Raw genomic sequence first — 115,343 nt, 5'->3', positions numbered from 1 at the left:
TCCCTGCATAACCTGCTTGGCAGGCACGGAATTCTTCTAAATCGTCAGGTGTTGCCATGCCTGAAGCATTAAAGAAGTCTTCATATTGACGAATACGACGTGTACGTGCTTCTGGCTCTTCACCGACAGGGGCGATACAGTAAATGGTGACTTCAGTTTTATTGACAGAAATCGGGCGTAAAACGCGAATTTGTGAACCGAATTGATCCATCAAATAAACGTTTGGATAAATACATAGGTTACGTGAACGTTCGATCATCCATTTCGACATCGGCGCGCCAAATTTTTCGGTATATTCATCGGCTTTGCTAAAGTTTGGACGGTCTTCTGGGTTTGCCCATTGGGTCCATAACAACATGTGACCATTGTCAAAACCATAAGAACCACCACCTTGCTTGCCCCAAGAACCCGCACTCATAGCACGAATATTATCTGCCGCTTGTGCTTCTTTACGGTGCTGTGTGGTTGCTGCATAGTTCCAATGCACGGCTGAAACGTGATAGCCATCTGCGCCATTTTCAGCTGTCAGTTTCCAGTTACCTTCATAGGTATAGGTAGATGAACCACGTAAAACTTCCAAACCGTTTTCCGACTGACCTTCGATCATGTCGATAATTTTGGTGGTTTCACCTAAGAATTCTTCTAGACTTGGCACATCAGGATTTAAGCTACCAAATAGAAAGCCTTTATAACTTTCAAAGCGTGCGACTTTTTTCAAGTCATGTGAGCCATCTTGGTTAAAGCAATCTGAATAACCCGCTTCGGCAGGGTCTTTAACTTTGAGCAATTTACCTGAGTTATTAAAGGTCCAACCATGGAATGGACAAGTATATGTTGCTTTGTTGCCTTTTTTATAACGACATAACTGTGCGCCACGGTGTGAGCAGGCATTGATCATGGCATTCAGTTCACCATTACGGTTACGTGCAATGATGATCGGCTGGCGACCGATATGAGTCGTGTAATAATCATTGTTATTTGGAATTTGGCTTTCATGCGCCAAATACACCCAGTTACCTTCAAAAATGTATTTCATTTCAAGATCAAATAACGCTTGATCAGTAAATACTGAGCGGTGCAGTTTAAATTCACCAGTGTCAAAATTATCGACAAGAAGTTCATCAATACGATCTAGATGGCTGGTGTTAATTACAGGAATACGTGGCATGTCCATTCTCCGACTGTCCAATGAGGGGATAGTCACCGAGTTGTCAAACTTGGATGAGACAGCTCGGCTTCCTTAGATTGAGTAATTAAGCGCTAGCGCGTCGACGATCTACTTCAGTATTTGGTGCAGCAACTAACTCAACATTAAAGCTAATGTGCTTAAACGGTTGGTTTAGACCACGACGTGCAATTTCAGCTTCGTCTGTGATATCAACAGCAGTTGCCACCAGACCATCACGAGTTGCAAAGGCAAAGTCGTCCCAAAGGTATTTATCACCTTCGATGTTGAATTGAGTAGTTAGCTTGCGGTAACCCGGTGCAGAGATAAAATAATGAACATGTGATGGACGGTTACCATGACGGCCTAATTTGTCTAAAACAAATTGAGTTGTACCTTCTGGAGGGCAGCCATAACCAACTGGCATCGTAGTTTGTACAACATATTTACCGTCTTGGTCAGAAAGAATCGTACGGCGAAGGTTAAAGTCAGATTGAGATTTATCAAAGAAAGAATAGTTACCTAGGCTGTTGGCATGCCAAATTTCAACTTTAGCACCTTCAATGATGTTGCCTTCGGTATCTGTTACTGTACCTTCAATAAACAATGTTGGAATTTTATCGGTTTCCGTACCATCATCCATACGAGCAAAGCCCACTGATTCAGGTGCGCCAGCCACATATAAAGGGCCTTCAATGGTACGTGGTGTACCACCTGTAATACCTGCTTTCGCATCAGCTTCATCGGCACGTAAATCAAGATAGTGCTCTAAACCTAAACCTGCGGCTAAAAGACCTAATTCGTTTGCTTGACCCGCGTCTGTAAAATACTCTAGACCTTTCCATAGTTCAGTTTGAGTAATATCCAGATCTTCAATCGCTTGGAATAAATCACCCAATAAACGTACCACAACTTGCTGTACACGTTGGTCAACAGGCCCTGTCGCTGTATCTACGTTCATTTGTTTAACCAGAACATCAATCTCTTGACGGTTCATACTATATCTCCTTAAGTATGCATTTAAGTATGGGTGGCTATCACTCGATAAAAGAGGTCTTTGGCTGCCACGTTCCTTGTTTGGTTGTCTAACAATACTTTTTAAGTTGTTTCGTGTAGCGGCTGAAGCTTCTTTCAGGTAATGCGCTGCACGATGTTTTTGATCTGTTGGATGGGATTAAATTTGCTTAATCCTGTCTATGTGATATACCTTAAAAGAATAAAATCTTCACGTCGAAGATCAAATTTGCATTTTATTATACTTAATAGGTATCGATAACCATGGAACTAAGACACTTAAGATACTTTGTCGCGGTGGTTGAAGAGCAGAGTTTTACCAAAGCGGCAGAAAAACTATATATAGCTCAACCACCTTTGAGTCGGCAGATTCAAAATTTGGAACATGAGCTTGGAATTCAATTATTTGAACGAGGTAGCCGTCCGCTTAAGACTACAGAAGCAGGTCAATTTTTTTATCATCATGCTTTAAAACTTTTGTCTAATGCAGAAGAAATTAAATCAATGACGAAACGAATCGGTTTGACAGAACGGACCGTGACAATCGGTTTTGTGAGCTCTTTATTGTTTGGTTTACTTTCGAATATTTTGTATTTATTTAAACAACAACATCCACATTTAAAAATAGAAATGGAGGAAATGGCGACCACAGAACAAATCAAAGCATTAAAGGAAGGTCGTATAGATGTCGGCTTTGGGCGTTTGCGTATTTCAGACCCCGCGATCAAACGGGTTTTACTGCGTGAAGAACGCTTAGTGGTAGCCTTACATGCTAGTCATCCATTGGCACAAAAAAAGGAAGGGGTATATCTTGCAGATCTGATCGATCAGCAATTGATTTTTTATCCAAATCACAACAAACCAAACTTTTCGACCCAAGTGCGTGGCATATTTTCAGAGTATGGTTTAGAACCTAAAAAAGTACGTGAAGTACGTGAATTACAACTGGCACTAGGCTTTGTTGCAGCGAATGAAGGGGTTTGTATCACCCCAATGAGTGCCAAAAGTGTGCAATTAACACATTTAACCTTTGTTCCTATCTTAGACGAAGCCGCGATTAGCCCTGTATTTATGGCTGTGCGTAATATGGATGAAAGCGAAGATATTCGTGGTTTATTTGATAGTGTTTATCAAGTGTATGATTTAGAAGCTATTCCATATGATCGTGCTGTGTTTTGAGTATGCTGTCGCTAGACGTTCAGATGAACTGCTGTTATGAAATGATCTATTTAAAATAAAGCGGAATCAAGGGATTAATTTGTATTCAACTTTTTAGGTATACAAACATGCCTAATCGGTTTTGGACATTAAGCACCGACTTATTCATTGTGAAAAGCGAATTTTACAAGCTTCACAATTAGGAGGTGGGCTATGCAAAACCAGAAAATTAATATTAATACCTTGGTTGATGAAGCCAAATTTACGCCATTTCATTGGGGTGTTTTGATTTGGTGTCTTTTGATTATTATTTTTGACGGTTATGACTTGGTGATCTATGGCGTTGCCTTACCTTTGTTGATGCAAGAGTGGTCATTATCTGCGGTACAAGCCGGCTTACTGGCAAGTACGGCTTTATTTGGCATGATGTTTGGTGCCATGTGTTTTGGCACACTGTCCGATAAAATTGGTCGTAAAAAAACCATTATGATCTGCGTCGGTATTTTTAGTGGTTTTACCTTTTGCGGCGCTTTTGCAAGTACTCCCGTTGAGTTTGGTATTTTACGCTTTCTTGCCGGTCTAGGCATCGGTGGCGTTATGCCGAACGTGGTCGCGTTAATGACAGAATACGCGCCAAAACGTATACGTAGCACCTTGGTTGCACTAATGTTTAGTGGTTATGCCATTGGTGGTATGGCTTCAGCATTATTGGGTGCTTGGTTAGTGCCAGTATATGGCTGGAAAATCATGTTTTATATTGCGATTATTCCATGTCTTGCATTGCCTTTAATTTGGAAATTCCTCCCTGAGTCATTGATGTATTTAACCTCAAAGCATCAAACAGATACGACTCGAACGATTGTCTCTAAAATTGCCCCTGAACAAGTCCTCACAACGGATACACAATTTGTACTCAATGAAGTTTCTGAAGAAGATAACGCTCCGTTAAAAGCATTATTTCAACAAGGCCGTAGTTTCAGTACGTTCATGTTCTGGATTGCATTTTTCATGTGCTTATTGATGGTATATGCACTTGGAAGTTGGTTACCAAAATTGATGATTCAAGCTGGCTATTCGCTTGGTGCAAGTATGATTTTCCTCTTTGCGCTGAATATTGGTGGAATGGTAGGTGCTATTGGTGGTGGTGCTTTGGCAGACCGATTTCATATCAAAAAAGTGCTGAGCATCATGTTCATGTGTGGCGCGTTGGCTTTAATCTTACTGGGCTTTAACAGTCCGCAAATGGTTCTGTATACCTTAATTGCTGTTGCAGGTGCAGCTACCATCGGTTCACAAATCTTACTTTATACCTTTGTCGCACAATACTACCCAACCACGGTACGTTCTACAGGTATGGGCTGGGCATCGGGCATTGGACGAATTGGTGCAATCGTTGGACCGGTACTTACTGGTGCGCTGTTAACCATGAATTTGCCGCATCAAATGAACTTCTTGGTGATAGCCATTCCCGGTGTCATTGCTTCTTTAGCAATATTTATGGTGAATTTGCAAGCGTCTGTAGAGGCATCTACTCAAGGTCAATCGCCAAAACCCAATACGCAAGCTATCAAAAATCCAGCGAATTAAGCCGATATTTAAAGATTTAACATTACCCCAAAATTTTAAGTTTCTAGGCCCTGATGCACAGCATGAGGGCTAGTGGGAAATTGTGACAAAAAATAAGGAAAGGGCATCGCCCAAATCGAGGTCAGGATGAAAACTCAAAAGCTAAATTTAGTCAAAAAAACCTTTAAAATGAAACCGATGCTACTGGCTTGTGCAGCTGTGTTCCCCATGTGGACACATGCGGCAGTCAGCGAGGCTGAAGTTGAACAGTTGCGTGAAGAAGTCAAAGCGTTAAAAGCCATGATGCAGCAATATGTTCAACAGCAAAACACTTTGTCGAGTGAAATCAAAGACGTAAAACAAGGGCCTGTAGTTGCTGTGCAGAATCAAAAACCGACTCAAACACCGAGCCTGAGTTTAAATACCAAATCGGGCGCTGAGTTTAGCTTGTATGGCAATGTGCGTGCAGATGCATCTTATCAGGCAGAAGGCGGCAGCTTATCTCGCCTGTATAACCAAATGAATAGTGTTCCGCTAGAAGGGAATGCTGAAAGTTCAGATCGTTTAAAAGCAACACTTGCTGCCACACGTTTAGGACTAGACTTTAAAACGCCGACTCAAGTGGGCGATGTAGGCGGTAAAATTGAAGTCGACTTTTTGGGCGCAAATGATGGACTGAGGATTCGTCATGCCTATTTGACCTATGGTGATTGGTTGGTGGGGCAAACATGGTCTAACTTTGCTGTACCTGATTATATGCCTGAAACTATTGATGCATTGGGCTATGTTGGTGGTGCTGTTAAACGTACACCGCAAGTTCGCTATAGTCACAAATTTAGTCCTGAGACAAATCTTGTGCTTGCAGCAGAAAATTCTAAGGATGACAGTTCAAATATGCGTTTGCCTGCATTAACAGCGCGGTTAAACCATAAAATGACAGATACACTCATGTTGAGCGCACGTGCGATGGGTGCTGAAAAGAAAACGGATACGGATACAGAAACCGCATGGGGACTTGGTCTGGGCGCAAAGCTAGATTTGACGGATAAAACAGTGCTCAAAGCGGATTATTACCATGTCAAAGGCGACAGTAGTTTTGTGTCATGGACCAACCAAGGTTTTGTGACCAATGCGGATAAAGACATCATCGCCACCAATGAATTTGACTCGATTACAGTAGGTTTAACTCAACAAATTTCAGCACAATGGCGCGGAACATTGGGCTATGGTTATATGAAAGCAGATAACAATGCAGATTATGTCAACTCATTAGTCGATAAAACCAAGGCCAATAAAAACTTGTGGCAAGCATGGGCAAATGTATTTTACAGCCCTGTTAAGCCGATTAGTTTAGGTCTGGAATATGTCTATGGTGAACGTGAAGCTTTTGGCGCTGCACCAAATGGCAGTACTAAAGGTGAAGATAATCGAATCAATGCAGTCGCGATGTACAACTTCTAATGCTGTTACAGAGAATTGTTTAATTTAAATTGCCTTAGAAATTTCAATATCAATTTAACGAGAGCGTGATTGGAAGTATGTTCAGGTTTTGACATCTGACTTTCCGACAATCTTTCAATGCGTACTCTTAATCAATACACGCCCTTGATCTTCTCAGATTGAGGGCTTTTATCTTATTTAGAAACTTTTATTTTTTGACTAAAAAATATAATTATCTGTTTTATTTCATTTAACAAATCATTTGAATATAAAAATACGAAGAAGGATATTGATAAAAATCATGAATTTTGAAATATTTTGATACATACATGACGATAAAACACACTACAATCCTTGCCGTCAATTTCGTTTCACTTAGAAGACGCAATCATGGATGTCCCTCAATTTTCCAAATATAACAACACGTCACTTAAGCTTTTAAGCCTGATGATGCTTACTGCAATGGCACAGTATAGTGTTGCAGATAGCAATGTATTACCTGAAATCACCATCAACGTTGAACAAAGTTCAATGGATGAAAAAATAAAAAAAGCACTGACCAAAGTAAATGGTGCAACCAATGCAATCGTTGTAGCAGACATTCAAGATATACCCAAGCGAACAAATGCTGATTTATTTAAAAATCAACCGGGGATTTACGCAGCATCTTCAGGAAATGAAGGGGTAAAACTGTCGATACGTGGCTCGGGGATCAATCGTGCACCGGGGGCGCATGCTTCAGGGTTGTATGTGACCTTAGATGATTTGCCATTTACAGGGCCAGGAGGAACACCTTATGAACTGCTTGAGCCGCTGTGGGTAGACCATATAGAGGTTTTACGAGGGGCTAATGGTTTAACACGTAGCGCATTAAGCTTGGGTGGTCTAATTAACTATGCAAGCCCAACAGGAAAAAATGCAGCAAAACTGTCAGTGCATCATGAAATGGGCAGCCACGGTTATCAAAAAAGTGAAATCAGTTCAGGACAACAAATCGGTGACTTAGACTATTATCTTTCCTTAACACAAAGTGATGATGACGGTTTTCAAGATCATGCTTCAAGCCAGAGCAAAGGTTTATCGGCCAATGTGGGATATAAAATAAACCCTAACCTAGATACACGTTTTTATCTGCGTTACCGAGAGACTGAACACCAAACGCCGGGACGTCTAACCCAACAACAGATTGAACAAAATCCAAAACAAGCAGTAGCCCAAAATATCTCGCTGAATAATAATCGTCCGCAGCCGGGAAGTCTTTGGTTGGCGAATAAAACCAATATGACTTTGGACTCGGGCGATCGTTTACAGTTGGGTCTGGCCTATCATCATTATCCGATGGATTTGCAAGAAGGACTTTATAGTACTGATGTTGACTATGATGATATCAGTACCTTATTTAACTACCAATTTGACCGAATCTTGTGGGGGCATGAAAGCCAAAATACCTTAGGTTTTCGTAGTACTACGCATTTGCCAGATAGTCAGGTCGTTGAACGCTTGCGTGTAGCGCAAGGCGCCTATGCTGCGGGTACAGAAACGCGGCATTATACCTACCAAGGTGGTGACTATGTTTTACATTATGCCAATGCCTTGGCACTACACCCACAGTTTTGGCTCGATAGTCGAGTTGCATTGGCGTACACCCATCGTGAAAGTGAAGTGACATGGCCTGTGCAGAGCCATAAAGAAAATATTCGTGAATGGAATGTCCTGCCATCGCTAGGTTTTCGATATCAAATCAAACCAGAAACACAGCTCTTTGCCAATGTCAGTCGAAGCTTAGAAGCACCACATCCATGGGCTTTAATTTGGGGTTCGGATCAAAAGTTCCCCGATGAAAGTGGCGCAGCGACGGGACGCCAAAATGCTCCGATTCATTTGAATAGTCAGACAGCGAATACTCTTGAACTAGGTGGGCGTGGTCAACATGCACTGGGTGAGTGGAATATTGCATATTACTATTCACAGGTTAAAAATGAACTGTTGGCTGTTGAAATCCAACCAGAGCCTAATCCGATAATTTACGAATCGAATGCTTCAGACACCATCCATCAAGGGATTGAAGTCGGTTTAAACAGTTCACTTTGGCAAAATGATACATATGGACAGGTTCAGCTAAAACAAGCCTATACCTTGAATGATTTTCACTATAAAAATGATGCGGTATTTGGAAAAAATGAGCTTGCAGGTATACCAAAACACATCTATCAGGCTGAACTGAAATACGAACATCCTTTAGGCTTTTATGCTGCGGTGAATACACTTTATGCCGCAAAGGTCGCAACCGACTATGCCAATAGTTTCTACGCAAAAGATTGGCAAATTTGGGGAGCATCGTTCGGCTATATTCAACCGCAAAAACAGTATATGGCTTGGTTGGATTTCAGAAATATGGCTAATAAAAAATATGCATCTACCGTGACACCGGGCTATAACGATGCCGGCAAAGATCCTGCTCGTTTAACACCTGGTGAAGGTCGGGCGGTATATGCAGGACTGACGTATCATTTTAATTAAGCATCTTGTATTTAAACAGTGATCTATTAAAAAGCTTTGATTCGCAGATTTGAAAATAAAAAAGGGAGTCAATCAGCTCCCTTTTTTAACTCTTTGATTGGTTTGTTAAGCAGTTCGAGGCATATCTTGAATACGTCGCCATGGCTGAGCTTCTTCAATTTCATATGCCAGTTCAATTAAGGTTTTTTCATCACCGATATCGGCTGATATTTGCATACTGATCGGTAGTCCGTCGTTTTGCGTTTCTCCCATAGGAATCGACATACCCGGCGCACCCACCACATTTTGAATAGGTGTGAAAGTCACATAGTTCTGAATACGTTCAAATAATTGGTCAAACGGTAATTGAGGTGACAAATAGCCAATTTTAGGTGTGGTATGTGCAAGTACAGGCGATAGCAAAACGTCATAATGCTTAAAGATTTCACGATATTGCTGCTGCATTTTCTTTAATCGATACAGAAACAGCGGGGTTTTATAAAAGTTCTTTTTATACAACTTCGATAAACCAACGGTTAAGTGATCTAAATCTTTTGGATTAAAGTCAGCGCCAAAGATTTTCTTACCAAAGGTACTCAGTAAAAAGGACAACATCCCCCAATATTCACTGAAATCTTCAACAAAGCTTAAGGAAAAAGGTAACTGAAGTTCTTCAACATGATGGCCTAATTTTTCCAATAGTGCTGCGCTATTCATTAATGTTGTAGTCGTTTCGCTATCTATTTGCCCTGTAATCGATTGCGGGACTAAACCGATGCGTAGTCGACGTTTAGAAGGGCCATGAATCATGCCTATTCGTGGCAGTTTTTTATTGTAATAACTTGACTCCATTCCTGCATAAAAATGCGCTGTATCTCGTATGCTACGGGTTAAAACACCTTCACTGATGATATTAATCGGAAGAGAGCCTGCTGCTTCACTGTCATAAGTACGGCCACGGCTAGGCTTTAATCCAATCAAACCGCAGCATGCAGCAGGGATACGAATTGAACCACCGCCATCATTGGCATGAGCAATCGGCACTACACCGGCTGCCACGAGTGCTGCGGAACCGCCAGAAGACGCGCCGCAGGAATAACCTAAATGCCAAGGGTTATAGGTGGCTGAGCCATCTTTATATTCGGTACTGGCATTTAGACCAAATTCAGGCAGTTTAGATTTTCCTAATACGACAAAACCTTGATCTAAGATTTGTTGGCTAATTTGAGGATTACGATCGGCTGGTTTTGAACCTATGGCCTTTGAACCATGGCGTGATGGCAATCCTTGATAATCTAGATTATCTTTAAAGAAAAAAGGGACGCCCGCAAATAGACCATGTTCAACATATTGATTTTGCTCTAAAGCACGCTGAAAACAGTCCAATTCAATGGCATTTAGATACGGATTGACTTGTTCCGCACGTGCAATGGCCGCTTGTGTTATTTCCTGTACAGAGGCTTCTTTAGATTTGATGAGCTGTGCAATCCCCACAGCATCTAGATCTGTGAGTACATCCGAACTAAAGGCATGTATGCGTTGACTGTGTTTGTGATCTTCCATGAACTAACCTATTTTTTTTTTGAATTTTGGTAAATGTTGAATGAATTCGGTGTTATCTCAACAACAAAATCTCAACAACAAATATATGTATTTGAACAATATCTGTTTGAGCATAATAATGACAATAAAAATTGTCAAATATTCATCTGATCTGAGGAAAGTGCAGAGATTGTACTAAGGAGGGCATCTAAAGCCTGTTGAATCTCATCCTTCCATGCAAAGGAACAATTTAAACGGATATATTGAGTTTTGGCTTCTGATACGTTAAATAAACGGCCTGGAGCAACACCGATCTGCTGTTGAATTAAGGCTTCATAGACCGCCATGCTTTCAATATTTTCTGGTAGTTTTAACCAAAGAAAATAACCACTTGGATGATATTGTAATTTGCATCCAGTCGGTAGGCGGCTTTCTAAATAACGGTAAAACTGTAATTTATGTTGCTGTAGACTTTTTCTTAAGACCCGTAAATGTTTTTCATAATGATAATTTGAAATAAATTCCACCAAGGCATTTTGCAATAAGGTATTGACGGAAATAGTACTCATGAGTTGTAAGTGTTGAATCGCTTGAGAGTATTTACCGGCGTGCACCCAACCGACCCGAAATGCAGCGCCCAACGTTTTAGAAAAAGAAGAGCAATGTAAGACCATATTATTTTGATCAAAGTATTTCATTGAAACAGGTTTCTTAGACGCATAATGCATTTCTTCATACACATCGTCCTCAATTAAATGCACGTGATATTGGTGTAAGAGCACGGCAATTTTTTGCTTGATTTCATCACTCACTTAAATCAAAACCGTCTTGTGGATGTTCAGGTAAGGTCACCACTTTAAGGCCTAAGCGCTCTGCAGCTTGCAAGGCGCCATAGAAAATATTTTGCTGTAACACAATATAATCACCCGGTGAGGCAATGGCCTGTAAGGAAAGATTTAGCGCATCCATACAGCCTGAGGTAATCACAATATCCTCTGGATCTGTGGCAATGCCTTGCATGCAATAGCGCTGTGCAATTAACTTACGTAGGGCTAAATTACCAGGTGGAAGATTATCAATGGCATCGTAACTTTTGGGATTTCGGGAAATTTGCCCCATGATTTGGGTTAACTTTTTAGAAAAAACAATATCGTGAGCTGGAAAGGCTGAACCCAATGGAACGATTTTTTCATCTTGTATCGATTTTAAATACTTAAAGACCAGAGAGTTAATTGCAACAGGAGTATTTAAAGACACGATTTGAGCGTGTTCAGCCTCTATTTCGAGTAAACCTTGCGCCACATAGTAGCCTGATTTTTCACGTGCATAGATTAAGCCACGCGATTCTAACTCCTGATAGGCATTCATGACCGTGATCAAACTAAAACCGCACAACTGCACTTGTTCACGTAAAGACGGAAGTTTTTCGTGAGCTTTTAAAGTGCCATTTTCAATCAGTTGACGTAGGTGCTGAGCGAGCTGTTCCGATTTATACATAGTCATCAACAAGACAAAGTTCTGTTATAAATATATCAGTAAATGAAACTTTACATTAAATTTTTATAACAGATGAGTCTGTACTGTTATAAGTTTTTTCAAAATCACTGTATCTAGTTTTAAGCTTGAATTTTTTATAAGGTGCATAGACCACAACACTTGTGGCGTCAAATGGTATGGAAGTTAGGGAGTTGAATATGTTTAAAGCCAGTGAATTAGAACTGTTACAACATTTACTGGTGGATGTTCCATTGACAGATTCAACGCTGCATCTGTTGCAACAACAGCATACTAATTTAGAAGCGGTACTTTTGCGCAGTCGAATTTTGCGTCAAGTACAGCAAGTGGGCTATGTCAGTATTTGTCAGGAGCATATGAATGCCAAGGCTGAAAATGCGGCTTTTTTATTTGCACCCTTTATCTTAGCGAATTTGAATCAGAAGGTGATCTACGTTGCACCGCAAAGCCCTGAAAATATTGCGATATTGAATCGTTATTATCATGCTGAGGCTAAACTTAGCGCATTTAAAGTTGATGATGTTTTATCGGGACTCAATGTCTACATTGAGCTACATAATGAACAACTATCGCCAGCAGAATACTTCTATTTTAGTTTGATCAATAGCTTATGTAATCCGAAAGTTTCCAGAATCATTTGTATTACACATCTAGATATCGACTTAGAAAAATTAAAACAGCTCGCTGAATTTTTAGATGTTGAAATCCATGTCTTGGCGGATAAAGTTGAACCGATTGATTTTGATCTAAATAAAATCAATATGTTAAAGCTGCTATTTAAAGACAAAGATCAGCAATATATCGATTTATGCCAAAAGTTTTCGTTTATCAATGCGAAAATTTTACAACGATTAGGTTTATATGAATTTGACCGTGCGCAAGTCTTGGTAGAAGACATGTTTTATTCAGAACACATCTTTGAAAAAATGTCGGTATACGGTGAATATATTCAAACGCATCTACAGCACCAAGTTTAAAAAAACAGAGTCCTGCATAAGCGATTCAGAGGGGAAAGTAATTTTATAGCTGTAATTTGATCACTTTAAAAATGCAAAAAAGCTTGTAAATCTAGACTTACAAGCTTTTTTTAAATTCAAATTTAAACCAATTTATTTGGCCTAATGATCCGATTAATACTTTATGAACTGATCATGAGCGAGCATGAGATGTAAGATATACATGCAATAGCGAGTTGCAATAAGTGAATAATACTGTCGCTTAAGGTAGATAGGAATTATCTGCACCAACAACAAACGCTACACCAATACAGAATAAAAGCACATAGATTGAGAACCAAATAATGGCACGTTTAAAGGCCTTATCTGAAATTTCACTGTCTGCATATTTTTGCGGTTTTTTAGGCTCTTGATTGCTCATAAGATGTACTCTAAATCCCTAGTGGTTATAGGTGATTATTGGGGTATATCGCTTGAAAGCATAGATACAACATTCATCTAAATTTCTATAACAGTTATAGTTTAGAAGAAGCCATCCTGACTTAATCCATTAATAAACTATGATATTGGTCGGTTCTTTTTCTCAAAAAGTCCCAAACCAGTTTAATACGCGGCTCATGCTGTAAATCGACTAGGGTCAGCATCCAAAAGGTATGCACAAAACGAACATCTTGCGCCAAGACTTGTTCTAATTCGGGTTTTTCCTCGGCCAAAAATTTGGGCAATATTGCCAATCCTGCACCCGCACTCACGGCAATTTGTTGAGCCAAAATACTACTACTTCTAAAGTTTGCATTGAGCTGAATAGGTAAACGTTCTAAACAATACAGTTCAGGGCTATAGACCAAATCATCTATATAGTTCACAAAAGTGTGTGATTTTAAATCTTCTAATGTATGAATGGGTTGCGTGTTTTTTAGGTATTCCTTACTGCCATAAATTTTTAAACAATAGTCTGCCAATCGAGTAATGATATAGGGGCCTGATTTTGGTCGATCGATGGAAATAACAATATCTGCTTCACGATGTGAAAGCTTGATCATTTTCGGCACAGGAATAAGGTCGATAGTCAGCAAGGGGTATTTTTTGGACAATTCTGCCAAGAGCTGTGTCAAAAATGCTGTTCCAAACCCTTCGGGTGTGCCAATTCGCACACGACCTTGCATAGGTTGGTTAGGTTTTTCGATTTGTAAAAAAGCCTGTTCCATTTGTTCAACGCGAGGAACCAGTGCCAAACCTTCTAAAGTGAGCTCATAACCTGTGGCTTCACGTTTAAATAATGGTGTGCCTAAAGCCAGTTCTAGCGCATGTATACGTCGAGAAACCGTACTGTGCTCAACACCGATAATACGGGCGGTATTGGTTAGGGTTTTCGCACGAGCCAAAACCAAAAAATACTGTAAATGATCCCAGTCTACTTTCATTGTTATTGTCATCCCTGTGCATATTTGCACATCAATCGTGCGTGAATCTCTATTGGTAGTCAAAATTTTCTTTGCTAGTTTGAAGTGAATTGGAAAATATAAATATAAGGCTTTTGGATATTTTCTAAGTCAGTACAAAACAATAAGTGCCTATGGAGAGGTCATGAACACAATGTCAAATATTCAGTCAGCGACGGCTAAATTATTAATTAACGGTAAATTTGTAGAGTCAAACACTACAGAGTGGCAAGACATTCTAAATCCTGCAACTCAAGAGGTTTTGGGTCGTGTTCCAATGGCGACTATGGAAGAAGTGGATGCAGCGATTGCTTCAGCGCAAGAGGCGTTTAAAACTTGGCGCTTAACACCCGTACAAGCACGTATGCGCATTATGTTGAAGCTACAAGATCTGATCCGTAGCAATATGAAAGACATTGCCCGTGTACTGACTGCTGAGCAAGGAAAGACACTTGCAGATGCTGAAGGTGATATTCAACGTGGTTTAGAAGTCGTTGAGCATGCGTGTTCGGTTGGCACACTTCAAATGGGCGAATATATAGAAGGTGTTGCACGTGGTGTGGATACCTATACCTTGCAGCAACCTTTGGGTGTATGTGCAGGAATTACGCCATTTAACTTTCCTGCGATGATTCCACTGTGGATGTTCCCAATGGCCATCGTCTGTGGAAATACCTTTGTTTTAAAGCCATCTGAACAAGATCCATTATCGACCATGATGCTTGTCGAACTTGCGATTGAAGCCGGTATTCCAGCAGGTGTATTAAACGTAGTGCATGGTGGTAAAGACGTTGTTGATCGTTTATGCACACATCAAGCTATTAAGGCCATTTCATTTGTAGGCTCTACAGCCGTTGGTACACATGTATATAACCTTGCAGGACAGCATGGAAAACGTGTGCAGTCGATGATGGGGGCCAAAAACCATGTGGTGGTAATGCCGGATGCCAATAAAGAACAAACTTTAAATGCCCTCGTTGGTGCAGCATTCGGTGCGGCAGGTCAGCGTTGTATGGCTTTGTCGGTTGCTGTCATGGTTGGTGAAAGTAAAGAATGGGTCAATGAACTGGTTGAAAAAGCCAAAACGCTGAAGGTCAATGCAGGGCATGAGCCGAATACCGATATTGGCCCAGTTATTTCACCTCGCGCAAAAGCACGTGTACTGGATTTAATTCAAAGCGGTGTAGAGCAAGGTGCGGAGTTGCTGCTGGATGGTCGTGATGTTCAAGTCATTGGCTATGAGCAAGGAAACTTTGTCGGAGCAACGATTTTTAATCAAGTTTCAACCGATATGCGCATCTATACCGAAGAGATCTTTGGACCCGTATTAGCCATTATTCATGTCGATACTCTGGAGCAGGCGATTGAATTGATTAATGCCAATCCATTCGGCAACGGTGTTGGACTATTTACACAAAGTGGTGCAGTCGCTCGTACATTCCAAAGCGATATCGATATTGGTCAAGTGGGTATCAATATTCCAATTCCTGTACCTGTACCTTTCTTTAGCTTTACAGGATCGCGTGGTTCAAAACTGGGTGACTTAGGTCCATATGGTAAGCAAGCAGTTCAGTTCTATACACAAACCAAAACCATCACCAGTCGTTGGTTCGAAGATACACAAGAAAAAGGTGAAGTGAATACCACCATTAACTTACGTTAATTTAGGAGTTCAAGGATGAATATTGCCTTTATCGGTTTAGGAAACATGGGCGGAAAAATGGCCCAAAACCTACTCAAAGCAGGTTTTACGGTTTACGGTTTCGACTTAAGCGAAATTGCGATTCAGCATTTTACTGAAGCAGGTGGCATTGTTTGCCAAAGCCCACAAGATGCAGCGAAACAAGCAGATGTTGTGATTAGCATGTTGCCTGCTGCCAAGCATGTCAAAGAAGTGTATTTGGGAGAAAATGGTGTATTAGCGGTAATGAAAGCAGGAAGCTTATGTATCGATAGCAGTACCATTGATCCGCAAACCATTAAGGATATAGCCGAGGCGGGTGCTGCACATCAGATAAAAATCTGTGATGCACCTGTTTCAGGCGGCACTATTGGTGCTCAGGCAGGTACATTAACCTTTATGGTCGGTTCAGATGATCAAACTTTTGAAAGAACCAAAGCTGTATTGGGGCACATGGGTAAAAACATTGTGCATTGTGGTGATGTGGGTGCAGGTCAAATTGCGAAAATTTGCAATAACTTGATTCTTGGTATTTCCATGGCAGCCGTTGCTGAAGGTATGGCACTCGGTGCGCGTCTGGGAATTGATCCTCAAGCCTTAGCGGGTGTGGTGAATAGTTCGAGTGGACGTTGCTGGAGTTCGGATGTATGTAATCCATGGCCAGGTATCTCAGCAAATGCACCTGCAGGACGTGGCTATACCGATGGTTTTGCAACGCAGTTGATGTTGAAAGATTTAGGATTGGCTGTAGAAGCCGCAGGACAAGTCAAACAGCCGATTATTTTAGGTGGACTGGTTCAGCAGATGTATCAACAGCTGTGTTTACAAGGTAATGCACACTTAGATTTTTCAAGCATTGTGCAGCAATACTTACCTAAGGACGCTTAATCGCTTTGAACACCAATCTAGCCTAGGGATGGCTAAAAATACTAACACTCGTGTCGGAATAACAATAAATTGAGACTGAGGTAGAGAAGATGTCGAATTATCAAGATGTTGCAAAGGCATTTGACTTAAATCATGCTGCCAAAGAAATGTTATCAGGCTCTTTAGAGCAATTAAATGCATGTTATGAATGCTGCGACCGTCATGCGATTGATCAAGATAAGGTTGCACTGTATTGGCAAGGCAAAGATGGGCGGAAAGAACAATATACCTTTGCAGAGCTGCAACAGTGGTCAAGCCAATTTGCCAATTTTTTAAAGTCACAGGGTGTGCAAAAGGGTGATCGTGTATCGGGTTTATTACCCCGTACAGTTGAATTACTTGTGGTGATTTTAGGGGCTTGGCGAATAGGTGCTGTATATCAACCGCTATTTACCGCCTTTGGCCCCAAAGCCATTGAACATCGTTTACACCTTGCACAAAGCAAATTGGTGATTAGCGATGTTGGTAATCGCAGTAAATTAGATGAAGTTGCACATTGTCCCCAAATCGTTACTGTTGCAGATCCAGCGGGTCAAGGGATTCAACAGGGAGATTTAAACTTTTGGGATGAAGTAAACGCACAGTCTACAGATTGTGAAATTGTCCTACAGAGCATCAATGATCCATTTCTTCTAATGTTTACTTCAGGTACTACAGGTCCTGCAAAACCCTTAGAAGTACCCCTTAAAGCCTTAATCGCTTTTGGTCAATATATGAAAAATGCGGTAGGACTGCGTGAAGATGATTCATTTTGGAATATTGCCGATCCGGGTTGGGCTTATGGTTTGTATTATGGAATCACTGGGCCACTTTTACTGGGACATGCAACGCTCTTTTACGAAGGTGGTTTTAGCATTGATAGTTTGTGTCAGATCGTAGATGACTACAAGGTGACGAACCTTGCAGGCGCACCGACAGCGTATCGGATGATGATGGCGGCTGATCCTGAACAAATGGCAAAACTCAAAGGGAAATTCCGCGTCGTCAGTAGCGCTGGTGAGCCGCTTAACCCTGAAGTTTTCCGCTGGTTTAAACAAGTTTTAGATGCACCGATCTTTGACCATTATGGTCAGACTGAAGTTGGTATGGTGGTGTGTAATCATCATGGCTTACAACATGATATTCGCGCAGGTGTCGCAGGTTATGCTAGTCCGGGATATCGCGTGGCGGTTGTTGATGAACAAGGGCAAGAGCTACCTGCAGGAACGCCAGGAGTACTGGCTGTCGATATTAGTCAATCACCGATGATGTGGTTTGGTGGCTATAAAGAAAGTCGTAAGTCACCCTTTGTAAAGCATTATTACCTCACGGGTGATACCGCAGAATTACACGCAGATGGCAGTATGAGCTTCGTTGGTCGTAATGATGATGTGATTACAACATCCGGTTACCGTATCGGGCCATTCGATGTAGAAAGCGCTTTACTTGAGCATGATGCAGTGATTGAAGCTGCGGTCATTGGTGTGCCTGATCCAGATCGGACAGAAATCGTAAAAGCTTTTGTGATTTTAGCTGAGCATGTCACAGCGTCAGAAGAATTAGCGGAGCAGCTGGGGCAATTTGTGAAAAAGCGCCTATCTGCACATGCTTATCCACGATTGGTGGAGTTCGTTCAAGAACTACCGAAAACTCCAAGCGGAAAAATTCAGCGCTTCTTATTAAGAAATCAAGAGATTGCAAAACAATCTACGCAGCATGCAAGTTAAAAGACGCAACGATTAACCCTTAATTAATGCCGAACAATCAGGATCAGGAATCAAGCTTTCATTCAGTTCCAATCATTTTCAAAGTGGATGAAAGCAATTGATTGATGTACAGGAAGATAAGATGCAATTTACCGAAGAACAATTATTAATTCAGGATATGGCACGCAGTTTCGCACAGGAACAAATTAAACCTCAAGCGGCTGAATGGGATAAACACGGAACCTTTCCCAAAGCGGCATTAGCACAGATGGGGGAACTGGGTTTATTGGGTATGTTGGTATCAGATGAATGGGGTGGTTCAGATACGGGTAATCTTGCCTATGTTATGGCTTTAGAAGAGATTGCAGCGGCAGATGGGGCAACCTCGACCATCATGAGTGTACATAACTCAGTAGGCTGTGTTCCTATTGCTAAATTTGGCACAGAAGAACAAAAGCAGAAATATTTAGTGCCTTTAGCACAAGGCAAAATGATCGGTGCATTTGCATTAACTGAGCCGCATACAGGTTCAGATGCTGCTGCCATTAAAACTCGTGCAGTTAAAGATGGCAATGAATGGGTGATTAATGGTGCTAAGCAGTTTATTACCTCTGGTCATAATGCAGGGGTCATTATTGTCTTTGCTGTGACTGATCCAAGTGCAGGGAAAAAAGGCATGAGTGCTTTTATTGTCCCAAGAGAAACACCTGGTTATGAAGTGATTCGTACTGAAGAAAAGCTTGGATTACATGCCTCAGATACCTGCCAAATCGCACTCACAGACGTGCGAGTGCATGAAAGCCTAATGCTAGGAAAAGAAGGTGAAGGTTTGAAAATCGCCTTATCAAATCTAGAAGGCGGTCGTATTGGTATAGCGGCGCAAGCGGTTGGTCTTGCACGAGCAGCATTAGAAGAAGCAACCCGATATGCCAAAGAGCGTATTACTTTTGGAAAGCCGATCTTTGAACATCAGGCAGTTGCGTTCCGATTGGCAAGTATGGCAACAGAAATAGAAGCTGCACGCCAATTGGTCTATCACGCGGCACGTTTAAAAGAAGCAGGACAACCTTGTTTAAATGAAGCGTCTATGGCCAAGCTTTTTTCGTCTGAAATGGCTGAACGTGTTTGCTCCGCAGCATTACAAGTCTTTGGAGGTTATGGTTATCTCAAAGATTTCCCGATAGAGCGTATATATCGTGATGCACGTATTTGCCAAATCTATGAAGGCACAAGTGATATCCAACGTTTAGTAATTGCCCGCAGCTTATAACGTGGTCATTAAGACATTTAAAACGACAAGGCTTCAGACGAAGCCTACTTATAAATATTGAACAAATATAGGGATATTACATGCAATTTGAAACGATTCTGCTTGAAAAGAACAATGGTGTAGGACTCATTACTTTAAATCGTCCTCAGGCCTTAAATGCGTTGAATAGCACATTAATTCAAGACCTTAATTTAGCCTTAGATGATTTAGATCGAGATCCAACCATCGGTTGTATGGTTATTACAGGTTCAGAAAAAGCCTTTGCCGCTGGTGCAGATATTAAAGAAATGGCTGAACTGAGTTTTCCAAATATTTATTTGGATGATTTTTTTCATCTGGCAGATCGAATTGCTCAGCGCCGTAAACCTCTAATCGCAGCTGTCAGTGGTTATGCGTTAGGTGGAGGCTGTGAGTTAGCACTCATGTGCGACTTTATTTACTGTGCCGACAATGCAAAATTCGGTTTACCAGAAGTGACATTGGGAGTAATCCCAGGGATAGGTGGGACACAGCGCTTAACGCTTGCTATAGGTAAGGCCAAAGCCATGGAAATGTGTCTGACTGCGAGACAAATGGGCGCAGCAGAAGCAGAGCAGAGTGGTTTAGTTGCTCAGGTCTTTCCTAAAGAGGAGTTGGTCGAAAAGACCTTAAAAGCTGCTGAAAAAATAGCGGAAAAATCTGTGGTGGCAACCATGATGATCAAAGAGTCAATTAACCGTGCATTTGAAGTCAGTTTGCAAGAAGGTTTACGTTTTGAACGTAGAACATTCCATTCGATTTTTGCAACTCAAGACCAAAAAGAAGGCATGCAAGCATTTGTTGAAAAGCGCCAAGCCAATTTTAAAGACAATTAAAAATAAAAAAGGATGATATGGATATGAGTACAAATAACTTAATGATTGAAGAACATAGACATTTAGGCCAAATCAGTTTAGATCGCGTGGCAAGTTTAAATGCCTTGTCTTTGGAAATGATCCAAGGGATTCAACAGCAATTAGCACTATGGGCTGATCAAACCAATATTCATGCCGTACTTATTCGCTCAAATAGTCCCAAAGCATTTTGTGCAGGTGGAGATATTCGCTATCTCTATGATAGTTATATGAATGGTAGAGATGATCATCAAGCTTATTTTCAAGCTGAGTATGAAATGCTGAACACCATTCGTTCGTATGAAAAACCCATTATTGTCATACTCGATGGCTATGTACTTGGCGGTGGATTTGGCTTAGCCCAAGCATGTCATGTGCTTGTCAGCAGCGAAAAGTCTAGATTTGCCATGCCTGAAACTGCCATTGGATTTTTCCCAGATGTGGCTGCCACACACTTTTTATCACGTTTAGATGATATTGGTGTGTACATGGCAACTACGGGCGATCAAATCAGTGCTAGCGATGCGTTGTATCTAGATTTGATTGACTACCATGTTCCGAGTGAGCAACTTGTTCAATTAGAAGAAGATTTAAGAAATTCCCAGCATCTCAGCAAAGAAAATATTGAACAATTGATTGCGAAATATATTACTCGACCAGCGGAAAGTGAACTCAGTCAAAATGCAGATTTAATTCGTAAGCATTTTGGTTTTGAGAGCATTGATGCCATTGAAAATAGTCTTGAAAATGAACAGCATAATGATGCTCAAGCGTGGGCGTTAAAAATACGCAATACCTTGAAACAACGATCTCCAATCGCGAAAAGGATCAGTTTGCAACTCCAACATTTAGGTCGAAGTCTTTCACTAAACCAATGCATGCAAATTGAACGACATTTGCAAGATGTTTGGTTTCAACATGGCGATATTGTCGAAGGTGTTCGCGCATTAATTGTGGATAAAGACAAGCAGCCAAAGTGGCAACAATCTAGTCCGACTTTAGACAAAATAATGGAGGAAATATCTATTTAATCAGTGATTTAAAAAACTTTAACGGTTCAAACCATTGGTCAATATTCATACTTAATTTCTTATTCGATATGAACAAGTGACTCAGCGTAAATTAAACATATATAAGATCTGAAAAATATTGATTTTCAAGAAGAAAATCATCATACAAATCAAGCATCGTGAAAATGCAATATAGAAATATCTTGCAGAATAAGGAAGATAACAATGCAAAATGTACAGGGAAACACAGCTCCACCAGCTAAGTCCTCACATCGTTTAGCGGGTATTTCCAGCATGGTGGGTACAACCATCGAATGGTATGACTTTTTTATCTATGGTGCTGCCGCAGCACTCATTTTCAATCGACTTTTTTTCCCAAATCTTGATCCGTTAACGGGCGTATTGGCAGCATTTGCTACCTATGCTGTAGGCTTTATTGGTCGACCACTTGGTGGCATTGTTTTTGGCCATTTTGGCGATAAAATCGGTCGTAAATCAATGTTATTGTTCACATTAATGTTGATGGGTATCCCTACTGTGATGATTGGGTTGTTACCGACTTTCGAAACCATTGGTTATTGGGCAACGGTCTGTTTAATTATTTTAAGATTTATACAAGGCATGGCCATGGGTGGAGAATGGGGCGGAGCAGTCCTCATGGCGGTAGAGCATGCGCCAGCGGGTAAAAAAGGCTTTTGGGGAAGTTTGCCGCAAGCAAGTACAGGTGGTGGTTTATTGCTCGCTTCGGTGGCTTTAGGTCTAGTCTCAATGTTGCCTGAAGAAGCACTTTTTAGCTGGGGTTGGCGTCTACCATTTTTAGCCAGCATTATTTTACTGGCTGTAGGTTGGTATATTCGTGTGAAAGTGCCTGAGTCTCCAGACTTTGAAAAAGTTAAAGCTCAAACCGAAACAATTAAAGTTCCAGCAAAACAAGTGTTTAAAAATCATCCTAAGCAGTTGATTACGATTATTTTATCTCGTGCTGCTGAAAATGCTTGGTTCTATTTGGCATCGACATTTGCTTTAGCTTATACAACCACACAGCTAAATATTCCTCGACAAGATATCTTGTTTGCAACGATTTGTGGTGCTGCAGTCATCATGGTTATTACGCCAATTTTTGGACATTTGTCTGATAAAGTTGGGCAAAAAAACATGTTTAGATTTGGTTTATGCGTACTGGCTTTATACAGCTATCCATTTTTTGCGATGTTAAATACTAAAGATCCAGTATTGGTTTGGACGGCCATTGTGATTGGTATTGGTGTGGTTTTTCCTTTGATGTATGCGCCGCAGTCACAGTTATTTTCGCGCCAATTTCCAGCAGAAATACGTTATAGCGGTATTTCAATCTCAGTTCAATTTGCAGGCGTGCTAGGTGGTGGTTTAGCTCCATTAATCGCGACAAAATTGCTAAGTATTGGTGATGGAAGCCCAAATTTAATTATTGCGTATATTTCAGGCTTTGCAGTGATTGCGATTATTGCATCTTCATTTTTAAAGCCAGATCAAATAGAGCAAAAGACTAAAGTATTTAGTAGTGAGGAAATCAAATCTTCCTAAATCAACAATCAGGAAAACAATTGATTGATTTAAAATATAGAATTTCAATATAGAAATACATGTGAAAAAGCCATAGCAACAGTTGTTATGGCTTTTTTCTTGTCTGAGGATTGTGGTAGGACAAATTTATTTTAGCGAAGCTTAGGAACTTAGCAATTTGAATACAGTTGATGTGCAAGAGCTGTGAATTATCATCGTAAATAAAGCTGAAGCATTTCGTATAATGTATATTATGTTAAATTGAGTACATGATACTTTAAGTTCATGGACCTCTTTGTTTAACTTAAAATCAATCACTTATATAAAATAACATTTCACATTAAGTTCACTTATGTTTATATTCTATTTACTTCATAAAGTTCTTGGTACTTAGAATGTTTGTCGTAAAAACAATTAAACTTTCAAAAAAGTATTCAAATCAAAATCACATAGTTCTATTGTTTGATGCTTCAGCTACTGTACCTTGTCTCTATCCTTTACTCTATTCTACGGCTGTCCTGAGATTTCAAAGTTTTGCCACACAACAATCAGATATGCTGGCGCTAAAGTTTTGGTATGAATTTTGGTATCAGAAATATTCTACTTTGTTCTGTGAATCATTTTTATCCTCCAAATATGAACCTGAGATTTTTTTGAATGAAATCGATAACTTTATTGTTTTCTTAGAAAATAACAAAAAGTTAGAAACAAACTTGATTCGACTTAGATCAAATATAGATGCTAACTATATGACCATTGCACAGCGTTTGAGGTCGTTGTTTAAGTATTTCGTATATCTTTTAGATGAATATTGGAACACCCGTTATCAAGATATTACAATCAAAGAATTAACAAATCGAAGGAAAAAGATAGATTTGTTCTTATTAAACAAAAAAAGGGTTTTTAGTAAATTTTCTAAATATAGCTTAACTGTAAAAAGTGAAATTAATCATAACTTTAAAAGCTTAAATAATGAAATGGTAGTTATGCTTTATAAAATTATTCGCCCAGACCAGACAGCTAATATAAATATAGACAATCCATTCTCAACGAAATCACATCAACTTCGTAATTTTCTGATAGTACATCTTATGATGAACTACGGGTTACGGGTTGGTGAACTAATGCTTCTCACAAAAAGATCAATAAAAAAGTCCATCAATTCTGACTTATATAGTCTCATAATAACTAATACGGATGATGAATACGATTCTAGACAGAGAAAGCCTTGTATAAAAAATGAGCAATCTTATAGGGTTATAAAACTAGATAGTATGGATTATAAATTTTTGATGCTATACATAGAAAAGATAAGGAATTTCAATAATTCAGATATCTTGTTTACATCACTTAAACCACCCTACTCTCCACTAAGCTATTCATCCATCAATGCAATTTTTAAGACGATAGAACAAGCTTTCAGGGCTTCACATCCTGTATATTTTGATGATACAAATATTGACTCAATTCAGAAGTTAACCCCACATGTATGTCGTCATACATGGGCATATATCACTTTGGCTTTTGCTATAAAAAAATATCGAAACGAAAGTGCATCACCATTAAATCAAAGCAATGATGAAATTATGCAAAAAGCACTTGAAGATCTACGTGTCTTAGGTGATTGGAGTGCTAACAGTATAATGCCAAGTTACTATGCAAAAAGATTTATTGTTGATAGCGCTAACCTCATTAATTTGCAACGTATATCACAAGAATTATGGAAAATGTAAATAATGGAGCAATTTGACCTTTTTGAAAGCAATCAAGAACAACCTTTTGTATCAGTTTTTAATGATCAGCAGATAATAGCTCTTCAGAATCTAAGTAAAAAATACCAAAAGTCGTTAAATTTTTAGTTGCAGATAAATTTGACGATAAGTTTATCAATTCTACAAATAATATTTGGAAATTTTATTATTCTGGTCAGAAAGAAAACTTAGATTTCTCAAGCTTTTCTGAAAATGAGAAGACTTTAGCTAAATTTTTTCTGATAGCTTTTATTCAGAAAAATACACCATCTTTTTTGAGTAAAAAAAATTTATTCTTTTAATTTTTTAATAAATTATTTAAAAAATAATAATTTACATTTAAATTATGAAACTTTAAAACAAATATTAATAGAAATTGCACATCAAGAAAATCATCATAATACTTATGCACATATAAAATTTTTACTGAGACTTCTAATTTTAGAAGGCTTCCCTAACTTTGATATTGAAGTTGATTTTGAACTTGAGTTTTATTCCTAGACCTAAGTCGTTTAATTCAAATTTATTCTATCAGGAATATGAAGATACGATAGATTCCCCTTTAATTTCAATCATTCAACAAGGTTTTATCAAGTTAAACCAAGTTATCAAGGATGATTTTCAGGAAGTCGATAAACAAACACTACTTTACTCATCAATACTTGGTTTGGTGTATGTAACTGGTCTTAGACCTGTGCAATTAGCAAAGCTATCTGCTGAAGACATAAAAATAGATACCACACGTACTACTGATCATTTTCATCGCTATAGCATACTAATTCCCTATGCAAAACAAGCACGTTATGTACATGAAAAGATCGCAGTGAAATTACCAGAAGAAATTGCTGAAATCATTATTGCTTATATCGAAAAATTTAACTTAAGTCCAAAAAATAAGTTATTTGATTTAGGAGAACATTCTGCACGCTTTTGCTCAAAAGCAATTAATACACAATTATTTGATTTTGCTCCCAAAGCCTACAGAGAAGCTGTTCTAGCAGGTGAAATGATAAAGCAAAAGTACTCTTTTTCTGATTTTAGGCATCATGTCGGCTATAGTTTGGCAATGGCAGGTTCTTCTGCTGAAGAAATAGCATACATCTTGGGTCACTCTTCTGTTATAACTGCTAGACATTATATTTTCTCTACCCCTGAACTGGCTCAAATTAGAGCGCAAGCACTTGGTAAAAATTCTCTGTACAGACAAATGATCGCCATGCTCCTGACTGGAAGACTAGTTTATAAGAAAGATTGGCATCAGAAAAAAGTATTAGGAAATATTGGTAGCAAAATTCATTACGATATTGGTGGGTGTTCCTACGAAGACAAATGTTTATTTCAACCAGTTCATAATTGCTATGGTTATATGTACTTTCATCCTTTTATTGATGCTAACCATAATCATGTTTTAGAAAGCATACAAAGTGAAATCAATGATCTTATTAAGCTATCAGATGGAATTGGGGTATCTAGAAATCCATTGATTCGAGTTCATGAGTCAACTAAATTTGAAATTGAATCTGTGATAGCTCGTTGTGCATTACAGAAGGATGATATTCATGGACATTGAAAAATATAATGTTTTTATTGAAGAACAAAAAGATTATTTTAATCAGAATTTACAACCTAATTTTAAATGGAGTTGGAACGATTCATCTTGGTATGGTGGGACGATTGGATCAGGATGGTTGTTGTCTAGAAGTGGTAAAACACATTTTACTTTTGGCACGATAAAAAAATTGAAAGGTATCGAAAACTGTATCATTGAACCCGTTTTTCAAGAGTTTATTAAATCTGTACTTATTCTTAGTTATCGTAAATCCAACTCTAATGCATCGCCCCAAAAACTATATGCAGAATTTTTAATCTTGAAGCGTTGGTATAGTGCTCTAAATGCTGAAAAAATCGAGAATATACATCCCTGCCATTTATCTACATTAATGTTAAATAAGTCTTTTGAAATTTTGGCAGAAAACTCCAGTAAAACGAACCTTCCTGATCATGCTGGTACATACCTTAGATTACAGGAGATGTTAAATCATTACGGTTTTACTGAACAACCTTTAGAATTTTCTCAAAAATTTCTCTATATCAACCGCCAAAATAGAACACCAAATGCGAAGAGAACTAAAGCGTTAATAGATCAGTTGGAACTTGATGAGGATGATCTAGCTAAAGATAAACTTATTTCTATTCGAACATTTATCAATATCGTTTCCTTAATTAGTTTGTGTGAAACGAATGGTGAGAAGATTGTGCTCAACCTTCTGTTGTTGCTTATCGTCACTGGATTACGTTCGACAGAAGCAATTTTTTTAAAAACTGATGCATTGATTAAAAAGCCTATAGTTGATCCTATCACCAAAGAGCATTTAACCTTAGACGGTATCAAACAATACACCTTAGGTATTCAATATCATGGTGCAAAAGGTGCTGGATTTAGAATACATTGGGTTGAGCCTTTGTCTGCCAATTTAGTGGAGACAATATTTCAATCAGTATTAGAGTTAACAGAGGAATATAGAGAACATCTCCACTATATTAGATCAAAAGACTGCTCTAATTTCCTACCCAAAACATTAGATGATATTACTGCCGATTATGTTGAAGTAGATGACCTAATTAATACAGTTTTCGGAGTGAAAGATACTTAGAGAGGACGGGCCGGTCAGCGTGAAGTTGTTATAAAAACTCTTAAAGATATTCCTATATTTAAAGAGTTTAGGAAGGGAACACAAAAACTAAAGTATTATTTGAAAGATGATATCAATACATTCATTGAGGGTCTAACTTATGATTCTAAATACCCGATTGATCATGTATTTAATTATGAGGGTAAGACAGAAAAAATTCCTTTTGAAGACTTACTATTTATTCATGAGTTTAGATCTGCAACCCTACAAAGAGCTTTTATTAATAAAACAAACGTCGTTCCTTTAAATGCAATGTTGGTTAATAGTTTTTTAGGAAACTCTCGAAGTAAGTCGGTTTTTGAGAAATATAATTTATTAGAAAATGAGAAAGAGTACTCTAAATTAACTACTCATATTCCACGTCATAATATTAATACCTTCCTTGCTTTAAGTGGTCTCGCTGAGCATTTACAAGCAATGTTAATGGGACGTATCGATATCAAGCAAAATCAGCATTACCAGCATCTAGCACTCAAGCAAAGAAAAGTTGCAGCCAGTATTCTAGAAAAATATGAATTGACTCTTTATGAAGAAGTAGAAGAGCCCAAGCCTGAGTATCCAATAGATGCTATTAAGAAAGATGGGTTAATGTACTTTTCAGATCAGTTAGATCTCGAAAATAATCTAAAGATGAATTTGCAGTCTTTTGATTCTAAAAATGAAGTTGCGAGTTATATAAAAGATTCTTTTTTTGATGAATATTTTGAAGATATTGCTGAGTCATTTAATGAATTAGTAAAAGAAGATCAATCCCTAGCAAACTCATTAATTCAATGCCATGCCTGTTTACACCCCTTGCCTTTCGGTGGTTGTATGCGTGAAGTGGCTGTTCATGACTGTCCTAAGCGACTTGCATGTCAATCTGGTGATCAGTGCGGTAACTTCGCTATAACAGGTCGTAAAGGTGAATTAGAAACATTGAAACTTGTTTTAAATAGATTATTGCTACAGTTTGAAAGTATTGAAAAATTAGTAGCTCATGATTCTACTTATGATGAAATGCTTGAAGATTTACGCCAGAAAATTCTTTATTTAACTGGTTTGAAAGATAAGGTATTAACTAGGCAGAATAATTTAAAACCTATTCCTGTTTTTCCTTATGGAGATCAGCTTAATAAATTACCGAGTACTTTAAGTGAGCTATTTGCCATAGAGCAGAAAAAGATAGAATTCGAGGAAGTCTAGTATGTTACGTGGCAAAAAATTAGATGAAGTTATTGAACAAGAATTGCAAATGATGCTAGTAGAAGGGTTTGAGAAGTCCCCTATCTCACATAAGACTTTGCATGATCGCTTAACTATTAAAGGTTATATTTCTGGTGGATTAAGTACCTTAAGTTCTGCTGAACGCAAAAAATTAATTAGTCTTTATATGGCAGAACAACTATTGCCATTGAACCTGAGGGCTAAAGATCAGCAGCTTTATGTGAACAAAAAAACAAGACAGGCACTTACTAATACTAATAAAAATTTACGGACTCAAGTTGATGAACTCGAATTACAACTTCATCAGAATACTGAAACGCTTATAGATATTATCGAAGAAGTCATATTACGAACTAATTTGAAGGTTGACCATCTATTAGCTCCACATCTTCTAAAAAAGTATTTATTACGGGAGTAGATGTCTAGGATCAATATCTAAAGTTTGTGAAATCTGATAAAGTTTTTCAACAGTTATACTGACCTCTCCCCTTTCAATTCTGCCTAAATAGCTGCGATCAATTGCTGTCCTTAAGGCCAACTGTTCCTGGCTAATAGATTTGCTTTTCCGAGTTACTCTTATTTTAGTACCAATTGATATTGCTAGCTCTTGATTCATAGTTACACACCATAAATATCAGAACTATCAAGAATTGAAGTATTTTAATCCACGGACTATAATCCTCATTATTTTTATGTATTGCTCATGGAACTTCAAAATTTACCCATGTTCAGAGAATTTTCTTTAGTTATTGAAAGCTATAAGATAGAGTCTTGGCAAATTGTAGATTTCTGGGATAAAGTTAAGCTATTAAAAGTTGTGGATAATAATGTTAATTATCAAAGTGTTTATCGACTAATAATAAAGTTGGTTAAAGAAGGATATTTAACAGTTGATATTGAAAAAAGTAGATATGGACAAAAAACTTATACTGAATCTGAAAATCTACATACTCTACGTTCCAAATTTTGCATTGAATCAAAACTCTCTCTTCAAAGGCTAACTCAAAAGAAAAAGCAATTTGAAAACAAAGTTATTTACCTAGGAGATGAAATTATAGCTTTAGAAGAGTTAAAAGAACAATTTCCTGATATACAATTCAAAATTGAACAATTGCGACAAATAAAGATTGGAGAAATTAATAACTTGAAAGTAAAAATCAGAGCAATAGAATCCTTAATCGAATATTTTTTTTAATCTAATTTTATGTATACATTTGATAGAACTAAGCTTCATTAAATATTTCTAGCCATTTATCAATAGTTTGTAAATCATTAATACCGTGCCTGAAAAGTAATTTAACAATATCAGCAGCACATATAATTACTATAGGGTGCTGATCCTCCATTATTTCTTTATAGGCTTGAGTGGAAATAAAAGACGTGGTTACTAAAATTCCAAATTGCCGGTGTCTAAGTCGTGAAATCAATCTAGACATTTCTTTCACACCTACAGAGGAGTTTAGTGAATAACACTTCGCTTCAAGCGCGAATTCAACTAGTACAGCAGAAGCCCCTTCTCCAATTCGATAAAGTCCAGTAGCGTCTCTTCCTCCATCTCTTACTCTACGAGTAAAGTTCAAATTACCAGCAATAGCTGGCAGCATCATTTCAGCAATTTTACCTGCACAAATCTCAAATTTATAAGGATCGTCTTTAAAAAAAGAGTGTATCTTTTCAATCAAAGCTCTTCCTAACTGAGTATCTGGTAATTGCTCGTCACGAGTACGATATTCAAGAGCTCTAGGTGCTTTTAAAGGTGAATATATCCCTTGCTCAATCCACTTTCTCCAACTAACAGGACATGAGGTACTCAAAGGATTCCCAGATATAATATCCGTAATCCATTCCTTTTTAATTACTGGTTCATCTAAGATTGTAAATTGAGCTCTATAATTTTGAAATCGATATCCATCTCTTAATTTCCATACAGCAACTAGATCATTATTAGAATCTAAATGTGGTGCTCCAGGCACAGCTAATCCAATAAAAATCATGTCACGCCATTCGCCACCTTTAGCAAAAATAAGGACAGGTGGAACTCTTCTACGGTCGTAAACCGTCCCATGAGCTTGATCAAACATATTTTTCAATAAGAGATTACCATAACGTGGGGTATCATGAAGTTCATGTCCAGGTTTTTTATTATCTCCAAAATAAGTAAAAATTCCTGTTTCTTTATCAATCTCATCAGGCCAATTAATGTCATTCATACTTGTTGTAAGTACAACTAATTTTGGCTCTGCTTTTGTACCAATTATACGAAAACCACCTTGATTACTTACTGGCAATAACCGATAAAGAGGGTCATCTGATGCATTACCTTTTCTACCACCTTGATACAAGCAATCAACAAAAAGATCAGCAGTGTTCAGCTGATCTATTGAAATTATTTTCATTAAGTAACCTATCTATGGCGAAATCTAAAAATGAAACTTAGTTAATGAAAAAATTTATCACTGTAATTCAGGCCAATTCTTGTTTGATTTGCCCCCAACTTTTGCAAGAAATTCAGAGCATAAGCATATCTAAGCTCTGCTACAATCGTAGCTGTATAATCTTTTGTCATTAAACCTATATTCGTTAAGGAGTCTTGATCTTCTCCCCCATCATTTTTCCTTAGACAAGTTAAGCGAACTTGAGGACAAGATATGTCAAATACTCCGTGATTATGTGCAAAAAAGACATCCCATTTTGGATTCTTTTTTCCTAAGGAAATGTAATAAGCCTTAATCTCCCCAAACTTATCCCGTAAAAATAAATAATTATTAGTATTAGCCTCTTCATTTGCCTTTTGAATATTAGGTTCTTGAGTTAATTGGACTGCCTTAACAACTGTAAAATTTTTACCTATTCTTTCTTCCCAATCTCCTTGACGTTGTCCTGGTACTAAATCACAAGATGGTGATAAACATAGCCAGAGTTTATTTTCAATTTCTAATATTGATCCTGTGGTCAAATGTGTAGTACAAGGAGGGATAGAACAAGAAAAAGCATTCAAAGTTGATAAGACATCATTCTTATGTGCATAATTCACATCAAAAAATAATTGAACTATTTTTTTTTCGTCATTTTCATAAAGTGACATTAAACTATCACATAGTTTTATTGAAAAATCTCTTAAAGCTGGCTTACTTGCGCGTCCCAGTTGCTCCCAATGAATATCTATAGCTTTTTCATGTTGAGATAAATCTTTAGAGGAGTTTTTCAACAAATTAAATAACCAACCAGCTTGAGCATATTTATTATTAGCAATCTTATTTGCGTGTTCTAAGCCAATTTCGTCAATATAGTGACGGATTTTTGCTAGTAATAAAAACATAGGTGATGGATTCAATTTAACTAAAGATTTATATAATTGACCATATAATTCTTCCTCAATAGGACAATCATTTTTCTTTATTACAGAAATAAAAATATTATCTGTACAAATGTAATTAACATCACTTTCCCAACACCATTTTACTTCTGAGATATTACGAGTGCCTGTTAGGGTTACATTTAATTTAGATATTACTTTTGAGCCAAACCACTGAGTAATATCTTTCTCACTAAGATCTGTAATATCTTTCCTAATCGCATTTGTTAATTGTTTAATGTCATTTGCATATGGGTTAAATAAATTTGTTGGTTTTTGGGGGAAATAAGCATCCTTTTCCTCTTCAATACTAATTAGTTCTATAATTCTTTTGATGTCGAAGTTGATGTTTAAAAAAGAATATAATTGGCCATTTGGATCATTAACATCTAACCAATCTTCTATTTTATCATTTAGATCATCATTTAATTCAAATAAGTGTTTATTTGGTTTTTTTATAAAATCACATAGTATTTCATTATAAACTTCTTCAATATTATGATCTAATCCATTAGTATGAACTAAAACAAGATTATAGTGGTTATTATTATCTAATTTATTTAAAATAGATCGAGCTTTCCCTCCATCATGGTCTATACTCCCATTTAGATGATAATCTAATATAACTAAATCACTATGTCTTAGTCTCTCTGGAATATGATTCTCTCCATCCAATTTTGGCGTATTTCCATCAAATACATCAACTACCCATTCTTTTTTTTGATGGCACATTTCTATGATGTTTTTTAGTCTTTCAAGATTCTCAGGTTTGTATTTTCCTACAGGATCTTGAGTAGTTTGAAGATTAGTAATAAGACTATTTAAAGTTGGGTATTCATCATCTATCACCATTACACTTCTAATTGGTTTTATAAACGCTTCTTCAATTAACTCATTATAAACATTTGTATCTAACATTCTAATAAAACCTTAATGGTTCCCCATACCTTTAAATTGAATTACAAAATTTGCACCTGATAATAACTTTTTGTCATCTATAGTTTCATATCTAATTTGATGGCCACTTGCTTGAAGATTTTGTTTACACAAGTATAGGCCAACACCTCGTCCACCTCTTTGTTTTCGAGTAAAAAATAAAGAAAATAAACTACTTATGTCGTCTACATCTACTCCTGGCCCACTATCTGCAATAATTACCTCTCCATTTCTAACATCCAATAATATCTTTCTTTCCTGATCATTAAATTGTGTCCAATATTGTGCATTATTAATTAAATTAATAAAAACAGGTAAAATTCTAGAAACAGTATCCATTATTTTAATTTTTAAAAAATTATCAGATACTATTAATTTAATATTTTGACTTTCAAAATATTCTGAAAAATAGTTATTTATATAAGTAAAGATTTCTTCACCTGTGATTGGTCGAACAACTTGTTCTCCAGATAATTTAAGTGGCGATAAAAATTGCAATTTATTAATTAATGAACTGTGTGTATCTGTTATTAACTTTAAAATATTTTCCTGTTTTTGAGTTAAACTCTCTTGGGATAATATTTTTAAATTAGTGCTAATAGTTTTATCTAGACTTTGTAATTCATGTCCAATTATTTCAACAGTAATTCCTAATTGTGCAAGGGCATAAAACCTTGATAATTCGCTTCGGTATTTTTCTGATTCATTTAGACTATGGATTGCTACCCCCTCCAGGTCAATTTCTTCATTAATGCGCTCTAAAGCGGTAATATATGGAGTTAACTTTTGAGAATTATCTATCTCGATTCTTTCTTGTCCATCTTCTAACTTATCTAAAGCCTCAGCCATAGTAATTCTTTGAAGTTTTACATCTTCTAGTATAGATTCACCAAATATTTTAAATTGTTGCCGGCAAAGTTTTATTAAATCATCCAACTCACTAGATTGTTTGGCTACCATACTTTTGCCTTGAGATGCTAGAGTCGTAATTTTATTGTTTACGCTAGAAAGTTTTGAGCGGTAAATTTCTGAAATTTTTTCAAAGTCACTTTTATCTTTTGAATCAAGAATAGCCTTATTGATCACTAAAGAAAGATCTTTTGTAAGCTCTTTAGCTAGTAATTCATATTTCCTATAAGATCTGTAAGCATCGGTAATCCGCCCTAAATTAACAGGAATAGGGCTTAAAGAAAAAGATTGTGTAATATCATTTAAATCATCAATTTTTTTCTTTAGTAGCTGGAGTTCATCTAAATTCTTTTTTTCTAATTCCTGGCTAATAGTATTTTTATATACCTCTAAGGATTTTATATGTTGTAATAAACTGTCAGAATTTTCCTTTATAGCTTTTCTGATCCTAGCCTTCTCTTTCGATTGTAATTTTTTCTTATCAGCTTCTGCTTTTTCTTTCGCTTTAGCTTCTTTAATTGCATCAATAGTCGGCTTTCTAATGTCTGATTTAGATCCAAAATATTTATCAGCTGCATCTAAGAGTATTTTTTCAACTATTTCTCGAAAAATTTTAGAAGCTTTATTATCAATAAAACCCTCTCTACCAGCTTTATCTTTTAAATTGGGATTATTAGCTCTTGTAATTGCCACACGACCAAACACACGTCTATTGGCCCAGAAATATCTACCAGCATTTTTGGAGCGGCGATATTCAATTTCAAAATAGTCATTATCCTCTCGCCCATATGGCATTACTCTTAATCCATCACGATAAACTCTAAATCCTGCATATTTTTCGGCTTGTTCCTTAAAATGTGCATGTTGTGCATCTGTTAATGATGTACTACCAATTTCCTGTTCAAATGTCCCAACACGTAAATGAAATTCTCCCACAAAAGTATCTTTACGTGTTTTATGGATTGCTTTCGGTGATATTTTAACGTTTTCTATCCATTCACCGAAAACTTTTACTCTACCTGTGAAATATCCTTGACTGTCAATATTTCCTTCAAGAACATGTTCTAAATCTTCTAATTTACTTATATCGAATTCAATTGAATCCCCAAGAATAGTTTTTGGAGAAATTCCATTCCAGATTTGAACGAGATATTTAAAGTCTTTTATTGAAAGTTCATCATCTTTGCAGAATGGATCCGTAAAATTAGATAAAGTTTGGAAAAATCTTTCACGCGCTTTTTTTTCTGTATCAGGTACATTTAACAAGGATGTAGATGAAACTTGATATATAAGATCATCGTTAAGTTGAGATATAAACATAGCTGTACCATGTGAAACTTCACCTTTAGCTACAGACCATACTTTAAAATGTTTCTCAAAAAATACTTCAGAAATTAGTGTATTTACTATTTTTGCTTTTGTTGTTTCCTCCTTTGGAATCTCATTGTCTAACTCTTGTTGTGTAAACCTTTCCCAAGCTTGAGCTAATCGTACATTTCTATTGTGATCATCTTTGTCACCCCAGATATTACCCATCAAAGTATCAAATAACTCTGGTAATAAGCTATATATTTCATTGAAACTTTCAAACTCCTTAACAGGAATCCTTAAATCATTTAGATATATAAATGGATTTTCAAATAGGCGCCAATCAATTAACGCTGCTACAAAATTTCCATTTTTTCTTTTTGAAACTAATAATAATAGTGCCCCTAAAGCAGCACTTGATAAACGACCAATACCTTTTTGTCCTTGTTTAGGTCTTAGTGCTAGCCCGTTTCTGTCTTCGAGAGCTATTTCAAAACCATCTGTCTTCGATTCCGTACCAACAGTCAACCATTTATTTTTAAACTCTGTGATATCCATTCCATGGCCATCATCTACCACGCATGCGACTGGAATTTTTCCATCAAAAATGTGTAATGCTACATTTCGAGCATAGGCATCATATGCATTTTTCCATAATTCAGAAACTGCAGTAGGACAATCTGCAATTTGTTCACGCCCCAAGTGATCAATTGTTCTAGCTCTTGTTTTAAAAAATGAATATTTTTCATCCATATTTAAATTCTCGAATTTCTCGTTAATGCGATTCTTGCTTTAATTTGTATTTTTTAAATTTAAGCAAATCTGTTTAATTAAAATAGTACTTAATTTTGGCGGAACAGCATTACCAATTTGCTTTGCTTGATTCGTTGCAGAACCACAAAAAATAAAATTATCTGGAAATGACTGTAATCTAGCTGCGTGTCTTAATGTTATGCCATGATTTAACCAAGGATGAACAAATCTACCTTTAGATGGATTGTTACAACCTGTTGTAATAGTATTACTCGGTTGATCAATAATTATACGACCATATACATCTTTATGACCTTCATATCCATTTGAATGGCACTTTAATCTGTGTTTTTCACCAGCATCTTCTCTACTCCCATTCAACTTAGTATCAGCAAACCGCTCTATCATTTTGGCGCTTGGTTGCATATGGATATTACAAGGATCATTTTCCTGTAACGCTTTACCAAACTCAAGACTGTTTAGAATTTCATAAGCTTGTAATTTAGAAACTTTTAACTTGGGAATAAAGTATTCATGAATGTATCTTTTAGCAATATCTTCTGGCATCGGTTCAAAAACTGATGATGCAGTTTTCCAAGTAGGCAACATACCGGAGTTAGGTGAAAAATGTGTGGGTTTTGGAGGGAAAAAGATATTAGGATGAGAGAGATCTATTCTGACCCCATAAATGAATACACGTTTTCGATTTTGGGGAATGCCATAATCTTTAGCATTTAAAATATTACAAAATTTAATTTCATAGCCTTCAGATTTTGCAAGCATTAAAAATTTTTCTAAATATTCTGCATGTCTTTTCCATAAAAGACCTGAAACATTTTCAACCAAGAATGATTTTGGACGAAATTCATGTACAACTTCAAAATATCTTAATAGTAATGAATTACGAGGATCATCTACTCCTGAATCCTTAATTCTATGTGTTGAAAAGCCTTGGCATGGAGGGCCACCTAAGATTAGGTCTAATTCCCCAATTTGTAAATTCAGGTCTTCTCTTAATTTAGATAAATTAACTTGGTTGATGTCATCGTTAATTAATTTCACCCCAATTTTTTTTTCTTCAATGAAATTTAGCCTATACGTATTAGATGCAGATTTATCTAACTCAATAGCAGCAACTACATCGACACCAGCTTCATAAGCACCTAATGTAAATCCTCCCGCGCCGGCAAATAAATCTATAGCTTTCAGTTGCATAGTTTAAACTTCTTAGAAGCACTCTTATTCACATAAAATTGAATAATAACATGATTCTAATAACCAAAATTATAATTATAAATTATCAGATCAAAAATTATTCTTGAATTTTCAAATCCATTTTTTTAAGGAGGATTGAGTAAATTCTGAACTTTTTGTGAATTTTGGTTTTTAAAAAGAATTTTTATAACTAGCTTCATGAACATAAGGTTTGATATTTTGACTAAAAAATATATAACATATTGAATAATAAAAACTATATTTAAAATTTATTTATGAACTTGACTTTAGGTAAACATAAGTTAATTAAGGTATTATGCAAACCTAAACATGATACTGACCTATTGTCTGGCTTACGTAATTCTCTGATTCTTTAATTGGCACAAAAACTATTCTTATTTTCTCACATTGATCACTTGTTTAATGCTTTGATTCCAAAAAATTGTCACATGACGTTTTTCTTAGGATTTACTATAGTACATCGAAAATGACCCTATTTTCCCAGAGTCATCTTGTTATGTGTCATATTAACGCCAAGCAATCCTCTCAGCATATTTGAAAAATTTGATAACGTTTTAAAAGTAAATAATAGCCATCTTTAAAATCACCAAAACAACCAAGCAACTGCATGCCTTCTAAAGAAAATTAACGTAAGTCCATATCACATCATGACTATGTAAAGTCGCAATCTTCTCGTACGAAATTCCGTCTTCGGCTTGAAATTATAAAATTTTGGGCGCTGTGGAGCAGTTAAAGTCGCAACAGGTATTTTGTTTATAGATAATTACAATGCTGATCTTGCTACGCGGTGTAAGGATACTTTTGAACCGCTAAATTGAACCATGAATTGTCTTAGTATCTCCTTGTACTGAGCCCCTTGTGATCACTCGGACCTGCCTCCCCACCTTTACATGCAACCGACATCCCTCCTTCCCATTTCAGTCCGTTGCACTGCAATTCACTTGATAATTCAACTACTGACATAGTGTTTAAACTCGTATAGTGTTGTTGAAAAAGTTACACTTATTTTCTCTTTAAATTTACAAACGTGTATTGTGTTATGCATCTTCATGCTGATTTTTCAAAACTAATTATCATAACTCCGCAAAAATACTAATGGGTTAAATCTCCAGGTGGTGAAGTCAATCGTATGATGCTTGACCGAATTGGTGCAGAAAAGGCACGTGCCACGAGTATTGTAGAGTTTACTGCAAAATCTCAATTTCCTGAACATTCGCATCCACTTGGTGAAGAAGTTTTGGTTTTAACTGGAACATTTACTGAAAATGAGGATCAACACTATCTTGCAGGATGGTATATGCGTAATCCACATCAATCTAGCCATCGGGTATCGAGTGAAATGGGTTGCCAAATTTTTGTCAAACTCATGCAAATGACAGAACATGAAGTGACTCCAACACGCATCAATACTCATCACCCAAAGCATTGGCACATTCAGCAAGGTCGAAAAATCTGCTCCTTATTTAAATCAAATATTGAACAGACTTTTTTGGAAAAATTAAAATCCAATCAATGCATGGCTGAAAGTGCTGAACATGGCATTGAAATTTTTATCCTTACAGGTGCGCTTAGCTCAGCACACCATGTATATCCTATGGGAACCTAGATGCGCTTCCCTTCAGATTATGATATTGATCTAAACGCCACCGAATTAGGTGCAACGCTGTATATCAAAAGCGGGCATTTACAACATGCAAGAGACGTTTGGACAGATGAATTGAATATGTGAAGAGCTTATATCTGTTGCTTTAAGACATGATCTGCCTGAAAATTTTTATAGGTTAAACGTTCCGCTGTGTCATGGGGTAAAGGTTCTACCACTTGCAGACTGTTGAGACAACGCTCGGTTAACTCAATGTACTGCGCCGTACCATGACGTTTCCAAGCAATTTCTTGATCGGTTAAGGCTCTCACCACCCGTGCAGGACTGCCCAATACCAGCATATTATTAGGAATCTCTGCTTTTGCCTTAACTGTACTGTTCGCACCTACAATCACATTATCCCCAATCACAGCTTCATCGAGAATTACGCTATTCATGCCAATGAGGGCATTCTTGCGTACCACACAGCCATGCAAAATAGCACCATGCCCCACATGACCATACTCTTCCACTAAAGTCACACTGTTTGGAAACCCATGAATGGTACAAGAGTCTTGAACATTGGCATTTTTTTGAATATGAATACGGCCAAAGTCAGCACGTAAGGCAGCAAAAGGTCCAATATAAACCCCTGCCTCAATAATCACATCGCCAATCAACACGGCGTTTGGGTGTACATAAGCCTGAGGATCGACCACAGGAATCACGCCATCAATGGCATAGCACGGCATTGTTCTATCCTTATTGTTAATTTTAAATTAGACGCTAACTTAATAGCTCAAATCTGGCTGTTTTAAACCACCAAAACGTTTATAGAACTGTGGGTGTGCGGGCGGCATACTGCCTTCAGCCGTACGTGCAACATTTAAGAAAAACTCATCGCCTGCCATAAATACCGCCTGATACAAATTGGTACTTAAATTACGTGCAATTAACGACAGCCAGTCCGTCGGTAACAACTCAAATGGTAAATTTGGATCTTTAAGTAAAATACGACGGAACTGATGAATCAATAAGATACGAATTTGAAAGGCTTGGACGGCATCTATTTCTTCATCTTGCTCGACAAAATAGAAAAACTCACGAAAATCACTAATGAATTTTTCATAGCGTTGATGTAATTCTTGAATGGGCCAATTCACAACCACCATACGTTTAATCGTAGGATAAGATTCTTGCCAAAGTTCTAGGGTTTCGGCACGAAACACCACCACTTGATCGGTCATTTGATGACTGAGTAATAAATTTTGCAGCTTTTGTTGATCACAGCCCGGATATGCCATGACATTGGTCGCGATATTGGCAAAACCTAACCATTCAAGCTCTTTCTTTAAGACCAATTTATTTTCAAGTTCAACTGAGCTAAGGAGCACCAAGTCCCACTTTTTATCCCAATCTTTATGACTAAAGCCATAAATTTTCTGATCAGCCATGATAAAACGCTGACGACTACTTTCCGTAATACGGTAATAACTGGTGCGCCCAATTTTCTCTGAACTGAGCCAGCCATTTTGTACCAAACGAAAGACCGCCGTACGCACTGAACGTTCATTCAAGCCAAATACGTCCATTAGCTGAATTAAGCTCGCAAGACTGATGACACCGCCACGGTGATAAATGCTATCACCAAAAATGGTCATGACCAATGAAGTCCCACTGAGCGCTTCACGTTGAATAAACTCATCAATAATTTGTTTTAATTTAGGATTCATTGCGTTTTCATTTACCTGTGAATTGCCTGATGAGCCTAGTCATCAGGCATGTTCATTTAAGCGGATTGTCGAATATCAAACACGCGCTGCGCTTTGCCTTCAGAGCGAGGTAAACTCCCTTCATTCAGCACTTCAACACTCACACTAATCCCCACCATAGTTTTAATTTGTGATTTCAATTGGTTTGCAAGCCGCGTCGCCAATTGAGGACTGCTATCTTGACGCATTTCAGTGCGAATATGCAATGAATCCAAGTGTCCTTGCTTACAAATATGAATCTGATAATTCGCAATTAATTGTGGAATTTGCAAAATTTGCTCTTCAATTTGTGATGGGAACACATTCACACCACGAATAATCATCATGTCATCACTGCGACCTACAATTTTATCCATACGACGCATGGTACGTGCTGTGCCTGGCAGTAAACGCGTCAGATCACGGGTACGATAACGAATCACCGGCATGCCTTCTTTGGTGATGGTAGTAAAAACCAATTCACCCAGTTCACCATCTTGCACCACTTCACCCGTTTCAGGATTGATAATTTCTGGATAGAAATGATCTTCCCAAATGGTTGGACCATCTTTGGATTCTAAACATTCCATTGCTACCCCAGGACCCATGACTTCAGATAAGCCATAAATGTCTAAGGCATCAATACCTAAACGCGCTTCAATTTCTTTACGCATTTCATTGGTCCAAGGTTCAGCACCAAATACACCAGTTTTAATAGAGCAGTCTTTGGCTGAACCAAACTTTTTCTCAAGAGCTTCAATGATATTCAAGCAATACGATGGTGTCACCATGAGTGCTGTTGGTTTAAAATCGTGAATTAACTGCGCTTGTTTGTCTGTTTGCCCGCCTGACATTGGAATGACAGTAGCACCCAAACGCTCTACGCCATAATGTGCACCTAAGCCACCGGTAAATAAACCATAACCATACGACACTTGAATGGTGTCTTTACTGCTTAGCCCTGCAGCACGCAGCGATCGTGCGACTACGTCCGACCAGATATTGATGTCATGTTGGGTATAGCCAACCACCGTCGGTTGACCTGTGGTTCCCGATGAAGCATGTACGCGCACAATTTGCTCTTGAGGCACCGCAAACATGCCAAATGGATAATTGTCACGTAAATCTTTTTTGGTGGTAAAAGGAAATTTTGCTAAGTCCTCAAGATGTTTAAAATCATCCGGATGTACACCTGCTTCATCAAACTTTTGCTTATACACCGTGCTGTTATGATAAGCATGATTGAGCGTCTTTTTTAAACGCTCAACTTGCAGTTGACGTAATTCATCTACAGATGCGGTTTCGATGTGTTCCATTGCATTTTTATTCATTGTCTTACTCCTTACGCAGTCATCGCGACAGCTTGTTTTATGTCAATCAATTACGTCCTGAATTGATATTTTCGAGTATTAAGGCAACACCTTGCCCAACGCCCACACACATGGTGCAAAGCGCATATTTCCCTTGTTGAATTTTGAGTTGATGCATTGCGGTAAGGACTAAACGTGTACCACTCATGCCAAGTGGATGGCCCAAAGCAATGGCACCACCATTTGGATTGATACGTGCATCATCATCCGCTAAACCCAGTTCACGAATCACAGCTAAAGCTTGTGCTGCAAAGGCTTCATTGAGTTCAATCACATCCATTTGCTCTAAAGTTAAGCCCGTTTGTGCTAAAACTTTACGCACTGCAGGTACAGGCCCAATACCCATATAACGTGCTTCTACACCGGCACTTGCAATCCCTAAAACTTTCACTTGGGGAGTTAAACCATGCTGCTCAGCAAAGGCGTTATTACCTAAGAGTAAACATGCAGCACCATCATTGACACCTGATGCATTGCCTGCTGTGACTGAACCTCCTTCTTTACGAAATGGTGCTTTAAGTGCATTTAAAGCCTCTAGTGTGGTTTCTGCACGTGGATGTTCATCTAGAGCAACACGCACTACACCTTTTTTGCTTTTAATCTCGACTGGTAGAATCTCACGCTCAAAGCGATCTTCAGCCTGTGCTTTTGCGACTTTTTGCTGACTGTTGTAGGCAAATTGGTCTTGATCGGCACGGCTGATATTGTATTTTTCTGCCACGTTTTCAGCAGTTTCAGGCATGCTGTCGACGCCAAAATTGGCTTTAAATAGCGGATTGATAAAACGCCAACCAATAGTGGTATCAAAAATTTCAGGTGTACGGCTAAATGCACTCGTCGGTTTAGACTGAACAAAGGGCGCACGTGACATGTTTTCCACCCCACCCGCTAATACAAACTGCGCTTCACCCGATTTAATCGCACGTGAAGCAAGCCCCACTGCATCAAGACCTGAAGCACATAAACGGTTCACGGTAATGGCAGGTACACTATCAGGTAAACCGGCAAGCAAGCTTGCCATCCGTGCCACGTTACGATTGTCTTCACCCGCTTGGTTGGCACAGCCGAGAATCACTTCATCGACCTCCGTCCAAGGCAAATTTGGATGTTGTTGCTTCAAATACTGAATCGGCAATGCAGCCAAATCATCTGTACGAATACTACTTAAACCACCGGCATAGCGCCCAATTGGGGTACGAATCCCATCAAAAATAAATACGTCTTGCATCATTTTATCCTTAACTGGCAGCGCGTAATGGCTGCTGCGTTGACACATGTCCTTGTGCCGCTTTTTTTAATAAATATAGATTAGGACGATAACGCTCTTCACCATAAATACGATACAGATTTTGCAAAGTCTGTAAAATAATGTTGTATCCTAATTCTTGTGCCCATTGGAATGGTCCTTTAGGATAATTCACAGCAAATTTCATGGCTGCATCAATGTCTTGTTCAGACGCAATTTGATGTAAAACGGCCTCGCATCCTTCATTGACCAACATGGCAATAGTGCGCAGTACATATAATCCTGGATGATCCTGAGACCAAATCGGAATAATATTTAGACCGATAAACAACTGTTCAATCGTTTTTTGATCTATCGCTGTACATGCTGGTGAAGCTGTAACTGCAATGGCTTTGGCTTGTGACCAATCGCCATGCCAATCCATCAGTACCACTTTTTGTGTTGCATAATCAATCTCGGCAGATTGCCCCATTGATAAACGTAAAGACACATCACCAATGAGAATTTCAGCCGTAGGCGCCGCTTCAATACGCAGATTAATATGTAAAGATTGTTGCAATAGTGCGATTAAACCATGTGAATGTGACCAATCACCTTTGACCACCACCTCATTTTTTTCAGGTGATTTACTGTAAATCACAGGGAGTTGATACACTTTTTTAGAATGTTCCGTTCGATAGTCATAAAAACCCTGTTGAGTTTTGCGACCGAAACAGCCTGCATCGACTAATTCTTTTTGAATTAAGGATGGACGATAACGCGGTTCATCAAAAAAGGCATCATAGACACTCTGTGTGACAGAAAAATTAATGTCTTGGCCAATTAAATCGGTCAGCTCACACGGCCCCATCGAAAAGCTTCCACATTCACGCATGATAAAATCAAGTTGCTCAGGTGTGGTCGCATTTTCCTGCAGGGCACGAAATCCTTCCGCATAATAAGGACGTGCAATACGATTGACGATAAACCCTGGGGTGGATTTGGCACGTACTGGCACTTTTTTCCATGCTGTCATCAAGCTGACTAAAGCATCAGAAATTGCTGGGTCTGTTTTTAAGCCTGCAATCACTTCCACTAACTTCATCACTGGTGCTGGGTTAAAGAAATGCAAACCAACCACGCGTTCTGGATGTGGAATATTGGCAGCAATCGCAGTAATCGAGATTGAAGATGTATTGGATGCAAAGATCGTCTCAGGCGAGCAGATATCAGCAAGCTGTTGAAATAGCTTTTGTTTAACGTCTTTGTTTTCTACAATCGCTTCTACAATCAGTTGGCTGTCTGCTAATTCGTGTAAATCCGCTGCCACGTTTAAATTGGACAAGGTCAGTTGCAAGAGATCAGCCGCCATTTTTCCGGCATCTACACGTTTTTGTAATTGCTGTTTTAGTGCAGCAAAAGCACTTTCTACACGTTGTGGATCGACATCATACACATGGGTCGGATGGCCATGCATGGCCGCCAATTGTGCAATGCCGATGCCCATGGTACCGGCACCAATCACTGCCACAGGGGCATGCTGTAAGTGAAGTTCTGCCATGATTTAGCATCCTGTATATTGTGGTGTACGTTTTTGCATAAAGGCTTGTACGCCTTCACGATAGTCACTGCTACGCCCTGCTAAACGCTGTAAATCACGTTCTAAAATCAATTGCTCATCGAGGCTATTAGCTGCTGCAGCATGAATGGCTTTTTTAATCAATGACAAACCATAAGTGGGTTGTGTCGCTAAATGTTCTGCCAATTTGCTGGCTTCGGCTTTCAGTTTTTCGTCTTCAACCACTTGCCAAATCATGCCCAATTGTTGTGCTTGCTCAGCAGGAATCTTATCGCCAAGCATAGCCAAAGCCATTGCTTGTGCACGACCAACCAAACGTGGCAAAAACCATGTTCCACCCGAATCTGGAACTAAACCTAAACGACAAAAGGCTTGAATAAAGGATGCTGATTTTGCAGCCAGTACAATGTCACACGCCAAAGCAATGTTGGCACCTGCACCCGCTGCTACACCATTCACTGCACACAGTACTGGTTTCGGCATTTCAGTAATCAGTTTGATCAGTGGGTTATAATACATTTCAATCGAGCGGCCTAAATCAGGTGCATCGGCATTTGGATCAACCACGCGGTCACTTAAATCTTGTCCTGCACAAAAACCTCGACCTTCCGCAGAAATCACCACTGCACGAATCTCAGCATTTTTTGCCCATGCTTTGAGAACTCCTGAGACTTCTTGATGCATGATTTCATTAAAGCTATTGAGTTGCTTTGGACGATTAAACGTTAAATAACCGACTGCATTTTTTTCTTCGACAATAATTGTTTGGTAATCCATTACACACCTCTAAATGCGGGTTGTCTTTTTTCTAAGAAAGCTTGAATGCCTTCCTGACGATCTTGGGTTGCTGCCAACCACACAAAATGTTGACGCTCGAGTTTTAAACCCTGGCTTAGGGTCACTTCATGAATACTTTTTAGCGACTGTTTAATCACACGAATCGCTAGGGGGGCTTGCTTGGCAATTTTTTCTGCCAATTCAACGGCATATTGCACCGTTAAAGCTGTTGGGAAAATTTGACTGCTGATCCCGTATTGCAATGCGGTCTGTGCACTGATCATTTCACCTGTCATCGCCCAGCGCATACACAATTGTTGACCGACGAGACGTGCCAAACGCTGTGTTCCACCTGCCCCGGGCAACATGCCTAAACCAATTTCTGGTAAAGCAAATTGTGCATTTTCACCACTCAACACAATGTCACCATGCAATGCCAACTCAAAACCTGCGCCTAAGGCATAACCGTTGACGGCCATAATTAAAGGCTTTGAAAACTCATCAATCCGCTTCCACAACTGTGGTCGTTGATCCTGTTGAATGCTGACCACATCAAGTTGGGCAAGCTCATTCAAATCCGCACCTGCAGCAAAGCATTGTGAATGACCTGTAATCACGACTGCACGCACTTCACGGTCTGTATCTAAGGTTGTTAGATAATCCGCGATCTCTTGCAATGTGGCATTGTTTAAGGCATTGCGTTTTTCAGGGCGATTCAGTTCAATGAGCACCACACCGGTTTTTGGAGAACTACTTTTTAGATATTGCATGTCCATACTTTCATTCCACACAGCGTTATTCATCAAAACTTAAGCGTACATTGGCAGTGGTTGGACGGGCTTGGCAGCTCAAGACATAACCTCTTGCAACTTCATCCTCTTCAAGGCTGTAGTTGATGGCCATTTCGACTTCACCTTCAAGCACCTTACACTTACAGGTGGCACACACCCCACCTTTACAGGCATAAGGTAAATCTGCACCTGCACGTAATGCGGCATCGAGGATGCTGTCATCTTGTTTTGATACCTCAATGATCAACTCACGACCATCTAAAATAATGTTGACCTTTTCTTCACTACGTTGCGCAACTTGTTGTGCTGATGCTTTTGTAGTCGTACCTGTATTAAAGCGTTCTGTATGAATCTTGCTGCGCTCAATCCCTAGCGTCGGCAAAATTTCCTCAACGGCCGTCATCATCTCTTCTGGACCACAGGCGAAACAGTGATCGGTATCTGTACGAATCAAACCGGCTTTGGCCAACTGCTGCAGCTTTTCAGCATCAATACGACCGTTAAAGATCTCGCTGTCATTCAATTCACGTGAAAAAATATTCACCAATTGCAAACGCTGATGAAAGCGATCTTTAAGATCCATGATTTGTTCAGCAAACATGGTTTGTTTCCATGAACGATTGCCATAAACCAGTGTAAATGTGGCATCTTGCTGACGATTCAGCACTGATTTCACGATGGATAAAATTGGCGTAATTCCACTGCCTGCAGCAAAGCCTAAATAATGTTGTCCACCGACTTTTGCTGCTTTTTGGAAAAACACCCCTTGAGGTGGCATCACCTCTAACACATCCCCTACTTTGAGGTGTTCATTTGCCCATGTTGAAAATTGACCTTGATCAATTTTTTTAATGGCAATACTCATATCTTCTTGCACATCGCTACAAATCGAATAGCAACGACGAATTTCACCTTGCTCTGTGAGATGGCGAATAGTCAGGTGTTGACCTGGTTGATATTGAAACGCTGAGGTTTGTTCATCTTGCACAGCAAAAGAAATACAAATGGCATTTTCCGTTTGCGGCTGGATTGATTTAATGGTTAAGGGAATAAATTGACTCATTGTTAAAATCCTTCTTTTATTTTATTGCTGTGCTGTTCAGCGCACATCGATGTCCATTAGATTAAATACATTTAAAGTAATCAAAGGGTTCTAAGCAGTCTTTGCAGCGGTATAAGGCTTTACATGCAGTAGAACTAAACTCACTTAACAGCTGTGTATGTGCACTGCCACAATGTGGGCAAGCCACGCCATCCGTCAGCGCCACATGCGTACCACACAGATGAGATGAACCTTGTGGTGGTGCAATACCGTATTCACGTAGCTTTTCTTTACCTGATTCACTCATCCAATCCGTGGTCCATGCCTCAGATAAATCCACCACTACTTTGACAGGGTGAATGTCATGCGCCAACAACGCTGTTTTGATTTCGTCTTTGAGTAAATCAGTGGCAGGACAACCGCTATAGGTTGGTGTCAAACGCACCACAATCTCTTGGCTTGCATTGATTTCTACACCACGAATCATGCCCAAATCCAAGACCGATAACACCGGAATTTCTGGGTCAGACACCTGTTGTAAAATCTCCCAACATTGCTGCTCAACGTGTTGAATTCGGTTCATGTCACTCACTCCCTGTGAACGCTGTGATTACCACACCATCTCTGGATAGCTGCGTTGTAAATATTGCAACTCGGCAAGGACATAACCTAAATGTTCAGTATGCAAACCTTGCTTGGCTCCACTACGGTAGGCTCCCTCTTGTGGTAGTTGTAGCTCGAAACGCGTTAATTCCGATTGAATCAGTTCTAACCATTTCGCAGGCAATATTGTTAAGTCAGGAATAATGCCCACTTCCACCAATTGTTTTTCATCATTGGTCAGTGCAAATAGCTCTTCGGTAAAACGCCACAATTGATTTAAACCATGTTGCACCTTGTCATGCGCTTCTTGCGTACCCAGGCTTAAACGTTCCATCCAAGCTGTTGAAAAACGTTGGTGATATTTCACTTCTTTGAGAGACTTAATCGCAAAGGCAGACAGTTCGGCATTGTTGCTATTGCTTAACGCGGCAAATAACAAGGCATGATAATGATCCATTAACCATTGACGTACGATGGTCTGTGCAAAGTCGCCATTGGGTTGTTCACAGAGCAGTAAATTGCGATATTCACGCTCAGTTCGGAAGTACGCTAAACGATCTTCATCACGTCCTAAACCTTCAATACTCCCTGCCAGTGAAAGCGCAGTACGTGCCTGACCTAATAAGTCCAAGCCAATATTCGCAAGTGCGATATCAAGCTCAAGTTCAGGTGCATGCCCACACCACTCTGCTAAACGATGTGACAAAATCAGTTGGCTGTCACCAATGTGTAATAGAAATTCGGATAAAACTTTATTGGTCATGCTGTGATCCTCCAATTACATATGCTCAATGCCGTGTGGAATATTGTAAAAGGTTGGATGACGGTAAACCTTATCCAAATGTGGTTCAAAAAACTCCGCTTTTTCATCTGGTTGTGAACAAGTAATTAACTCAGATTTGACCACCCAAATACTGATGCCTTCGTTGCGGCGGGTATACACGTCACGCGCATTTTGTAAGGCTATTTCATCATCCGGTGCACGTAAACTCCCAACATGGCGATGACTTAAACCTTGTTTGCTACGCACGAAGACTTCGTATAAAGACCAATTGTTTTTGTTATCCATGATTGAACTCCCTGTATGTTATTAATGACTTAAATACTTATGCGATTTTGCGCGTGTCATTGAATTGCTGTTGTTTTTTGGCATAGCTTGCTGCTGCATCACGAACCCATTTGCCGCCTTCCCATGCTTTACGACGTGCTTCAATACGTTCATGGTTGCATGGACCTTTACCTGCGATCACATTAAAGAATTCAGTCCAATTCACTTCACCAAATTCATAATGCCCGGTCTCTTCATTCCACTTCAGGTCTGGATCTGGCACAGTTAAACCAAGCTGTAAAACTTGTGGCACGGTGTTATCCACGAATTTTTGACGTAAGGCATCATTACTAAACAGCTTAATTTTCCAATTCATGCTTTGTTCACTGTTCGGTGAATTGTCATCACTTGGACCAAACATCATGAGTGCAGGCCACCAAAAACGATTGACTGCATCTTGCGCCATTTGTTTTTGTTCAGGTGTGCCTTCTGCTAAACGCATCATGGCTTCAAAGCCTTGACGTTGATGGAAACTTTCTTCTTTACAAATACGCACCATGGCACGTGCATAAGGACCATACGAAGTACGGCACAAAGCAACCTGATTGACAATTGCCGCGCCATCGACCAACCAACCAATGGCTGCGACATCTGCCCAACTTAAGGTTGGATAATTAAAGATTGATGAATACTTCATGCGACCTGCAATCAGTTTATCCATCATATCGTCACGATCTGCGCCTAAGGTCTCAGCTGCGCTATAGAGATATAACGCGTGACCTGCTTCGTCTTGTACTTTGGCAAGTAATACCGCTTTACGTTTTAAGGTGGGCGCACGGGTAATCCAATTGCCTTCTGGCAACATACCAATCACTTCAGAATGTGCATGTTGTCCAATTTGGCGAATTAAAGTTTTACGATAAGCGTCTGGCATCCAATCCTTTGGCTCAATCGATACATTATTGACAATGTTGTCATCAAATCTTTGTTGTTGCGTGTTCATGTTGTCTCACTTATCCCAAGTGTCGTTAGATTCAAATTAATACGATACAAAAAATAATTCAATTGATTTTTATTGGTATCATATAAATATTTTTAACATCTATTAATAAGATATTGTTTTTATTTAATTAATATTTTTTTTATACTAAAAAATAATTTTTTTAACAAGGAATTTGATTGACAATCTGTTTTTTTGAATGCAATTTATGAAACACATATTATAAATTTAATATTAACAACGTATCATAAATGGAGTTATATCGATGTTGGATCTTGAGCAAAATTCACAAGACAATACCATTTCAGTGGATGGCAAATATGAGCCATCGGAATCTTTACTGCGCTTAAGTTCATTGGTTCTTGGACAAGAACACGTTGCATCAGCAGACTTACGTACAGTATTTCACGCCATTTCAGGTCAAGTCATTTACCAAGTCAGTAGTCATGGCATTGACACTCAAGCCGTGGTGCAATATGCCAAAACGCATGGTTCAAGTGTTGCCAATTGGACCTTTCATCAACGTGCCAATGCATTAAAGCAAATTGCACAGTACTTATTGGAACGTAAAGAAGACTACTATGCCCTTGCCGCAGCAACGGGCTGTACACGTAAAGATGCGTGGATTGATATCGAAGGTGGTATCGGTACATTATTTGCCTACTCAAGTTTAGTCCGCCGTGAGCTGAGCGATGAAAAAGTTTGGATTGAAGATGACTTCATTCAACTGTCTAAACATGGTTCATTTGGTGCTAAGCATTTACTGAGTCCCAAAGCTGGCGTGGCAGTGCATATCAATGCCTTTAACTTCCCGATTTGGGGCATGCTGGAAAAAATTGCACCGACTTTATTGGCGGGTGTGCCGTGTATTGTAAAACCAGCAACAGAAGGTGCTCAGTTGACCCATGCGGTGGTGAAAACCATTCATGAAAGTGGTTTCTTGCCTGAAGGTGCATTACAGCTGATCTGCGGTCAAACCTACGATCTCTTTGAACATTTAAATGAACAGGACACCGTGACATTTACTGGTTCTGCCTCAACGGGACAAAAATTACGTGCACATCCGCATTTAAATGCCTATTCCATTCCATTTAGTATGGAAGCCGATTCAGTCAACAGTGCCATCCTAACAACCCAAGCCTCAGATGAAAGCATTGATTTGTTTGTCTGTGAAATTTTCCGTGAAATGACCACCAAAGCCGGACAAAAATGTACCGCGATTCGCCGGGCATTTGTCCCTACGGCTTTATTAGAGACGGTGCAACAGCGTTTGATTGAGAAGCTAAAAAAAGTCGTGTTGGGTGATCCAAGCCAAGAAGGTGTGACGATGGGTGCTTTGGCGAGCTATAAACAAAAGCTCGATGTTGCAGAAAAAGTCGAAATATTGGCACAAGATGCTGACATTATTTTTGGCAGTCATTTACGCCAAGATATCACGGTAAATGGTGCATATCATGAAAAATCAGCCTTATATCCACCTACAGTCTTACTTTGCCGTCAACCACTTGACGCACAACACGTCCATCAGGTTGAGGCCTTTGGCCCTGTGGTCACACTGATGCCGTATAGCACAGAAAGCGAGTTGGTAACCTTAGTCGCAAAAGGTGAAGGCAGTTTGGTGGCGTCCATTGTGCGCAATGCGGATGAAAATATTGAAAGCTTGGTCGCAAAAATTGCACCATGGCACGGTCGCCTGCATATTCTAGATACCGAAAGTTCACGTGAAAGTACAGGTCATGGTTCACCCCTACCACTTTTAGTCCATGGTGGACCTGGGCGTGCGGGTGGTGGTGAAGAATTAGGAGGCTTACGTGCAGTCAAACATTATATGCAACGTACAGCATTACAAGGCTCACCAAATGTGTTAACCCAAATTGGTCATCGCTGGACAGCAGGTGCACAAGTCTTTGAAGATCGCGTGCATCCATTTAAAAAGTCATTTGATGAACTGCGTATTGGTGAGCGTTTACTAACAGCACGACGCACCATTACCGAAGCAGATATCGTTAATTTTGGTGGTTTGAGTGGCGACTATTTCTATGCACATATGGATAAAATTGCCGCTGCAGAATCATTCTTTGGTGAACGCGTTGCGCATGGTTACTTTATTGTATCTGCAGCAGCCGGTTTATTTGTAGATGCCGCAGCAGGCCCTGTTATTGCCAACTACGGTATGGATAATTTACGTTTTGTTGAGCCGGTCAAAATTGGTGACACCATTCAAGTGGAACTGACCTGCAAGCAAAAAACACCAAAAACCTTGCGTGATCCTGAACAAAAACCACACGGCGTGGTGGTTTGGGACATTAAAGTGAAAAACCAACGCGGTGAATTGGTGGCAACCTATGACATCTTAACGCTTGTCGAGCGTGATGTATAATTTCGACTCAACCAAAAAAGGAATCAATATGATTCCTTTTTTTTATTTCATAGATATATCTGTATCTTTTTTTGTAAATAGCATTGACGAATAATGAATTTCAACCTAAATTCGATTAATGATACTTTTTAAAATTAAAATAAATAATAAATGTATCAAATATATTTCAATAATAGCTTTGCACAGGAAGTTGCAAAATGAATGACAAAACAATGGTTATAGAAACAGTTGGTTGCATCAAGCAACCTGCCATTTTAATCAAAGTAGGTAGTTATATGGACATGAATAAAAGGAATTTCGCATGAATAATTCGCAAATAGAAATGAATACACCAGAACTTGCAATGGATATCCCCGAACAATCGAGTACACAGAAAATTGCTTTAGCAACCATCGTTGGTACCACCATCGAGTGGTATGATTATTTTATTTATGCTGCTGTTGCAGGTTTAGTTTTTAACCAACTTTTTTTTACACCTGCCGGACCTGCTTTCGGAACCCTATTAGTCTTCGCCTCGATTGGTATTAGTTTTATTTTCAGACCCTTTGGTGCCTTTATTGCAGGTTACTTTGGCGATAAATTAGGACGTAAAGCTGTACTCGCTATGACTTTGCTTTTGATGGGTGGGACGACGACCATGATTGGTTTACTTCCAACCTATGAGAATATTGGTATCGCAGCTCCGATCATTTTAATTTTATTGCGTATTTTACAAGGTATTTCTGCAGGTGGTGAATGGGGTGGAGCTGTATTAATGGCTGTTGAACACGCTCCTACCAAAAAACGTGGCTTATTTAGTTCATTTCCACAGTTAGGTGTACCACTAGGTTTGTTACTTGCATCCTTTGTTCTGGTGATTATGACCGCTTATGTTTCTCCTGGTGACGCATTTTTAGAATGGGGATGGCGCGTACCATTTTTACTCAGTATTATTTTATTTGGTTTAGGCTATTGGATTCGTCGCTCAGTTGAAGAAAGTCCAGTGTTCGAACAATTAAAAGAGCGTAAAAGCACAGCAAAAAAACCAATACGGGAACTATTTTCTGAGTATAAAAAACTTATTTTAACAGCTTCCCTTCTTACTGCTGGTACAACTTCACTTGGTTATATGACAGCAGGCGGTTTCATTCAAAGTTTTACTACTAATCCAAATGGCATGGCGTTAGATCGACCAACAATTTTGAGTTTAGTCTGTACTTCTGCAGTCATTTGGACATTCTTTACTTGGCTTTCAGCAGTCATGTCCGATAAATTTGGTCGAAAACCTATTTATATTTTAGGTTCAATCATCCAAATTTTAACTGCACTATTCTTATTCCCATTGGTTAGCACTGGTGAATATGTATACATTATGCTTGGTTTAGCAATACTCGCTATGGGAATTGGAATCACCTATGGTGTGCAAGCTGTTTATTATTCTGAACTCTTTCCTGCATCTATTCGATTCTCTGGTATTTCGATTACTTATGCACTGGGTTCAATCATTGGTGGTGCATTTGCTCCCCTGATTGCTGCAGCTTTAATCACTAAAGCTAACGGCATTTTCTTGGTAAGCACCTATCTGACGGTTATGGCTGTTATTGCTTTCATTGCAATCTGTGTACTTAAAGACCGCACAGGTATTACACTGGAACCAACCGATGAAGCTGAGAATGCACAAAAGAAATCGCCATTTGTTTGGAAATAATCTTAGCGTTTAGATTTTTAAAATGACTTGCACATGATGTCATTAAAAATAAGACTTGACTCGGACTTTTCAATCCGAGTTTTTTCTTGACTGATGCTTATAAATTTCTGCATATACTAACAGTCAAAAGAAGTATAGGCTGACTAACTAAAAATGAATTGTTTAAATTAATTATTTTATGAATGTTAATTCTTCTTTTATTAATTTTACGCTTATAAATCTCATACCCAAGATCTTATCTAGAGTGTTTCTTTGTTTTTAAGAAATTTTAGTCTTGCAAAATGGCTTCGGAAATAAGTTAAATATTGAATATGAATCACATTTCAATTTCAAACCCTCTTATTTTCAACTCGCTCAGGTTATAATAATCGTCTCCCAAAATATGATTGATCTAAGATGAGCACCTCCAATGACCCTTTACACGGCAAAAAACTTGCTGACATCTTGGATGAATTATTGGATTACTACGGCGGTTTTGAGGGCTTAAGCCGTAAAATTGAAATTAGATGTTTTTGCATAGATCCAAGCGTTAAATCATCACTACGATTCTTACGTACTACACCTTGGGCACGTGAAAAAGTAGAAAGCTTATATTTGTATGTCTTACGCCAAAAAGCCAAACAGAAAGCATAACGATTAATACCTAAGCTCAAATAATCTTGTATAGCAGTTTGTGTTTTAAGATAAAATGAAACTGCTGAATCCTTCTAGCTATTCCTTGCACGCAGTATCTTCGCCTCAGATTTAATTTGATCCCTATTTATGAGCAATCCTTTTTCTCAGTATCCTCAAATTGGTGTAGTCACTACATTTTCTGAATTGATTCATCGTCATTTTGAAGGTCAAATGAATGCGCTTTGCTGGCAACGTAGCTTACAAGGCGACTTTAAAGAAATAGTCGAAAAACTCGAACTGATTGAAAATATTACTGAAGTTTCTATAGACGATCTGATGGAATTAAAGCTTTCAGCGCAAGGTCATTTAGCCAGAGAAATCATTTTAAATGACATGCAACAATTAACAGCATTTGGTGCATCACCCTCGCTGAATTTGCTCAAATGTTATGAACGCGATGATGAATTCGATTTCATCTCAACCGATGTTTATTCTTTTCATGTTGATCGATCACCCATCGCTACCGATACCTTTTTATGTACGTATTATGGTGCTTCTAGTGATATTGTGCCAAATGATCAAGTCACACAAAAAATCTTAATTCCTGAAATACGAGAGCAACTCAAAGCTTTATACGATGGCCCTGACTCAGAGTTTGATGACTTTTTAAAGGAATATTTTTTTGATTTACATTATCAACTCAAAGACAATGCTGTGCCTGTAAATTTAGGCAATGGTCATCTATGGCGTTTAGCGGTGGATCATCCTACACAGCCAGTTTTACCTTGTGTGCACCGCGCACCTGTTGAAAATGCAGGTGAATATCGGCTTATGCTGATTTGCTGATTTGCTGATTTGCTGATTTGCTGATTTTAAATATTGATAAATCCTGAGTCCATACGATCCATTCTGTCTAATGAATGAACCGTAATTGAGATCGAGCTGAATTAAGGCAGCGGTAAAGCACTGGCAGTAGCCAAATATCTGTTTGTGCTTGGTCGTATTGTACCTTGGCAAATGTAGATTCAAAACTGCTGACATTTTTAGCAAAAGTACTTTGTAAGGCCATCGAAATACCAACAGCTAAGCCTAGACGTATAAACGCCGTAAAATATAAAGACATGATTTTTCCCACTCATTTATTAAAAAAAATAGACGTATAAACGCCGTAAAATATAAAGACATGATTTTTCCCACTCATTTATTAAAAAAAAGTGGCGGGAATGTTTTAGGCTACCCCGCCATTAGCGGGGCATAAACAGGAGGAGGTGTTTGCAGTAAGAGATCAGGCGCTTGATAAAGATTCGTCCAAACAAATTTTGGCGAATATTCAAAGGCCTGGTGCGCAATAAAAATAATCGATTGTTGGTTTTGTACAATCTAATGCGTCATAGACGGCAAATACTGTTGATAATCTTCACCGAGTTGCAGATCACTTGCGATATTTTTGATTGGCTTGCTATTTGATTCATCAGATGCTTGATGCAACGAATGCTGTGGATTGGTTTCACTGCTGACGCATAAGGTATTTTGATGATGACCAAAATGATAGCTTTGAACAACTTGGGTTTGCTCTTCATGCACACAGAAAGCGGCTGCCACGTTCCAAAGGCTTTGGAACATGAACAATCCGACTAAGACTGTTATCTATGTTGCAGAACGCATATTGCATCAATCAAGAAAATTTTAACGATTATAAAGCTTGGAGTCAGTCGAAGGTCAAGTGAATTTTTGAATTTGTCTTAAAAATGGATTGCCATAGAGATATAACCTAACCCATTCACCTTAATCCCCTTACATGGCACATTCTAAAGATTATCCATTGGTTCACGTTTACGATTTTTATCAGCGATACCTTTATTTTTAATTCAGTTCGGAATCATTCTTCAACTTAGCTTTTCTTGTCACCACTATGCCGCAGAGAACTACCAATGTCGTAACACCTAAAGATAATGAAGTCTCATAACTGTAGGCTGGAGATAAAAACATATAGATCAGCACACTTAAAATCACAATAATGACAGCCCATGTCAGCCATGGAAATAGCCACATTTTAAATGCAACCTCAGTTCCATTTTTTTCGATTTGTGTTCTCAATTTAAGCTGTGAAAATGCAATCACTAAATAAACCAATAAGGCAATTGAACCTGTGGTTGAAAGTAAAAATCCAAATACTTGGCCTGGAAATAAATAATTGACTGCACAGCACATTAAGCCCACTACAGACGATGCAAATACAGCAATTGCAGGCACACCAGAGGCATTAATTGATGTGACCCATTGAGGTGCTTCTTTGCGTGTCCCCAATGAAAATAGCATCCTTGATGAACTATAAAGTGCAGCATTCATACAACTTGCAACCGCAATAAAGACTACACTATCAATAATCAATTTTGATTGAGGGACATTTAAACTTACCAAGACATATTGGAAAGTGCCTAATTGTTGTAATTGTGGTGAACGCCAATCTACCAGTGCAACCGTTATAAAAATTGAAACCACAAAAAATAAGATGACCCGATACAGTACTAAATTGGTTGCACGTTTAATTTTTTGTTCAGGATCTTTTGATTCTGCTGCAGCGATAGACAGTATTTCTACACCAAAGAATGAAAATGCTGAAATCAATATTGCTGAAAGTACACCACCCAGGCCATTTGGCATAAATCCATCATTTTTAAACAGATTTTCTACACCACTTACATTAGGTGCTAAGGGCCAAAACCCCAATATGGCGGTGAGTCCAATGCCGATAAAAATTACAATAGCCAAGACTTTTATCAGAGAAAACCAAAATTCAAACTCACCAAAACTCCGAGTACTAAAAAAGTTCGCTAAACTGAGAAGCACAATAAAGAATGTCGCAAATACAGCACTTGATATTGAAGGAAACCATGCATGCAGAATTTCTGCACCAGCGATTGCTTCAATTGGAATAACTAAAACCCAAAACCACCAATATAACCATCCGATGGTAAAGCCCGCCCAAGGCCCAATGGCTTTTCTTGCATAGGTTGAAAATGAGCCGGTGTCAGGTTGAGCTACAGCCATTTCTCCCAACATTCGCATGATTAAAAAAACCAAAATACTGGTAGTAATATAAGCAAGAACGGCGGCAGGCCCTGCTTTTGCAATCGCAGCAGATGATCCAACAAACAGTCCAGCACCAATTACACCACCAATACTGATCATTGTAATATGCCGATTAGATAGCCCTGCACCCAGTTTTGCAGTTGAATTATGTGTGGCTAAGCTATCATCATGCATCGATTAGATTCCCTGTCTGCACGGTCAGTCGTACAAATCATTATTTCCAAGATCATTAGGAATAAAAAAGGGAAAACGCTGTGTTCTCCCTTGTTTTGTAACAATTTAATCTAGAAAATGAGTTTTTCATAGTTCTAATCAAAACTTTAAGATGCAGCTTAATACCATTTTTTTATCTAATTCACTGTTATTACTTATATAATTTATATTTATTTAAAAACTTATTTGACCATTTTCTAGATACAAAATATGGGCTTTTAAATAATCTAACTCATCGCCATGATGCGTAACATATATCATCGGCAGCGCCAACTGTTCTTTCACCGTGTTTAAAAATGGCAATATTTGATCTTTCAGCCTGCGGTCCAGTCCTGTCAGCGGTTCATCTAACAGCAGTAAGTCAGGCTGTGACAGCAATGCGCGTCCTATGGAAACGCGCTGCGCCTCACCGCCAGAAAGTTCATGCGCCCGCCGTTTAAGCAGTGGCTGTAACTCAAGCAGATTAGTCACTTGCTCAAATTTAAATTTCGCATTTTCCTGAGCGCCTAAGTTCTCCGCATATTGCAGATTTTGCTGCACATTCATATGCGGAAAAAGCCATGCTTTTTGAAAAATCAGCGCAATGCTGCGTTGATGCATCGGCACATTAATCTTCTGCGCCGTATCGAACACATCACGCTGATTCAGCGATATATAACCTTGCTGCGGCTGCAGCAAACCAACCAAATTTTTCAGCAGCGTAGACTTGCCGCTGCCTGATGGCCCCATAATGCCAAGCAGCTGTTCTTGCATCTGCAGCCGAGCCTGCAATTGAAAATCTGCATATTGAAACTGAAAATCACACTGAAGCATGGCCGGCTCCGAGTTTTCGCTGATAGCGCTGTAAAATATAATAATTGGCAATCAATGCGCCAAAAGCCGCCAGCAGTGAAAGGATCACTAAACGCATTGCGGATTCTTCGCCATTGGGCTGCTGTATCATCGAATAGATAGCAATTGGAATGGTTCGGGTTTCATCAGGAATATTACCCACAAAGGTAATGGTTGCGCCAAATTCGCCTAAACTTCGGCTAAATCCTAAAATGCTCCCGATTAAAATGCCCGGCAATGCCAGCGGCAGGCTAATTGATGCAAATACCCGTAACGGATGCGCGCCTAGTGAGCCTGCAACCTGCTCCAGCTGCTGATTAATCATTTGAAAAGACAAACGGATCGGCTGCACAATCAGGGGAAATGACACAATCATGGATGCTAAAACGGCGCCTTTCCAATTAAAAGCCAGTTGAATGCCCCATTCATTGAGCAGCTTGCCGATCCAGCCATTTGAACCAAACAGCACCAATAGCAGATAACCTAAAACCACCGGCGGCAGCACCATCGGCATTTGTAACAGCGCTTCGACTAAAAATTTCAAATGAAACTCATAGCGCGCCAGCACCCAAGCCAGCCCAATAGCAAATGGCAAGCAAAATACAGTGGCGCAAACGGCAACCTTAGCCGACAGAAACAAGGCGCTCCACTCTTCTGGGCTGAGCATGCTTTAGCCTTTCACACCAAAGCCATAATGCTTAAAAAGCATTTTGCTTTGCGCATGGTCTTTAAGATAACGGTAAAACTTCACGGCCTCAGGTTTAGCTGCGCCTTGATATGTTAAAGCCAATGGATAAATGATCGGTTGATGAGTATGATTTGGAAAAATCCCGGCTATTTTAACTTTAGAACTGATCAGCGCATCGGTACGGTAAACAATCCCCGCTTGGCACTCACCGCGTTCAACAAAAGCCAAAGCCGATCGTACATCATCTGTCCCGACAATCCTTCCATTCAAACTTGATAGCCAGCCCAACTTGGTTAGGCTTTGTTTAGCATATTTTCCAGCAGGTACAGACTCCATTTGCCCTGTACATAAGTGACCTTTGAATGCCTTGGCAAAATTAAACTGCGGCACGGCTTTAAATTGCATATTCACCGCTTTAGGCGTAATCAGCACCAAATCATTGCTTAGCATGTTGAATACTTGCTTTGCAGGTATTTTCTGTTTTTGCACCAAATAATTCATCCAGTCCACATCTGCTGAAAAATACAAATCACTTGGCGCACCGGCTTCAATCTGTTTGGCTAAAGCAGATGACGCGCCAAATACCGGTACAATTTTGATGTCTGGATTCTGTGCCTGATATTGCTTTGCAATATCGCTGATAGCATTGCTTAAACTGGCTGCAGCATAAATTTTGACTGTTTCCGCCTGAGATGCGCCAGCAATGAAGCTCAGTCCTAGTGCTAAAATAAATTTGAATCGCATAGCAAACTCCTAATGCTGAATAAATACGCCTTGAAGAATTTGTCCTGCTTGCACAGACTGCCCTGCAGGAATCCGAACAACGCAATTAGCTTGCATTAAATTGCTCAACATATGCGACTGCTGTTTAGACAGGCTGGTTAGTTGAAGCTTGCCTTGCTTATCAAAGTGCGCCGACATTCTTAAAAACCGCTCACGTGCATCTGCTTTTAGGTCATGTGTCATGACTGCGCTGAACCAGTCCAGCGCAGGTGTTTGACCTTGTAGGGCTTTCAATAATCTATCTGTATAAATTTGCATGCCGACATAGACTGCAGCGGGGTTGCCCGGCAGTCCGAGTAAATAACAGGAACTGCTGTCAGGACGTCGATATTGTGCAAACAGCATCGGTTTGCCGGGTTTTTGTTTCACTTTCCAGAAAATTTGCTGAAAACCGATGTCCAAGGCTGCCGGCCGAACAAAATCATAATCACCGACAGATACGCCGCCAGTCGTTAAAATTAAATCAAAGCTGTCTTTTAAACGGTTGAATAAATCTAAAACCGCCTGTTTTTCATCTGCAATATGAATCACTTCAACTTGGACGTGCTGCGACTGAAACCATACTAAAATCAGCGGCGCATTGGCATCAAATATTTTACCAGCACGGTAATCTTCTATATTTTGCGCAACTTCATCACCTGTAATTACGACCGCAATTTTCGGATAGGCAAAAACTTCGCAGTGTGAAATACCAGCCATACTGAGCGCTGCAATTGATCCAACCGTCAGCTTTTGACCACGCGCTGCTAAACATTGTCCAAATGAAATTTCCTCACCTGCATCTCGAATATCTGCATGCGGGCTTAAGGCTGCAGTCAGTTCAATCTGCTGTCTATCCGCCTTTACAATTTCTTGCCGCGCTACAGTTGCCGTGCCTTCAGGTATCGGCGCGCTGGTAAATATGCGGACAGCTTGCCCTGTTTTTAAGCTTATTTCAGCCGTTAGCCCTGCGCGGATTTCTCCAATCAGCTTAAATTGCGCGCCGGGTTTAATTTCACCCGCTGCGCAAATGGCATAGCCATCCACTGCGCTTTGCGCAAATAAAGGCAGCTGAATTGGTGAATGCACATCTGCCGCCAAATAACGGCCTAAAGCGTGCTGAAGCGCCAAAGTTTCATGCGCTAAACTTTGCGTATGTGTCTGAATCAGCGTAAGCGCTTCGTCCACTGAAATCAGTCCAACCTCGGCCCCGCAGCCTGCGTGCAATACGGCTTGGTTCATTGGTAGCCTCCTGCATGCGGAATATTCTTCTGCACATCAAATAGATGCACCAAGGCAGGTAAAATGGCAATCAATGATTCTTTTGCGCCTTGTCTGCTGCCCGGCAGTGTAATGACTAAACTGTCATCAATATAGCCGGCAACACCGCGGCTGAGGGCCGCATAAGGGGTGCGTTTCTGCCCAAAACTGCGGGATGCTTCCATCAGCCCTGGAATTTCCCGTTTTAACAGCGGCTGAATGGTTTCAACGGTTAAATCTTTCTGGCCTAGACCTGTACCGCCCACGGTCAAAATCAGCGGATATTGCGTCTTATGCTGTTCAATAAGAGCCAAAAGCTGTTCAGGACTGTCCGGTATCACTTGATAGCTGATGTTGCTGAAATTCGCTTCTTCTAAAATTTCGAGGACATTTTGCCCTGCAGTATCTGATTTTTTACCGGCAGCAACCGTATCTGAAAGCACAATAATCGATGCCGATAAGCTTTCTTTCAATACACGGGTAAAATGTGATTTACCGCCTTTTTTCTTTTGCAGTTTCACCTGATCTAGGCATAAATCTTCAGGCTCACAGTGCGGTTTCAGCATGTCATACAGCGTTAAACCGGCAAGACTGACCGCAGTTAATGCTTCCATTTCCACACCCGTTGGGCCAATGGTTTCGACCACAGCACTGATTTCGACATGCGCCTCAAATAATTCATATTCAACATCTGCACGGTAGATCGGCAGCGGATGACACAGCGGAATGAGTTCATCCGTGCGTTTTGCGCCCAATATACCTGCAATCCGTGCGGTTTTCAGCGCATCGCCTTTTTCTGTATTGCCATTACGCAGCAGTTCAATGCAATGTGGCGGCGCATGCAGAATTCCAGTTGCAATGGCTGTACGGTAACTTTCCGCTTTCATGCCCACATTTTTCATTGCTTTGTCCTTATCTTATTCATTTGCGTCTGCAGTATTAAATTTGGAGTTTTATAGGTGCCATTGGTAAATATTGGCGTTCAAATGCATGGTCTGATGGCTGTTTTGATGTGCATGTTCACATGACTCGCCATAAATATGAGCATGCTGCGCTGCATGACTTGTCGCCTTGGGCACATGATCTTTACGAATACAGCAGCCCTCTACATATTGGCTGCTGCCGTCCATATAAAACTCTTCTTTCCAGACCGGAACTTCATGCTTAACCCGCTCAACCGCTTCTTCGCAGGCAGCAAAAGCCTCACGTCGGTGCGGCGCATAGGCCATGGCGATAATGGCGGTATCACCGACCTGCAGCGCGCCAATACGGTGTACAACCCGTACATATGACACGCCGTATTTGGCTTGAATTTCCTGTTCAATTTGCCGGATCATTATTTCAGCCACAGGCGCATAAGCGGTATATTTCAAAGCTTTTACCGCTTTGCCTTCATGGTGATTACGCACCGCGCCTATAAATACACCTATACCGCCGCATTCAGGAAATGCCTTAATGCTGTCAAAATCGGCTTGGCTGAATACCGTGTCTTGTATGCGTGAAATATGCTTGAGCTCCATATTCAGCCTCCCGCCACAGGTGACAACAGCACAACGGTACTGTCCTGCATCAATGCGGTTTGCCTTGGCACAATGTCTTCTCCCATAGCGCAGGCGCAGCGTTCAAGCATGTCGAATGACTGCGGAAATTGATCTGCGACCTGCAGCAAAACCTCTGCGATTGACTGCTGTGCGAAGCAAGTCAGACTCAAATTCTCTGGCAGCAGGCGTTCAATAGCGCCAAAAGATTCTATTTTGATGGTGATCTGACTCATCATTAACCTCCAATCATATGCATGCTGATTTTTCTAGATGGGCTGGATTGGGCAGTTATGGCATGAAAGCCTTGCTCCTTCTGCCAAATATAACTGCCTAATTTTTGCTGCAAAGCCATTGCATCCAACGGCATTAACTCTGTTGTTTTACTGCTTTTCAGTTGCTGAATTTCATGGCTGAGATTTAAACCTTTTCGGGCAAACAGGCAGTTAAAAAACTCGCCTTGCGCATTCAGTCTTAGACGGTCGCAGCTGCCGCAAAAAGAATTGCTGATGGTTGAAATAATGCCTATAGGCAAGCCGTTGATTAAGTATGATCTGGCTGGCGATGTGCCTTGACCGTGCAGTGTTTGCACTTCAAAAACAGTCTTTAGTTTATCCAATATGTCTTGTTCGGTAACGACCGCAGCTTTAGACCAGTTTTGATCGCCATCCAGCGGCATAAACTCGATAAACCGTAGTTCGAAACCTTTTTGCAGCGCCCATTTTGCTAATGGAATGATTTGCTGTTCATTCAAGCCTTTGATTAACACGGAATTGATTTTGATTTCAAAGCCCGCTTGCTGAGCTGCTTCAATCCCATCTAATACAGGCTGTAATTGTTTTTGTGTCAGCTGGAAAAATTGCGCTTCATCCAAACTGTCTAAGCTGATATTTATGCAATCTAAGCCGGCTTGTTTTAAGGCCTGTGCATATTGCTTCAGATAATGTCCATTGGTTGTCATGGAAATACGTTTAAGGCCTAGCTTTCTCAACTGCTGCAGCTGTTGAATAAAATGCACAACGCCTTGACGCATGAGCGGTTCGCCGCCCGTGATCCGGATCTGATCAATCCCGAGCAGCACCATAAATTCACAAAAATTGTAAAGGGATTCAAAACTGAGAAGATTGTGCTTTTTCATCCATTCAGGATGTTCAGGCATGCAATAGACACATTTAAAATTACAGCGGTCTGTCACTGAAATGCGTAACTTGCGTTTTTCACGGCCAAACTGATCCTTAAAAATGGTCACTGGCTGTAATTGTGTCATGCTGTTCATGTTTATCTTCCATGGTGCTGTCATTTGCCCTTTCTTAGCTCAGTACAAATTTTGCGCCCTCTTTTCTTGCAGTAAAAATTGCAATAAGTGTTCCAACTTTGCGCTTTTTTGAATATTTATTTCAGAGGATTTGGTTTGTTTTTTTGACACACAAAATCAATAACTTATAAATAACTAATAGCAATTAAAAATATAAATTGCCGTTAAGCCCATTATCTAAGGTATAAAAGCAGTCTGTTTTATCTCTAGATATCATGCTCAAAAGCTTCATATTGGCTGTAGATTTTCTCTCTGGGTTCAAAAACAGCACATTAGGCTCATTATTTGAAATGAAAGCTCCGCAAAAGGTACAGCTTTTAGAGAAAATTCAGCTGACGGTGCTGCTGCAGCTCATCTAGAGAGTTAATGCTGTGAAAAAAGAGTGCATTATTTTGAAAACGTGCAACTTGCATGTGCATTTTACTAAAACACCCCTTTAAACTGCGCTGTTTTTGATCAAGATACACCTGCAGCATTGTGAGACTGCTTCGTTTCAGCAAACAAAATGGATACAGCGCTTTGCCATTAATTTCCACTACAGCTACTTCACACAAGGGATCCCGCTGCATGGCCTGATGCAATCTCGAAAGCACTTTCTTCGGGATATAGGTCACATCGCACGGGACAAACAAAACATAATCAGACTCAACATGTGACCACGCGCTTTTCATCCCCATCAATGGCCCTAAAAATCCGGCTTCATCATCTTGATAAAAGCGGATCGAGGGAATGAGCCGTTTATAAATCGAATGATCGCGATGGCTGTTGATCCAGACATTTTCTGCCCGTGATTTCAACTGCTGATGGATCTTAATCAGCTGAATTTCATTATCAAATTTTTGCAGCACTTTATTCATGCCGTTCATTCTGCGGGCCTGACCGCCCGCCAAAATAACCAAGTCTGTTTCTGGATAGCTTACTGATTTGGTGATTTTCTTCATCATTCTGCGTACTCCGTCTGACAGGCTTTAATTAAGCCTCGAATTTCTGATAAGCACGATCCGCAATTGCCGCCGGCCTTTAAACATGCAGTAACTTGTTTTTCATGGGTAATATTCTTTTCTTTAATGGTTTCGATAATGGTATTTTTACCGACTTTAAAGCAGCTGCACACCAGCGGACCTGCACTGTTGGTCATGTTCATCGGCTGACCCGCCAGCAGCGCTTTGCGGTGCATTGCGCTTAGACGTTCACGCTTAAACATGCCTGCAATCCAATCACGGTCTGGCAGCATAGAGCGTTGCGCAATATATAGACTGGCAATTAAATGCCCATCTTGCAGCACTACGGTATGACTCAAATCGGCAGTTTGATCTTCCAAATTCAGCCATTCAAAGCTTTCATCGGTAAATGGCAGTAATGTTTTCAGCTGCTGAACCGTGTTTCTAAATTTTTTACGATCGGCCAACTCAAAACGTGTCGCTTTCGCTGTTTTAATTTTGGTCCACCACACCGTGTTTTGAATGGTGTTTTGCACCATTTGCTCAAAGCCGTCACGTACATACAGTACACCTTGCCACTGTGTATAAAACGGCTGTACAAATACAGGTGTATGTTTAAATTCAGGCTCACCAGATAGTGCATCGACCACAGGATTCACCACTTTGCCAATACGCGCATCCGATGCGACTTGGTCATTCCAATGAATTGGCGCAAAAATTTGACCGCGTCGAATTTGACTGCTGACCTGTGCACGTAAAATACATAAGCCCCAGTTAGATTTCACCTCAACCAGTTCACCATCTTTAACACCAAACTTCAGTGCATCTTGCGGGTGTATTTCACAAAATGGTTCGGCGATATGTGTACTCAAGTTTGCAGATAAACCCGTACGGCTCATGGTGTGCCATTGATCACGGATACGGCCAGTATTTAAAACCAGCGGATATTCGCCGCAAATCTTGTTCAAAGGGTCAATAGCGGTTGTTGCTACAAACTTAGCTTTGGCATCGGCATGGCTGAATTGGCCTGCTGCAAACAAACGGCTGACTGCATCAGCGCTCTGATCTAACTGCCAAACTGGCCATTGCACGGGCTTTAATTCAGCATAATCTTGTGCAGATAACTTACTTAAACCCTGCAAGTTAAAGTAGCGAAAAGACTCAGTGGTATCACGTTGATCTAAAGGCGCATTTTGATAAGCAGATAATTTTGCATGTTCAATAAATATGTCATAGCTGCTGCTGTAGTCAAAACCGCTATAACCCATCTTTTTCGCAACTTGTGCAATAGACCACCAGTCTGCTCTGGCTTCACCCGGCGCATCTAAAAAAGCAGTTTGACGTGAAATACGGCGTTCAGAATTGGTAACGGTTCCGTCTTTTTCACCCCAGCCTAAAGCTGGTAAAAGCACATCTGCATATACCGTTGTGTCAGTGTCCTTGCAGATATCTGACACCACTACAAACTCGCATTGCTCTAAGGCACGTTTGACTTGATCTGCATCTGGCAAGCTAACTACAGGATTAGTAGCCATAATCCAGATGACTTTTATTTTGCCGCTTTCAACCGCCTGAAACAGATCAACCGCTTTTAATCCCGCTTTATTGGCAATAAATGGACTTTGCCAAAACGCTTGTACTAATGCCTGATGCGCTGTGTTATCGACATCTAAGTGCGCAGCCAGCATATTGGCTAAGCCGCCAACCTCGCGGCCACCCATTGCATTGGGCTGACCTGTCATAGAAAAAGGCGCTGCACCTAATTTTCCGATTTTGCCAGTCAGCAAATGGCAGTTAATAATACTGTTGGCTTTGTCTACACCGCGCGAAGACTGATTAACCCCCATCGAAAATAGCGACATAACTTTGTCAGTTTGCGCAAATTTTTCAAAAAATAGCTGTAATTTTTCTAAAGAAATACCTGTACGCTCAGCAACTGCTGTCATAGAAGCTTCTGTTTTACTTTGCTCCAGCGCTTGCGCCAAACCTTGAGTATGTTTGGTGATAAAATCTACATCACTATGATTATTTTGTACTAAATACTGCAGCAAACCGTTGAACAGTGCGACATCTTGCCCCGGTAAAATTGGCAAATGCAAATCTGCAGCCTCACAGGTACTGGTAAAGCGCGGATCAATGACCACCACGAACAAATCACGTTCTTCTTTGGCTTTCATAATACGCTGATACAGCACGGGATGGCACCATGCTGTATTGGATCCGACCAGCACCACCATATCTGTATGCTCAAAGTCCTCATAGCTTGCTGGTACAAGGTCTTCACCAAATGCACGCTTATGTGCCGCCACAGCCGATGACATGCAAAGCCGTGAATTGGTGTCAATATTTGCAGTACCTAAATAGCCTTTGACAAATTTGTTAACGGCATAGTAATCCTCCGTCAGCAGTTGGCCCGACACATAAAAAGCGATGCTTTCACGTCCGTAAAGATCTATACATTGCTGAAATTTTTCGGCAATCAGTGCTGTTGCTGTGTTCCAATCTGTAGCCTGACGAGTATGAAATGGTGATGTTTGACGCCCAAGCATCGGCTGTAAAACACGTGTTTCTAATCCAATCGTATCGGCTAAGTTACTGCCTTTAATGCACAGCTTGCCATAGTTTGATGGATGGTTCGCATCGCCAGTCACGCTCACTTTTTGCCCTAAAGCTGTCTGTTCAACTGTTGCGCTCACGCCGCAGCCGACACCGCAATATGGACAAGTGGTTTGCGTTGTTTTAATTTTATTTTCTGTAGAGCTATGCAGTTCCACTATCGGGATGCTATTCACTTCTGCTGGCTCCTTTTCCAATTCTAACGAGGTATTGCAATAATTTTTAATATTAGACTACTTGCATAAGTAGATTTTTAATCAACACTTAATTCATATAGGAAGTTCCCTCTCCTTTTAAAGGATGAGGAACATAGTTCCGCAAGTGGGAGAGGATTTATATGAAAAGCCCCCTCATCCTAACCTTCTCCCAGTGGGAGAAGGGACTTTCAAAATTAAAGACGCATTACCCTGCTTTCTTTAATGCAAAATCCTTACCAAACAGCAATTTGTTTCGGATACTTGAAATTGAAGTTTGATCTGAAATCAATTCTGCATACCATGCCCCGTCTTCAGTATCGCCAAACAGCACAGCACCAATCACTCTATCTTTTTGAATAATAATACGTTTATAGATTTGGCGTTTTTCATCATTCAAAATAATGTCTTCAAAATCATCCAACGGTTCAAAGTTGCCTGCAGAAAAAACATCACAGCCGCTGACTTTTAACTGCGTCGGAACCGTAGGCGCTTTGAAGGTTAAGCTGCCATGTTCGGCCAAATGCGATGCACAAATGAATGCCTGTCCCCAAAGCGGTTCAACTAAACCGAAAGTTTGGCTTCGGTGTTCAATACATTCACCCACCGCATAAATACTCGGATCAAAAGTTTGCATGGTGTCATTCACGATGACACCGCGGCCGCAGCGCAGTCCTGCACTTTGCGCAAGCTCAATATTCGGACGAATACCCACCGCAAAAACCACAAGATCTGAATCTAAAACAGTACCGTCTTGCAAACGCAGCTGCTTCACATGGCCATCTTCACCCATCAACTCTTGGGTATTTGCTGCGGTCATGATTTTTATACCTTTTTGTTCAATCGCATGATTGAGCATTAAGCTGGCTTTTTCATCTAACTGACGGTCCATAATACGATCCATCAAATGCAGTACTGTGACATTCATGCCACGCTGTTTCAGGCCATACGCAGCCTCTAGGCCAAGTAAACCGCCGCCAATCACCACTGCATTTTGCTTAGATTTACAGTAATCCAGCATGCGGTTTACATCATAAATATCACGGAAGCTGAGAACACCTTTTAAGTCAGTTCCCGGTATAGGCGGAATAAATGGCTTAGAACCTGTCGCTAAAATCAGACGGTCATAATCGATGACCAAGCCTTTTTCTGTGTATACCTGCTTGCGCGGACGGTCTATGCGTACCGCCGCATCACCTGCTACAAAACGGATATTTTTGTCTTTATACCAAGCATGTGAATGCAGCATGATATCTTCAATGGTTCTATCACCTGAAAGCACTGGGGAAAGCATAATTCGGTTGTAATTACCCCAAGGTTCTTCACCAATGACCGTAATTTCATAACGCTCTGGCGCCATATCCAGCAGATCTTCTAAGCAGCGCATACCTGCTAAGCCATTGCCGACCAAAACAAGTTTCATCAACTCAGACGATGGCGCGTTATTGGTAATATAGGTTTTTTGAGCAGTTGGACTAATCAGCACACGGCCATTTTCAATTTTGCTTGGAAAAACCAAGAGTTTTTGGTCTTTATCTTCTAAGCAGCGTCCAGTAGCAAGGCTGAAATGCTGTTTATAAATGGGTGATGCCACAACACGCTCACCCTGCAAGTCACCAATAATACCGCGGGACATAACATAGGCTTGACTAAACGGATCTTGATTGCTCAGTGCATAAACCCGCTTTTCTTCACCGACACGGAATATCGCAATTTGCTGATTTTCAATCAGTGCGCCCACACCTGTATTTGGCGTAATATCTTCTAATGCACAAACATCAAACCAGTCTAAATCATTCATTTCTTTTAAAATTGTCATATTCTTCATCCTTTTTTAAACTTCTTTTAGTTCACCATCTTTCGTTTCCGCTTTAACGAGAAACCGAATAAGGATGTAAATCAAATAAAAGAAGTTTTAAATTCGTTATTCTCTTAAGCTTCAACCACTGGAATGCGTGACGAATCGCGTTCAGCTTCTGTTTTGGGTCTGATTTGACCGCGAACGGATGCAAACTGAATATGCGGATCATTTTGCTGTTCTGCTTTTGCATTCACGAAAGTCACAAAGCGTTTACGTACTTCAGGATCTTCTACAGCAGTACGCCATTCATCTTGATATGTACCCACAACATGGCTCATACGGCGTTCAAGTTCACCCGCTATGCCAAGCGAATCATTCACAACGACATCTTTCAGGTAATCTAAACCGCCTTCCATGTTGTCGCGCCATACAGAAGTACGCTGCAAACGGTCTGCTGTTTGAATGTAGAACATAAAGAAACGGTCAATGTATTTGATCAATGTTTGCGTATCTAAGTCTGATGCCAAAAGCTCTGCGTGACGTGGCTTCATACCGCCATTGCCGCATACATAAAGGTTCCAGCCCTTTTCTGTCGCAATCACGCCCACATCTTTACTTTGCGCCTCAGCACATTCACGGGTACAACCCGAAACAGCCATTTTCAGTTTGTGCGGTGAGCGAAGGCCTTTGTAGCGGTTCTCTAAATAAATCGCCAAGCCGACTGAATCGTCCACGCCATAACGGCACCAAGTACTGCCGACACAAGATTTCACCGTACGCAGTGATTTGCCGTAGGCATGGCCAGACTCAAAACCAGCAGCAATCAATTTTTCCCAGATTTCAGGCAGTTGATGCACTTGTGCACCAAACATATCAACACGCTGACCGCCTGTAAGTTTGGTATATAGACCATATTCTTTGGCAATTTGACCCACGGCAATTAATCCGTCCGGAGTAACTTCACCGCCAGCCATACGAGGTACTACTGAATATGAACCGTCTTTTTGAATATTGCCGAGGTAGTAGTCATTACTGTCTTGCAAGCCCGCATGGCTTGGTTTAAGTACAAAGTCATTCCAGCATGACGCTAAGATATTGGCTGCCGTCGGTTTACAGATATCACAGCCTAAACCATGGCCATGCTGTTGAATCAGGTCATCAAAGGTTTTGATTTCGTTCACACGTACCAAGTGATAGAGCTCTTGGCGTGAATAAGCAAAGTGTTCACATAAATGGTTATTTACAGTTACACCTTGACGCTGAAGCTCCGATTTAAGTACTTGAGTGACTAATTGTGCACAGCCGCCGCAAGCTGTTGCAGCTTTAGTACATTTTTTCAATGCGCCTAAAGAAGTCGATCCGTCAGCAATGGCTGAACAAATATCTGCTTTAGAGACGTTGTTACATGAACAAATCGTTGCGCTGTCTGGCAGCAGATCGACACCGCTTCCGCCCGATTTACCTGCAGATTGTGCATAGCCAGGCATGATTAGGCTTTCTGGGCTTTCTGGAACTTCTAATCCATTCAGCATCATTTGCAGCAGGTCATTGTATTCTTTAGCACAGCCCACCAATACTGCACCTAGCAGCTTAGTTTTCTCTGCATTCACCACAATCTTTTTATAAACCTGAGCTGCTTCATCTGCATAGAAATAGCTTAAAGAATTTGGTGTCATTGCATGCGCATCGCCTACAGATGCAACATCAACTCCCATCAGTTTCAGCTTGGTGCTCATATCTGCACCAGCGAAAAGCGTGCAGTTTTGTTCCATCACATGCTTTGCTGCAATACGTGCCATGTCATAGCCCGGCGCAACTAGGCCATAAATTTTATTTTGCCAAAGCGCACATTCACCAATGGCATAAATGTCAGGGTTTGAAGTTTGGCAATAATCGTTAATTACAATACCGCCACGCTCACCAATGGCTAAACCACTTTGGCGCGCTAATTCATCGCGTGGGCGGATACCTGCAGAGAATAAGATGATGTCGGTTTCCAGTTCAGAACCATCACCAAACTTCATTACATGCTTCGCATTTGCACCGTCTTCAATGCAAGATGTTGCTTTTTGCGTATGGACTTTAACACCTAGATTTTCAATTTTCGAGCGTAAAACTTTACCGCCTAGATCATCAATCTGAACTGCCATTAAGCGTGGTGCAAATTCAACAACATGGGTTTCTAAGTTTAAATCACGCAGCGCTTTTGCTGCTTCTAAACCCAATAAACCGCCGCCGATCACCACACCTGTTTTAGCATTGAAGCTTGCGGCACGGATGGCATCCAAGTCTTCAATGGTACGGTACACAAAGCAGTTTTCACGCTCATTGCCTGGAATTGGCGGCACAAATGCATATGAACCTGTTGCGAGCACCAGCTTGTCAAAAGAAAGAATATCACCGTGATTGGTCGTGACCGTTTTATTACGCTGATCAATTTCAACCGCTTTGGTGCCCAGGCGTAAATCTATACCGTATGCATCAGCAAAGTCGCTGCGGCACAGGGTTAAGTCTTTCGCTGACTTGCCGCTGAAGTATTCAGTTAAATGCACACGGTCATAAGCAAGACGCGGCTCTTCAGCTAAAATGGTTAATTCAACATCATCACCTGCGTGTTCCAGTACAGATTCGATAAACTTGTGGCCAACCATGCCATGTCCAATCATGATGATTTTCATATTCTTACTCCGCAATATTTTTTTTGTTTGCCCCTAAAGCGCTATGTTTTGTTTAGAGGCAACTTTCAGTATTAGTTTTGAGCTTCAGCTAGATTTCTTTCATTCACAGCTTGTTCAAACAAACGCTGTTCTTTTTCTTTATGCTCTACAGAGAAGCGGATCATCAGTACACAGCTGGCTGCAATCACCACCAAACCACCAAGCACCATCAGCGTGGTTTGAATATCCAACATGCCTTTAAGCAAGAATCCTGCAGCTACCGCACCAACGTTACCGCCTGCGCCAATAATGCCTGCCACGCCGCCTAAAGCATCACGATCAATGAATGGCACCAAGGCATAGGTTGCGCCGCACGCCATATGGGTGAAGAGCGCAAAGACTGTCATGGCAAGAATGGCGAAGATTGGCGTGCTCATTTGCGAGAACAGTATTAAAAACAGTCCTTCTAGCAGAATCATCGCAAACAGAACTTTGGTACGGCCATCCAAGCCTTTGGTAGTCGCGACTTTGTCTGAAACAATGCCGCCGAGCGCGCGGGCAAACAGTGCCAATAGACCGAAGATCCCTGCTGCCATACCCGCTTCTTTTAATCCAAATTGGAAGTTGTCGACGTAATACAGCGCAATAATGTTGTGAATAAAGATTTCAATGCCAAAGCAAGCTGCATAAGCGCCAAATAAAATCCATACGCGATAGTTACGTGCAGCGTGCATGAGAATGGCTACACCGCCTTTTTTATCTGAACCGACTGCAACGCCTTGTTCACGCAGTTCTTTAAAGTTGCCTTGCGGGCAGTCTTGGGTAAATTTCCAATACAGCGCGCCTACGATCAACATCATCACACCAGGAACGATTAACGCTATGCGCCAGCCCATCGCTTGCTCTACACCAAACATAACGAGTGCGCTAAGCAATAAAGGCATGAGGGCTTGAGTTGCACCGCCGCCTGCATTACCCCAGCCTGCGGTTGCCGCATTGGCTGTACCCACCACATTAGGCGCAAACATAATGCTGGTATGGTATTGCGTGATGACAAAGCTTGCGCCGATCGCACCGATCAGCAAGCGGAAGAAAAGAAAGGATTCATAGCTATTTGCAGAAGCAATACCAAAGACTGGGATACTGCCGACAATTAATAATGCTGTATATGTTTTACGCGGGCCGTATTTATCACATAAAGGCCCAACGATCAGACGAACTAAAATGGTGATTGCAACCGCAGCAATATTAATATTAGCGATTTGGTCTTTTGTTAGATTAAATTCACCTGCAATCACTGGCATCAAAGGCGCACAGGCAAACCATGCAAAGAAGCAAACAAAGAATGCGAGCCAACTCATGTGGAAGGCCCGCATTGCTGCTGAAGAAAAATTAAATAGACTTATTTTTGTGGCTTTTTTGGCATTTAAATTTGAAGACATAACCTTCTCCTGACTGAACTGAACGCATGAATTACTCGGTTATGTCGCTAACACATAACAGAGTCGATCAGAACGGACGTCGTTGGCCGTCTAACAAATTTTTAGAGTCTTCATTGACTCAACAAGTATTAAGCACGAGCCATGCCAAGTTTTTATTTTCGACTTCAATTCATCTTTACATTGCGGCTTTGAACGCCGACTTGTCAGAAATTAAGCGAATTAAGGTAAATAGATAGTCAATGTGCCTATAGAGATGCAGCTAAATGTTCAAGCGTGGTTCAGCCCTGCACAAGATCAGTGCATGGAAATGGTTCAATTTAAAAATGCGCACATAACTATGCTCAAACATAGAAGCAGATTTAAATTTTGTATTGCCTTTAGATTTGGCATCTATTTTGCTTAGCAAGCTCAATACGTATTTGTTTGGCTCTGTCTGAGCGTTTGCATGCCAAAACTAAAAATAGCCCTGATTGATGATGATCAAGAACGCGCTGAATTTATTCAAGCCTCATTAATTCAGCATGACTTTGATGTGGTCGCCAGTTTTATGATTGATCATTTAAATATGTCATATCTGCAAAATATTCAGGCAGATGTGATTTTATTGGATATGGATCATCCGCATCGCGATGTCATTGAAAGCTGTGTCAGTCAATTTGACTTACCGACTGTTCTATTCACTAAAAATTCGAGTCTCGAAATTATCCGAAGCGCGATTGATGCCGGTGTGACAGCATATATTGTCGATGGTATTGACCCTGCACGTTTGAATAGCATTTTAGAAATTTCGATTGAACAATATAAAAAGCATAAAAAACTACTGAATGATTTGGCTGAAACCAAGTGCAAACTGGCCGATCGAAAAGATATTGAAAAAGCCAAAGTGCTTTTAATACAAATGCATGGTTTAACCGAAGATCAAGCATTTAATTTACTGAGAAAAAATGCCATGAGTCACCGTATGACAATGGGTGAAATGGCGCGTCGGCTGCTTGATGCGCAAGCGTTGTTACAGTCTCAATTTAAGGAATAAACCATGCAAAAGCTTGAAAAAACAGATATTCAATTGGGCTATATTCCTTTACTCGACTGTGTTGCTTTGCTCTGGGCAGAACATCAAGGATATTTTGCTGAACAAGGGTTAAATGTCACACTGACTCAAGAACCGTCTTGGGCAAGTTTACGCGACCGTCTAGCTTTTGGTTTTTTAGATGCAGCCCATTGTTTATCCGCCATGTTGCCGGCGTCTGTGACGGGCAAAGATCATCTCGGCATTCCCTTACAAACATCTCTTACACTCAGTACTAATTGTGCTTATATTAGTTTGAGTCAAAAGCTGTGCTATGAATTAAATATCCATGCATTAGATCTACCAAAAAATTCAGCAGAGAAAATCGTATTTGCGATAAAACAGAATCAAACGATTCAGTTGGCGCATGTTTTTCAGCATTCGATTCATCATTATATTCTAAGAGAATGGCTGGCACTTGCCGACACGGAACTCGCTCAAACGCAGACCTTTTCAACTCTTCCACCGCCTTATATGGTGGAAGCAATATCAACGCAACGAATTGATGGATTCTGTGTCGGAGAGCCGTGGAATACACAAGCTGAAATACAAGGCTATAGTCGTATTATCGTCAATAGCCAAGATATTATTGATCATATTCCAGATAAAGTTTTGGCTTTTACCCATGATTGGGCAGAAAAACATCCTAATACCTTAAACGCAATCAATCTTGCCATCCAAAAAGCCCAAAACGATCTGCTTCAACAAACGCATTTTTCTGAAATATTTTCTTTGTTAAAGCAATATCACATCATCCGTTTTGATTGTTCTGAGCAGATTCACGTCGAGGCTTTTCATCGGATCAAAAGAATCATTCAAAATTTTGGCAAGAGCCAAGCGCCACAAACGTCAGATTTTGAATGGATGATTCAAAAAATGCAGCAATACGATCAATTAAATATTGAAGATGAAAAGGTTTTTGAAATAGCTCAGTCTTGTATTTATCAGGATGCTTTGGGCTGAAGTGATTGATATTCCATAAGACCCTATCATCTGAATAGTGGATTTTATGAAATATCAATCATGAAACATTGATTAGTTATGCATCTGCATCGATGGCGCGCAGATCGATATTTTCTTCAACAAAGACTTCACGAATGCAATCCAATATCTTTGGAATGTAATTACTATGATCCATATTGCGCACTGACAAAGAAATTGGACTATAGGCTTCCAAATCTAAGATTGGGATGTACATCAAATTTTTCATTCCAATATCACTGGCACTTTCAGGGATCAGAGAAATGCCCTCTCCCGACGCCACCAAGCCCAAAGCCATATGGATTTCACGCACTTCGGTTAAATGTTTAGGTACAAGTCCTAGTTCGGTAAAAATGGATTGGATGAGGGTGGAAAAATTCGGTTTAGGTGTTGTTGGGTAGGCAAAAATTGGTTCATCTAAAATTTGAGAAAGATAAATGCCTTTGTCTTTAAATTCAGCCAAATGATGGTTTTTATGAATAGCTAAACGTAGCGCTTCTTTTCTTAATAAAACACGTTTAATGGACGGATCGGTTAAGCGAAGTCGTCCAAAACCAATATCAATTCGACCGGTTTTTAAGGCTTCAATCTGGTCGCGTGTACCACATTCTATGAGTTCAACATGAATATCTGGGTTGCGTTGTCGAAATAAATAAATAATTTGCGGCAATAATGCGTATAAAAGCGAACTGACATAACCAATACGGACAGTTTTATCGACGGCATTAATTCGCTGTGCCATGGTTGTGGCCTGGGCGGTATGCGTCAATATCTGTACAGCATGCTCATAAAAAAACATACCTGCTTCTGTGGTTTTCACGGGTCTAGAACCACGCTCAAACAACGTAATCCCCAGCTCTTCTTCAAGTTTTTGAATTTGGCGGCTCAAAGGTGGCTGAGCAATACATAATTTTTCTGCTGCCTTGGTAATACTTTGCTCTTCAACCACGGTGACAAAGTAACGTAAGTGCCTTAATTCCATTTATATACCTTTTAAGTATCTAAAAATACCAAAATCGCTCTAGTTAAAGATATTACATTAAATTAGGGTATATAAATAGTTGGATAGATAAGAAATATGCAAGATGTATAAGTCGATTGAAACCCTGCTCGTGGAAATCCCAACAATCCGTCCGCACAAGATGGCTGTTGCAACCATGCAAACGCAAACCCTTGTTTTGATTAAAATCACTACCGAAGATGGTTATATCGGTTGGGGTGAAGCGACGACGATTGGTGGTCTAGGCTATGGTGAAGAAAGCCCTGAAAGCATTCGAATCAATATTGAAACTTATTTTAGTCCTTTACTGAAAACTCTCACTGGTTTGAATGTTGCTCAAACCATGCAAGCCATTAAACGTAATATTAACGGCAATCGCTTTGCTAAATGTGCCATTCAAACGGCGCTACTCGATATTTTGGCGCAGCGTTTAAATCTGCCTTTGAGTGAATTATTGGGCGGTCGTTTACGTGACAGCTTACCTGTTCTTTGGGTACTTGCATCTGGCAATACGGAAAAAGACATTGCCGAAGCACAAAAGATGATTGCGGCAAAACGACACAATATTTTCAAACTTAAAATCGGTTCACGCCCCGTTGAAGCTGATGTTGAGCATGTTTTAGCCATAAAAAAAGCGTTAGGTTCAGACATTTCTATACGTGTAGATGTCAACCGTGCATGGTCTGAATTAGATGCCATTAAAGGCATTCAATTGTTACAAGATGGTGGTGTTGATCTGATTGAGCAGCCTTGTGCAATCGATAACATTGACGCGATGCGCCGTTTAACTCGTCGTTTTGATATTGCGATTATGGCAGATGAATCACTGATGGGGCCTCAAACGGCATATCAACTTGCGCGACACAATTCTGCCTCTGTTTTTGCAGTCAAAGTTGCACAGTCTGGCGGTTTAATCGAAGGCTGTGAGGTTTCAAAAATCGCCAAACTTGCGGGTATCGATTTATATGGTGGAACCATGCTTGAAGGCCCTGTGGGCACTATTGCATCGGCACATGCATTTTCTACATTTGACAATTTAGCTTATGGCACAGAGCTTTTTGGTCCATTGCTGCTAACTGAAGAAATTTTAAAAACCCCACTTCAATATCAAGATTTCGAACTCAAGATTACGACCACAGCGGGTTTAGGGATTGAAATTGATGAAAACAAAATTGATGACTTACGTCGCAAATAACATTTAGCTAGGAGTGAGAAATGCTTTTCCAAGTACGCATGGATGTCAATATTCCATTAGATATACCAGTCGAAAAAGCCAATGAAATTAAAGCTGTAGAAAAAGCTTATTCACAAGATCTACAACGTCAAGGCAAATGGCGTCATATCTGGCGCATTACCGGTCAATATTCAAATATTAGTATTTTTGATGTTGAAAGCAATGAAGAGTTACACAACATTTTACAAGGGCTTCCCCTTTACCCGTATATGAATATTGAAGTTATGGCTTTAAATCGTCATCCCTCTTCTATTCGCAGTGATGACAGCTGATGCGATTGGATTCCAATTGTGTAGCACATAGTTGGAATCCATTTTATGCATTTTTAAGTTTGTAAATATTTGAAATAAAAGATTATCTGCCTTGCATGACTGAAGTGGTTAGTCAGGTAAATAGTTTTATCGTTCTTGATGAAGGATCGTAGCATGATTGATAAAAGTACCGCTTCCTTAACAGAAGCACTTTCTCAAATTAAGGATGGATCAACCATTATGATCGGCGGCTTCGGTACGGCTGGTCAGCCTGCTGAACTGATTGATGGATTGATAGAACGTGGCATCAAAGATCTCATCATCGTCAACAACAATGCAGGTAATGGTGACTATGGACTTGCTAAATTACTCAAAGCTGGTGCTGTCCGTAAGATGATTTGTTCTTTCCCTCGCCAATCCGACTCTTGGGTGTTCGATGAATTATATCGTGCAGGAAAAATAGAACTTGAGCTTGTACCACAAGGTAATTTGGCTTGCCGTATTCAGGCTGCAGGTATGGGGTTGGGTCCAATTTATACACCAACAGGTTTTGGTACGTTGTTGGCAGAAGGCAAACCTACACTCAATTATGAAGGCAAAGATTTTGTTCTCGAAAATCCAATTAAGGCCGATTTTGCTTTAATCAAAGCACATCAGGGCGACCGCTGGGGCAACTTGGTTTACAACAAATCAGCGCGTAATTTTGGCCCCATTATGGCCATGGCGGCAGATGTGACGATTGCTCAAGTCTCAGAAGTGGTTGAACTTGGTGCATTGGACCCAGAGCACATTATTACCCCTGGCATTTTTGTACAACATGTTGTGGCTGTTCAACCTGCACAGCTTGAGCAATCTGCATAAATCACGTGAGGAAAGAACCATGAGCTATACCAAATTAACCCGTGATCAAATTGCAGAACGTGTTGCACAAGATATTCCAGATGGCGCTTATGTCAATTTAGGCATTGGCTTGCCCACTAAAATTTCAAATTATTTACCAACAGACAAAGATGTTTTTCTACATTCAGAAAATGGCCTTTTGGCTTTTGGTCCTCCTCCGGCTAAAGGCGAAGAAGACCCTGAATTAATTAATGCAGGAAAAGAGTTTGTCACTATGCAAACGGGTGGCTGCTTTTTTCATCACGGTGACTCTTTTGCCATGATGCGTGGCGGTCATTTAGATATTGCAGTATTAGGCGCTTTTCAGGTTGCCCAAAATGGTGACTTAGCAAATTGGCATACTGGTGCGCCAGATGCAATTCCTGCTGTAGGTGGTGCAATGGATTTGGCTGTTGGGGCGAAAAAAGTCTTTATTACTACAGACCATGTGACCAAAAAAGGTGAACCGAAAATTGTCGCTGAATTGTCATACCCTGCGACAGGCCTGCAATGTGTCGATCGTATTTACACAGATTTGTGCGTCATTGATGTAACAGTTGAAGGCATGAAAGTCATTGAAAAAGTTGAGGGTCTGAGCTTTGACGAATTACAGTCAATGACCGGTGCAAAGCTGATAGATACGACAGCATAAAGCAAAAAGTCCCTCCTTGATTAAAGGAGGGATTTAGGGAGGATTAATATTCAAAAATTAACTTCCTGTAAATCCCTCCCAACCTCCCGTTAAAAGGGAGGAGCTGAGTTTTTAGGATTTATAAAATGAAAAATGCCTATATTATTGATGCAATCCGTACCCCTTTCGGTCGCTATGCGGGCGGTTTAGCAGCAATGCGTACCGACGACCTAGGTGCCTTACCTATCAAGGCACTGATGCAGCGAAATCCAAGTATTGCTTGGGAGTCTGTTGATGACGTGATTTACGGCTGTGCGAACCAAGCCGGTGAAGATAACCGTAATGTTGCACGAATGTCGTCGCTACTCGCAGGTGTACCTTTTCAAGTTCCTGCTACAACTGTGAACCGACTTTGTGGTTCATCACTTGATGCAATTGCGATGGCAGCCCGTGCAATTAAAGCAAATGAAGCAGACTTAATTATTGCTGGCGGTGTTGAAAGTATGTCCCGTGCGCCCTTTGTTATGGGTAAATCGGAAAGTGCTTATGGACGCAGCCAAAAGATTGAAGACACCACCATGGGCTGGCGTTTTATCAATCCAATACTCAAACAAATGTATGGCGTAGAAACCATGCCTCAAACTGCTGAAAATGTGGCAGAACAATTCAACATTAACCGTGCTGATCAAGATGCTTTTGCCTTAGAAAGTCAGCGCCGTACAGCCGCTGCACAGACCAATGGTTTTTTTGAGAAAGAAATCATCCCTGTCGTCATTCCACAGCGTAAAGGCGACCCACTGATAGTCGATACAGATGAGCATCCACGCGGATCGACGACAGCAGAAGGTTTGGCAAAACTCAAACCTGTGGTGAAAGCAGATGGGACGGTAACAGCGGGCAATGCTTCAGGGATCAATGATGGTGCGGCTGCACTACTGATTGCTTCAGATGATGCTGTTAACAGATTTAAGTTAAAGCCACGAGCCAAAATTATTGCAGCAACGGTGGTGGGTGTTGAACCCAAAATCATGGGTTTTGGTCCTGCGCCTGCCATCAAAAAGCTGTTAGCTCAAACAGGTCTAAGCCTTGAACAAATGGATGTGATCGAGCTGAATGAAGCTTTTGCGGCTCAAGCCTTAGCGGTTACCCGTGAACTAGGTTTGGAAGATGGTGCTAAACATGTCAATCCAAACGGTGGCGCTATTGCTTTGGGGCATCCTTTAGGTGCATCTGGAGCCCGTTTAGTGACGACTGCGTTAAATCAACTTGAGGCAATTTCAGGTCAATATGCCCTCTGTTCGATGTGCATTGGTGTCGGTCAAGGCATCGCTTTGATTATTGAACGTGTTTAATCCTCAATAAAAGTCCTCCTTCTTATAGGGGGATTTAGGGGATTTATAAAATTAAGGATTCAAAATATGCCTACATTCATATCCAATGATGCAACGATTAATTACGCAACTTTTGGTGACCACACACAACCTGCGATTGTCTTTTCTAATTCTTTAGGCACAAAGTTCAGCATGTGGAAGCCTCAGATAGAGGCGCTGCAGCAGGATTATTTTGTCATTTGTTATGATACACGTGGTCATGGTGCATCTTCTGCCCCTCAAGGGCCTTATAGCCTTGATCAATTGGGTACAGATGTCATCCATTTATTGGATCATTTAAATATTCAACAGGCCACATTTTGTGGAATATCGATGGGTGGTTTAACAGGCCAATGGCTTGCAATACATCATCCTAAACGCTTTAACCATGTCATTATATGCAATACCGCTGCAAAAATTGGGCAAGAATCAGCTTGGAATGAACGTGCGCAGTTAGTCCGTCAACAAGGTTTGAAACCAATTGCAGAAACGGCAGCATCACGATGGTTTACAGAACCCTTTATCCAAAGTAACACGGCAACTGTACAATCTTTGAGTAACGAACTCGGAGCTGGCAGCCCAGAAGGTTATGCAAGTTGTTGTGAAGCTTTGGCTAAAGCGGATTTACGCAATGAAATCTCGTCTATTCACATCCCAGTATTGATTATTGCAGGTCAACAAGACCCTGTAACTACAGTTGCAGATGGTCAATTCATGCAAGAACGCATTGCAAATAGCCAATTATTTGAAATTAATGCATCGCATATTTCAAACATCGAACAGCCAGATGCATTTAATCAGGCTTTGCAGAATTTTATACAGCAATAATAAGCAGCTGAACAAATTCAATGTAATGTTATTAAAATAGAGCCTTGCCATTGTGCAGGGCTTTATTTCGTTTGAAGGCTTATACTCTCATCAATGGAGGTGGTATCGATGATCTTTCTGTGCAATTACTAGATATCAAAAATTGGTATATAAATGCTTATTGCGTGCAGCATTGCGGAAATTGGTTTGTGTATAATCCAGAATTTGAATGTTATAGCTTAAAGAAAAAATATCAAGGCGCAAAAGTATGGACATCTCTTTCATACGAAAAAATAAAGACCGTATTGCAGGCCCAAGTTTAATGAATAATTATACTTTATCTAGAAAATTAACATTAAAAGCACTCCGTAAATGAATATTGATATTGAAAAAGACCGAAGTATTGGAGTCCTTCGGTCTAAACTTTTAACTCCACTCATTCCACATAGGCGTTTAAGCCCATATATTGAAGAATAGTTTGAAGAATAATCCCATGAAATTTTAAGCTGCAGGATGATTGAGTTGATCAATGATGCCTTGTGCAGCCAATTCATTTAATTCAGCTTCAGTTTTAAATTGAGACAAAATTTCGATTGTGTGCTGCCCTAACTGCGGCGGTGCATGACGGTATTCTACAGGCGTATCAGATAATTTCATCGGTGATCCAATCACTTTAAAATCATGATTTAAAGCATGTGGAATATTCACCACCATTTGACGATGTTGAATTTGCGGTTCATTTAATGCGTCTTCTACAGAGTTGATTACACCCACAGGCACTTTTACCGCATGAATCGCATCAACCCAAACTTGAGCATCTTGAGTGAGAAAATAAGCACTCAATAATGGAATTAATTCTTCACGGTGCTTCACTCGATCTTGATTACGTAAATAGTTTGGTTGATCTAACAGTTCTGTATAGCCAATCGCAATACACAAATCTTTAAATTGCTTATCATTACCACAGGCAATAATAAATTCCTTATCTTTGGCTTTAAAGGTTTGATACGGCACAATATTCGGGTGATTATTTCCCATACGCTTGGGTGCTTTACCCGAGGTCAAATAGTTCATACCTTGATTGGCCAAAGCCGCCACCTGTACATCGAGTAATGACATATCAATATATTGACCACGTCCAGTATGTTGCCGTGCTAACAATGCCGCCTGAATTGCAATCGTTGAGTACAGTCCGGTCTGAATGTCGACCACAGCGACTCCCACCTTTTGTGCGCCACCACCGATTACATCATCAGATTCACCAGTAATACTCATCAAACCGGAAATACCTTGAATAATAAAGTCATAGCCTGGTTCTTCCGCACGTGGACCATCCTGACCAAAACCTGTAATTGAGCAATATACGATATTTGGATTTAGCGTACTGAGAGATGCATAATCCAAACCATATTTGGCAAGTGAACCTGCTTTGTAGTTTTCAATCACGACATCTGCAGTTTGGGCAATTTCACGGACTAGGGCTTGCCCTTCTTCACTGGCGATATCAATGGCTACAGAATATTTATTGCGGTTCGCACATTGGTAATAACCTGATTCTTTCGTCGCTTGACCTTGCTGATTTGGCATCCAGGGTGGTCCCCACATGCGGGTATCATCCCCGACTTTAGGACGCTCAATTTTGATTACCTCTGCACCTAAATCAGCCAATATTTGACCGCACCAAGGACCTGCCAAAACACGGCTTAAGTCCAATACACGAATTCCTTTTAATGCACCCATAGTTCACTCCAGATGTGCCATAGTATTGAGCTATGGCACAGATATTTTTAATTATTTTACTGTTGCAGTTTTTGCAGATGCTTTTTGTTCTGCATCATCAACATATGTTTCTACACTTGCCAGTTTTTCTTTTTCCGCATCTGAAGAAAGTGATGCTTGCTGGGGATCATATTGACGTTCACGAATGAACAAGCCCGGAATAACACCTGCAATAAAGTACGCAGCACCCATTACAATAAAGGCCATGGTGAATGATCCGCCAGCGGTAATCATACCAATGGTTGCTGGTGCTATGGCTGCGCCTAAACGTCCCATATTGTAAGCACCACCAATGGCTGTTCCGCGTACATCCGTAGAGAAACTTTCTGCCATATAAGTTGCATTTACACCGTATGGAATACCGTATAAGAAACCGAAAGTTACGAGTAAATAGGCGATGTTGGTTGGTGTGTTATAGAAAATGATGATCGGTAAGAATGCTGCCGTAGCTACCGTACCAAACACAAAGGTAATACGACGTCCGAACTTGTCAGCGGCATAGCCTGCTAAAATTTTACCCAGAATCATGGCGGTATATGCGCCTACCATATAGCCTGTCATGGCTTTAAAGTTCATGCTGAGTTCGGTTTCTAGATACGTTGGCATCCAGTTGTTGACACCGTAGTAACCGAATTGTAGAAATGCAGCGGTCGACATCCAAAAGAAGAACATTTTACGATGATTGGTATGCCCAAAAATACGTTTATAAATACTTTCAGAAGGTGCATTTTGATTGACTGCAGCATGTTGCTGTACAGGTTCAAGTTTTAATTCACGGCGTTTTAGCTGCTCAATTTTTGCTTCCTGCCAAGATTTTGGTTCAGGAACAAAACGCATAAAGATCAGGGCAAAAGCAGCAGGAATAATGGTGACATAAAATAGCATGCGCCAGCCGTGATCTGGAATAATGGCACCCGCCATCAGCGTTGCAACGATATACCCCACAGTTTGACCCGTTTGCAAAGTCCCAAGTACTGTTGTGCGGTATTTGGTTGGTACATATTCTGCCATCAGCGTATTACACGCCATATAAAGTGAGCCCAGACCAAATGCGCCAATAAAACGTAAAATTAAAAATTGTTCATAGCTTTGGGTAAAGCCTAAAATACAGGTCATGATTGAGAAAAATACGACCGACCAAGCAATAGTTTTCACACGACCGAATTTATCGCACGCCCATCCACCCGAAATACCACCCAGCGCCATCCCTGCTAAAGAAGAACTACCAAGCATTCCGGCTTGAAATGTACTTAAACCAAATTCAGCCTTTAAACTGGTGAGACTGAATGACAGCAACATGATGTCTACACCATCAATCACCAAGGAAATAAAGGCAAAAATAAAAGCCATTTTCCAAGTGTTGCTTGTAATACGATGCATCGTGCCCACGTTAGAAGGCAATTTGAGCGTTCCTGCTCCGTTTTGCATTTCGTTATTCATTTCCTTGTTCCTCATTTTCCCAAATGAGTCATCGGCATTCCTATGTCTGCACATTTGCCTTTTTTATTCTTTTTATTTCATCACTGCTCAGGCTATTGCACAGAGTTACAAGAGTGTTTCACGATGAATCCTTTATTGATTAAGTTTATTTTTGCATAAAAAGTCTCTAAGGCACTCTATGCAGAGCGCCCTATTGATATTGAATTCAATTAGTTACTAAAAGCCGCGATGCCTGTTTGCGCACGACCTAAGATCAGTGCATGTACATCATGCGTTCCTTCATACGTGTTGACGACTTCGAGATTGACCAGATGGCGGGCAACACCAAACTCATCAGAAATGCCGTTACCACCCATCATGTCACGCGCAACACGGGCAATATCTAAAGCCTTGCCACAGTTGTTACGTTTAATGAGTGATGTGCCTTCTACAGCAGCAATGCCTTCATCTTTCATACGTCCAAATCGAAGCGCAGCTTGTAGACCCAAGGCAATCTCAGTTTGCATATCCGCCAATTTCTTTTGAATCAACTGATTCGCAGCTAAAGGTCGGCCAAACTGTTTACGGTCCATAGTATATTGGTGCGCTGTATGCCAGCAGAATTCTGCGGCGCCCATTGCGCCCCAAGCGATACCATAACGAGCACTATTTAGACAGGTAAATGGACCTTTTAAACCACGTACTTCTGGAAAAGCATTCTCTTCAGGGACAAAGACATTGTCCATCACAATTTCACCGGTAATCGATGCACGTAAGCCAACTTTACCGTGAATTGCTGGAGCAGATAGACCGTCCCAGCCTTTTTCCAAAATAAAACCGCGAATGTCACCCACATTACCTTCAGGCGATACTTCTTTCGCCCAAACAACAAACACGTCGGCAATTGGGCTGTTGGTAATCCACATTTTTGCACCCGTGAGACGATAGCCACCTTCGACTTTTTTTGCACGAGTAATCATGCTACCTGGGTCAGAGCCATGATCAGGCTCAGTCAGACCGAAGCAGCCAATGTATTCACCCGTTGCCAGTTTTGGCAGGTATTTTTGTTTTTGCTCTTCAGAGCCAAATTCATTAATTGGCACCATCACCAAAGAACTTTGAACGCTGGCCATTGAGCGGTAGCCAGAATCCACATATTCAATTTCACGTGCAACGAGACCATAACTAACATAGTTTAGACCTGCGCCGCCGTATTGCTCTGGAATCGTTGGGCCAAGTAAGCCAAGTTCGCCCATTTCTCGGAAAATAGATGCATCGGTTTTTTCATGGCGGAATTGTTCGAGTACACGTGGCTGTAAACGCTCTTGACAGTATGCATGCGCAGTATCGCGAATCATGCGTTCTTCTTCAGTTAATTGCTGTTCCAAAAGAAACGGATCTTGCCAGTTAAATTGTACTTTGGTTTTTTTTTACATTGACCATTTGATTCATCGCATCCTCTGCTTTTTCGGGCTTTCTTTGTTTTATTTGATGCTATGTGTGAAAAGTGATTCATTCAAACGATTAATTTGCATGTAGATATGCGCCTTTCGCATACCTGAGCTTTGTTCACGGCGTGTTAAGCACTTTAGCCACTGATTTGAACTGCGGATTGCTTTATTTATAGACTATAGTGGTATATGAAAATCATTCTTATATGCCATTTTGTGATACCTATCGATAAAAAGGACTTTATCTATGCGGCGCAATATTCCGTCTTTGCAAAGCTTAATTTGCTTTGAATCTGCTGCAAAACACGCAAGTTATACGCACGCTTCTCAAGAGTTATTTATTACTCAAAGTGCTGTGTCACGCCAAATTCAACAGCTAGAAGAATATCTAGGTGTCACGCTATTTAGCCGAACGCGTCACGGTGTAGATCTCACTGAAGCAGGCAAACAATATGCAAAAAGTATTAAACCCTTTTTGCAAGGTATCGAAAAAAGCACCTCTGATATCATGACGCACAAAGGCTTAGGCGGTACTTTAAAACTGGGCGTTGTGCCAACCTTTGCCACACGTTGGCTGTTGCCAAAATTAAATAAATTAAATGCACAGCATCCTGAAATTACCGTGCATTTGGAAACCAGTACCAAACCTTTTTTATTTAATGAAAATGTCTTTGACGCAGCTATTTTTGCAGGAACGCAACAGCAAATTGAGCATTGGCCTGGCATTCAAGCGCATTATTTAATGGATGAAGAAGTGGTTCCCGTTTGTTCCCCCAAATTGATTGAAAACAATTTTCCCCATGCGGAAATGACGGATGATCATAGTTTTAATTTAAGTGATGAAGAATTGCTTCGATTACCCTTATTACAGCAAACAACCCGTCCAAGTATTTGGCAAGAATGGTTTCAAGCCCATCAAATTCAGCATCCCAAGCCTTTCGATGGGCAGAGGCATGAACTATTTTCTATGCTTTCTGTGGCAGCCAGTCATGGCATGGGAATGGCACTGATTCCACAAATGCTGATCGAAGCAGAACTGAGAAAAAAAGAACTGGTGATTGCATCAAATAAAAAATTGCACGGTAGCCGAAAATATTATTTAGTCCACTCGAGCCAAGACAGTTCACCGCAAATACAAAAATTTGTCGATTGGGTGCTACAAGAATTGCATCAGCTGAGTTGAAGTAATCGCTATATTTTGAGTACAGTAAATTCGCTGAATTATTCGTTCAATACATGCAACCGTACGCAGTGGACTCATCAATTCAAATATAAGGCTAAATATCTATGCAAAAAGTTGTGGTGTTTTCAGGTGCTGGTATGAGCGCAGAAAGCGGCATCAATACCTTCCGTGACAGTGATGGTCTTTGGGAGCAGCATCGCATTGAAGATGTGGCCACACCTGAAGCTTGGGCACGCGATCCAGCTTTAGTACAGCGTTTTTATAATGAACGCCGTAAACATATTTTAACCGCAGATCCTAATGCAGCGCATAAATTGATTGCTGAACTCGATGATTTTTTTGATGTTCAAGTTATTACTCAAAATATTGATGATCTACATGAACGTGCAGGCAGTCACAATGTACTGCATTTGCATGGTAATATTCGCTACGCTAAAAGCTCTGGCCCTCAGGCTCCACACCCAGAAGAACTATTTAAAGTAGAAGGTTCAGATTTAAATTTAGATACAGACAAATGCCCAGCTGGTTATCCACTCAGGCCCCATGTGGTGTGGTTTGGCGAAGTAGTTCCTGCCTATGAAGATGCCAGTGTAAGTGTACAAACAGCAGATATTTTTATTGTGATTGGCACAAGTCTGGCAGTCTATCCTGTGGCTGGATTAATTCACGAAATCCCTGCCAACTGCCGTGCATTTTATATCGACCCGAAAGCAGACTATCAACGCGTACCTGAGCAGTATCAATTGATTAAAGCAGGCGCGAGTGAAGGAATGAAAAAACTTTTTTTACAATTGGTTGCGCCATAAAAGTTCATTTTGGCATCAGTATTGATCAAAAAAACTAATATTACCTGCTTCTTTTGCAGGCTTTTTGCTGTTTATAGCTTATCTAACTTGGCTTAAGTCCAATAAATCACGGCATACACGCGTTTGGCATTCAAATTGCTTAACAGTATTACGTTTTATTAAAAAAGTAATATTGGGGCTTGGTCAGTATGGGTTATGTCGCAAGAGAGCTCAGTCCGAAAAGCAAGCTATTGCTTGGCTTAGGATCATTTTTAATTCCTGTGCTCATTTGGTGTGCAGTGAGTTATTTGCCATATTTATGGCATCCGCAGGTGCAAATTACGCAGTCAGGCAGTGTGCCGTATTTTCAGGTCGATAGCCGTGTAGACAAAGCGGTGTTTTATGCCGAAGCGCAATCTGCGGTCAATGCAGGTTTAGCACCACCTCAAGGTAAACTGGTCAATCCAATCTATTTACCTGCACCGCACGAAGTAGCAAAAGCATTAGTTACGGCTTTTATAACTCCACCTGCCCAACCTGATGCCCCATGGTTTCATCAAAGCTTATGGCACAGTATTAAAATTGTGTTCAGCGCTTTTTTTATTGCCTCTCTCATCGGTATTCCGCTAGGTATTCTTTGCGGTTTTTCTCAAAAAATATCACAACTGACCGAACCCTTTGTTGAGTTTTTCCGCTACTTGCCCGCTCCTGCTTTTGGTGCATTAGCCGTTGCGATTTTAGGCATTAATGATGCACCTAAAATCGCCATTATCGTGATTGGTACGCTGTTTCAGCAAATTCTGATTATTGCCAATACCACACGGATGGTTGACCGAGGCCTGATTGAAGCAGGTTTTACGCTAGGTACCAATAAATTAAAAAGCTTATTTCATGTGGTGATTCCAGCGGCGCTTCCCGACATTTACCGCGACTTACGTGTATTGCTGGGCTGGGCTTGGACTTATCTGATCGTATCTGAACTGATTGGCACAACCTCTGGGATTACATGGTTTATTACCCAACAAGCGCGTTACCAAAACTTTGACAATGTTTATGCCGCTATCCTCATCATTGGGGTGATTGGCTTGGTGTGTGATGTGGTGCTAATGAAACTCGGTCAACGTCTATTTAAATGGAAAGCAGGAGCAAAATAATGAACAGCACAGAATTTAATGCCAGCACTTATTTCGATGCAATTTATGTACGCCCTGTCATTTTAGAAGCAAAAAAACTTACACAAAGTTTTAAACACGGCAAGACTGAGCGTACTATTTTAAATCAGTTGGATTTAAAGATTCATAAACGTGAATTTATCTGCGTGATTGGCCCATCGGGTTGCGGTAAATCGACCTTTAGCCGAATTGTGGCTGGACTTGACCCTTACAGTAGCGGTGAATTGCTGGTCGATGGCCAAGTCATTGAAGGCCCAAGCCCTGAGCGTGGCATGGTTTTTCAAGGTTACACGCTTTTTCCATGGAAAACGGTCAAAGAAAATGTGATGTTTGGCCCTTTAATGAAAGGTGCCAGCAATGCCTCGGCTGAATCCAGCGCCCGCGAATGGATTGATATTATTGGTCTAGAAAAATACCAAGATCAGTACCCGCATCAGCTGTCTGGCGGAATGAAACAGCGCGTTGCTATTGCCCGCGCATTGGTCAATGAACCCAAAATATTATTGATGGATGAACCGTTTGGCGCGCTTGACCCGCATACCCGTCAAAAAATGCAAAAACATTTAATGGATCTTTGGCAAAACATTGATATCACGATTATTTTTGTGACCCACGATATGGATGAAGCGATTCTATTGGCGGATCGTATTGTGGCGCTCAAAGCCAATCCTGGTGAAATTAAAGAAATAATTGAGGTCGATTTACCCCGTCCTCGTAATCCTGAACTCATGCTGAGTCCTGAATTTAAACAACTGCGCGAACGGGTGGATTTCTTGGTACATGCGCAGGAAGACGAGCTCGACCCAGCGATGGAAAACCTACCGAAAATTCCGCGTATGACCCAAGTCAGTACGCAAAAATAACTGGATTAATCCCTCTTCATCTTTAGGACGGCCTAAATGATGTACTACAGCGTTGGACGGCCAACATTATAGGAATTGAAGATGAATGAATCTTATGTTTTGCCACTTGTTGATATTTCAAAAATGCAAAGCACGGAATTGTCAGAGCGTTTAGAAGTAGCCTCTGCATTGGATCAATGCCTGTAAAGATGTAGGTTTTCTATATTTAAAAGGTGATCAGTTCAATTTTGATTTTGCGACATCACTGATTCAGGTGGCAAAGCTCTATTTCCAACAAGATACCGCCAGTAAAATGCAACACTATATTGGGCTGTCGAAAAATCATAGTGGCTATGTGCCAATTGGTGAAGAACAATTTGCAGGCAACAGCTACGACTTAAAAGAAGCCTATGACGTCAATTATGATTACCACGGCGAAACTACGGCATTTCCTTTGCTTGGCCCTACGTTATGGCGAGATGATGCCACATTTAAAAGTACCGTCAGTGATTATTACTGCCATTTACGCAGTATTAGTGAGCAGATTTTTCAGGCCTTTGCTTTAGCATTGAATGTAGATGAGCATTTTTTTGATTGCAAAATTACCCATCCGACCAGCCAGCTGCGTCTAATCCATTATCCCTATAACCCTGAAGTGAAAGACGCTGAAGGTATTGGCGCACATACAGACTATGAGTGTTTTACACTGCTCTTGCCGACTGCACCGGGTTTACAAGTATTAAATAAACAAGGTGAATGGATGGATATTCCTTTGATTGAAAATACCTTGGTGATGTATATTGGCGACATGATGGAAATTTTGTCGAATGGCAAATATTTGGCCACCAAACAACGTGTTAAAAAAGTCTCTGAAGAACGTTACTCCTTCCCTCTGTTCTGCGCCTGTAATTACGACACAATCATTGAGCCTGTACATTCTACTGACGCGCCAAAATATCAGCCCTTAATTGGGGGTGAACACTTATTTAACCAAACCGCGCAAACCTTTAATTATCTTAAAAAACGTATCGCTTCAGGAGAGCTGAGTCTAAGAAATGCTGTGCCTTTGTCCTCATTTGGTATGGATGAAAATACAGAAGTGCAAGGAGCAAGCGCATGAATCTATTTCAAGCTTTAAAACAGCTTCCAGCCAGCCAAGAGGTTTCAGGTCCTATTCCAGACTATTTATATGGTGCTTTTCGCCGTAAAAGCATTAGTTTTTCGAATGGATTAACGGATGAAAAAACCATTGTGTATTGATTTCAGTCACGTAGTTTCACCATCGATCTACCTTTAAAAAGCCAAGAAAATACGCCAGTGAATGAGCGTCAAGGCTGGATTGGAAATACTCTTTGGGATGCTGAACAGCAATTATTGTCTTGGGATGTTAAAGCACACTCAAATTATCAAAATTATGTGCAATGGCCAGAACCTGCAAAACTACATGCGATTGGCAACTGTATTTTGGAATTCTCTCCAAGCAATGTGTATGTCGAAGACTGGCGTCAGCAAGTTCATGAAGGGCTATTTTTAGGCCTGCGGTTGCAGTCAGCCCTCGATGTAGAAAGTCATGAACCATTGCAGATGGATGGCGGTTTAATTATTTGTGATAAGCATGTGGCCTTCGCACTGAGTCGTTTACCTGCAGATCAGCAAACAGTTGCCAGCATCAACATATCATCTGCACCAGCTGGGTATGAAGCGTTGATTGAAAGCTTTGAAGTATCCATCGCTGTAGATGGTCTGGATAAATACTATACAACGACTTCCTCTCAGCAAGATCAAGAACTTAAATTTGATCATTTTGAAGTTATTGATGAAACACATTTAATGCAAAACGTCATTATTAATGGTCAAGCAATACAGCTGATGTTCGAGGTGGATATTTATGTTCCACATTATGCATTTCAGCGTCGCACTGATACCACGACAGAAAGTACAGATTGGTTGCAAAATGAAAAACAGCACCTCTTGTACCATGCCGTAGAATGTCTATAGGAAATCAATGTCGTTTATATATTTGCTCATCGCAATCATTGCTGAAGTGATTGCCACGTCCGCCTTAAAAGCCAGCAATGGCTTTACTGAACTAGTACCGATTATTTTTACCGTATTGGGCTATGCCATTGCACTCTTCTTTTTAGGTTTGACCTTTAAATCGATTCCAATGTGATTGGCCTACGCCATGTGGTCTGCTGCAGGCATTGTACTGATTTCTTGTGTGGGCTGGATTGTGTTTAAACAAAATTTAGACCTGCCTGCCATGATTGGTTTGGCCTTTATTTTATTGGGTATTGTGATTATTAATGTTTTTTCTAAAAGCACAGAGCTTTGAAATGTCAGTTTTAAAATGAAGTTTTTAAATAATATCTCTGAAATTTTAAAGACTTAAATTGCTATAGATAAAAATGCTCTAGCTTGCTGTTGCACACTAGAGCATACGTTTCGAATGAAGCAACTGTGATCAGTCTGCTACTATAAAATGCCTTTCACTAGAAAAAAGCATCCAACAATACATAACAGCACAGCAAAACATTTTTTCAGTACTGCTGGTGAAAGCGCATGCGCAGTTTTCGCGCCATATTTAGCCGTAAAGAAACTCATCACACTAATGCCCAAAAAGGCATAGATATGAATAAAGCCAATGGTATTTGGAATTTCAACATGCTGCTGCATGCCAAAGAACATAAAGCCCAATGCCCCAGCAATGGCAATAGATAAACCGCAAGCGGCAGACGTCCCGACCGCTTTTTGCATCACCACGCCATTTGCCGTTAAATACGGCACCGTAATACTGCCGCCGCCAATGCCGAAGATGGCCGATGCAACGCCGATACCCGAACCTGCTGCAATTTGTTTAGCTGTAGATGGTAGTGTTTTATTTGGATCGACTGGCTTTTTTGCTCCCATAAACATGGTATAAGCCACCCAAAGTAAAAACACGCCGACAATCATTTGCAGATGTAAACCTGACAGCCAGCCTGCAATCCCTGCGCCTGCAAAACAGCCAATCGCCATAGACGGAGCTAAATTTTTAAATACAGGCCAAATCACAGCGCCATTTTTATTATGTGCCATCAATGAACTGATAGACGTCACAACAATCGTAGCCAAAGATGTGCCGAGCGCCAAATGCATAATCACATCGGGACTATAACCCATTTGGCTAAAAACAATATAGAGCAATGGCACAATGATAGTACCGCCGCCAACGCCAAACAGCCCTGCAGCAAAACCAGCAAATGCGCCAATAATTAAGAAAGTAATGAGTTCCACGAAATATATACTTTTAAAGAGATGTATTAAAGAAGTTGACTGGTTTAAGCCAACTCCACTTGACCCACAGCATGATAAGCACGGTTGAAATACACCAGACTTTCTTCTTGCTGACTTTGCTTGATTGCAACCACACGGCACATAAACACACTGTGCGTACCCACTTCTTGAATCTGTTCAATCTGACAGTCAAAACTAACTAAAGCATCTTTTAATATCGGTGAACCTGTTTCTAATACAGTCCAAGAACCCAATTTAAAACGCTCTTCCGAATTGAATTTGCTTGAAGCAAAAGCATTGGAAATTTGCTCATGCTGTGCACCTAAAACATTGACAGACAGAACTTTATTTTCAAGAAAATGCGCATGAGAACGAGATGATTGATTCATACAAACCAGCAAAGTTGGCGGTGTATCTGTCACACTGCATACGGCTGATGCTGTAAATCCATGCATGCCTGCTTCACCCTCAGTCGTAATCACGTTGACTGCAGTCGTCAATAAAGACATTGCATTTCTAAAATCAGTTGCTTCAATCATCTCTTCAATCTCAATGGTCTATATGGCTTATCTCTTTCTCAGGTTTGGACAATAGCAAATTTAATTTCCTTATTGCCCTTACATGAAATTGAGTCAGCTCGAATTTATGCGGTCAATTCTTGGCGAATAATGGCAGCGCCTGCGCTTAGCGCATTTAGTTTGCCTTGCGCCACTTGGCGAGGTAAAGGCGCCATACCGCAGTTCGTTGAAGGATATAGCTTGTCGGCATCTACAAATTGCAATGCTTTGCGTAATGTATTTGCTACTTCTTCTGCTGTTTCAACTTGATTGGTTGCTACATCAATTGCACCAACCATGACTTTTTTACCGCGGATGAGTTCAATTAAATCCATGGGTACACGAGAGTTTTGACATTCAAGTGAGATGATATCCAGCTTCGATTGCTGCAGTTTCGGGAATGATTCTTCGTATTGGCGCCATTCATTACCCAAGGTTTGTTTCCAATCGGTATTGGCTTTAATGCCATAACCATAGCAAATGTGAACAGCTGTTTCACATTTCAGACCTTCAAGCGCGCGCTCTAAAGTCGCAATACCCCAGTCATTGACTTCATCAAAAAATACGTTAAACGCAGGCTCATCAAATTGAATAATATCCACGCCTGCCGCTTCAAGCTCTAAAGCTTCTTGATTGAGGATTTTAGCAAATTCCCAAGCCAATTTTTCACGGCTCTTGTAATGACCATCATACAAAGTATCAATCATCGTCATTGGGCCAGGCAAAGCCCATTTGATCGGCTGATTGGTTTGGCTGCGTAGAAATTTTGCATCATCAACAAACACTGCTTTCTTACGCGATACTTCACCAACCACAGACGGTACACTTGCATCATAACGATTACGAATACGCATCGTTTCACGCTTTTCGAAATCCACACCTTCAAGATGTTCAATAAACGTGGTCACAAAATGCTGACGGGTTTGTTCGCCATCACTGACAATATCAATGCCTGCATGGATTTGTTCATGCAAAGATAATTTCAACGCATCACGCTTTGCATCTAATAATTCTTCGCCTTCAAGTTTCCATGCTGACCACAATTTTTCAGGTTCAGCCAGCCAAGACGGTTTAGGTAAGCTGCCAGCAGTTGAAGTTGGGAGTAAAATGGCCATATTCGATCTTCTATCTCTATATTCTAAATTTTGCAAAAACCAAAAAGTTATCAATTGATTATTAAATTCATATTGAAAGTCCCTTCTCCCTATGGGATGAGGAGCATGCTCCGCAAGAGGATGAGGGAGCATTTCATATAAATCCTCTCCCTAACCCTCTCCTTTTAAGGAGAGGGAAATTTCTTTACGAAATAAATATTGATCACAAATTAACTGATGCATGAAACATATTCTTTAAAACAGCTGCTTTAAATCACAAGTGATTTATAATTAAGCTGCGGCTGCATTTTCAATACTAAAATTAGCCGCCCACTCATTCAGAATGTCTTTATATGGCCGGATAAAGTTCTCTTCTGTCCATTTGCCCTGTTTAACCGCCAACTGACCACGTTCAACACGGTCATACACAATACGAGTTAATGAGTAATCGCCAAAGCTTAAGCTTGGTTGATACACTAAACCTGCTGTCGCATTGGTATTGTAAATTTCAGGACGGTAGATTTTTTGGAAACTTTCCATGGTGCTGATCGCGCTGATCAGTTCGAAATCTGTATAGTCGCTCAGCAAGTTATTTGCTGAATAGAATGCCAATGGTGCAGTCGCATTTTCAGGTTTGAAGTAACGAACGCTTAAGCCCATTTTTGCAAAATAATCATCTGTACGGGAGTGATCATCATTGGTGTATTCCACACCTAAGATCGGATGCACATTTGCAGTACGGTAATAGGTTTTTGTCGTTGAAACACTTAAACAGATGACAGGCTGTTTTTTAAATTCAGCTTTAAATACCTCTGAATTGATCAAATGTTGATATAGCTTGCCGTGTAAATCGCCAAAATCTTCAGGTTTTTCATTGAACTTACAGCCGAGTGCTGGTAATACCACGCTGAAGTCATAGTCACGTACATACGATGAAAAACTGTTGCCGATCATGCCTTCAATGCGTTCATTGGTTTTATGGTCGATGATGGTGCTCTTTAAAGTTTCAATAAATGGGAAAGTTTGACCATTGCCTTCCACATCGAGTTCAGCCGAAATGATGTCAATTTCAAGTGAATAACGATCTGCATTTGGGTTGTCACAAGTAGCCAAACTATTGAAACGGTTATTAATCATTGCCAAAGTACGGCGCAGATTCTCTTCACGGTGTTCACCACGTGCCAAATTGGCAAAGTTCGTTGTTAAACGTGTATTGTCAGCTGGCTCATAGTTTTCATCAAAGCGGATACGTTTGATTGAACATGCAAATTTATGACTCATGGAGATTCACTACCCTAAAATTAAAAATAATCAAAATTTCTGTATGAAGTAATTTATACGTGAAACTTAAGATGAATAAAAATGATTTAACCTCAACTCAAAGTGAGATAAATTCATGTTTAAGATTTAAATAGAATGAATTTTCTTCAACTATGCATCATTCAACTGGCGATAAAAAAACTGCCACCCAGGTAGAATTTAAATTTTATTTAATATAAATAAGGGCTTAAAAAAAATTCAATGAAAATTTTTTCATTCAAACACACATCTGAAATGTGTCGAATCGTACAGATTGGCTCAAAATCTCCACTCTCAAAATTCAGCGGATTTATTCATTAGGGTGAATTTTTCTAACTTTAAAATGAAAAAAGATCAAATCACTAATTGTTTTAATATTGAATCTGTAACACTAATATACTTTTGTCCTGAGCTATAAAGTTCTTAAACCTTGCCATAAATAGATTAACCAAAAATGAAATCAGCATATATTCATGTCGTTTCAGCTTTTTAGACAATATGCTGAATATGACTCAACTTGTACCTAGAAAAAATTAGCATATTCGAGCTTTGGTATGTTAAGGAATCGCTAAAATATTCGGTTTATACTTATACCTTCTTAAAATCATGTCTAATAAATTAGAACGTCAGACACTGACTCTCCCAGCAGGTCATGACAAGCTTTTACTCCACTCTTGCTGTGCACCATGCTTTGGCGAAGTCATGGAAACATTAATTGAATCAGGTATCGATTTTTCAATTTTCTTTTACAATCCCAATATTCATCCTGTGAAAGAATATGAAATCCGTAAAGAGGAAAATATCCGCTTTGCAGAAAAACACAATATTCCGTTTATCGACTGTGATTACGACACAGACAATGGGTTTGCTCGCGCTAAATGTATGGAAAATGAGCCTGAAAAAGGCATTCGTTGCACGATGTGTTTTGATATGCGCTTCGAGCGTACTGCACTTTATGCGGCAGAACATGGTTTTAGCTTAATTAGTAGCTCACTGGGAATTTCACGCTGGAAAAATATGAAGCAGATTAATGACTGTGGTCATCGCTCCGCTTCACATTATGAAGGCATAAGTTATTGGGACTATAACTGGCGTAAAAATGGTGGTGCTGTGCGTATGCTAGAGATCAGTAAAAATGAGGAATTTTACCAGCAAGAATATTGTGGCTGCGTATATTCACTGCGTGATACCAACCGCTGGCGTATGAGTCATGGCCGTGACCGTATCAAACTGGGTGTAAAGTTTTACTCAAATGCCATGGATGAAGAAGCTTGAGTTCTGCACTTCATTATTTTCATTGATATTAAATTGATGTTGTTAGCCCTGAAGCATTTATACTGTTCAGAGCTTATTTTTATTTACGTTTCAACTTATTTCAGTTCTTCAACCAATGTTGGATAGATTGATCCATCGACATCCATTTCAGTTTTATAAATGCCATTAGCAACATTAAATTTATTTACGTGGTAGCTAGAACCATAAATCGAGTCAAAACCAATTCCTTTTTTAAAGACTTGTTTGTTGGCAGCTAAATCCAGTAAATGTGTGCCTCCAATAAACTGTTCATACTGTGCAGGATCAACGCCGACACGAGTAGACATGATTTTCACTGCATCGGCATGTGTTGCAGGGTCGTTGATGTATTTAACAGTTTTATCCCAAACTTGAATGATTTTTTTCCATTCTTCTTTGTTAGCAGATAAATGCGTCATGTTGACGGTTAATGTGTCATAAATCAGACCGGGTTTATCTTTCGATGTATAAATAATTTTAGAGCCAGCAACAGCTTTCAGCGCTTGATTTGCGACTGGTTGCCACACGGCAATCGCTGCTATATCAGGACTTGCAAATACTTGTGGCAGCTCGTTGGTCGTGGTGTTGACCAACTTTACTTCAGACGCTTGAATTTTTGCATCATCCAACGCCGTCGTCAAAAGCAAATGATCAACCAAGCCTTTTTCTGTTGCGACACTTTTTCCTTTTAAATCAGCTAAGCTATTGATGCCATCTTTAGCAATGATGACATCATTACCTGCAGAATAGTCCGTCGCCATAATCATGACGCCTTTTGTGCCGCCAGAACCTGTGACTAAGTTGTCACCATTGGTGACCAAAACGGCATCCAACTGATTAGCCGCAAATGCAGATAGTGAGGCTGAATAATCAAACCATTTAAAGTCCACATTGACACCGGCTTCTTTTAACCAGCCTTTTTCAATAGCAACCTGCCATGCGACAAAACCAGGCCAGTCGCTATAGCCGATCGTAATGGATTTTGTATTGACTGTGCCTTCTGCTTGCGCGTTTGGTTCAGGTGTTTTGGCTGTATTGTCACACCCCCCCAGTAAGATAGCGGTCACAACGGATGCAGATAAGCAGGCTTTTTTGATCATAGTTCGATTTCCCCGATGGTATTACAGTTAAATTTGGTATTGGTGTTCAAAAACGATGGTGTATTCGGATTACTGACAGATTGAGCATTACGCTTTGCACGATTTGGTCTATGGTTGGCTGCATTAGCATGTGCTTGCTTTTGGTTTGTGATTTGATCTTTAAACTGATCTTGTGATCGATATAATTGGCCCATTTTAAACTCCTAAATCCTTTGCATTTTGCGGAATTGGCGGCATTACAGCGTCCATCAACTCCAAATGTCCTTTAATCACACCCTTAAGTGCTGAAAAATGCTGACTGATAACTTTGAGCTCTAAACTGACGCCTTGCAGAATCATGACTTCTAAAATTTTGTGGTCATCGAGTTGAATATGCAGCGAACTCACCACTTGTTCTAAAAACTGCTGCTGTAAATCTAAAAGCTGAATTCGTAGCGCCGTACTACTTGCGTCATAAAGTAAGGTAAATGTGCCAACCATCACTTCGTTGCGCTGCTCCTGATCGGCAATCAGATGCTTATTGATCATGTCGACAATGGCCTGAGAACGGCTTTCATAATGCTGATCGACAATTTTTTGGTCCAATGAATCGACTGTTTTTTCAGGCACTGTAATACTGATACGCGCCAGCTTTTGTTTAGGCACTGTTTTTCCTTATTTTTTTTTGCTGAATATAGAAACCCGCACGGGCGCTCAGTAACTCAATAAAAAATTGCTTTAATTGATGCAGAAATGTTGCAGATTGATGGCGGTTCATATGCATCTCCTGTTTGAGTAATACAAAATATTTATTTCGTAATATCGATAGAAATGCAGAATCTGTGCCAAGTGAGAAATACAAAAAATGATCGATTATTTTGTTCTTTTAATTTTCTTATAGATTTTATTGTTCATCATTTGTGCAACAAGTGCACTCATAGCGACTCATTTGCACTATTGCTGCGATGGGTGATTTTCTGAAGGCTATTTCTAAAGCTTATTGGTCTTATTAACCGAGAACATTGACAGACCCGCAACAAACTCGAAGTGCAATTTATTTCATCAACATTGAACATCATTTATACTGATTAAACTTTCTATTCATCACTCAACGCCTATGAAGTATTTCAGCTGCGCGGTCTGTTCTAACCAAATCTTTTTTGCCAATTCACACTGTGTCAATTGTCAGACTGCGCTGGGTTATATTGCCTCTGAAAAGCAAATGGGCTGTTTTGACAAGCATAGCAGTACGTTATGGCTTGCGTTAAATCCTGAAATAAAGGGAAAACGCTTTAAACCTTGTCATAATTATCAACATCATCAGGTTTGCAACTGGATGGTACCTGCCGACAGTGAGGAAATTTATTGTGAATCTTGCTTGCTCACGCACACCATCCCCAACCTAGATAATCCAGACCATATTGTGTACTGGGCACGATTGGAACATGCCAAACGGCGTTTTTTGTATTTAATGCAGCAACTGAATACCATGCCGCGTCCTAAACGCAGTCAAGATGACCGTTTTGGGCTGCGTTTTGATTTTCTCATGCCAACAGAAAATACACCTGTCATGACCGGTCATGCCAATGGCATTATTACCTTAAATGCCAGTGAAGCAGATGTGATTTACCGCGAAACAACGCGTATAAAAATGGGTGAAAACTACCGTACACTTCTAGGTCATTTTAGACATGAAAGCGGTCATTATTATTTTGATTTGATCAAACATTTACACCCAGAGCTGATTGATGAATTTCGGGAACTATTTGGTGATGAACGACAAGATTATAGTGAAGCTTTGAAACGACATTATAATGACGGTGCGCCACAAAATTGGGCGGATTACTATGTCAGTTCATATGCCAGTACGCATCCTTGGGAAGATTGGGCGGAAACATGGGCGCATTATTTGCATATGATGGACACCCTAGAAACAGCCTACTATGCAGGATTAGTGGTCAAAACCAATAAGTCGGATTTGAATAATTTAGAACTGAAAGAAAACCCGATTGGCGCTCAGGATTTTGACCTACTACTGCAACACTGGATGACCTTGACCTTTAATTTAAATGCGTTGAACCGCAGCATGGGCTTAGATGATGCATATCCATTTACATTGTCGAATCCAGTATTGGATAAATTACGATTCATTCACCACAAACTGCTCAACATGACCTTAAAAAACCAGCAGCACAATTAGATTAAATTTAATACGTGATATTGTTTGAACCTCAGATCAACTTTTCTGTATTACAGCATTCGTACATTAGCTTATAGAAAGGATGTATACGTAGTAATTTTCTTGGATTGAGCGCTGTAACACCTGCCCTATTTTTACTATTTTATAAAGGTTAAAATAACAAAAAATAGATGCCTGTGACCTTTCCAATGATGCCTTTCACGCATTTACCCGCTCGTTTTATGTGTATCATCAGCCTGAGTTTGCTCAGTGGATGCCAATTGGTCAAATTACAAGAAAATCAACTCAGTGCGTCACTAAATAATAAAACAGATAGCATATTAACCCATCAGAAGCTCAGTACATTTAGCCATCAAATCCTGTTAATGGTGAATGAAAGCGACCAATCTTGTTTAAATGCGCTTGAAAGCTGTATTCACAAAATGCTTAACAATGAAACTTTAGATATTGCCCAAGTCTATGCAGCAGCAAGTGAACTGTACATGGCACGTGCTTTAAGCGCCGATCAAAATCCACAATGCAAAAAAAGCTTAAAACAAAACAGCGGAAAATTAGCTTCAAGCAAAATTAAAATGTGTATGGATCAGCAGCTTGCAGACTTTGATTTCAGTCTGCGTTACAGCTATGTCTATCTATTTAAATCCGCTCAAGCCCCTGAAGAACGCTTATTTGATTTGCGTCAGGGACAAGTCCGCACCTTTTATAATGTGGCTTTATCACGTTTAATCACCTCATCATTTACCCGTTTTGACTATCAGCAAATGCCTGAAAGTTTAATGCTGGGTTCATCGCTTTATCATTTTAACTATGAGCATTATCCTGAAATCAAAAATGCGGACATTGATAAATTACTGTCGAGCTATAATTTTAATTTTTCAGGCTTAAAAACCATTAACCGTCAGGAAGGCATTGGTTCTGAATTTGTCTTAGTCAAAAAAGCCACGGATCTGTCTGCTGTGCAGCCTTTTGTATTAGATCCTGAACAATATTATTCAAATAAACCCAACCCCAATATCCATACGGCACGCTATTTATCTGTCAGTGCGATCGCAGAGCCTGCCAAGACCAATAGCAGCATTAGTGAAATTTTGTCGCCGCAATCAGACTTTAAGGTTGAATTATTTAATCCCTATCAATTTAAAAAGGCTAAAATTGAATCTCAGTCCTATACGCTAACAGCCAATTATTCTGTGCCTTATGGACTTTGGTTAGCCGAAAATAAATTAGGACAATCTGGCTACTGGACACTTCTAAATAAGGAAGAACATTTGCGCATGCCACATGTGTTTATGTTAGAGCCGTATCAACCCAATAAAAAGATTATTATCATGGTTCACGGTTTAGCCAGCAGTCCTGAAACTTGGATCAGCCTGACCAATAACATCATGGGTGATCAAAAACTGCGTGATCATTACCAAGTTTGGCAAGTGTTTTACTCAACCAATATGCCAATATTTGAGAGTCGCTTTCAAATCAATGCTTTACTCAAACAGGCATTTGCAACTGTTCAGCCCAATACGCCATCGGCTCAGGATGCTGTCATTATCGGGCATAGTATGGGCGGCATCATTAGTCGTTTATTGGTTAGTGATGCAGATATTTCCGCTCAAGCTATTCCACTCATGAACTATGAACAAAATACACAGTTACAACGTCATCCAATTATCCGCGATCGTTTTGTCTTTAAAGCCTTGAAGCCAGTTAGTCGTGCAATTTTCATTGCCGCACCGCATCATGGTACTGACTATGCAGACCGCTGGTTTACAAATTTGGCGAAAAAAATCGTGGTATTGCCTTTAAGTTTTTTAAATGATGTCAATGTTGAAATCCCGAATGCAAAAAATTCAACTATGGGCCTGATTAAGTCTGGCCCTGCAGATTTAAGTCTACAATCACGTTTTATGCTGTTGTCTGCTGACATCATGCCAAATAAAGATATTCCTTATCATTCTATTATGGGAAATCAGACGCAAAGTAATGAACCGAGCAAAATGTCGGATGGCATTGTTCCCTATACAAGTTCTCATCTAGATGGCGCGGTGTCTGAAAAGATATTCAATGGTGGACATTCCATCCATGAGTCTCCAGATGCCATTTTAGAGTTGCGACGCATTTTGAGAGAGCATTTGGATAAATAAGTGAACTTTTTAATCGCGTTTTTTGTGAACTTGATCTTGTAGCTCGTCTAAAATGATCTTTATCGTTTTTTGCCCTTTAGCTTTTTCTGCTAGTTCTGTTAAATGCACATCTTCCGAAAGACAATCATTCAAAATTATTTTTGCATTTTCCATAATTCGATTTCGACTTTCAGGACTACGTTTCCTTATAAGGTCTTCAAGTTTTTTAGCCATCATTGAATTCTCTTTTATTGAGGGATATCTCAAAAATTTGCGACAAAGCGTGAATGGATAATATTGTTCATATTGGTCGACGTCCTAGCTATGCAAACATTGGTTAAATTATAACCAACTTAAAGGCCTCTTAATAAGTCGTAAATTAATAGTTATTTTTTAATTTTTTCTAATACAACTTGATCTTGACTATATTCGAATGGGGTTAAAGAACCTTCTCTCAGATAAAGACTATTCACAGTTTTTTCTTTAATTTCAAATTTGTAAGAATTTTCTGTCAAATCTTTTTTAAGTAAAATAAATTGAGGATTCCTAAAAGTGTGTTTTATATATAATTTAAAATCCACCATATTATTAAAAATATTTAAACTTTGGATATCTAAATCCTGAAACATTATCAGTTCAGATTCAGTATCTTTGACTAAGCTATTTACCAACTCGATAGAACTAGGATTGACTGTCATTGAACCCTTAAACTTATTTAATTCAATTTTCGAGCAAAGTAATTCTGAAATTTCATAAATTTGTCTGTGCTCTTCAGAACTAAAACTACATTCATTATTAAAAGTTATAGATAAATTATTTTTTTTTGCTATGGTAGCGCATGAATTTGTATAATTTAAGAAGTTGTTAATCCATGCTAGTTTTTTTGACATATCAAGATTGATTGCTTTGTAGATTTCAAGTCCATCTACTAAGATTTTGAAATCTAATGAAGTACGATTTTCCAATTTCTCATAAATTTTTTTAATTTTATCAAAATAAGGTAAAAATCTGATATCAATTCCTTGCCAATTCTCTAAACCTAAAGAAATATTTGCGATATTATTCGTATCAGATGAGAGATTTAATGGAATATTTTTTATTGAAATTTCAATAAGATTATCAAATTTATAAGCACATATCGAGAATGACTTTCTGCCAAAAATGAAATCTCCTTCTAAATCCAAAATAACATTATCATCACTATCAGTGATCTCAATAATTCCTTTTCTTAAATTTGTTGGCTTGATTGTTACAATCCCATCTTTAACATCTTTAGGAAAAATCGAATTTATAGCATCAGAGTTTGAGATAAAGTTTTCAATTGAAGAGTGAAAAAATTCACCATGTTCAACTAATCGACCATATTTTTCACTAAATTCATTAGCATCTGTTGGAGTGATTTTAACCTTAACAGGTTCATCACTTTCACTCACTGCATCGATGCGATAATGAGTGGTGCCATTAATATGATCACATGAAATATTTAATCTTGGATCGAGAGTTTTTAGCTCTTTTTGAATTCCTTTTGTAATAACGTTTAAAGTTTGATTAGCCACAGATCCAAATACTTGATTTGACATGTGACTTTGTAAAACTCTTGATTGTGCCTCCTTTTCAAATTCAATTTCTATATAAAACTTTTTATTACTGTTTGCTAAAACTTTTAACTCAGCCTCCTTCTTCCATTCTTTTAATAAATCAACTGAGTATGCTTCAGGCTCTATATCAATTTTTCTAGCACAATGATTACAAAGCCATATCCCATTATTTATAGACTTTCTTTCTTCTGAAGACATTGACATATCATAACGAGGCCCTCCAACCGCAGCAGCAGAAATGTGTGCAGCCGTTCCAGTAATATTAGTTTTATTATTATCTATTTTTTTAGGCTCGATCGTTAAGTTGCCACAATCTGGATTTGAACAAAGATTATTTACTCGATCTCTTAAAACTTTCACAGTAGAAGCTGTAAAATCATCTCTTTTATTCTTTGCCATAGTTCTTTCTTAACTGCTTATCCCTGACCTTCATATTAAACTAAACATCTAATTCATAAAATAAAAAAACCGCCCTTATGGACGGTCTTTTTTATCTGTATCTCATCAAGCCACTGGCGCCAACGTAAACAACACCTGCCCCGTTTTCACCGTCTGCCCTTTTTCAATGGTAATTTCAGAAACCATCATACGTTCAGGCGCAATAATGGGGATCTCAATCTTCATCGCTTCAATTACAGCTAAAGTTGCACCTTCTTCAACAATATCACCTGACTTGCATTCAATTTTCCAAATACTTCCCGGCATGTGCGATTCCACTGCACAACCGCCTTCAGGAATTTGAATATCGCTGTCATCCAACACAGCATCCAAACTTTCAGACACATACTCTGCAAGTCCGGCTTCATGCCAACGACGACGTTCTTCATCAAAATTGGCTTGTTGGACAGATTTAAATGCTGAAATAGATTCTGCATTTTCAGTCAAGAAGTCATTGTATTCTTTTAGATTCAGTACACCTTCTTCTACACGCAGTTTTAAGCGACCTGCTTTGAAGTCCTCACGCATCTGCATCAGTTCAGCTTCTGAAACTTCATAAAACTTAATTTGGTCAAAGAAGCGCAGTAACCACGGCATACCTTGCTCAAAGTCAGGGTTTTTACGATAACGAGACCATATTTGCGTAGTACGACCCACGAACTGATAGCCTCCCGGACCTTCCATACCATAGACGCACATATACGCACCGCCTATACCGACAGCATTTTCAGGTGTCCATGTCCGTGCAGGATTGTATTTAGTCGTCACTAAACGCTGGCGAGGATCAAGTGGTGTTGCCACAGGTGCACCTAAATACACATCGCCCAAACCCATGACCAAATAACTCGCGTCATACACTACGTCTTTTACGGCTTGTTTGTCTTTTAAGCCATTAATACGACGGATAAATTCGATATTGTCTAGACACCATGGTGCATCTGGGCGCACAGTTTGCATATAGCGTTCAGTTGCCAATTGGGTTTGTGAATCTTCCCAAGCCAGCGGTAAATACACCGTACGTGATGGAACTTGCATTTCTGTGACATCAGGCAATTCTGCTTCAGCCACTTGCAATAAACGCAGTAAATCAAGTTGATCAAGCTTGATCGAATCAAAGTGAATTTGTAGCGAACGAATACCCGGTGTCAGGTCGATAATGCCGGCAATGTTTTGCTTTTGTACCCATTGCATGAGCGCATGGATACGGAAACGTAAGTTTAGATCTAAAACCAACTCACCATATTCCACCAACATGTAGTTATTGCCCGCAGGACGATACACCACATCCGGCAAACCATTCTGACCTTTTAAAGTATCAAGCACCGCATTTTTTAAAGTGAAAAGTTCAGGATAAAATGACTCATCAAATGCCACAGCCTGCGTATCAGATGCTTCTAATTGCACATGATATTTTTCATTTAAAAGTTTCGCTTGATGATAACTCACAGGTATAAATCTGACTTTGTCTCCTGCTTTCAATTGACCAAGTTTCCAAAGCTCAGAATTAATCACCACGGCAGGACAAACAAAGCCTCCTAAACTTGGACCATCTGGACCCAATATAATCGGCATATCACCTGTGAAATCAATCGCACCAATGGCATAAGCATTGTCATGAATATTCGATGGATGCAAACCGGCTTCACCACCATCCTCACGTGCCCATTCAGGTTTTGGACCAATCAAACGAATACCTGTACGGCTTGAGTTAAAGTGAATCTCAAAAGTATTGGCAAAGAAGGTATCAATATCTTTTTTAGTGAAGAAGTCTGGTGCACCATGCGGGCCGTACATCACCGCAATTTCCCATTCATGACTGAATGATGGCACTTGTTCAGGCGCCAGCGCTGTCACTTGTTCAGATGTAAATGCCGTGATTGGCAACATATCGCCAATCAATAAATTACGACCAGCATGACCACCAAACTGACCAAGGGTAAAGGTCGCTTGTGAACCTAAATATTCAGGAATATTCAGACCACCTTTAATCCCGATATAGGTGCGACAACCTGTGGCGATTTTGCCACATTTTAAAATCTGACCTTTACACACATTGACGGTTTGCCACATTGGCACAGACTGACCATCTAAAGTCGACGGCATATCACCGCCGGCAAGTACGATTTGGCTGTCACAATGGAATTTTAAGGTTGGCCCTTGTAGGGTACATTCAAGCCCTGCAGTGTTATAGGCATTACCAAGCAACTGGTTTGCAACATTCAGTGATAATGGATCTATCGCACCTGAGGGTGGCACACCGACATCCCAATAACCCAAACGACCTGTCACATCTTGCACAGAAGTTTGAATGCCTGATTGCAACACTTCAATTTTTTGGGTTTTCCACTCAAATGTATTTAAGAATCGTGTGGTTTGCGTACCGGCTTTAAATACATCACAGTCGATAATATTTTGTAGATATTCAAGATTAATTTCGATGCCTGCAATCGATGTTTTGGCGAGTGTTTCGGTCATGGCTTGAATTGCAGAGTCACGATCATCTGCCGTGACAATGATTTTCGCAATCATCGGGTCATAGAATGACGATACATTTGAACCCGTTTCCACCCACGTTTCATTACGCGCATTGGCATCAAATTCAACGTGCGTTAAAAGCCCTGCACTAGGTTGGAAGTTTTTGATTGGGTCTTCAGCATATAAACGCACTTGAATTGAATGACCTTTCGATTCAAGTTGTTCTGTTGGTGCAATCCAATCCCCACTGCCTAAAGTAACCATCCATTCCACAAGATCTACACCAAAGACTTGCTCCGTCACACCATGTTCAACTTGCAGGCGGGTATTCACTTCTAAGAAATAGAATTCCTGTGTGTCGGTATCCATCACAAACTCAACTGTACCTGCCGAACGGTAATTTACCGACTGCATCAGCCCAATCGCAATCGATTGAATATAAGCACGTTGATCATCATTGATATGTGGTGCTGGGGTTTCTTCCACAACTTTTTGATTACGGCGCTGTACCGAACAATCACGTTCACCTAAAGCTAAAACTAAACCTTTACCATCACCAAAAATCTGTACTTCGATATGACGGGCATTCTGTACAAATTTCTCAAGGTATAAACCGGCATCTTTAAAGTTGGCTTGGGCAAGATATGAAACCGTAGAATAAGCATCTTTCAGCTCTTCTTCATTCCATACCAAACGCATACCAATACCACCGCCACCTGCAGTACTTTTCAGCATCACAGGATAACCAATACGATTGGCTTCAAGCAGTGCTTCGGCTTCATCTGCCAATAATTGACTACCCGGCAGTAAAGGTACATTGGCTTGAATCGCAAGTTCTCGTGCCGTATGTTTTAAGCCAAATGATTTCATTTGTGCCGAATTTGGCCCTAAAAATACAATGCCTTGCGCTTCACACAGATCACAAAATTCAGCATTTTCAGATAAGAAACCATAACCCGGATGAATCGCTTCTGCACCTGTTTGTTTTGCGACTTCTAAAATTTTATCGACATTTAAATAACTTTGGCTGGCAGGACTATCGCCAATAAATACCGCTTCATCGGCTAAGGTCACATGCAAAGAATCACGGTCTGCTTCGGAATACACGGCAACGGATTGAATGCCTAGTTTTTTGAGTGTACGAATCACACGGCAAGCGATTGCACCACGGTTGGCAATGAGGACTTTATTAAACATGGTATTACTCCTCGCCTTCACGAATGATCAATTGAATTTTTGTTGGGTTATAGGCATTACATGGGTTATTCAGTTGTGGGCAGTTTGAGATCAATACGATCAAATCCATTTCGGCTTTAATCTCTACATATTTTCCCGGTGCAGAAATACCGTCATCAAATTTCAAATGTCCCTCAGCGGTCACAGGCACATTCATAAAGAAGTTAATATTTGGGCCGATATGGCGCACGTTTAAGCCATGTTTTTTTGCAATCGGATGTTGTGACAACGCTATCATGAAATTATTACGGCAACTGTGCATTGGAAATTTGTCATGTGCATAGCGAACAGTGTTGCTTTCACATGAACATGCACCGCCTAAAGTGTCATGACGACCGCAGTTATCATCATGAATGGTGGCAATTTTATTACCGAAGTTAGTATATAAAGTCGTGCCTTTTTCTAAATAAATCTGTTGGTTGATGGCTAAAGTATCTGTTGCGCTATAACGCTCTTCAGGGTTTGACGCTGAGATAAAGAGCGTATCCACCGCTTGGTTGCCTTCTAAATCCACAATACGGAAATATTGCCCTTTTTTGACTTCGCACATCCATGCTTCACCAGCAGGACAAACTTCGTTAAGGACTGATTTTTCTAAGCTGTTTTGTAAATTGGCTAAAGCTGTCATGTTGTATTCCCCCAATTAAGCGCTGAGTGCGTAGTAACGATTATTGTTTTGAAATGCACGCTGATTTTGCGGACATGAATCACGACATACATCGCTGTCGCTTAAAGGAAGTGCTTTGTATAAAGACAACTGAACATCGGCAGGTGCATATTCTGTGCTGTCATCTAAGGCATGTGGCGCGGATGATAAGAACACCAAGCAATCCATTTCAAAGCGTAGTTCGATCAAGTGATTCGTATTGTCAGATGCCACATAGCTCAAGTTGCCATTGTCATCTGGTTGGACTTTAGAAAACAGATTTAAAGTACTGCTGAGGTCTGTTGCAGATAAGCCGAATTTGGTCATTTCAAGCAATAAGCTATCTTTGCCATTACGGTACATATCGTTACGGGCATCTTGGAAAGTTTTGCTGCCGAATTGGTTTTCAATTTGCGATGCCGTACTTGGTGCACAAAAAGCATCATTCCAAGCGTGATCATCTTTCACAATCGAGATCATGGCACGGCCTAAATCCGATGCCAAAATATGACCTGTACTTAAATAAGCCGTGTGCTGCCCTTTAAGACTATCTGGCATGTTGTAGCGTTCAAGCTTATCTTCACTATTTACACAGTACAGCGACACATTGGCATTTTGCCCTAGCGATTTAAGCTGTAATACTGCCCCACGCTGAATACGCGCTGACCAGTGGTGTCCACCCGGTAAAAGTTCAGTCCATAGTGCTTTATCATCATGATAATGTGTTGTGCTCATTGCAGCCTCTGCCTAATTCTTAACTATTTACCTCCCGGGCTTTTATCCCTCCGTGCAGCTTTGCTTTGAATTCAAACGAAGCCGTGAACTCTCGGTCGCAGTCATACATGAAGTTGTATCGGAACCCTAGATCACTTTATGATGTATGTAGAAATGCAAAGGCTGTGCCAAAACAGTAATACTATTTATACAACCGGTAATACTGCTAATTCGGAAAGTTTGGCAAAGAATCAAAAGAGGCCTGAATCTTTCAGGTGCAGAAAATGCGCTTTGCCTGCAAAATGCACCAAAATAAACAGATGCGCCAACAGGCAAACAGAAATGAAAAAAGCCCACATAGCATCTGAGCGCTTATATATGACAAGGAAACCGCTTAGTCAGCTTGATCTTTCCGCGAAGAAGTCTTCATTAATCCGCGTTATTTACGGTCTGCATCTTTGAACCGGTTGATCCATCTTACTGCGTGGGGAAATCCGCTTGCTGCGGCTTGACGGTAATAGCTTGCAGCCAGCGCCGGATTTTTTTCGACCCCCATGCCTGCATAATAGGTCATCGCTAATTCATGCTGCGCTTCTGGAACACCTTGAGCGGCTGCTGCTTCAAAATAAGCCAGCCCTAATTTATGACTGGCAAACAGACTGCTGTCAGATGCGTCCTTCGCAGCCGGTACATATTCACGTGAATAGAGCCAGCCCAGTTTATAAATGGCGTGGGCATTTCCTTGCGCAGCTGCTGCTTTAAATAGCTTTTCAGCTTCAGCATAATCTTGCTGCAAATATTTAAAACCTTCGGATCTAAATATCGCCAGCTTATACTGCGCCGATGCGCTTCCGCGCTGCGCTTGCTCGGTCAGTTTTTGTATGCCTGCTTCTGTATAATCTTCCTCAGTCAATTGATCCCTCGGCTGTGTCTTTACCCAGCGCTGAAAGGCTTCAGGCCCTGTATTTTCTTCTGGATTGAACCAGCCGGGTATATCAATCATATGTCCAGAGAGCAGCGCGGCATAATTCATGGCACGGCTGTCCCCTTTACGCGCTGCGCTCTCAAACAGCGGAAGCGCTTTTGCTCTGCTGACCGCGTCATTTTGATCGAGATACAATCGGGCTAAACCAAACTCAGCCAAAACAAAGCCTTGAGCAATCGAAGCCTGATACAGCTGCACTGCCTGCTGCAGGTCTGTTTTTACACCCAGCCCGGTTTCATATTTTTTAGCCATATTGAATTGGGCAGCCGGATGCTTTAATTTCAAAGCCAAAGCAAAATAATGATTAGCCAAATCACGATTCAAAGCTACCTGCGTAGCGGTATTTTCCAAGCGTTTTGAATCGGTTAAAGAGGATCTGTAATGCTTAATCGCCTTGTAATAACCCGGATCAAAATTTTTAGCTACGAACTCGCCGGAACCGTCATACAGCACAGCTAAATTATTCATGGCTTCCGGCAGCTGCTGTTTTGCAGCTTGTTCAAACCAATAGAGCGCCTGCTGTGAATTTTTTTCAGTTCCAAATCCGATCGCGTACATATAACCCAAATCATTTTGCGCTATGGCGCGGCCTTGCTTGGCGTGTTCCAAATTCCGCTGCAGCATTTGCGGCGCCTCTGTTTTAACTGCAGTCAGGTAATAGCCGAATGCATAAGGCAAGTACATTTCGACACCAATGCCCTGTTCAAACATTACCCCCAAGTTATAGTGCGCATCTGAAAGGCCTGTTTGGGCAGCTTTGCCGAATAATTCATAGGCTTTTAAAGTGTCCTTTTTTACCCCCATGCCGCGAAGATACATCTTGCCCAGATTATTTTGCGCTTTCGGATTGTTTTTTGCTGCGGCTGCATTGGTCCATTCATAGGCCTGACGCAGATCTTTTTGAACAAAATCTCCTAGCAGATACATTTGCCCCAGATTGACCTGTGATGGCGTATGGCCTTCTTTTGCCCATTGTGTCAGCTGGGCAATATAAAGCTTCTGTTTACCGGATGGCGCAATTTTCAGCTCATCCATCGTCTGATCAAACTGCCCATGTGAAGGCAAAGCATAGACCGCGTCCGGCGCGGCTAAAACCAGCATACTGATCGCAAGCGGAATGATTTTCTTTGAAAATATGTGCATTTTTAGTGATACATCCTGTAATTCAAATTTATGCAGGCTTTAGTAGCTCGAATCCCTTAAGCGTGAATCAAGGTCATCAGCCTGCTGTATTTTTTCTTCCGCTGCGGCGGCTGGCGTTCTCGCTTCTGCTGCGCGGGGCGCCGGATTTGCGCGCGTTTCAGCAATAACCGGCGGCGGATTCTGCTCTCCGCGCTTCGGCTGCAGTATTTGTTCTGATGCCGGCTGCTGCTTCGTTTTTTGCACCGCAGGTTCCGTCAATTGGACCGCTGGCGCTGGCTGTTCCGCTTCCGGCCGCTCAAGGCTTCTTGGGCGGTTTTCCCAAAAATCATCCTGCTGCTGTGCCCGCTGCGCCGGCTTTTCATCCGACCATTTCAGTTCGGCCTGAGGCTGTTCTGAGGATGCGTCCGTTTCTGCACGGCCCCGAGTGTCCACGGTGCTTTGATGCGAAGTTTCACTGACAGCGCTTTCGGTTTTTTTGCTCATCATTTGGGTGAAAATATTCCCGATTTTTTGCCATACGGCCGGAATAAGCAGCAGTAATGCAAGAAACACTATCGGCCAAAATTTACTCAGCGCCGGCGGCTGGCTGCTGCGCGGGGGCTTTATTTGCGCCTGCCGCATTTTCACCTGTACCGTCGCTGCTGTGTCCGGCACTGCTTTAGGCGTTAAATATGCATGCGCAACAGCATCAACCGGCGGTTTTGGCTGCCATTCATAGGGCATCAAGTTCATTTTGCCCATAAGTTCGGATACCCACTGCTGCTCTAAGCGGATGCCAGCGCTTTTTTTAGCCGCGAAATATGCGCTGCAATGCGCGATATCCGTAATGCCCATCCACTTCCGGGTTTTTTCACTCAGTTGATCTTCAACATCTGTTAATGCAGTAAAGACCGTGACGGCGCCGATATGCCCCAGTTCACAGCGGCTGAAAGCTGGCTCATTGCTTAAAAAATTCAGCAGGGAAAATTTATTATTGCGCAGCTGGCGGTAGGGATTGAACTGATTGCCGCCTTTGACTTCAATCAATTCGTTATTATGATTCAGCAGCTTCCAAGGGCCGTTCTCACCGGCTGTTAGTGCGCCGGTATAGCTTTTAAAGTCGCCCACAATAATTGAAAATGGGCTAAAACATACAAAGTCTACATCCTGCCCATTCCACATGGCGTTATAAACGATATAAATCCATTTTTCTGGACCATCCCAGTCCAGCTGCAGCTGTGATAAAAAATTCTGAAGCATGCGCTCTTCATGGGCATGATCGGCTTGATTCCCATAAAAGCAGTAAATCATTAACAGTAAACCCCTAAACCCTATACCCTATACCCAAAAAAGTAATAAATAATTTTAAAATGCAAAGCTAAAACAGCATCTTATTATGCATATTTCTTATAAATAAGAAAAGTTTAAATCAATACAGCAAATAAGCTGAACTGCCTGCAGCATGCGCAAAATAGGCTGCAAACAGAATTCGCCGGCGCAGCTATTTCACTAAGATTTCATGGAACATATGACGTAGCCATTGATGGCTGGTTTTATGATGGCAGGACATATGCCAATATTGCTTCACGCCATAGGTTGGAAATGCAATCGGTGCGTCAAATATTTTTAAGTTGCCGCGCGAAAGCAATACTTCACTCAAGTAATACGGCACAGTAGCAATCGCATCAGTGTCTTGCACAACTAAGCCTACACCTAAATAACTAGGTAAACGCATCAAAATATCACGTTTTAAATCAAGGTTAAGCAGCTCATTTTCAATATGGTAGTGCCCCATACCTGCATCAATATCAATATGTGACTCTGATAAATATTGCTCAGTTGTAATGGTGTCACCCGTTAATCGTGGATGATCCTTAGCTGCAATCACCACATAATATTGCTCAAACAGTTTTTGCTGATAAAAGCCGCTTTCCAAATGCGGTAAAAACCCCAGTGCTAAATCAATTTCACCATTCGCCATCTGATAACTGGTTTCAGTGGTAATCGGGCGTACATTTAGACGTATTTGTGGCGCGTGTTTTTTTAGATATTGGCTGATTTTAGGCAATAAAACCAAATGCGAAACATCGGTCATGGCCAAAGTAAATTGTTGATCTGAAATGGCTTGA

90 protein-coding genes, 8 pseudogenes and 1 riboswitch (2 of these 99 cut by a window edge) are annotated in these 115,343 nt (G+C 40.2%); of the genes and pseudogenes, 40 read left to right on the top strand and 58 right to left on the bottom strand.

Annotated elements, in window-relative coordinates:
* Together benA and catA are read right to left on the bottom strand one after the other, a co-directional pair.
* Positions 1-1,168 carry the 5' portion of a benzoate 1,2-dioxygenase large subunit gene (gene benA, locus FTU62_RS05800; RefSeq protein WP_180102126.1) on the bottom strand. 230 nt of this gene lie to the left of the window's left edge, so the window shows 1,168 of its 1,398 coding nt (coding positions 1-1,168); the start codon lies at positions 1,166-1,168; the stop codon falls past the left edge of the window.
* A gap of 85 nt (positions 1,169-1,253) precedes the next feature.
* Positions 1,254-2,162, bottom strand: a complete 909-nt coding sequence (catA, locus tag FTU62_RS05795) for a catechol 1,2-dioxygenase (RefSeq protein ID WP_180102125.1) — start codon at positions 2,160-2,162, stop codon at positions 1,254-1,256.
* A 281-nt stretch (positions 2,163-2,443) separates the two neighbouring features.
* On the opposite strand from catA, the gene FTU62_RS05790 reads away from it, so the two are divergent.
* From FTU62_RS05790 to FTU62_RS05775, 4 genes are all read left to right on the top strand, one after another.
* Positions 2,444-3,358, top strand: coding sequence for a LysR family transcriptional regulator (locus FTU62_RS05790; RefSeq protein ID WP_180102124.1), 915 nt, complete (start codon positions 2,444-2,446; stop codon positions 3,356-3,358).
* A gap of 192 nt (positions 3,359-3,550) precedes the next feature.
* Entirely contained in the window at positions 3,551-4,924 is a 1,374-nt protein-coding gene (locus FTU62_RS05785; protein WP_180102123.1) for an MFS transporter, read from the top strand.
* A gap of 126 nt (positions 4,925-5,050) precedes the next feature.
* Positions 5,051-6,364: a DcaP family trimeric outer membrane transporter gene (locus tag FTU62_RS05780; RefSeq protein WP_180102122.1), complete on the top strand. Its 1,314-nt coding sequence runs from the start codon at positions 5,051-5,053 to the stop codon at positions 6,362-6,364.
* Between the two features lie 369 nt (positions 6,365-6,733).
* Positions 6,734-8,863, top strand: a complete 2,130-nt coding sequence (locus FTU62_RS05775; protein WP_180102121.1) for a TonB-dependent receptor domain-containing protein — start codon at positions 6,734-6,736, stop codon at positions 8,861-8,863.
* Between the two features lie 105 nt (positions 8,864-8,968).
* Here FTU62_RS05775 and FTU62_RS05770 read toward each other — a convergent pair whose 3' ends face one another.
* Both FTU62_RS05770 and FTU62_RS05765 read right to left on the bottom strand, forming a co-directional pair.
* Positions 8,969-10,405: an amidase gene (locus FTU62_RS05770; RefSeq protein WP_180102120.1), complete on the bottom strand. Its 1,437-nt coding sequence runs from the start codon at positions 10,403-10,405 to the stop codon at positions 8,969-8,971.
* 134 nt (positions 10,406-10,539) lie between these two features.
* Positions 10,540-11,881: pseudogene (locus FTU62_RS05765) on the bottom strand (PLP-dependent aminotransferase family protein).
* 197 nt (positions 11,882-12,078) lie between these two features.
* Between FTU62_RS05765 and FTU62_RS05760 the strand changes: the two are divergent.
* A complete protein-coding gene (locus FTU62_RS05760) occupies positions 12,079-12,876 on the top strand; it encodes a hypothetical protein (protein WP_180102119.1) in 798 nt (265 codons plus the stop codon).
* 241 nt (positions 12,877-13,117) lie between these two features.
* On the opposite strand, the gene FTU62_RS05755 is transcribed toward FTU62_RS05760, so the two are convergent.
* Together FTU62_RS05755 and FTU62_RS05750 are read right to left on the bottom strand one after the other, a co-directional pair.
* Positions 13,118-13,276: a hypothetical protein gene (locus FTU62_RS05755; protein WP_168379604.1), complete on the bottom strand. Its 159-nt coding sequence runs from the start codon at positions 13,274-13,276 to the stop codon at positions 13,118-13,120.
* A gap of 121 nt (positions 13,277-13,397) precedes the next feature.
* A complete protein-coding gene (locus tag FTU62_RS05750; protein ID WP_078193328.1) occupies positions 13,398-14,279 on the bottom strand; it encodes a LysR family transcriptional regulator in 882 nt (293 codons plus the stop codon).
* 163 nt (positions 14,280-14,442) lie between these two features.
* On the opposite strand from FTU62_RS05750, the gene FTU62_RS05745 reads away from it, so the two are divergent.
* The 11 genes and pseudogenes from FTU62_RS05745 (at position 14,443) to FTU62_RS05695 (ending at position 29,352) form a co-directional block, all read left to right on the top strand.
* On the top strand, positions 14,443-15,960 hold the full coding sequence (locus tag FTU62_RS05745; RefSeq protein ID WP_180054704.1) for a CoA-acylating methylmalonate-semialdehyde dehydrogenase: 1,518 nt from the start codon (positions 14,443-14,445) through the stop codon (positions 15,958-15,960).
* Positions 15,961-15,975: 15 nt separating this feature from the next.
* Complete coding sequence (gene mmsB, locus FTU62_RS05740; protein WP_180093903.1) at positions 15,976-16,866, top strand: 3-hydroxyisobutyrate dehydrogenase; 891 nt, start codon at positions 15,976-15,978, stop codon at positions 16,864-16,866.
* Positions 16,867-16,955: 89 nt separating this feature from the next.
* On the top strand, positions 16,956-18,611 hold the full coding sequence (locus FTU62_RS05735; protein WP_180102118.1) for an AMP-binding protein: 1,656 nt from the start codon (positions 16,956-16,958) through the stop codon (positions 18,609-18,611).
* Positions 18,612-18,732: 121 nt separating this feature from the next.
* A complete protein-coding gene (locus tag FTU62_RS05730; protein WP_180035213.1) occupies positions 18,733-19,860 on the top strand; it encodes an acyl-CoA dehydrogenase family protein in 1,128 nt (375 codons plus the stop codon).
* Between the two features lie 80 nt (positions 19,861-19,940).
* On the top strand, positions 19,941-20,714 hold the full coding sequence (locus tag FTU62_RS05725; RefSeq protein ID WP_180102117.1) for an enoyl-CoA hydratase: 774 nt from the start codon (positions 19,941-19,943) through the stop codon (positions 20,712-20,714).
* 17 nt (positions 20,715-20,731) lie between these two features.
* Positions 20,732-21,763, top strand: a complete 1,032-nt coding sequence (locus FTU62_RS05720; protein ID WP_257223073.1) for an enoyl-CoA hydratase/isomerase family protein — start codon at positions 20,732-20,734, stop codon at positions 21,761-21,763.
* Positions 21,764-21,967: 204 nt separating this feature from the next.
* Complete coding sequence (locus tag FTU62_RS05715; RefSeq protein ID WP_180102115.1) at positions 21,968-23,305, top strand: MFS transporter; 1,338 nt, start codon at positions 21,968-21,970, stop codon at positions 23,303-23,305.
* Positions 23,306-23,679: 374 nt separating this feature from the next.
* Positions 23,680-25,017, top strand: a complete 1,338-nt coding sequence (locus FTU62_RS05710; protein WP_180102114.1) for a site-specific integrase — start codon at positions 23,680-23,682, stop codon at positions 25,015-25,017.
* Between the two features lie 3 nt (positions 25,018-25,020).
* A pseudogene (locus FTU62_RS05705) lies at positions 25,021-26,605 on the top strand (site-specific integrase).
* Positions 26,595-28,913 (top strand): annotated as a pseudogene (locus FTU62_RS05700) (hypothetical protein). The pseudogenes FTU62_RS05705 and FTU62_RS05700 overlap by 11 nt, the downstream one beginning before the upstream one ends.
* Before the next feature lies 1 nt (position 28,914).
* The gene (locus tag FTU62_RS05695; protein ID WP_180102113.1) at positions 28,915-29,352 is read left to right on the top strand and encodes a hypothetical protein; all 438 of its coding nucleotides are present in this window, start codon (positions 28,915-28,917) and stop codon (positions 29,350-29,352) included.
* Here the strand turns inward: FTU62_RS05695 and FTU62_RS05690 are convergent.
* Complete coding sequence (locus tag FTU62_RS05690) at positions 29,341-29,550, bottom strand: helix-turn-helix domain-containing protein (protein WP_180102112.1); 210 nt, start codon at positions 29,548-29,550, stop codon at positions 29,341-29,343. The two genes, FTU62_RS05695 and FTU62_RS05690, sit on opposite strands and share 12 nt — an antisense overlap.
* An 87-nt stretch (positions 29,551-29,637) precedes the next feature.
* Here FTU62_RS05690 and FTU62_RS05685 point away from each other — a divergent pair, with 87 nt between their 5' ends.
* On the top strand, positions 29,638-30,129 hold the full coding sequence (locus FTU62_RS05685; protein WP_180102111.1) for a hypothetical protein: 492 nt from the start codon (positions 29,638-29,640) through the stop codon (positions 30,127-30,129).
* A 28-nt stretch (positions 30,130-30,157) separates the two neighbouring features.
* Here FTU62_RS05685 and FTU62_RS05680 read toward each other — a convergent pair whose 3' ends face one another.
* Genes FTU62_RS05680 through FTU62_RS05665 form a run of 4 tightly spaced genes read right to left on the bottom strand, consistent with a single transcriptional unit; the run spans position 30,158 to position 37,410 of the window.
* The gene (locus FTU62_RS05680; RefSeq protein ID WP_180102110.1) at positions 30,158-31,330 is read right to left on the bottom strand and encodes a restriction endonuclease; all 1,173 of its coding nucleotides are present in this window, start codon (positions 31,328-31,330) and stop codon (positions 30,158-30,160) included.
* A gap of 41 nt (positions 31,331-31,371) precedes the next feature.
* Positions 31,372-33,207, bottom strand: coding sequence for a response regulator receiver domain (locus FTU62_RS05675; RefSeq protein ID WP_180102109.1), 1,836 nt, complete (start codon positions 33,205-33,207; stop codon positions 31,372-31,374).
* Positions 33,208-33,219: 12 nt separating this feature from the next.
* Entirely contained in the window at positions 33,220-36,195 is a 2,976-nt protein-coding gene (locus FTU62_RS05670; protein WP_180102108.1) for a sensor histidine kinase, read from the bottom strand.
* 39 nt (positions 36,196-36,234) lie between these two features.
* Complete coding sequence (locus FTU62_RS05665; protein WP_180102107.1) at positions 36,235-37,410, bottom strand: DNA cytosine methyltransferase; 1,176 nt, start codon at positions 37,408-37,410, stop codon at positions 36,235-36,237.
* 1,060 nt (positions 37,411-38,470) lie between these two features.
* Between FTU62_RS05665 and FTU62_RS05660 the strand changes: the two are divergent.
* Positions 38,471-39,160 (top strand): annotated as a pseudogene (locus FTU62_RS05660) (cupin domain-containing protein).
* A 5-nt stretch (positions 39,161-39,165) separates the two neighbouring features.
* Here FTU62_RS05660 and FTU62_RS05655 read toward each other — a convergent pair.
* The 12 genes from FTU62_RS05655 to paaA form a co-directional block, all read right to left on the bottom strand.
* Positions 39,166-39,765, bottom strand: coding sequence for a gamma carbonic anhydrase family protein (locus FTU62_RS05655; RefSeq protein WP_180102106.1), 600 nt, complete (start codon positions 39,763-39,765; stop codon positions 39,166-39,168).
* A 39-nt stretch (positions 39,766-39,804) separates the two neighbouring features.
* A complete protein-coding gene (locus tag FTU62_RS05650) occupies positions 39,805-40,746 on the bottom strand; it encodes a PaaX family transcriptional regulator C-terminal domain-containing protein (RefSeq protein ID WP_111884656.1) in 942 nt (313 codons plus the stop codon).
* Positions 40,747-40,802: 56 nt separating this feature from the next.
* Entirely contained in the window at positions 40,803-42,095 is a 1,293-nt protein-coding gene (paaK, locus tag FTU62_RS05645) for a phenylacetate--CoA ligase PaaK (protein WP_180102105.1), read from the bottom strand.
* A 46-nt stretch (positions 42,096-42,141) separates the two neighbouring features.
* Positions 42,142-43,362, bottom strand: coding sequence for a 3-oxoadipyl-CoA thiolase (gene pcaF / locus FTU62_RS05640; RefSeq protein WP_180102104.1), 1,221 nt, complete (start codon positions 43,360-43,362; stop codon positions 42,142-42,144).
* A gap of 10 nt (positions 43,363-43,372) precedes the next feature.
* Positions 43,373-44,920: a 3-hydroxyacyl-CoA dehydrogenase gene (locus FTU62_RS05635; protein ID WP_180102103.1), complete on the bottom strand. Its 1,548-nt coding sequence runs from the start codon at positions 44,918-44,920 to the stop codon at positions 43,373-43,375.
* 3 nt (positions 44,921-44,923) lie between these two features.
* On the bottom strand, positions 44,924-45,715 hold the full coding sequence (gene paaG, locus FTU62_RS05630; protein WP_180084975.1) for a 2-(1,2-epoxy-1,2-dihydrophenyl)acetyl-CoA isomerase PaaG: 792 nt from the start codon (positions 45,713-45,715) through the stop codon (positions 44,924-44,926).
* On the bottom strand, positions 45,715-46,485 hold the full coding sequence (locus FTU62_RS05625; protein WP_180102144.1) for an enoyl-CoA hydratase-related protein: 771 nt from the start codon (positions 46,483-46,485) through the stop codon (positions 45,715-45,717). Before FTU62_RS05625 ends, paaG begins: the two co-directional genes overlap by 1 nt.
* Before the next feature lie 25 nt (positions 46,486-46,510).
* Positions 46,511-47,569, bottom strand: a complete 1,059-nt coding sequence (gene paaE, locus FTU62_RS05620; protein WP_180102102.1) for a 1,2-phenylacetyl-CoA epoxidase subunit PaaE — start codon at positions 47,567-47,569, stop codon at positions 46,511-46,513.
* 61 nt (positions 47,570-47,630) lie between these two features.
* Positions 47,631-48,131 (bottom strand): 1,2-phenylacetyl-CoA epoxidase subunit PaaD, encoded by a 501-nt coding sequence (paaD, locus tag FTU62_RS05615; protein WP_180102101.1) that lies wholly within the window; start codon positions 48,129-48,131, stop codon positions 47,631-47,633.
* A gap of 27 nt (positions 48,132-48,158) precedes the next feature.
* Positions 48,159-48,914, bottom strand: coding sequence for a 1,2-phenylacetyl-CoA epoxidase subunit PaaC (gene paaC, locus FTU62_RS05610; protein WP_180035204.1), 756 nt, complete (start codon positions 48,912-48,914; stop codon positions 48,159-48,161).
* Between the two features lie 15 nt (positions 48,915-48,929).
* Positions 48,930-49,220, bottom strand: coding sequence for a 1,2-phenylacetyl-CoA epoxidase subunit PaaB (paaB, locus tag FTU62_RS05605; RefSeq protein WP_078193737.1), 291 nt, complete (start codon positions 49,218-49,220; stop codon positions 48,930-48,932).
* A 37-nt stretch (positions 49,221-49,257) separates the two neighbouring features.
* A complete protein-coding gene (gene paaA / locus FTU62_RS05600; protein ID WP_111884663.1) occupies positions 49,258-50,202 on the bottom strand; it encodes a 1,2-phenylacetyl-CoA epoxidase subunit PaaA in 945 nt (314 codons plus the stop codon).
* Positions 50,203-50,464: 262 nt separating this feature from the next.
* On the opposite strand from paaA, the gene paaZ reads away from it, so the two are divergent.
* From paaZ to FTU62_RS05580, 4 genes are all read left to right on the top strand, one after another.
* Positions 50,465-52,579, top strand: a complete 2,115-nt coding sequence (paaZ, locus tag FTU62_RS05595) for a phenylacetic acid degradation bifunctional protein PaaZ (RefSeq protein ID WP_180102100.1) — start codon at positions 50,465-50,467, stop codon at positions 52,577-52,579.
* Between the two features lie 301 nt (positions 52,580-52,880).
* Positions 52,881-54,266, top strand: coding sequence for an MFS transporter (locus FTU62_RS05590; protein WP_180102099.1), 1,386 nt, complete (start codon positions 52,881-52,883; stop codon positions 54,264-54,266).
* A 396-nt stretch (positions 54,267-54,662) separates the two neighbouring features.
* Positions 54,663-54,899, top strand: a complete 237-nt coding sequence (locus FTU62_RS05585) for a VF530 family DNA-binding protein (protein WP_078193741.1) — start codon at positions 54,663-54,665, stop codon at positions 54,897-54,899.
* Between the two features lie 129 nt (positions 54,900-55,028).
* Complete coding sequence (locus FTU62_RS05580; RefSeq protein WP_180102098.1) at positions 55,029-55,727, top strand: DUF1826 domain-containing protein; 699 nt, start codon at positions 55,029-55,031, stop codon at positions 55,725-55,727.
* Between the two features lie 67 nt (positions 55,728-55,794).
* Here the strand turns inward: FTU62_RS05580 and FTU62_RS05575 are convergent, their stop codons facing one another.
* From FTU62_RS05575 to FTU62_RS05500, 16 genes are all read right to left on the bottom strand, one after another.
* Positions 55,795-56,004 (bottom strand): hypothetical protein, encoded by a 210-nt coding sequence (locus tag FTU62_RS05575; RefSeq protein ID WP_180102097.1) that lies wholly within the window; start codon positions 56,002-56,004, stop codon positions 55,795-55,797.
* Positions 56,005-56,261: 257 nt separating this feature from the next.
* Positions 56,262-56,504, bottom strand: coding sequence for a hypothetical protein (locus FTU62_RS17375; RefSeq protein ID WP_257223068.1), 243 nt, complete (start codon positions 56,502-56,504; stop codon positions 56,262-56,264).
* A 240-nt stretch (positions 56,505-56,744) separates the two neighbouring features.
* Positions 56,745-58,148, bottom strand: coding sequence for an amino acid permease (locus tag FTU62_RS05565; RefSeq protein ID WP_180035198.1), 1,404 nt, complete (start codon positions 58,146-58,148; stop codon positions 56,745-56,747).
* A gap of 213 nt (positions 58,149-58,361) precedes the next feature.
* On the bottom strand, positions 58,362-59,000 hold the full coding sequence (locus tag FTU62_RS05560) for an ATP-binding cassette domain-containing protein (RefSeq protein WP_180102096.1): 639 nt from the start codon (positions 58,998-59,000) through the stop codon (positions 58,362-58,364).
* On the bottom strand, positions 58,987-59,685 hold the full coding sequence (modB, locus tag FTU62_RS05555) for a molybdate ABC transporter permease subunit (protein WP_180102095.1): 699 nt from the start codon (positions 59,683-59,685) through the stop codon (positions 58,987-58,989). Before modB ends, FTU62_RS05560 begins: the two co-directional genes overlap by 14 nt.
* 3 nt (positions 59,686-59,688) lie before the next feature.
* Positions 59,689-60,450 (bottom strand): molybdate ABC transporter substrate-binding protein, encoded by a 762-nt coding sequence (modA, locus tag FTU62_RS05550; protein WP_180035195.1) that lies wholly within the window; start codon positions 60,448-60,450, stop codon positions 59,689-59,691.
* Between the two features lie 9 nt (positions 60,451-60,459).
* On the bottom strand, positions 60,460-61,710 hold the full coding sequence (locus FTU62_RS05545) for a molybdopterin molybdotransferase MoeA (protein WP_180102094.1): 1,251 nt from the start codon (positions 61,708-61,710) through the stop codon (positions 60,460-60,462).
* Positions 61,707-62,630 carry a bifunctional molybdenum cofactor biosynthesis protein MoaC/MoaB gene (gene moaCB / locus FTU62_RS05540; RefSeq protein ID WP_180023676.1) on the bottom strand — a complete coding sequence of 308 codons (924 nt, stop codon included), beginning with the start codon at positions 62,628-62,630 and terminating at the stop codon, positions 61,707-61,709. The genes FTU62_RS05545 and moaCB overlap by 4 nt, the downstream gene beginning before the upstream one ends.
* 51 nt (positions 62,631-62,681) lie before the next feature.
* Positions 62,682-63,248, bottom strand: coding sequence for a molybdenum cofactor biosynthesis protein MoaE (locus FTU62_RS05535; protein WP_180102093.1), 567 nt, complete (start codon positions 63,246-63,248; stop codon positions 62,682-62,684).
* Between the two features lie 2 nt (positions 63,249-63,250).
* Complete coding sequence (locus FTU62_RS05530; protein ID WP_180102092.1) at positions 63,251-63,502, bottom strand: MoaD/ThiS family protein; 252 nt, start codon at positions 63,500-63,502, stop codon at positions 63,251-63,253.
* A 2-nt stretch (positions 63,503-63,504) separates the two neighbouring features.
* Positions 63,505-64,542, bottom strand: coding sequence for a GTP 3',8-cyclase MoaA (gene moaA / locus FTU62_RS05525; protein WP_180102091.1), 1,038 nt, complete (start codon positions 64,540-64,542; stop codon positions 63,505-63,507).
* Positions 64,543-64,898: 356 nt separating this feature from the next.
* The gene (locus tag FTU62_RS05520; protein ID WP_373886327.1) at positions 64,899-65,522 is read right to left on the bottom strand and encodes a molybdenum cofactor guanylyltransferase; all 624 of its coding nucleotides are present in this window, start codon (positions 65,520-65,522) and stop codon (positions 64,899-64,901) included.
* The gene (locus tag FTU62_RS05515; protein ID WP_180102089.1) at positions 65,522-68,314 is read right to left on the bottom strand and encodes a nitrate reductase; all 2,793 of its coding nucleotides are present in this window, start codon (positions 68,312-68,314) and stop codon (positions 65,522-65,524) included. The genes FTU62_RS05520 and FTU62_RS05515 overlap by 1 nt, the downstream gene beginning before the upstream one ends.
* A 226-nt stretch (positions 68,315-68,540) precedes the next feature.
* Positions 68,541-70,151 carry a nitrite reductase small subunit NirD gene (gene nirD / locus FTU62_RS05510; protein WP_180102088.1) on the bottom strand — a complete coding sequence of 537 codons (1,611 nt, stop codon included), beginning with the start codon at positions 70,149-70,151 and terminating at the stop codon, positions 68,541-68,543.
* Positions 70,152-70,264: 113 nt separating this feature from the next.
* On the bottom strand, positions 70,265-72,811 hold the full coding sequence (gene nirB, locus FTU62_RS05505; RefSeq protein WP_218948586.1) for a nitrite reductase large subunit NirB: 2,547 nt from the start codon (positions 72,809-72,811) through the stop codon (positions 70,265-70,267).
* A 71-nt stretch (positions 72,812-72,882) separates the two neighbouring features.
* The gene (locus FTU62_RS05500; RefSeq protein WP_180102087.1) at positions 72,883-74,232 is read right to left on the bottom strand and encodes an MFS transporter; all 1,350 of its coding nucleotides are present in this window, start codon (positions 74,230-74,232) and stop codon (positions 72,883-72,885) included.
* Between the two features lie 445 nt (positions 74,233-74,677).
* Here FTU62_RS05500 and FTU62_RS05495 point away from each other — a divergent pair, with 445 nt between their 5' ends.
* The gene (locus tag FTU62_RS05495; protein WP_078190882.1) at positions 74,678-75,265 is read left to right on the top strand and encodes an ANTAR domain-containing response regulator; all 588 of its coding nucleotides are present in this window, start codon (positions 74,678-74,680) and stop codon (positions 75,263-75,265) included.
* Positions 75,266-75,268: 3 nt separating this feature from the next.
* The gene (locus tag FTU62_RS05490; RefSeq protein ID WP_180102086.1) at positions 75,269-76,264 is read left to right on the top strand and encodes an ABC transporter substrate-binding protein; all 996 of its coding nucleotides are present in this window, start codon (positions 75,269-75,271) and stop codon (positions 76,262-76,264) included.
* A gap of 76 nt (positions 76,265-76,340) precedes the next feature.
* Here FTU62_RS05490 and catM read toward each other — a convergent pair whose 3' ends face one another.
* Positions 76,341-77,264 carry a cis,cis-muconate-binding transcription regulator CatM gene (gene catM / locus FTU62_RS05485; RefSeq protein ID WP_180023667.1) on the bottom strand — a complete coding sequence of 308 codons (924 nt, stop codon included), beginning with the start codon at positions 77,262-77,264 and terminating at the stop codon, positions 76,341-76,343.
* Positions 77,265-77,367: 103 nt separating this feature from the next.
* Between catM and FTU62_RS05480 the strand changes: the two genes are divergently transcribed.
* The 6 genes from FTU62_RS05480 to pcaD all read left to right on the top strand — a co-directional run bounded on the left by FTU62_RS05480 (position 77,368) and on the right by pcaD (position 82,475).
* Positions 77,368-78,477 carry a muconate/chloromuconate family cycloisomerase gene (locus tag FTU62_RS05480; RefSeq protein ID WP_180102085.1) on the top strand — a complete coding sequence of 370 codons (1,110 nt, stop codon included), beginning with the start codon at positions 77,368-77,370 and terminating at the stop codon, positions 78,475-78,477.
* Between the two features lie 20 nt (positions 78,478-78,497).
* Positions 78,498-78,788 (top strand): muconolactone Delta-isomerase, encoded by a 291-nt coding sequence (gene catC, locus FTU62_RS05475; protein WP_180102084.1) that lies wholly within the window; start codon positions 78,498-78,500, stop codon positions 78,786-78,788.
* 153 nt (positions 78,789-78,941) lie between these two features.
* Entirely contained in the window at positions 78,942-79,628 is a 687-nt protein-coding gene (locus FTU62_RS05470; protein WP_180102083.1) for a 3-oxoacid CoA-transferase subunit A, read from the top strand.
* 19 nt (positions 79,629-79,647) lie between these two features.
* A complete protein-coding gene (locus tag FTU62_RS05465) occupies positions 79,648-80,298 on the top strand; it encodes a 3-oxoacid CoA-transferase subunit B (RefSeq protein WP_078193766.1) in 651 nt (216 codons plus the stop codon).
* Positions 80,299-80,423: 125 nt separating this feature from the next.
* Entirely contained in the window at positions 80,424-81,629 is a 1,206-nt protein-coding gene (pcaF, locus tag FTU62_RS05460; RefSeq protein WP_180102082.1) for a 3-oxoadipyl-CoA thiolase, read from the top strand.
* Between the two features lie 66 nt (positions 81,630-81,695).
* Positions 81,696-82,475, top strand: a complete 780-nt coding sequence (pcaD, locus tag FTU62_RS05455) for a 3-oxoadipate enol-lactonase (RefSeq protein WP_180102081.1) — start codon at positions 81,696-81,698, stop codon at positions 82,473-82,475.
* A 480-nt stretch (positions 82,476-82,955) separates the two neighbouring features.
* On the opposite strand, the gene FTU62_RS05450 is transcribed toward pcaD, so the two are convergent.
* The 3 genes and pseudogenes from FTU62_RS05450 to FTU62_RS05440 all read right to left on the bottom strand — a co-directional run bounded on the left by FTU62_RS05450 (position 82,956) and on the right by FTU62_RS05440 (position 87,104).
* A complete protein-coding gene (locus FTU62_RS05450) occupies positions 82,956-84,194 on the bottom strand; it encodes a CaiB/BaiF CoA-transferase family protein (RefSeq protein WP_180093943.1) in 1,239 nt (412 codons plus the stop codon).
* 51 nt (positions 84,195-84,245) lie between these two features.
* Complete coding sequence (locus FTU62_RS05445) at positions 84,246-85,673, bottom strand: MFS transporter (protein ID WP_180102080.1); 1,428 nt, start codon at positions 85,671-85,673, stop codon at positions 84,246-84,248.
* Positions 85,674-85,882: 209 nt separating this feature from the next.
* Positions 85,883-87,104, bottom strand: a pseudogene (locus FTU62_RS05440) (acyl-CoA dehydrogenase).
* A gap of 246 nt (positions 87,105-87,350) precedes the next feature.
* Here FTU62_RS05440 and FTU62_RS05435 point away from each other — a divergent pair.
* The 7 genes and pseudogenes from FTU62_RS05435 to FTU62_RS05405 all read left to right on the top strand — a co-directional run bounded on the left by FTU62_RS05435 (position 87,351) and on the right by FTU62_RS05405 (position 93,420).
* Positions 87,351-88,286, top strand: a complete 936-nt coding sequence (locus tag FTU62_RS05435; RefSeq protein WP_180102078.1) for a LysR substrate-binding domain-containing protein — start codon at positions 87,351-87,353, stop codon at positions 88,284-88,286.
* 104 nt (positions 88,287-88,390) lie between these two features.
* The gene (locus FTU62_RS05430; protein ID WP_180102077.1) at positions 88,391-89,092 is read left to right on the top strand and encodes a Sir2 family NAD-dependent protein deacetylase; all 702 of its coding nucleotides are present in this window, start codon (positions 88,391-88,393) and stop codon (positions 89,090-89,092) included.
* A 188-nt stretch (positions 89,093-89,280) separates the two neighbouring features.
* A complete protein-coding gene (locus tag FTU62_RS05425; RefSeq protein WP_180102076.1) occupies positions 89,281-90,225 on the top strand; it encodes an ABC transporter permease in 945 nt (314 codons plus the stop codon).
* Positions 90,225-91,106 carry an ABC transporter ATP-binding protein gene (locus FTU62_RS05420; RefSeq protein WP_180102075.1) on the top strand — a complete coding sequence of 294 codons (882 nt, stop codon included), beginning with the start codon at positions 90,225-90,227 and terminating at the stop codon, positions 91,104-91,106. Before FTU62_RS05425 ends, FTU62_RS05420 begins: the two co-directional genes overlap by 1 nt.
* Positions 91,107-91,187: 81 nt before the next feature.
* Positions 91,188-92,205: pseudogene (locus FTU62_RS05415) on the top strand (isopenicillin N synthase family dioxygenase).
* Positions 92,202-93,083, top strand: a pseudogene (locus FTU62_RS05410) (hypothetical protein). The pseudogenes FTU62_RS05415 and FTU62_RS05410 overlap by 4 nt, the downstream one beginning before the upstream one ends.
* A gap of 7 nt (positions 93,084-93,090) precedes the next feature.
* Positions 93,091-93,420: pseudogene (locus FTU62_RS05405) on the top strand (multidrug efflux SMR transporter).
* A 140-nt stretch (positions 93,421-93,560) separates the two neighbouring features.
* Here FTU62_RS05405 and FTU62_RS05400 read toward each other — a convergent pair.
* The 4 genes from FTU62_RS05400 to FTU62_RS05385 form a co-directional block, all read right to left on the bottom strand.
* Positions 93,561-94,361 (bottom strand): sulfite exporter TauE/SafE family protein, encoded by an 801-nt coding sequence (locus tag FTU62_RS05400; protein ID WP_180102074.1) that lies wholly within the window; start codon positions 94,359-94,361, stop codon positions 93,561-93,563.
* 44 nt (positions 94,362-94,405) lie between these two features.
* Positions 94,406-94,900, bottom strand: a complete 495-nt coding sequence (locus FTU62_RS05395) for a flavin reductase (protein WP_180023652.1) — start codon at positions 94,898-94,900, stop codon at positions 94,406-94,408.
* A gap of 104 nt (positions 94,901-95,004) precedes the next feature.
* Complete coding sequence (locus FTU62_RS05390) at positions 95,005-96,033, bottom strand: methionine synthase (protein ID WP_078193780.1); 1,029 nt, start codon at positions 96,031-96,033, stop codon at positions 95,005-95,007.
* A gap of 270 nt (positions 96,034-96,303) precedes the next feature.
* Entirely contained in the window at positions 96,304-97,293 is a 990-nt protein-coding gene (locus FTU62_RS05385; RefSeq protein WP_180102073.1) for a putative oxygenase MesX, read from the bottom strand.
* 624 nt (positions 97,294-97,917) lie between these two features.
* Here FTU62_RS05385 and FTU62_RS05380 point away from each other — a divergent pair.
* Positions 97,918-98,586, top strand: coding sequence for an epoxyqueuosine reductase QueH (locus FTU62_RS05380; RefSeq protein ID WP_180102072.1), 669 nt, complete (start codon positions 97,918-97,920; stop codon positions 98,584-98,586).
* A 95-nt stretch (positions 98,587-98,681) separates the two neighbouring features.
* Here FTU62_RS05380 and FTU62_RS05375 read toward each other — a convergent pair whose 3' ends face one another.
* The 3 genes from FTU62_RS05375 to FTU62_RS05365 are packed head-to-tail and all read right to left on the bottom strand — an operon-like array spanning position 98,682 to position 100,349.
* Positions 98,682-99,704: an ABC transporter substrate-binding protein gene (locus tag FTU62_RS05375; RefSeq protein WP_180102071.1), complete on the bottom strand. Its 1,023-nt coding sequence runs from the start codon at positions 99,702-99,704 to the stop codon at positions 98,682-98,684.
* On the bottom strand, positions 99,701-99,898 hold the full coding sequence (locus FTU62_RS05370) for a hypothetical protein (protein ID WP_180102070.1): 198 nt from the start codon (positions 99,896-99,898) through the stop codon (positions 99,701-99,703). Before FTU62_RS05370 ends, FTU62_RS05375 begins: the two co-directional genes overlap by 4 nt.
* 1 nt (position 99,899) lies before the next feature.
* Positions 99,900-100,349, bottom strand: coding sequence for a ribbon-helix-helix protein, CopG family (locus FTU62_RS05365; RefSeq protein ID WP_180102069.1), 450 nt, complete (start codon positions 100,347-100,349; stop codon positions 99,900-99,902).
* A gap of 451 nt (positions 100,350-100,800) precedes the next feature.
* On the opposite strand from FTU62_RS05365, the gene FTU62_RS05360 reads away from it, so the two are divergent.
* Both FTU62_RS05360 and FTU62_RS05355 read left to right on the top strand, forming a co-directional pair.
* Positions 100,801-101,883 carry a putative zinc-binding metallopeptidase gene (locus tag FTU62_RS05360; protein ID WP_180102068.1) on the top strand — a complete coding sequence of 361 codons (1,083 nt, stop codon included), beginning with the start codon at positions 100,801-100,803 and terminating at the stop codon, positions 101,881-101,883.
* A 188-nt stretch (positions 101,884-102,071) separates the two neighbouring features.
* On the top strand, positions 102,072-104,021 hold the full coding sequence (locus FTU62_RS05355) for a triacylglycerol lipase (RefSeq protein ID WP_180102067.1): 1,950 nt from the start codon (positions 102,072-102,074) through the stop codon (positions 104,019-104,021).
* 9 nt (positions 104,022-104,030) lie between these two features.
* Here the strand turns inward: FTU62_RS05355 and FTU62_RS05350 are convergent, their stop codons facing one another.
* The 8 genes from FTU62_RS05350 to FTU62_RS05315 all read right to left on the bottom strand — a co-directional run.
* The gene (locus tag FTU62_RS05350; RefSeq protein WP_257223066.1) at positions 104,031-104,237 is read right to left on the bottom strand and encodes a hypothetical protein; all 207 of its coding nucleotides are present in this window, start codon (positions 104,235-104,237) and stop codon (positions 104,031-104,033) included.
* Positions 104,238-104,386: 149 nt separating this feature from the next.
* A complete protein-coding gene (locus FTU62_RS05345; protein ID WP_180102066.1) occupies positions 104,387-105,997 on the bottom strand; it encodes a hypothetical protein in 1,611 nt (536 codons plus the stop codon).
* A 105-nt stretch (positions 105,998-106,102) separates the two neighbouring features.
* Positions 106,103-109,708, bottom strand: coding sequence for an urea carboxylase (gene uca / locus FTU62_RS05340; protein WP_180102065.1), 3,606 nt, complete (start codon positions 109,706-109,708; stop codon positions 106,103-106,105).
* A gap of 4 nt (positions 109,709-109,712) precedes the next feature.
* On the bottom strand, positions 109,713-110,375 hold the full coding sequence (locus FTU62_RS05335; protein ID WP_180102064.1) for an urea amidolyase associated protein UAAP2: 663 nt from the start codon (positions 110,373-110,375) through the stop codon (positions 109,713-109,715).
* Positions 110,376-110,390: 15 nt separating this feature from the next.
* On the bottom strand, positions 110,391-111,128 hold the full coding sequence (locus tag FTU62_RS05330) for an urea amidolyase associated protein UAAP1 (protein WP_180102063.1): 738 nt from the start codon (positions 111,126-111,128) through the stop codon (positions 110,391-110,393).
* Between the two features lie 29 nt (positions 111,129-111,157).
* Positions 111,158-111,269, bottom strand: a riboswitch (guanidine-I (ykkC/yxkD leader).
* A 277-nt stretch (positions 111,270-111,546) separates the two neighbouring features.
* A complete protein-coding gene (locus tag FTU62_RS05325) occupies positions 111,547-113,235 on the bottom strand; it encodes a tetratricopeptide repeat protein (RefSeq protein WP_180102062.1) in 1,689 nt (562 codons plus the stop codon).
* Positions 113,236-113,274: 39 nt separating this feature from the next.
* Positions 113,275-114,525 carry an NERD domain-containing protein gene (locus tag FTU62_RS05320; RefSeq protein WP_180102061.1) on the bottom strand — a complete coding sequence of 417 codons (1,251 nt, stop codon included), beginning with the start codon at positions 114,523-114,525 and terminating at the stop codon, positions 113,275-113,277.
* Positions 114,526-114,715: 190 nt separating this feature from the next.
* Positions 114,716-115,343: the 3' portion of a LysR substrate-binding domain-containing protein gene (locus tag FTU62_RS05315; protein WP_078190935.1), read on the bottom strand. It continues 266 nt past the right edge of the window; the window shows 628 of its 894 coding nt (coding positions 267-894); its start codon lies off the right edge, out of view; its stop codon occupies positions 114,716-114,718.

It is taken from the genome of Acinetobacter sp. YH12126 (assembly GCF_013418745.1).
Lineage (GTDB): Bacteria > Pseudomonadota > Gammaproteobacteria > Pseudomonadales > Moraxellaceae > Acinetobacter > Acinetobacter amyesii.
The sequence above is the reverse complement of the archived record's forward strand: the minus strand, read 5'-3'. Positions and strand labels throughout refer to the sequence as shown.

Bases quoted from the DNA above. Each gene is read 5' to 3' on its own strand.
- FTU62_RS05380 (WP_180102072.1), top strand. From the start codon at position 97,918: ATGTCTAATAAATTAGAACGTCAGACACTGACTCTCCCAGCAGGTCAT.
- FTU62_RS05450 (WP_180093943.1), bottom strand. From the start codon at position 84,194: ATGGGTGCATTAAAAGGAATTCGTGTATTGGACTTAAGCCGTGTTTTG.
- FTU62_RS05530 (WP_180102092.1), bottom strand. From the start codon at position 63,502: ATGAGTCAGATCACCATCAAAATAGAATCTTTTGGCGCTATTGAACGC.
- FTU62_RS05585 (WP_078193741.1), top strand. From the start codon at position 54,663: ATGAGCACCTCCAATGACCCTTTACACGGCAAAAAACTTGCTGACATC.
- FTU62_RS05395 (WP_180023652.1), bottom strand. From the start codon at position 94,900: ATGATTGAAGCAACTGATTTTAGAAATGCAATGTCTTTATTGACGACT.
- FTU62_RS05710 (WP_180102114.1), top strand. From the start codon at position 23,680: ATGTTTGTCGTAAAAACAATTAAACTTTCAAAAAAGTATTCAAATCAA.
- FTU62_RS05750 (WP_078193328.1), bottom strand. From the start codon at position 14,279: ATGAAAGTAGACTGGGATCATTTACAGTATTTTTTGGTTTTGGCTCGT.
- FTU62_RS05500 (WP_180102087.1), bottom strand. From the start codon at position 74,232: ATGTCTTCAAATTTAAATGCCAAAAAAGCCACAAAAATAAGTCTATTT.
- FTU62_RS05480 (WP_180102085.1), top strand. From the start codon at position 77,368: ATGTATAAGTCGATTGAAACCCTGCTCGTGGAAATCCCAACAATCCGT.
- catM (WP_180023667.1), bottom strand. From the start codon at position 77,264: ATGGAATTAAGGCACTTACGTTACTTTGTCACCGTGGTTGAAGAGCAA.
- FTU62_RS05745 (WP_180054704.1), top strand. From the start codon at position 14,443: ATGAACACAATGTCAAATATTCAGTCAGCGACGGCTAAATTATTAATT.
- FTU62_RS05535 (WP_180102093.1), bottom strand. From the start codon at position 63,248: ATGGAGCTCAAGCATATTTCACGCATACAAGACACGGTATTCAGCCAA.
- FTU62_RS05375 (WP_180102071.1), bottom strand. From the start codon at position 99,704: ATGATCAAAAAAGCCTGCTTATCTGCATCCGTTGTGACCGCTATCTTA.
- FTU62_RS05665 (WP_180102107.1), bottom strand. From the start codon at position 37,410: ATGCAACTGAAAGCTATAGATTTATTTGCCGGCGCGGGAGGATTTACA.
- FTU62_RS05755 (WP_168379604.1), bottom strand. From the start codon at position 13,276: ATGAGCAATCAAGAGCCTAAAAAACCGCAAAAATATGCAGACAGTGAA.
- FTU62_RS05675 (WP_180102109.1), bottom strand. From the start codon at position 33,207: ATGTTAGATACAAATGTTTATAATGAGTTAATTGAAGAAGCGTTTATA.
- FTU62_RS05445 (WP_180102080.1), bottom strand. From the start codon at position 85,673: ATGAATAACGAAATGCAAAACGGAGCAGGAACGCTCAAATTGCCTTCT.
- FTU62_RS05725 (WP_180102117.1), top strand. From the start codon at position 19,941: ATGCAATTTGAAACGATTCTGCTTGAAAAGAACAATGGTGTAGGACTC.
- FTU62_RS05790 (WP_180102124.1), top strand. From the start codon at position 2,444: ATGGAACTAAGACACTTAAGATACTTTGTCGCGGTGGTTGAAGAGCAG.
- FTU62_RS05560 (WP_180102096.1), bottom strand. From the start codon at position 59,000: ATGCTTCAGTGTGATTTTCAGTTTCAATATGCAGATTTTCAATTGCAG.
- FTU62_RS05655 (WP_180102106.1), bottom strand. From the start codon at position 39,765: ATGCCGTGCTATGCCATTGATGGCGTGATTCCTGTGGTCGATCCTCAG.
- FTU62_RS05565 (WP_180035198.1), bottom strand. From the start codon at position 58,148: ATGCATGATGATAGCTTAGCCACACATAATTCAACTGCAAAACTGGGT.
- paaZ (WP_180102100.1), top strand. From the start codon at position 50,465: ATGTTGGATCTTGAGCAAAATTCACAAGACAATACCATTTCAGTGGAT.
- mmsB (WP_180093903.1), top strand. From the start codon at position 15,976: ATGAATATTGCCTTTATCGGTTTAGGAAACATGGGCGGAAAAATGGCC.
- paaC (WP_180035204.1), bottom strand. From the start codon at position 48,914: ATGACCAATAAAGTTTTATCCGAATTTCTATTACACATTGGTGACAGC.
- pcaF (WP_180102104.1), bottom strand. From the start codon at position 43,362: ATGCAAGACGTATTTATTTTTGATGGGATTCGTACCCCAATTGGGCGC.
- moaA (WP_180102091.1), bottom strand. From the start codon at position 64,542: ATGAACAGCATGACACAATTACAGCCAGTGACCATTTTTAAGGATCAG.
- FTU62_RS05590 (WP_180102099.1), top strand. From the start codon at position 52,881: ATGAATAATTCGCAAATAGAAATGAATACACCAGAACTTGCAATGGAT.
- modA (WP_180035195.1), bottom strand. From the start codon at position 60,450: ATGCGATTCAAATTTATTTTAGCACTAGGACTGAGCTTCATTGCTGGC.
- paaK (WP_180102105.1), bottom strand. From the start codon at position 42,095: ATGAATAAAAATGCAATGGAACACATCGAAACCGCATCTGTAGATGAA.
- FTU62_RS05785 (WP_180102123.1), top strand. From the start codon at position 3,551: ATGCAAAACCAGAAAATTAATATTAATACCTTGGTTGATGAAGCCAAA.
- FTU62_RS05695 (WP_180102113.1), top strand. From the start codon at position 28,915: ATGTTACGTGGCAAAAAATTAGATGAAGTTATTGAACAAGAATTGCAA.
- FTU62_RS05650 (WP_111884656.1), bottom strand. From the start codon at position 40,746: ATGAATCCTAAATTAAAACAAATTATTGATGAGTTTATTCAACGTGAA.
- catC (WP_180102084.1), top strand. From the start codon at position 78,498: ATGCTTTTCCAAGTACGCATGGATGTCAATATTCCATTAGATATACCA.
- FTU62_RS05470 (WP_180102083.1), top strand. From the start codon at position 78,942: ATGATTGATAAAAGTACCGCTTCCTTAACAGAAGCACTTTCTCAAATT.
- modB (WP_180102095.1), bottom strand. From the start codon at position 59,685: ATGCTCAGCCCAGAAGAGTGGAGCGCCTTGTTTCTGTCGGCTAAGGTT.
- moaCB (WP_180023676.1), bottom strand. From the start codon at position 62,630: ATGAAAAATGTGGGCATGAAAGCGGAAAGTTACCGTACAGCCATTGCA.
- FTU62_RS05370 (WP_180102070.1), bottom strand. From the start codon at position 99,898: ATGGGCCAATTATATCGATCACAAGATCAGTTTAAAGATCAAATCACA.
- FTU62_RS05575 (WP_180102097.1), bottom strand. From the start codon at position 56,004: ATGTCTTTATATTTTACGGCGTTTATACGTCTAGGCTTAGCTGTTGGT.
- FTU62_RS05385 (WP_180102073.1), bottom strand. From the start codon at position 97,293: ATGAGTCATAAATTTGCATGTTCAATCAAACGTATCCGCTTTGATGAA.
- FTU62_RS05355 (WP_180102067.1), top strand. From the start codon at position 102,072: ATGATGCCTTTCACGCATTTACCCGCTCGTTTTATGTGTATCATCAGC.
- pcaF (WP_180102082.1), top strand. From the start codon at position 80,424: ATGAAAAATGCCTATATTATTGATGCAATCCGTACCCCTTTCGGTCGC.
- FTU62_RS05685 (WP_180102111.1), top strand. From the start codon at position 29,638: ATGGAACTTCAAAATTTACCCATGTTCAGAGAATTTTCTTTAGTTATT.
- FTU62_RS05715 (WP_180102115.1), top strand. From the start codon at position 21,968: ATGCAAAATGTACAGGGAAACACAGCTCCACCAGCTAAGTCCTCACAT.
- FTU62_RS05435 (WP_180102078.1), top strand. From the start codon at position 87,351: ATGCGGCGCAATATTCCGTCTTTGCAAAGCTTAATTTGCTTTGAATCT.
- FTU62_RS05330 (WP_180102063.1), bottom strand. From the start codon at position 111,128: ATGAGCACAACACATTATCATGATGATAAAGCACTATGGACTGAACTT.
- FTU62_RS05580 (WP_180102098.1), top strand. From the start codon at position 55,029: ATGAGCAATCCTTTTTCTCAGTATCCTCAAATTGGTGTAGTCACTACA.
- nirD (WP_180102088.1), bottom strand. From the start codon at position 70,151: ATGACAATTTTAAAAGAAATGAATGATTTAGACTGGTTTGATGTTTGT.
- FTU62_RS05495 (WP_078190882.1), top strand. From the start codon at position 74,678: ATGCCAAAACTAAAAATAGCCCTGATTGATGATGATCAAGAACGCGCT.
- FTU62_RS05425 (WP_180102076.1), top strand. From the start codon at position 89,281: ATGGGTTATGTCGCAAGAGAGCTCAGTCCGAAAAGCAAGCTATTGCTT.
- paaG (WP_180084975.1), bottom strand. From the start codon at position 45,715: ATGGATTACCAAACAATTATTGTCGAAGAAAAAAATGCAGTCGGTTAT.
- FTU62_RS17375 (WP_257223068.1), bottom strand. From the start codon at position 56,504: ATGTTCCAAAGCCTTTGGAACGTGGCAGCCGCTTTCTGTGTGCATGAA.
- FTU62_RS05520 (WP_373886327.1), bottom strand. From the start codon at position 65,522: ATGAAGAAAATCACCAAATCAGTAAGCTATCCAGAAACAGACTTGGTT.
- paaA (WP_111884663.1), bottom strand. From the start codon at position 50,202: ATGAACACGCAACAACAAAGATTTGATGACAACATTGTCAATAATGTA.
- FTU62_RS05490 (WP_180102086.1), top strand. From the start codon at position 75,269: ATGCAAAAGCTTGAAAAAACAGATATTCAATTGGGCTATATTCCTTTA.
- FTU62_RS05350 (WP_257223066.1), bottom strand. From the start codon at position 104,237: ATGATGGCTAAAAAACTTGAAGACCTTATAAGGAAACGTAGTCCTGAA.
- pcaD (WP_180102081.1), top strand. From the start codon at position 81,696: ATGCCTACATTCATATCCAATGATGCAACGATTAATTACGCAACTTTT.
- FTU62_RS05690 (WP_180102112.1), bottom strand. From the start codon at position 29,550: ATGAATCAAGAGCTAGCAATATCAATTGGTACTAAAATAAGAGTAACT.
- FTU62_RS05545 (WP_180102094.1), bottom strand. From the start codon at position 61,710: ATGAACCAAGCCGTATTGCACGCAGGCTGCGGGGCCGAGGTTGGACTG.
- FTU62_RS05465 (WP_078193766.1), top strand. From the start codon at position 79,648: ATGAGCTATACCAAATTAACCCGTGATCAAATTGCAGAACGTGTTGCA.
- FTU62_RS05670 (WP_180102108.1), bottom strand. From the start codon at position 36,195: ATGGATGAAAAATATTCATTTTTTAAAACAAGAGCTAGAACAATTGAT.
- FTU62_RS05345 (WP_180102066.1), bottom strand. From the start codon at position 105,997: ATGGCAAAGAATAAAAGAGATGATTTTACAGCTTCTACTGTGAAAGTT.
- FTU62_RS05335 (WP_180102064.1), bottom strand. From the start codon at position 110,375: ATGACAGCTTTAGCCAATTTACAAAACAGCTTAGAAAAATCAGTCCTT.
- FTU62_RS05635 (WP_180102103.1), bottom strand. From the start codon at position 44,920: ATGGCAGAACTTCACTTACAGCATGCCCCTGTGGCAGTGATTGGTGCC.
- FTU62_RS05720 (WP_257223073.1), top strand. From the start codon at position 20,732: ATGGATATGAGTACAAATAACTTAATGATTGAAGAACATAGACATTTA.
- FTU62_RS05770 (WP_180102120.1), bottom strand. From the start codon at position 10,405: ATGGAAGATCACAAACACAGTCAACGCATACATGCCTTTAGTTCGGAT.
- paaE (WP_180102102.1), bottom strand. From the start codon at position 47,569: ATGAGTCAATTTATTCCCTTAACCATTAAATCAATCCAGCCGCAAACG.
- FTU62_RS05780 (WP_180102122.1), top strand. From the start codon at position 5,051: ATGAAAACTCAAAAGCTAAATTTAGTCAAAAAAACCTTTAAAATGAAA.
- FTU62_RS05320 (WP_180102061.1), bottom strand. From the start codon at position 114,525: ATGATTTACTGCTTTTATGGGAATCAAGCCGATCATGCCCATGAAGAG.
- FTU62_RS05775 (WP_180102121.1), top strand. From the start codon at position 6,734: ATGGATGTCCCTCAATTTTCCAAATATAACAACACGTCACTTAAGCTT.
- FTU62_RS05760 (WP_180102119.1), top strand. From the start codon at position 12,079: ATGTTTAAAGCCAGTGAATTAGAACTGTTACAACATTTACTGGTGGAT.
- paaD (WP_180102101.1), bottom strand. From the start codon at position 48,131: ATGAACCGAATTCAACACGTTGAGCAGCAATGTTGGGAGATTTTACAA.
- paaB (WP_078193737.1), bottom strand. From the start codon at position 49,220: ATGGATAACAAAAACAATTGGTCTTTATACGAAGTCTTCGTGCGTAGC.
- catA (WP_180102125.1), bottom strand. From the start codon at position 2,162: ATGAACCGTCAAGAGATTGATGTTCTGGTTAAACAAATGAACGTAGAT.
- uca (WP_180102065.1), bottom strand. From the start codon at position 109,708: ATGTTTAATAAAGTCCTCATTGCCAACCGTGGTGCAATCGCTTGCCGT.
- FTU62_RS05420 (WP_180102075.1), top strand. From the start codon at position 90,225: ATGAACAGCACAGAATTTAATGCCAGCACTTATTTCGATGCAATTTAT.
- FTU62_RS05625 (WP_180102144.1), bottom strand. From the start codon at position 46,485: ATGCAATATCTAAAAAGTAGTTCTCCAAAAACCGGTGTGGTGCTCATT.
- FTU62_RS05430 (WP_180102077.1), top strand. From the start codon at position 88,391: ATGCAAAAAGTTGTGGTGTTTTCAGGTGCTGGTATGAGCGCAGAAAGC.
- FTU62_RS05390 (WP_078193780.1), bottom strand. From the start codon at position 96,033: ATGGCCATTTTACTCCCAACTTCAACTGCTGGCAGCTTACCTAAACCG.
- FTU62_RS05730 (WP_180035213.1), top strand. From the start codon at position 18,733: ATGCAATTTACCGAAGAACAATTATTAATTCAGGATATGGCACGCAGT.
- nirB (WP_218948586.1), bottom strand. From the start codon at position 72,811: ATGAAAATCATCATGATTGGACATGGCATGGTTGGCCACAAGTTTATC.
- FTU62_RS05325 (WP_180102062.1), bottom strand. From the start codon at position 113,235: ATGCACATATTTTCAAAGAAAATCATTCCGCTTGCGATCAGTATGCTG.
- FTU62_RS05735 (WP_180102118.1), top strand. From the start codon at position 16,956: ATGTCGAATTATCAAGATGTTGCAAAGGCATTTGACTTAAATCATGCT.
- FTU62_RS05680 (WP_180102110.1), bottom strand. From the start codon at position 31,330: ATGAAAATAATTTCAATAGATCAGCTGAACACTGCTGATCTTTTTGTT.
- FTU62_RS05360 (WP_180102068.1), top strand. From the start codon at position 100,801: ATGAAGTATTTCAGCTGCGCGGTCTGTTCTAACCAAATCTTTTTTGCC.